The organism is Polaromonas sp. P1_F4, assembly GCF_056405675.1.
The window spans coordinates 52,798-163,548 of sequence record NZ_JBFUBP010000005.1; the positions used below are offsets into that span (position 1 = coordinate 52,798).

Below are 110,751 nucleotides of genomic sequence, written 5' to 3' on the forward strand. Positions count from 1 at the left end.
TTTCCTGGAAACCAGCCTGTTCAATGCCGGTATTCGTCCCGCCATTAACGCCGGTATCTCGGTGTCCCGCGTCGGCGGCGCTGCCCAGACCAAGCTGATCAAGAACCTGTCCGGCGGTATCCGTACCGACCTGGCCCAGTACCGTGAACTGGCTGCCTTCGCGCAGTTTGCTTCCGACTTGGACGAAGCCACCCGCAAGCAGCTGGACCGCGGTGCCCGCGTGACTGAGCTGCTCAAGCAGGCCCAGTACTCGCCTTTGTCCATCTCCAACATGGCCGCTACGCTGTTCGCAGTGAACAAGGGCTTCATGGACGACATCGAAGTCAAGAAGGTCCTGGCTTTCGAGCACGGCCTGCATGCCTTCCTGAAGGACAAGAACGCGGCCCTGATGGCCAAGCTCGAAGCCAACAAGGCCATGGACAAGGATGCTGAGGCTGAACTGAACGCGGCTGTGGCCGAGTTCAAGAAGTCGTTTGCCTGATCTCGCCTGACCTCATCGTCAAGCAAGTAATTAAGCAACCCTCAGGAACCCCTTAGGAATCCATATGGCAGCAGGCAAGGAAATACGCGGCAAGATCAAATCGGTGGAAAACACCAAGAAGATCACCAAGGCCATGGAGATGGTGGCCGCCTCCAAGATGCGCAAGGCGCAGGAACGGATGCGCGCTGCCCGTCCTTACAGCGACAAGATCCGCAACATTACCGCCAACCTGAGTCAGGCCAATCCCGAATACACCCATGCGTTCATGGAGTCCAACGACGCCAAGGCCACCGGGTTCATCGTGGTGACGACCGACAAGGGCTTGTGCGGCGGCATGAACACCAACGTGCTGCGCGCCGTGACCTCAAAGCTCAAGGAAGTGCAGGCCGCCGGCCATGATGCGAAGGCTGTGGCCATCGGTAACAAGGGCCTCGGTTTTCTGAACCGGGTCGGTGCCAAGGTGGTGTCGCATGCGACGCAACTGGGCGACAAGCCGCACCTGGAAAAGCTGATCGGTCCCGTGAAGGTTTTGCTCGACGCATACAGCGAAGGCAAGATCAATTCGGTGTACCTGTGCTACACCAAGTTCATCAACACCATGCGCCAGGAGCCTGTGGTTGAGCAACTGTTGCCCCTGACGGCTGCGCACCTGCAGGCCGACAAGGACCAGCATGGCTGGGACTACATTTACGAGCCTGACGCACAGACCGTCATCGACGATCTGCTGATCCGTTATGTGGAAGCGCTGGTGTACCAGGCCGTTGCCGAGAACATGGCGTCCGAGCAGTCTGCCCGCATGGTGGCCATGAAGGCCGCAACGGACAACGCCGGCAGCGTGATCGGCGAACTCAAGCTGATTTACAACAAAACGCGTCAAGCGGCGATCACGAAAGAACTTTCGGAAATCGTTGCCGGTGCTGCAGCGGTCTGATCGTGGTTTAGGCCGCCACACCCGATTTAAAGATTTAAAGAAACGAAAGAGGATTCAATCATGGCTCAAGCTCAAGGCAAGATTGTTCAGTGTATTGGTGCGGTGGTTGACGTGGAATTCGCGCGCGACCAGATGCCCAAGATCTATGACGCGCTGAAAATGGAAGGCTCCGCGCTGACGCTGGAAGTCCAGCAGCAGCTGGGTGACGGCATCGTGCGCACCATCGCGCTGGGTACCTCCGACGGCCTGCGCCGCGGCAACATGGTTTACAACACCGGCGCCAACATCACCGTTCCCGTGGGCAAAGCCACGCTGGGCCGCATCATGGACGTGCTGGGCGCGCCCATCGACGAACGTGGGCCAGTGGATCAGACCCTGACCGCACCGATTCACCGCAAGGCGCCTGCCTACGACGAACTGTCGCCATCGCAGGAACTGTTGGAAACCGGTATCAAGGTGATTGACCTGGTTTGCCCGTTCGCCAAGGGCGGCAAGGTGGGCCTGTTCGGCGGCGCCGGTGTCGGCAAGACCGTGAACATGATGGAACTCATCAACAACATCGCCAAGGCGCACTCGGGTCTGTCCGTGTTTGCCGGTGTGGGTGAACGTACCCGCGAAGGCAATGACTTCTACCACGAGATGGCCGACTCCGGCGTTGTGAACCTCGAGAACCTCGGCGAATCCAAAGTGGCCATGGTCTACGGCCAGATGAATGAGCCCCCAGGAAACCGTCTGCGCGTGGCGTTGACCGGCCTGACCATCGCCGAATCCTTCCGTGACGAAGGCCGCGACGTGCTGTTCTTCGTGGACAACATCTACCGCTACACGCTGGCCGGTACCGAAGTGTCCGCACTGTTGGGCCGTATGCCTTCCGCCGTGGGTTACCAGCCTACGCTGGCCGAAGAAATGGGCCGCCTGCAAGAGCGTATTACCTCCACCAAGGTCGGCTCCATCACTTCCATCCAGGCCGTTTACGTTCCTGCGGATGACTTGACCGATCCGTCTCCTGCCACGACCTTTGCCCACCTGGACTCCACCGTGGTGCTTTCGCGTGACATCGCTTCGCTGGGTATCTACCCCGCTGTGGATCCGCTTGACTCGACCAGCCGCCAGCTCGACCCGAACGTTGTGGGCGAAGACCACTACGCCACGGCCCGTGCTGTGCAAGGCACGCTGCAGCGCTACAAAGAACTGCGCGACATCATCGCGATTCTGGGCATGGACGAACTGGCCCCTGAAGACAAGCTGGCCGTGGCCCGCGCCCGCAAGATCCAGCGTTTCCTGTCGCAGCCTTTCCACGTTGCTGAAGTGTTCACCGGCTCTCCCGGCAAGTACGTCAGCCTGGCTGAAACCATTCGCGGCTTCAAGATGATTGTGGCCGGCGAGTGCGATCACCTGCCGGAACAGGCGTTCTACATGGTCGGCACGATTGACGAAGCTTTCGAGAAGGCGAAGAAGGTCTAAGGGCTCAGGCCCTGCAACTTTTTTCCAATAAGGAGCGTTTATGTCAACCACCATTCACGTCGACGTGGTCTCCGCGGAAGAGTCCATCTTCTCCGGTGAAGCGCACTTTGTCGCCTTGCCCGGCGAGGCCGGCGAGCTGGGCATTTACCCGCGCCACACCCCGCTGATCACCCGTATCAAGCCGGGTGCCGTGCGCATCGAAAAGGCCGATGGCAGCGAAGAGTTCGTGTTCGTGGCCGGCGGCTTGCTCGAAGTGCAACCGAACTGTGTCACCGTGCTGTCCGACACCGCGATTCGCGGCAAAGACCTGGACGAAGCCAAGGCGATGGAAGCCAAGGCTGCTGCTGAAGAAGCGTTGAAAAACGCAAAAAGCGATATCGATATTGCCATGGCCCAGTCCGAGCTCGCCGTCATGGCCGCCCAGATTGCCGCTTTGCGCAAATACCGCCAGAAAAAGTAATAAGCTTCCATGCTTCAGGAAAAACCGGCCAAAGGGCCGGTTTTTTTCTGGGCGCTTCGATTTGGAGAAATTCGAATCAGTTTGGCCGCTCATGCAGTTGGCGAAGCGCTCACAGTCATTCCTGAAAATGACGAAGATGCTTGTTTTATGCCCCTCGGTGCAGCGGGCCAGCCGCCCGGCCACCCGAATCCTCCATTGAAGCCTTTACGGATGTTTACCTTGGGGCGGCCGATATCCGCACGCGTACGCGGGCGAACGGCTGATCCGCTGGACGCCGACCATCCGTGGGTCGAGGACGGAGGGCGCGGCGTTTGGTTTATCGAGAAGGTCGTGCAATCGGCGCGCAGTGAGCAGAAGTGGACGTCCATGAACTAACTTCCCGCAGCCATGAGTGGCTGCGGCGCGACGTTCCCATCGCGCCATGCGGAAACCGGGCGTGCTTCCGCTATTCAGGGAAAAAGGCCTCCAGCCCATACAGGGCGAGCGCAAGCAGCTATCAAATAGGGAGCGTTTGTCGAAAAAATAGCCTGGCCCGAGCTGGCAAGGTAACAACTGGACACGCTAAATGACAGTCATGGCCCGGGCTGCTCCCTTATCGTTGTGACGGGTTCAAGCCAGCAACGAGGTGCGAAATGGACAGTCTTTTAGACAGCCTGATATGGGGAGAGGAAGCGTCGCCCGAGCGTCGGGCCAGGCGCGTGCGCAAGGCCTGGCTGACGCGGGTTGTGCTCGCGGCAGTCGCCCTCTTTGTGTTGGTCGTGGTTCTGGCGCCCTGACGTGCCGTTATCGGCGCCCGGCCTGCGATACCTGCCAACCGGCTATTGCAGCCAGGGCGCGTCGGGCAGTTCGTTGGGATTGTTGGGTGCGTCGCCCTGCGTGCCATCGATGGCAAAGTGCGCCATCAGCAGTGCCGAGGTTTCTTCCAGTGCCTGTGTCAATCCGTCCTCGTACCGGTTCTCCCTGAACGCCTGGGCCATGCGCGCTACCATGGCCTGCCACTGCGCCTGATTCACATGGCGCGCCACGCCGCGGTCCGCCACGATTTCAATGGCGTGCTCGGCCAGCAGTAAATAAATCAGCACGCCGTTGTTGTGTTCGGTGTCCCACACCCGCAGCTTGCCAAACATCGTGAGGGCGCGCTGGCGCGTGAGCTGGCCGATGGACTGGTGGTTGCCCAGCCGCCACAGGTAGCTCATGGGCAACGAGGCCTCCACGCATATCCGTATTTCGCCGCTGTGCCGCCGCTCGCTGGCCGCCACCCGGCTGGCGAGCCGGTTGAGCATGTCGGGTGCAATCGCGCGCTGGGCGTCGGAGGCATCCAGCCAGAGGTGCTTGAGGATGGTCTTGAGTTTGTTGAGCATGTGCCTACCAGTCCCCTGATGCGCCGCCGCCGCCGAAATCACCGCCACCGCCGCTGCTGAATCCGCCGCCGCTGCTGCTGCCTCCGCCCCAGCTCCCTCCGCTGCTGCCGCCAAAGCCGCCAGTGGTCCAGCCGCCCGAAGAGCGGCCGCCACGACCCAAGGCGCCCAGACTGGCAATCAGCGCAAACACCATGCCCGCCACAGTTGCCAGGCCGGCCACGATCAGGCTGCTGGTGAACACCCAGGCCAGCACGCCGACGGCGCCGCCGGTGGCGATGGAACCCAGCTTGCGGCCCAGCAGGCCGGCGGCCAGGCGCCCACCAATCGGAACAGCAAAAAACAGGAACACCGCGAGGTCGGTCCACTCAAAGCCGCTGTCAGCTGTGCCCGAAGAACTTTTCTGCTCTGGCTCCGGGAGTTTTTCGCCGCTGATCAGCGCCATGATTTGGTCGGCCGCGGCATTCAGTCCACCGGAAAAGTCGCCCTGTTTGAAGCGCGGGGTGATGGTGGTGTCGATCACCTGGCGCGCCGCGAGGTCCGGAATGGCGCCTTCCAGCGCCTTGGTGGTTTCGATACGGACCTTGCGGTCGTTCTTGGCCACGACCAGCAACAGCCCGTCGCCTACGCTCTTGCGCCCGATCTTCCAGGTGTCGCCTACACGTTGTGCATAGGCGGCAATGTCTTCGGGTTGGGTGCTGGGCACGATGAGCACCACCACCTGTGCGCCGCGGCTCTGTTCAAACGCAGCGAGCTTGGCTTCCAATGCCGCGCGTTGCGTGGCATCCAGCGTACCGGTGCTGTCCATGACATGCGCCGTGAGTGCCGGCACCGGCTGAACGCCTTGCGCCCATGCCGCAAGGGGCAGCCACACGGCCAGCAACAATCCCGCCATCCAGCGGAGGAGGCTGCTGCCCAATATCCGACCCGCTAGTTGCTGCACGGCAAGTTCTGCAGAAACTTATTTCTTGGTGAAGTCCACCACCGGTGGCGCGGAAATCTGCGCCTCATTGGCCACGGTGAAGTTGGGTTTGACGTTGTAGCTGAACATCATGGCCGTCAGGTTGCTGGGAAAACTGCGTGTCAGCACGTTGTACTCCTGCACAGCCTGAATATAGCGGTTGCGTGCTACCGTGATGCGGTTTTCGGTGCCTTCCAGCTGCACACGCAGGTCGCGAAAGCCCTGGTTGGCCTTGAGGTCGGGGTAACGTTCACTGACCACCATCAGGCGGCTCAGCGCGCTGCCCAGCTCGCCTTGCGCTGCCTGGAATTTCTGGAAGGCAGCGGGGTTGTTCAATGTTTCCGGCGTCACCTGGATGGAGGTGGCCTTGGCGCGTGCTTCAATCACCTTGGTCAGGGTGTCCTGTTCAAAAGCGGCCTCGCCCTTGACCGTGGCCACAATGTTGGGCACCAGGTCGGCACGGCGCTGGTACTGGTTCAGCACTTCAGACCAGGCCGATTTGGTTTGTTCGTCGAGGCGCTGAAAGTCGTTGTAGCCGCAACCCGTGAGGAAAAGGCCCAGCATGCTGACCAGAATCAGGTTTAAAAAGCGGGATTTCATGGTGATGTCTTTCGAAAAATGCAAGCTGCAACACTAACATAGTCGAATGCCGATGGCGTCTCATTCCCCCAGCTCCGTGCAGCCATTGCAGGCTCTGCAGGCCAGCCTGCGGCCCCTGGCGCCGGCGGCTGCAAAACCGCGCCTGATGATTGCCGGCGCCACGGGCGTGCTGGGCAATGAAGTGCTGCGCCGCCTTGTCGGCAGCGGCCGTTATGCGCACACCGAGGTGCTGGCTACTGAAACCATGACCACCGGGATGGCCGGTGTGGGGATTGTGCTGGCAGGTGATGCTTCAGTGATCGAGGCATGGCCCGCACGGCCTCAACCGGTTCATACCGGTCTGGTCATGTTTGAACCGCCACGGCTTTTTTATGGGCGTGAGCGCACGCTATGGACGCCGGCGCCGGGACAACTGCCGGCGCTGGCCCGCTGGTTGAAACGCTGTGGCGCACAGACACTGGTTGTAGTGGTGCCCCACGCTTCGGGGCGTTTACCCGATGCCCTCAAGCGCGGACTGGCCGACCTCGATGAGCAAGCAGTGGCTTCGCTGGGTTTTGAACGCGTGTTGTTGGTGCGATCGGCGCGCAAGACCGAAGGTATTGCGGGCGCCAATTTTTTCGAGAAGACGGCGTCATGGATGCTGTCGACCCTCAGGTTCATGATTCCCGCGGCCGAGCAGCCGGTGCGCCCCGCCAAGCTGGCGGAATTTATCGACGCCGCGCTGCAGGTTTTGCCGCCGGGCACCCATGTGGTCGCGCCCGAGCAGCTTTGGCAGGCTAACCAGAGCGGCGAAAACGGCCGGCGCGCCGGGCCGCAAGACAACAGCATGCAAGGTGTCGTACGCTCGTGGCTTGCTGCAAGGCTCAATCCCGAGCAGAATTCACCACCCAACGCCAAGCCGGACTGACGCCTTCCCATGCCCAAACCCAAAGTCCCGCCCGCCAGCAGCGGCAACGCCGATGACATCGAGGCGGCTTTTTATGAGGCGCTGCAAAGCGGCGACATCGAAAAGCTCATGGCCTGCTGGGGCGATGACGACGACATCGTCTGTGTGCACCCGGGTGGCGCCCGGCTGGTAGGCCCGGCGGCCATACGCGCCACTTTCGACGCCATGTTTGCCAATGGCACCATCAATGCCCAGGCCATCAAGGTGCGAAAGGTCGAGACCATGAGCGCCTGCGTGCACAGCGTGCTGGAACGCATCGAAGTGCTGACCGATGAAGGGCCACGGCATGCCTACGTGATTGCCACCAATGTGTATCACAAGGGTGCGCAAGGCTGGCGCATGGTGGCACACCATGCCAGTCCCGGCACGCCGCGAGAAATGCAGGAAGTGTCGGAAACACCGACCGTCCTGCACTGAAGGGCCTGCGATGAAATACGCAGCACCCTGGTGGCTGCCGGGCGGCAATTTGCAAACCATCTGGGCTGCGCTGCGGTCACGCCGTTACCTGGGCCGCGCGCCCATATTTCGCCGCGAGCGCTGGGATACCCCCGATAACGACTTTGTCGACGTTGACTGGATGCTTGATGGAAACGAGCCTTCGTCGGGGCTTTTGGCGGGTTCTCCGGCCGGAAGCGAATCCATCGAGGTGAGACGCAAGGACGCGCGCAAGGAAGTGCCACTCCTGGTGGTATTTCATGGGCTTGAGGGGTCATCTGCCAGCCACTACGCCGAAGCGCTTGCCGATGTGGCCCGCGAGCGCGGCTGGGGCTGCGCCATTCCACACTTCCGGGGGTGTTCCGGTGAATTGAACCTGGCGCCGCGGGCCTATCACTCAGGAGATTTTGCAGAGATCGACTGGATACTGCGGCGCTTTGCGCAGGCCCATCCCGGGCCGGTCGTTGCCGTGGGCATTTCATTGGGCGGCAATGCGTTGATGCGCTGGGCCGGCGAGCTCGGCGCAGAGGCCCGCCAGGTGGTTAGCGGCATTGCGTCCGTCTGTTCGCCGCTGGACCTGACGGCCAGTGGCTGGGCCATTGGCCGAGGGTTCAACCGGCAGGTCTACACCCGCATGTTCCTGAGAACCATGGTGCCGAAGGCGCTGAAAAAACTGGAGCAGCACCCAGGCCTTTTTGACCGCGACCGATTACTGGCCGCGCGCGACTTGTACGCTTTCGACAATGTATTCACTGCGCCTGTCCATGGGTTCAAGGATGCGGATGACTACTGGCTGCGTGCCTCTGCCAAGCCGCATTTGCGCAGCATTGCCGTGCCGGCGCTGGCCCTGAACGCGTTGAACGATCCCTTTGTGCCGGCCGGCAGCCTGCCGCAAGCCGCAGAGGCCGGCAGCCGTGTCACGCTTTGGCAGCCGGCGCAGGGCGGGCATGTCGGGTTTCCTTCGCCACCATTTCCCGGCCATGTGCGTGTCATGCCGGAGGCGGTTACCGGTTTCCTGGCTGCGCATCTTTGATGCTTACCCATAACCCTGCCCACATCGCACCTGCCGTGTGCAGCGCAAAATAGCGGTATGGATGACATCGTCAGGCAGGCCATTGCCAAATGGCCCAATGTTCCCGACTGCTACGGCTGGCTGGGACTGGACGCACGTGGCAACTGGTACATGCGTGATGAGAGGGCCCAGGCCGCCGGGCCTTTTGGTGGCGCACCTGGCCTGGATGCCGCGCGCCATGCGGCCAGCAAGGGATCGCTGCTCAGGCACGACAAGCTGATCGATTTCATTCAGCGGAATTATGAAAGCGACGCTGCCGGCCAGTGGTTCTTCCAGAATGGGCCACAGCGCGTGTATGTGGAGCTCGAAGCGACGCCGCTGATCTGGCGCGTCGCCCCCGCACCTATGTTTGAGGTCACGGCCCATTCCGGCCAAACGGCGCGGCCGCAGCGCTGCATCGCGGACGAATCCGGCAGGGTCTACCTGGAAACCGACCTGGGTTTTGGCCTCGTTCATACCCAGGACATGACGCATGCGGCTGACGCGATAGAGCAGGGCCTGTGGGTGCCCGAGGAAGTCCTGGCCAGCAATTTGTCGCGCCTGTTCGGCTATGTGCGAAGCCCTCAATTGCTACAAAAAAAGTAGCTGCTTGCGCCTGTCATGCTTGGGCTCCAACCCATTTCCCTTTGAATTTCTCATCAAGATTCCATTAAAAAAGCCGGTCATTGACCGGCTTTTTTTGGGCTGGATTTCCTTGCTGTGTTTACTTGGACGCATTGACCATGTACTGCACCACGGCCTTGATTTCGCCATCGGGGGCGGCCGAGCCGCCCTTGGGTGGCATGGCACCCTTGCCTTTGACAACGCTGGCCGTCAGAGCCTCGACACCTGTGGAAATCCGGGGAGCCCATGCGGCCTTGTCTCCCAGCTTGGGTGCATTGGCAACGCCGGCCACGTGGCAGGCCGCGCAGACCTGGCCGTACAGCGCAGGTGCGGCACCACCGGCAGCAGCCGGTGTTGCACCGGCTGCCGGCGCTGCCGTCTTGTTGGCTGCAGCGAGCGCGGCGACCACATCTGCCGACGGTGCGGCGGCGGCTGCGGCTGCAGGTGCCGTAGCGGCGGCAGCTGCCGGGGCGGCTGGCTCTGCAAACTTGCCGCCTGCGGCAGCCGTCATGTAAACCACTGCACGGCCAATTTCGACGTCTTCAAAATCACCGCCGCCCTGGGCTCCCATGGCGCCCTTGCCCTTGAGGGCCGAGTGCCAGAGCGCGTCAAAACCGGTCTTGATACGGGCTGCCCAGGCACCCGTATCGCCAAACTTCGGCGCACCGGCTGCACCCGTGCCATGGCAAGCCACGCACTGCGCCTTGTAGACCTCTTCGCCGGACTTCAGCGGACGGTTGGCGTCACGGATTTCAACTGCGCCGATTTTCTGGATGCGCTGCGCAACGGCCTTGGCGCCTTCGTCCGCACCCGCAGCTGGCTTGTTGGCCGAAGCGACGTAATACACCAGGCCGATGATGGCGAAAACAGGAACGACAAAAGAGAAAAAAACCGCAGCCAGCAGTTGCTGGGGCGTCTTGATGGGGCCAGTATGGGCTTCTTCGTGGGCCGTGGTGTGGTCGTTTGCGCTCATGGCGTCCTCAAAAAACTAAGAATCGGGGGGCTATCGCGTGGTGATATGGCGCTCTTGGGCAGCGCTTGCTCAGCAACCTCACATTATAACTGGGGGCTTGCAGAGGCCGAGGAGAGTCGTTACCGGCTGGTAGAATCGGAAACGTTGTGCGGCGTGAAGCGCCCGCGCAGTGCAAATTGCCCTGACTTCGCGCCCTCGGCCGCGAATTCCGGCGCGAACCGTTTCCAGCGTTGCGGCTGTAGCTCAGTGGATAGAGTATTGGCCTCCGAAGCCAAGGGTCGTGGGTTCGATCCCCGCCAGCCGCACCAATCATTGTCTTTCTATCGCATGCCTTGTTGTCCATCCGCGAGATCTCAAGGCGTACAGGCCTGGCTCGCAACACAATAAAGAAGCACCTGCGGTCGGAAGAGAGCGAGCCCAAGTACCCAAGGCGGGTCAGCTCCAGCAAGCTCGATCCCTACGCCGAGAAGCTGGCCACCTGGCTGGTAATCGAGGCAACAAAATCGCGGAAACAGCGGCGCACTTTGAGGCAGATCCACACAGACTCAGCCTAAAAAGGAGAAAACCAAGAACTTATCCATATGGTGAGCACCTTCTGCTCGCAAAGAGTGTGGGTCAAGATTCGATGGAAAACTCGGGTCAGTGCAATTCAACAGGGAGACCCTCGAACGGTCGTGGCGAGTGACAAGGCCGGGCGGGACGGTGGTGTCGATCGTCGATCACACGATACAGTCGCGTGGAGATATCCACGGCGTCTTCGCATTCTTCAGCGGGGATGCCGCGGCATTGACGCTGATTCTCAAGCGCTTCGACGACAAACGGCTCCAGGTGATCCTCGACACAATCCATCCGCTGGATGACGCCCGCGCGGCGCTTGAGCAGGTGGCCGGCGGTCATGCGCGCGGCAAGGTCATCATCCGCACGTCGCGCTGATCCGCGAGGCAATGGCGCCTTGGGACCTTCCGTCAAAAAACGCACGCTCAGCGGCTAACCCCTTAGAGCGCACGGGGTTAGCGCCAGACCGCATTCCAGCGGTGGAGTCGAGATACGTCCACGCCGAATTTGCGTGGAACCGATGCCTACCCGGTATCAATCCAGTGGCCAACGTCCGTTGTTATGTGTCGCGCAGATCCTCGCTGCTGGATTCTTGCTCATAAGATACTTTTAAAGTATTGACGTACCAGAATCAAGATATTTTACAGGTAACGGTTGTCTTCCTAGAATCGCCAACAACACCGTAAGTTGCAAGTTATTACAACTGATCTTTCCGGTGGATCTCCTAAAAAAAGGCCGTGAAGGGAAACGCTGGATTTGTGATCCATTTGTAGTGCTTACGCCGGGAGCGCCCGGCATTCGAGCACAACGCGTCAAGCCTTTCGATGTCTGCATTTTTGACAAAGCGAGATACAGGTATGACACGTGCTCGAAACAGGTGGTTACAACTGGTGGTGGCAATGGGCCTGGCTTTCTTTGGCGCGCGTCTTTTCGCTGCAGCTGATAAAGCCGCCGGCGAACCGCCCAGGGAGCAGGTAATTGACCTGGAAGCCGCGGGCACCGCTTATCCCTTTGCGGTCTATTCCAACATTGACTTGCGCCAGCCGGACGCCGGGATCAAGCGTGCGGTCATTTTTGTACATGGCGTGCAGCGCGATGCCGACCGTTATTTTGGCGTGGGCCTGGGCTTGCTGGAAGCCGCGCGGCTGGACGCATCAAGCACGTTGCTGCTGGTGCCCCACTTCCTGACGGCATCAGACACTTCGCCTGACGGCAATATCCCGCTTTGGCGCGGTGGCAACTGGATGCAGTGCCAGCCTTCCCGGGGCAAGGAGGCTATCAATTCCTGCGGCGTGCTGGACGATATCGCCCGCTACCTGAGCGCGGGCAAGCGTTTTCCCGTACTTAAGGAAATCGTTTTCATCGGCCACTCGGCCGGTGGGCAGCTAATGCAGCGCTATGCCGTGCTCAACAACAGCGAGGAGGGGTTGCGCAAGTCGGGCATCCGCGTGCGGTATGTGGTCTCCAGCCCGTCTTCCTATTTGTACCTGGATGACAGCCGTCCGGAGGGTGGGAGCTTCAAGCCTGTGAACAGCATCCTCTGCCCCGGTTACAACAACTTCCGCTACGGCCTGGGCAACATGGTTCCCTATGGGCAGGGCCTGGACGGCGAACAGTTGTTCAAGCGCTATGCGGCGCGCGAGGTCCTCTACCTGGTGGGCGCGCAGGACAACGACCCAGCCTACGAGTCACTCGACAAATCCTGCGGGGCCGCCATGCAGGGCACGGACCGGCTGAATCGGCACAGGAATTACATGCGCTACGAACAGTTTTTAGCCCAGAAATGGCAGACACCCGTGACGCGTGCGGTCATGGTGGTGCCGGACGCGGGCCACGAAGCGGCCGAAATTTTTGAGTCCCGCGGGGTTGCTGCAAAAATTTTCCATGCCGCCGGCAACTAGCGAATAGCGAATAGCCGGGACAAACAGAGACAAGCCGAACGAGCACAACAAGAAAAAAAGAAGAAGCACAGAGACGCGCGGATACAACACCAAGACAGAAGACGAAAACCATGATGGAACCCTCACGCCTTGCCGCACCACGGCGAAAAATCCTCGCATCGCAGATCTGCGCAATGCTGGCCGCCGCACCTTTTGCCGTCCATGCGCAGACGCCGCCCAGCGCCGGTACTCTTTTCGACGCGAACCGGCAACAGCTCTCGCCAACGGAAAATGCCGGCCCGCCGGCGGCGGTGCAGCGTCCTGCGCGCATCGAAAAAGAGGTGGAAGGCAGTGATGAGGGCCAGAGCCCCCCCGCCGGCGGAACGGGCATCCAGGTCACGGGTTTTGTACTGAGCGGCAACCGGTCTCTGCCGGCATCCGAGCTGCAAGCCCAACTGCAGGAGTTTGTCGGCCGCGAGCTGGACTTCGCCGGGCTGGGCAAAGCCGCCGCCAAAATCACGGCCTACTATCGCACCCGGGGCTACCTGGTAGCGCGCGCCTATCTCCCCGCACAGGAAATACAAGGCGGTGTGGTTGCCCTCGGCATCCGTGAAGGCGTCATCGGCCGGGTGGTGGCCGAGCCCGATGCCAACGTGCGCCTGGACCCGGACCTGATAGGCCGACATCTCGCGGGACTACAGCCGGGCGAGGTGATCCAGGAAAGCGACCTCGAAAACACGCTGCTGCGGCTCTCTGACATCGCCGGTGTGACGGTCAAGGCTGTGTTGCGGCCTTCGGCAGAACCGGGCGCCACCGACGTCATCGTCAAGGTCAGCGAGATGGGGGCGATCACCTCGCGCGTGAGCATCGACAACGGTGGCAGCTATTACACCGGTGCCAATCGCCTGTCCGCCAACCTGAGCCTCAACGACGCACTGGGCATGGGCGAAAGCTTCAGCCTGAATACGCAGCAAACTTTTGAAGGCCTGCGCATTGCAGGCGTTGGTTATGTGCAGCCCCTCGGCACGACAGGGCTGTCGGTAGGCGCGAATTTTGCGGGTCTGCAATACAACATCGGCAAAAACCTCAAGGAAGTAGAAGCCAGAGGTGAAGCCCGCGTGAGCACGCTGTTTCTCAACGCGGCGTTGCTGCGCAGCCGGCGCGCCAACATGAATCTGTCGCTGGCGACGGAATACCGACATTTCCAGGACACGACTGGCGGCACGACCGTTGAAAAGTCTGCCAACCTGATGAGTGCGGGCCTGTCTGGCGACTGGCGTGACGACTGGACAGGCGCGTCGGCGAACAACAGCTGGAACGCGCGTTTGGGTATGGGTCATCTGAAAAAAGAAACGCCCAACGACGCAGCACTGGACCGCTTCACGGCCAATGCGGCAGGCGACTACAAAAAGCTCAACCTGTCGTTCAGCCGCCTGCAGCAGCTTGGCGGCGGCTACTCCCTGCTGGGCTTGGTCACCGCGCAGTACGCCGACAAGAACCTGGACGCGTCAGAGAAAATGAGCCTGGGCGGCTCCGGCGGCGTGCGCGCTTACCCTGCCGGCGAAGCCGCGGGCGACCAGGGCATGCTGGCGCGTCTGGAACTGCGCAAGACCCTGGGTGTTGTCGGCAACTCCGTCGTGGAAGGTGCGCTGTTCGCCGATGCGGGGCGTGTGACCATTAACAAGAAGCCGTGGGACAACAGCGAAAACCGCGCGAGCCGCTACGGCTATGGCGTGGGCCTGAACGTCTACAACAAGGACCTGGTGTTCAATGCCAGCATCGCGGTGTCGCCCGGCGTCAATCCAGTCAGCGAACCAAAAAGCGCGCGTCGCCTGTGGCTATCGGTGTCGGGTTCACCCCAGGCCTTCACGGGCCTGGCCTCCAGCAGCGGCAGCCGGGGCGAGGATTTCGAGGAGGCGGAAGACGGCATGCGGCTGTACGGCTCACTGGGCATCATCCCCGAATACGTGAGCCGCTCAGGCGCGACGCCTGCGGCGCCCGCCGACCAGAGCAAGCTGGCCACGCCCAATGGGCGCAACATGTCGGGCTTCTGGCGTGCGCGCGACAATGTGTCGTATGTGGGCGCGCGTGGCGGCATCCCCATTTATGAACAGTGGAAGGCGCTGTGGCAGCTGGAGCTGGGCCTGTCACTGAGCGCGGGCGCGGCCGGAGACGACGCGACCCCGAACTGGACACACAGGCAAGAGCTGCGTAATACCGGCGTGGCTGTCGCCCATCCAGATGCTGGCACCGCGATGTACGGCAACTGGGACATGCCGCTCAAGGAAAGCACCTCTTCCTTCGACCCCTTCGGCGCGACCACCAGTGCGGCGCACTACAACATCATCGGTTCACCGGGCTTCGCCACCAGCATCACTAAAAACTCCGGCCCGGTGGGCACGGCGGCGGTGGAAAACAACGACGATGCCGCTTTCAACCGCCGCCAGGCCGGCGTGTTCGGCTACTGGACGCCCAAGATGGGCGGCTTCCAGCTCAAGCTGGCTTATTCGAACAACGGCATGAAGGCCGCGCCGGACGTTGATACAGGCTACCTCTACGGCGGCAGCCTGTCGTATGAGAGTGGCGGTTTCTCCGCAGTGGTTGCGGCCGAACAGCACGTGAACTACTTCGGCATTGCCAGCCTGGGCCGCAATGCACGCGGGGTAGGAACCAACACCCACGTCACGCAGGGCACCTCGTCCAATGACTACAGCGTGCGCTACGGGGTGGCCTACGATTTCGGTGATACCAAGGTTTCGCTGATCGCCGACGAACTGAGCTATGCCGAGTCCGGTGTCATCAACACCAGCGTCACTTCAAGCGACCTCTCCAGCTACCGCCGCCGTGCCTACATGGTCGGCGTATCACACAAGATAGGTGCCTGGCAGTTGCGCGCCAGCCATGCCAAAGCCTTCGCAGGCGACTGCACCATGATTTCCGGCAACGGCGTGAACTGCTCGACCGAAGGCATGGGTGCGACCTCGCAGGCCATCGGTTTCTCCTATGCCTGGAGCAAGCAGCTCAGGATTTTCGGGCAGTACGTGCTGCTGCGCAACCAACCGCTGGCCAATTACAACTACGCCGTTGCCGGCGTGTTCGGCAGCGCAGGCGCAGGCACCACGATCCGCGCGATCGGTTTCGGTATCAACTACACGTTCTGAGGGGCTCGCATGACATACCACTCTTCCCCGGTTTTCCCACGTAAAAGCCGCCCGACGCTGACACCGCTGAGTGCAGCCATCCTGTCAGCGCTTTGCGCCATTTACCCGGTACGGGGATATGCGCTGGACGCCAGCGCCTTACCTACCAATGGTCAGGTCACAGCTGGCAGCGGCAGCATCAGCCAGAGCGGCAACGTCATGAACGTGGTACAGGGCAGCGACCGGATGGTCGCTACCTGGAACACTTTCAACATCGGTAGCGCGGCCAAAGTCAATTTCGCGCAGCCCTCGACCTCGTCGGTGGCCCTCAACCGCGTCACATCCAGCGATGCCTCGCAGATCATGGGCCAGCTCAATGCCAACGGGCAGGTCTATCTGATCAATCCCTCGGGCATCCTGTTCGGCCAGGGTTCAGCCGTCAACGTTGGCGGGCTGGTGGCCAGCTCGCTGAACATCTCGGACGGCAACTTCATGGCCGGCAACAACCGCTTTGAAGCCGGCAGCGCGGGCGGCGCCGTGATTAACGAGGGCAGCATCGTGGCGGCCGACGGCGGGTACGTGGCGCTGCTGGGTGTGCAGGTGCGCAATGTGGGTAGCATCACGGCCCGTCTGGGCAGCGTGATGCTGGGCGCCGGCAAGAATATCACGCTGGACTTTAACGGCGACGGCCTGATCAATATGCAGGTCAGCGACCCCTCGCTGGGCGCCAGCGTGGTGAACCAGGGCCTGCTCAAGGCCAACGGTGGCCTGGTCGTCATGTCGGCCCGCTCCGGCGACGCGCTGACGTCCAATGTGGTCAACAACGAAGGCGTGATCGAGGCGACCAGCCTGCAGCGCCGAAACGGCACGGTCCTGCTTGACGGCGGGGAGGCAGGCATTGTCGCCTTGAGCGGCCGTGTCGACGTCTCCGGCCGCGATGCCGGCGAAACCGGCGGCAGTTTCAAGGCTTTGGGTCAGTACGTCGGTGTATTTGACGGCGCGCGCATCGATGCTTCCGGCGATGCCGGTGGCGGCGCGGTGCTGGTGGGCGGCAACTACCAGGGCAGCGGCACCGAGCGCCAGGCCGTCGGGACTTACATGGGCGAAGACGCCCGCATCAACGCCGACGCGCTCAGCAGCGGCGACGGCGGCAAAGTCATCCTGTGGTCCACCGGCAGCACGCAGTTTCACGGCGGCATCACGGTGCTGGGCGGCGGACAGACCGGCAGCGGCGGCCTGGTTGAGACCTCGGGCCACAACCTGGAGGCGACGGGTTCGGTGGATATCAGCGCGGCCTCCGGAAAAGGCGGAACCTGGTTGATCGATCCCTACAACATCAACATCACGAGCACGGCGAGCGTCGGCGCGACCGGGAGTTCCCCCTTCACCTCCAGCGGCGCAGCCAGCTCCAACCTGAGTTCGGCCGTGCTCAACGCCTCGTTGTCCGAAGGCGCCAACGTGGTGGTCCAGACTTCTGCCGTCGGCGGCACCTCGGGCGACATCAACGTGCTGGACAACGTCAAGGGTGTGGGCAATGCCTCGTTGACCCTGCAGGCGCATCGCAACATCATCATCGGCAGCCGCACCATTTCCAACGGCACCGGCAAAAGCCTCAACGTTTCGCTGATCTCCAATTACGGTGACACCGGCAACGGCTCGGTGGCCTTGACGGGCAGCACCATTACCACCAACGGCGGGGCCATTACCATCAGCGGCGGCAGCAACCCGCTGACCGGCTACGCCAGCACCAACCAGAGCAGCGCCTCGGGCGTGGCAATCACCGGTGGCACCGTGCTGAGCACGGGCGGCGGCAACATCACGATACGCGGCGCCTCCACCTCGACAAGCTCCAGCACCAGCGCTGTGAATATCTCCGGCGCCACGCTCAATGCTGGCGGCGGCAACATCTCCATCCTGGCCAATGTCGCCAGCGCCAGCGCGACCGGCGACGCCTTTGTGCTCACCGGCGGCAGCAATGTCCTCACCAGCGGCGCCGGATCCATCACGGTGGACAGCACCAACCTGGGCAGCGGCAACGGCACGCGCATCTTCAGTACCAACAACACCATGGCCGCCAGCGGCTCGGGCAACCTGACGATCAGCGGCAACGCAACGACCGGCTTCGGCGTGCTGATCTGCTCGACAGCCAGCACCTCCTCGCAACAACTCACCGTGGGCAGCGGTAACCTGACCGTGCAGGCCAACGCCAACGGTTTTGCCGGTGCCGGCCGCGGCGTCTACCTGGCGGCCTCGGGCAACGGCGCGGTGGTGCTCAATGCCACGGCGGGCGGTGCCATCACGCTCGGCGGTAGCAGCACCGGCAGTTACGGCACGGTGCTCAACTCGACGGGTTCCGGATCTTCCATCAGCATCTTTTCGGACGGTAACATCACGGTGGCCGGCAACACTTCGGGCGGCACGACGCCGGCGCTGGGTTTGCTAAGCTCCGGCGTTGGCACCAGCGCGGCCACCGCCTCGCAGGTCAACATCAGCAGCACGGCCGGCGCACTCAAGCTGCTGGCCAACAACAGTGTGGTCAACCCCACTACCGGCTCATTCAAGGCCGTGTCGCTGGACGCCAGCGGCGCCTACGCCAGCATCAACCTGGGCACGCAGTCGGGCGCGCTGACGCTGGACGGCACCAGCTACTCGGGGCGCGGCGTGGACATCGCGCCCTCCGGCGCCAACGCGGCGATCAACATCACGACCGGTAGCGGCGCCATTGCCGTCAACGGCAACAGCACGAGCAGTTTCGGCGGCTACGGCATCTTCCTGAACTCTACCGGCAACGCGAACGGCGTCAATGTCACCACCGTGAGCGGCGACATCACCTTCCGGGGCGATTCCGTAGGTACATCGGACGCCATCTCCCTGGGCGGTAGCGCATCCAGCACCAACTCGGTCAACAACATCTCTTCGCAAGGCGGCAACATCACGCTGGTCGGCAACTTCCACTCGCCGAACGCCGGGGAGCTCGACCACGGCATCGCCATCCAGAACGTCGCCAACCGCATCCAGACCACCGGTTCGGGCAACGTGACGCTGGTCGGTAGCGCAGCCGACCAGGGCAATGGCGTCAGCATCTATGGTGGCGGAAAGGCCCTGGTCAGCGTCGAGAACGGCGCGCTCGCAATCACCGGGAGCAGTGTTTATGGCGACGGGGTGGGCGTGCTGACTGGTAACAATGTCATACGTGCCACTGGAGTCGGTTCAGTGAGTGTGGCTGGCAGCTCGATCTATGGCAGCGGCGTCACCATCTACCCGTCGACGGCGACCAGTTCCGCCGCCATTTCCACGGTGTCGGGCAAGCTCTCGATCACGGGCAACAACAGCGCGGCGTCTGCTGCGCCGGCAGTCCTCCTGCGCACTGCGGCCTCGGGTGCCGCCAATGGCGTCAGTATCACGTCGAGCAGTGGTGATATCGACGTCCAGGCGGCGACAGCCGGCTCCGGCGAGGGGCTATCCATCGTTGGCAGCAGCGCCAATGCCTTCAATACCATCAGCACGGGTGGTAATGGAAATCTTCGCGTATCGGGTTCCGGCGGCGGCTACGGGGTGCGCATAGACGGCGGCACCAACAAGCTGCAGGTGGAAAACGGCGTTTTGCTCATTAGCGCCAGTGCGCCGAGTGGGAAGCCCTTCAGCCAGTCTTCGGACGCCACGACGATCGCCGCCACCGGATCCGGTGTCGTGCTGCGCAATCTCGGCGGCAAGATGAGCAACAGCCTGACCAGTGCCGATTCGGCCGCTGCGACCGCCGCACTGCAGTTGGATATGGCCGGCAGCGACTGGATGGCGCCCCTTGCCGGCGACACTGCATCCCCGCCCTCCAGTGGCGGAACGGACAGGCTCACCATTTCCGTGGTGTCGTCCAATGCCAATCTCAATGCATCCGCCGCAAGCAAAGAAGATGCAACGCCTTGAACCTGCGTCCGCCGCGGCGTTCACTGGCTCCATAATGCCGCGCCGCGCCGGGCGGCTGGTGCCGGTTCTGCTGTTGCTGGTATCGCTGTCCGCTTTGGCCGTCGCCGCCGACAAGAAGGCCGGGCAAGCCGAGCACGACAACTTTCATTTCCTCGGCGAGATGAACAAGGCCTCAACCGTGATGGTGGTCGAGACAAAAATCGTCCCGCCTGAGCTTGGGAAAAAAATCGCGCGGGCTATTGAACAAGTGATCAGGGAAGGCAACCAGTCGGGTGCCAAGCGCCCGGGTGACTATTTGCAGTATGAGCCGTTGATCCTGGCGTTGGCCGGCCCCGACGGTTCGCGCATGCATTCAGGCCGTAGCCGCCAGGACATCCTGTCCACCACGCGACGCCTGATGCAGCGCGAGCGTGCGCTAGTTCTAATGGATGCGATGATCCAATCGAAAGCGCAACTACTGGCTGTGGCCGAGAAGAACCTGGACACCATCGTGCCGGCCTATACCAACGGCGTGCAGGCCCAGCCCACTACTTACGCGCACTACCTGCTGGCCTTCGCCTCGGTCTTCGGGCGCGACAGCGCGCGACTGAAGGAGGCTTATGCGCGCCTCAATATGAGCCCGCTGGGCGCGGGCGCGCTCGGTACCTCGAGTTTTCCGGTGAATCGTCAACGCCTGGCGGAGCTGCTGGGTTTTGACGGCGTGGTGGAAAACTCCTACGACGCGGCCCAGCTCGGCGCGCTCGACCAGGGCGTGGAATTGGTGGGCCTGTGCAGCAACGCGGCGCTGATGATAGGCCTGCTGGCGCAGGACATGCACACCCAGTACCACCAGACCGCTCCCTGGATCACCATCCAGGAGGGGCGGCTTACCGGCACGAGCAGCATCATGCCGCAAAAGCGCAATCCTTATGCCCTCAACGTGCTGCGGCTGCAGGCCAGCGAGGTGGTGGGCGGCGCCTTCACCTACCAACTGGAGGCGCATAACGTCACGCCCGGCATGCCCGACTACAAGCGCGACCAGGTCGAGAAAACCCTGGACCTCACGGCCAATGCCTTCGTGAAGCTGGCTGACCTGATGAACCACCTCGTCATCGATCGCAACCGCGCGCTGCAGGAAGTTGACGCCGATTACTCCACCACCACCGAGCTGGCCGACATCCTGCAGCGCGACGCCGACGTTCCCTTCCGGGTCGGCCACCATTTCGCCTCGGACCTGGTCAACTACGGCCGCGCCAACAAGCTCAAGCCCGCCGAGATTCCCTTCGACGTCGCCAGGCAGTTGTATGCAGAGGCGGTGAAGATCTTTGATTTCCCACGGGCGGAATTTCCGCTGACGCAGGAGCGCTTCCGTACGTCGCTGACCGCGCAGAACATGCTGGCCTCCAGCAAGGGCCTGGGCGGTCCGCAGCGCACGGAGACCGTCAGGATGCTGGCGGCCGAGAAGAGCCGGTTAGAGCAGGACGCCGCCTGGCTCAAGGCGCAGCAGGACAAGCTCGCGCGTGCCCAGTACAACCTGGACCGCACCTTTTCCGGGCTGGTCCAGTGAGTTTCACGGCGGTAGCGGCGATACTGGCGCTGTCGGCCTGACGGGGCCATCGACAAGGGCACCATGGCTGACGATATTTTTTCGCTGGAGAACTTCGAATACCTGTGCTACTCCCGCCAGCAGGAGCCGGCTGCGCGAGAGCTGGTCAAGCTGCTGCTGCTCATAGACAGGAACTACGGCAACCTGGACGGCAACTTCGCGCTCAGCCTGTCGGCCGCTATAGGTGCGCAGGAGCGTGACGCGCACGGCCTGACCCGCCTCACCAGCGCCATCTCGGCCCTGTTTTCCGACCCGACCTTCCATGTCTCGCCCGGCGGCTTCGGCCAGCTCATCAACTTCCAGCGCTGGTTGTCGGCGCTGTTTGCCGCCAGCGCCTTTGTCCATTGCGACCATATCCTGAGGTCGCTCAATTTCCTGGGCTCCGGCGCACCGGAGTTCCACGTGAGCGAACGGGACCTCGTGAAGTTCTGCATCCTGTATTCCCCCGAATCGGAAATCCCGCTGGACGTGGAATTGCTGTGGCGGCAGAACAAAAAGCTGGCCGCCGCGCTGTTCACGGCCCTGCTGTCGCCGCGCTTTCTCGGCTCGCCAGCTGCGCACTCCAAGCGGGAGGCGCTGCTGGCCTGGCTGCCTGCCCACCTCGAAGAAATCGAAAGCCTGGACATCCTGCCGGTAGGCATCCTGCACGACGTGTACATGCACTGCAGTTACGCCGACCTGCCCGACCGCCATGAGATCAAGCGCCCCATCAACCGGCTGGTTCGCAAGAAGCTCGAGGCGCTGGGCCTGGGGCGCGTTGCGCCCGCGCTCGCCGCGCAAAGTGCGGACAAGCCCATCATGCTGGTACTGCTCGAGTGGTTCTCCGGTGGGCATTCGATTTACCGCACGCATTCCAGGACTTTGGAGGCCGCTCGCCGGCATTTTCGCCTGGTGGCCATTGCTTACCCCGGCAACATCGACGAACTGGGCCGGGCGGTGTTTGACGAGGTGATTGATTTCGCCGCGCCCAATGACATGATCGCCTGCCTGCGCCAGCTGCACGCGCTGGCCGGCTCCCTCAGGCCCGCCGTGTTTTATATGCCCAGCGTCGGCATGTTTCCCATCACCATGTTCGCGGCCAATCAGCGCCTGGCACCCGTGCAGGTGGCCGCGCTGGGCCATCCCGCCACCACGCATTCCGACCGTATCGATTACATCAGCGTGGAAGACGATTTTGTCGGCGATCCCGCCTGCTTCAGCGAAACCCTGCTGCGTCTGCCGAAAGACGGGCAGCCCTACCGCCCGTCCGCCATCGAAGTCTCGCTGGCACGGCCGCAACGGCAGGACGCGGCCGTCGTCAACATCGCCGTGGCCGCGACCACCATGAAACTCAACCCGAAGTTTTTGCTGGCCTGCCAGAAGATACGCGCGGGCACGCGCAAGCAGGTCCGCTTTCATTTCCTGATCGGACAGGCAACCGGCCTGATCTATCCGCAGGTGCGCAGGTTGATACGCCGCTATCTGCCGGACGCGGAAATCTACGCGCACCAGCCCTACCCGGACTATCTGGCTATCTTCAGCCGCTGCGACATGTTCCTGAGCCCCTTTCCCTTCGGCAACACCAATGGCATTACCGATGCCGTGACGGTCGGTTTGCCCGGCGTGTGCAAGACAGGGCCGGAAGTGTTTGAACACATCGACGAAGGGCTGTTCCGCCGCCTGGGCCTGCCGGACTGGGCCATCGCCGACAGCGTGGAGGGCTACATTGCCGCCGCCGTTCGCATGGCTGACAACTACCCGGAACGGGCTGCACTGTACCGGCAGCTGGAGGGGCCCGAGTGCCTGAATACCTTGTTCGAAGGCCGTGCGGAATGCCTGGGCGAACGCCTGTATCAGATCTGGTCGGCGACGGCGGACGAGGAGGAGGCCTTGCCCGACAGGGCCTGATGCATCGCTTGGCGGTCCAGGGCTTTTTCCCAGGCGCACACGACGACGCAGGCCACGCAGTTGCCGAGCATGTTGGTGAGGGAGCGGCATTTCATCAACCGCTCTATGCCCAGCAACAGGACAATGCCCGCGATCGGTATGAGGTTCTGGCTGGCCAACGTCGCGGTCAGGGCCACAAAGGCCGAACCGGCGACGCTGGCGGCGCTCTTGGATGTCAGCATCGCGATGCCCAGCAGTGACAGCAGTGACCAGAAACCCAGCTCGACATGCGCCACCTGCGCCAGGAAGATCGCCGCCATGGCGATATAGATGTTGCTGCCGTTCAGGTTGAAACTAAAACCGGTCGGCAGCATCAAGCGCGCCACCGGTTTGGCGCAGCCCATTTTTTCCATTTTTCCGACCAGACTCGACAAGGCGGCTATTGACGAAGTGGTGAAGAAGACCAGCAGCAGCTCTTCTTTGACATAGGCGACCAGGCGGAAGATGTTGCAACCGGCGGCGCGCGCGAGAAGGCCCATCACCACGAAGATAAACAGGATGCTGACGAGATAAATCGCGGCGAGAAAATGCAGCAGTGGCAACACCGAGGACATCCCGTAACGGCCAATCATGAAGGCGACTGCACCGAATGCAGCCAGTGGGGCCAACTTCAGGACCATGCCGACCATGCCGAGCCATACTTGCTGCACCGCTTCGATGAGCTCCAGCAGCTTGTGCCCGCGTTCACCCGCGCGCGCCAGTGCAATGCCCGACAGCAGCGCCAGCAGCAGGATCTGCAGGTTGTTGTTGCCGGTGAAGGCGCTGGCAAATGTCGGGGGGATGATGTTGAGCAAAAAGTCGGTTGTGCTTTCCGCGGCCTTTGCAGGCGCAGCGCGCTGTGCGACGTCAGCCGCAAAATCTGGCGCGAAACCCTTGCCGGGCGTTAGCAACAAGGCGCCCAACATGCCCGCCAGCAGCGAGATCAAGGTCATGGCCTCGAAGTAGATGATGGCCTTGACACCCACCTTTGTGGCCTGCAGCCGGTTGCGCATGCTGGCGATACCGGACACCACCAGGCAAAAGATCAGCACGCCGATCAGCATGCCGATCAGGCGTAGAAAGCCGTCGCTTAGGGGTTTCATCAGCGCGCCGGCTGACGGAAAAAAATTCCCCAACAGCATGCCGGCGGCAAAGGCGAGAGCCATCTGCGCAATGGGATGGCAAAGTATTTTTCTAATTCTGATCATCTATCGCCCAGTCTACGGGCGGCTTGGCTACCGCAGCCCGGGAGCCGCGCCATACGGTTGTTTTTTGCGGATGGACGGCGCGTGTAAAGACGCGAAGGCGTCACGCGCCGGCGAGGGTATATGCATAAAATCCGGAAATAAGACCTCCAATACTTAGAAAAGATGGGCCGACGCCATGGAGCTGAGACACCTGCGCTATTTCCTGATGGTTGCCGAGGAGCAGCATTTCACGCGTGCCGCCGAGCGCTTGAACATGCAGCAGCCGCCCTTGAGCCACCAGATCCGGCTGCTGGAGGAAGAACTGGGTTTCGAATTGTTCCGCCGTCACCCCAAGGGCGCGGCGCTGACGGCCGGGGGCGCCGTATTTGTGCAGGAAGCTCAGGCCATCCTCCGCAGTGTCGAGCAGGCATCGGCGCGCGCGGCGCGCGCCGCACAGGGCTTTGAAGGCACGCTGGCCATCGGCTTTACCAGCTCGGCCGCGGCCCATCCCTTGATTCCGGGGATCATCCGGGCCTACCGCAGTGCCTATCCCGATGTGCATCTGGATTTGAGGGAAGCCAATGCGGCCGAGCTGACCGAGGGCATAGACAGGGGCAAGGTCAATGTCGCGATTTTGCGCACGCCCGTAAGCCATCCGCGCGGCGTGAGCTTTTTTTCCTTGCTCGAAGAGGAGATGCTGCTGATCCTGCCGGTGGGTCACGCGCTGGTGGCGGGCGCCGCCAAGGGCAAGATGCCGGTCATTGATCTGAAATCCCTGGCTGATGAGCAGTTCATTCTGGTGCGCAGACACGGCGCGCCAGGCATGTATTCGGATCTGATCGAAGCCTGCGAACAGGCGGGCTTCACGCTCAGGATCGCCTCGGAGGTGGAGCGCATGCTGACCAATATAAGCCTGGTCGCGGCGGGCGCGGGCGTTTCCGTGGTTCCCGCATCCATGAAGGATTTTCACCGTGAGAGCGTGGTGTACTGCCGTATCACCAATGCCAGGCCTGCGCTGGTGGCGCCTATCACGCTGGTGAGCCGGGAAGACAGCAACTCGCCGGCCGAAAGGAATTTCCTGGATCTGGCCAAAATTTTTGCGCGCCAGCACAAAGCCTGAGCGCGCACGGGTGCATGGACACCAAACATCCCGGCCCCAGGCAGGCTCAGTACAAAATGAGTCGGCGAGTTTGCTTGGGACCTGGTCCAATCCGTTGAATCCCGACTTCGAGCCGTTGCCCTGCACCATGGGTACCAGAAACAATGACAGCGGCAGTCCGGGCGCCTTCAGTGGGTGCGGCATGATGCAACAATCCGTGATTCGGCCCGCGTAGGGGCGATCGGTTGGCACGTGTCACGGGGAACGTTCTGGCCGCGATGGAGTCCCAAGTCTCGTGATCAATTCAGTTTCAGGCAGGAGTAACCGTGAGGGCGTTTAAATTAGTTTCCGGTCTTGTTGTCGCGGCGCTGTGTGCCGCCGGCTGCGCGTTGACAGCGATAAAGCCCGGCATGACCCGCGAGAACGTCATCGCGCTTCGCGGAACGCCGTCCCGGGTGGTGCCGCTGGATGCGGGAACCCGGCTGCAGTATTCGGGCCAGCCGCTTGGTCAGTTCGCCACGATGGTAGATCTGGATGCCGCCGGCAGGGTCATCAGCGTCCGCGAGGTTCTGACGCCAGCAGAGTTCTCAAGAGTCCAGCCGGGCAAGTGGACGCGCTCGGATATGGAACGCGAATTTGGCCGGCCGGCAAAGATTGACCGTGTAGCGTCATGGTCCGGCGACATCATGACTTACCGCTGGCGGGACAGCGACCAGCCCATGTTTTTCTGGGCTTATCTGGACGGCAACAACGTGGTGCAGCGCGTCGGGCAAGGCATGGAATTTCCCATGCGAGTCAATGATCGTTGAAGGGCGTATTACACGCTAGTCGGGTGCTGCGGATCGGCCGATATCCGGCCACCGGTGATGCAGATACACCCAGGCAAGCAACCCGATGCACATCATCCCGAGCGAGACTGCCGCCAATGTCCGGGTGGAGTGCATTGCGAGCGGGGCGATGACACCGGCAACAATGCCGTTGGCGGTTGAGCCCACGAAGGCTTGAAGGGAAGACGCCATGCCGCGCCGTTCAGGATAGAGGTCCAGCACGAGCAGCGTGACAACCGGTACCATCAGCGCCCAGCCGAATGCAAACACTGCGATCGGAAAGAGGGACCATGAAGCATGGGGGGCGAACAGCATGTTGGCAATCAGGTTAAGCACCGAAGTGACCAGCATGATGACAAAGCCGTGCCGTATTTGCTGTTTGGGAGCAATCTTTCCTGCCAGGCGGCCGCTCAGCCATGCGCCGGACATGATGCCGGAGATTGTCAGGATGAAAAACCAGAAAAATTCGGTAGGCTGCAGTGCCAGGTGTTCCCCCAAAAAAGCGGGCGCTGACAGCACATACAAAAACATGCCGTTGAATGGCACGCCGCTGGCCAGCGCCAGCAATAAAAAGCGGGGGCTGGAACCCAACTGCCAGTAGCCCCGCATCAGGTGCCTGACTTCAAACGGCTGGCGGTCCAGCGGCGGAAGTGTCTCGGGCAAGAACCGGAAGTTGGTAGCCCACAGGATCACACCCACTCCCGTCAGAAACCAGAAGATGCTGTGCCAGCCCAGATGCACAAAAAGCCAGCCGCCGACGATGGGCGCCAGGGCAGGGGCTACTCCAAAATAAATGGTGACCTGGCTCATGACCTGTTGGGCCTGAGCCGGCGGGTACATGTCGCGTATGACGGCGCGCGACACCACAATGCCCGCACCTGTCGACAAGCCTTGTACGGCCCGGAAAAAAACCAGTTGCCCGATGCTTTGCGACAGCGCGCAGCCGGCCGACGCCAGGGTGAACAGCGCGATTCCCCACAACACCACTGGCCGGCGGCCGAAACTGTCGGCCAGCGCGCCGTGAAACAGGTTCATGAAAGCAAAGCCGAACAGGTAGGCCGACAGCGTTTGCTGCATTTCTACCGGTGATGCTCCCAGCGACTGCGCCATGCCGGAAAAGGCGGGAATGTAGGTGTCGATGGAAAACGGCCCGAGCATCCCGAGCACAGCCAACAAGGCGGCAAGCGTCCAGCGTGGGGCGCGCCAGAGTTCGTCGGCGTTGGGGTTCATTCTTTTTTCAGCTTGAGTGCGGTGTCATAGAGCTCGTTGCGCCCCACGCCGGTGATTTCTGCCGCGACTTTTACAGCAGTCTTGAGCGGCAACTCCGCCAGCAACAACTGCAGCACCCGTGTGCCATCCTCAGCGCTGTCGGCAGCGGCGCAAGGATGCAGTACCAGTGCAAATTCACCGCGCGTACGCTGGGCGCCAGCAGCCAGCCAGCCGGAAAAATCCTGCGCCGGCACGGTCGCAATTTCCTCGAATTGCTTGGTCAGCTCACGGCCAACGGTGACCAGGCGGCCTTGCAGCACCGCCAGTGCTTTCGCAAGCGCCTCGATGCGGTGTGGCGCTTCCAGAATCACGATGGCCCGGGTATCAGTTTGCAGCTGCTGGATGGCCTGGTCGCGTTCGCCGGCCTTGCTCGGGAGGAAACCGGCGAATACGAACCCGGTGTCACCGCCCGGGCTGCTCAGCCCGGCCACGCTGAGCACCGCGGTGACGCTGCTGGCACCCGGCAGGGGCATGATGGCCAGGCCAGCGGCACGAACGGCGGCGACCAGGCGGGCGCCGGGATCGCTCACGGCCGGCGTGCCGGCGTCGCTGATATAGGCCACGCGCTCACCCCGCTGCAGGCGTTCAATCACCAGGCCTGCGGCCTCTGCTTCATTGTGTTCGTGCACCGCCAGCAGGGGCTTGTCGATTCCGTACTGCCGTAGCAGGGGCTGCGAATGCCGCTTGTCCTCGCAGGCTATGGCGTCTACCAGTTGCAGTACTTGCAGGGCGCGCAGGCTGATGTCGGCCAGGTTCCCGATCGGGGTCGCCACCACATAGAGCGCACTTTCCGGATAATGCTGCATGCCTGCTGCGGCGCGTGCCGCATCCAGAGCCAGGTCGAAGGAAGCGTTCAATGTGGTTTTCCAGAAAACAGGTTGCCGGGACGGTGTCAAAAGCGACAGCCCTTCAGGCCCAAGCCTCGCCCGGGCAGATTACCACCAAGTCGAGGGGCGATGCTGCGGAAGCTGCCGCGCAAGCCTATCTGGCCAAGGCCGGGCTGATGCTGGTCGATACCAATTATCGGACGCCGGGCCGCGGTGGCGGCGAGATCGACCTGGTCATGCGCGCACCCGACGGTACCTTGGTGTTTGTGGAAGTGCGCCAGCGAACCGGCGTCTCGCACGGCGGTGCCGGCGCCAGCATCAGCCCGGCCAAGCAACAGCGCATCATCTTTGCCGCGAGGCACTATCTCATGCGTTTCGCCAGCCCACCGCCTTGCCGATTCGACGTGGTCCTGGTCAACGGGCCGCAGGACGACGGGGCGGCCCCTGACATTGAATGGCTGCCCGGGGCTTTCGACGCGTCCTGAGCGCCGGGAATGGATGGCGGAATTTGTAACCATCCATCGCCAGCTTGGGCAAACCCCTCCGGGACCGGCGGCGCAGTCCGACCCGCTATCATTGACCCCATGCTTGAACAACGTATCGAACAGCAGTTCATTGACAGCGCCGACCTGAAATACCAGGCGGCACAGGTCCTGTCTAAACCGATTGCGGCCGCAGTGCAGGCCATCCTGGCCAGCGTCACCAGCGGCGGCAAAGTCCTGGCCTGCGGCAATGGTGGCTCGGCTGCGGATGCCCAGCACTTCGCTGCGGAGTTTGTGGGGCGCTATGAGCGCGAGCGGCCCGAGTTGGGTGCGATTGCGCTGACGACCGACAGCTCCATCCTCACCGCCATTGCCAACGACTATGACTTCACGGTCATCTTCTCGAAGCAGGTGCGTGCCCTGGGCGGCGCCGGCGACGTATTGCTGGCCATCAGCACCAGCGGCAATTCGGCCAATGTGCTGGCCGCCATCGAAGCCGCCCATGAGCGCGAGATGACCGTGGTGGCGCTGACGGGGCGCGGGGGCGGCAAGATGACCCATGCCCTGCGCGAAACCGATGTGCATATCTGCGTGCCGCATGAGCGGACTGCGCGTATCCAGGAAGTGCACCTTCTTGTCCTCCATTGCATTTGCGATGGTGTGGACACCCAGTTACTTGGCGATCAGGAGACCTCTGTATGACATATGCCCCGTTGAAACGACTCACTCTGGCCATTGGTACATCGGTATTGCTTGGCAGTGCCCTGACAGCCTGCTTTCCTTTGGTGGTAGGCGGCATGGCTGGGGGGGCGCTTGTTGCCACCGACCGCCGCACGTCGGGTGCGCAGCTGGAAGACGAGGGCATTGAATTGCGGGCGGCCAGCCGGATTCGCAGCAACGTGGGAGACCGTGTACATGTCAACTTGACCAGTTACAACCGCCAGGTGTTGCTGACGGGTGAAGTGCCCAGCGCGCAAGACAAGCAGCTGGTCGAGCAGATCGTTTCGCGTGTGGAGAATGTGACCTCGGTGGTCAATGAGCTGGCCGTGATGGGCAACGCCACCCTGACACAGCGCTCGTCCGACACCCTCGTCACCGGCCGTGTCAAGGCGATGCTGGTGGATGCCCGTGACTTGTCGTTGAACGCCTTCAAGGTGGTGACCGAGCGTGGTACGACCTACCTGATGGGACGTGTGACACAGCGCGAGGCGGATCGCGCCACCGAAGTGGTCCGTTCCACCCCGGGCGTGCAAAGAGTCATCCGCATGTTTGAAATCATCAGCGAGGAAGAGCTGGCACGCATGCTGCCGTCAAAACCCGTAGAGCCGCCCGCCGGCGCCAAACCCGCCGGGAGTTGACGTTAGTTAGGGGCTGGCAGTGCTGGCCTCTGCAGCATTGCCGTTCTGCTTTCCACCCGATTTTCCGGATTCGACCCAGTTTCTATTTCAGGCGCTTGATCAGGCTCGATGTGTCCCAGCGATGGCCGCCCATGGCCTGCACGTCGGCATAAAACTGGTCGACCAGGGCCGTCACGGGCAGGCGCGCACCGTTGCGCTTGGCTTCGTCCAGTACCAGGCCCAGGTCCTTGCGCATCCAGTCCACGGCAAACCCGAAGTCAAACTTGTCGGCCACCATGGTTTTGCCGCGGTTGTCGAGCTGCCAGCTTTGCGCTGCGCCCTTGCCAATCACGTCCAGGACCTGGTTCACATCCAGACCGGCCTTCTGGCCAAACGCCACCGCTTCGCTCAGGCCTTGTACCAGGCCGGCAATGCAGATCTGGTTGACCATCTTGGTAAGTTGCCCCGCGCCGCTTGGGCCCATCAGCGTGAAGGCTTTTGAAAAAGCCATGCCCACTGGTTTCGCGGCCTCAAATGCTGCGGCGTCTCCGCCGCACATCACTGTGAGCGCACCATTTTGCGCACCAGCCTGGCCACCCGAGACGGGTGCATCTATGAAGTGCAGGCCGATCCTGGAGGCCGCCGCGGAGAGTTCACGCGCCACATCGGCCGAGGCCGTGGTGTGGTCCACGAAGATAGCGCCCGGTTTCATGCCGGCCAGCGCTCCATCGTTACCCAGTACCACGCTGCGCAGGTCGGCATCGTTGCCCACGCAACAGAAAATGACGTCTGCGCCTGCAGCCGCCTCGCGCGGTGTGGCGGCTGCACGGCCCTTGAACTCGCTCGTCCAGGAGGCAGCCTTGGCGGCGCTGCGGTTGTAGACCGTGACGTCATGGCCCGCCAGCGCCAGGTGCCCGGCCATCGGGAAGCCCATGACACCGAGGCCCAGGAAGGCGACAGCACGTGAATCGGAAGTTTCGTAGGTTTTGGGGTGAATTGATGACACAGTTAAATCTCTTGAGGCCCGTCGGGCAAGGGGGGTTTGCAGCAATGATTATGGCTTGATTGCGCGCTTTGCCCAGTGAACCTCCCTGTTTTCCCATGAAGGAGCAGCTTCACATTCATGGCGCATCTCAGCGCGTTGGGGGGTATGCAAAACAGGCAGTCCTGCCCCATTTATTAACTGAATTGCATCATGCCGTTTCCAAAAGACCAGTTCTCACGCGACGTCTCAACCAGATTGATGATGACGTCGGCCGCACTAAAGCTGCAATTCGACGAGATTTGTTTTCCGATTTCCGAGAAGAGCGCCTTCTTCATGTCCAGCGATCGACCGGGGGCGCAAAATATTTGAATAAAAACCACGTGGGCGGAGTGCGTGACCCCAAGGAATTCTTCGGAGCAAATGAGCTGGCGCGGTGTATGACGCGTGAGCGTCTGGAAGCGATCCGGCCCCGGCACATTGAAAGTGTCTACCAGGGCTTGATGCACAAGGCCCGACACGGCCGAAAGCTCTTCGTCCGGCGTGCTGTCAGGAAGGTCAATTCGTACGAGAGGCATGAAGTTTCCTGTGGGTTTAATCGGTTGTTGTGCTGTGCGGAGAGACGGAGGTGAATGGGGGTCAGTGGTGAGTTCCCGCGCTTGCTAGCCCGCGGCAGCTCCAATGGCCATTCCCAGGTCGGCGTTGGTATAGGCTTTGCCGGCAATTCCCCAGGCGCCCTCCACCGCATAGGTCACGTTGACGAAGGTGCGCTCTCTCGGATGTTTCCCCGCCTTGAGCTCGTCAATGATGTCTGTTGCCGCCTTGACGAAGTTGTTTTTCACCGACTGATCGGGGAAGGTGACAGAAGGGACCTTAACCTCTATGACCGCAAGTGACTGGGGTTTGCCGCCGGCATAGCTGTGCTCTTCAGGGTAAATGTCGACATGCCCGATGACTGCAGGAGTCATGAAGGCGTTTCCGCTGAGGCCGTGTACCTGCAGCAAGGCGCCTGCAACTCTGGAGAAAACCTCGCGCTCGCCGGCCGGCGTTAAAAGTCCCTGCGATAGCTGGATGGAGATGGGCATAAAAATCCTTTGAAGAGCGACGGCGCAACATGTCCGTGCGAAGTGAACTGTGCCCAAGATGGCGCCGGCTGGAAATCCCCCCGAATGCATAATGCTTGTGTCAAATCTGCACAAGCATGAAAAACCTCAGCCTTGACGACTTCTCGCTGTTTGCGCAGCTTGCATCTGCCCAGTCGCTCTCGACAGTAGCGAGGGAACGCAACGTTGCGGCCAGCCATATGTCGCGTTCGCTCGCGCGCATGGAGGCTCAATGCGGCCTGCGGCTGATGCACCGGACCACTCACAGCCTCTCTCTCACTGACGAAGGTGAGGTCTTCCTCGAATATGCCCAGCGCATCCTTGCCGAACACAGGCAATTGCAAAACAGCTTCGCCAGCCGAAGCTGCTCAGTGGTGGGTACGGTGCGCTTGAGCATCAGCCAGATTCTTGCTGAATATGTACTGATTCCCCGGCTGGGCAAGCTGCGGGCCTTGCACCCGGAATTGAAGCTGGACCTGCATCTGGATGATCGCCTTGTCAGCATGGCCGATGAGGCGATGGATATCGTCGTGAGGGCGGGTGTTGCACCTGCGCAGACGGCCATTGCCCGTAATCTTGGAAGCCATGGGCGTGCTTTGTACGCCTCACCCGTGTATCTCAAGAAGCATGGCGTTCCGCGTGCGCCGGCAGATCTTCAATTGCACAGCCTGATATCAAATACCACTTCGATTACCCACAATCAATGGACCTTCGAAGAAAACGCGGTCGTCACCCCGCTCGCGGTGCTGGGGCGGTTGCGCGTCAATAGCAGCGCTGCGGTGGTTTCACTTGCCTTGGCGGGAGCCGGCATTGCCCGGATCAACGACGTTATCGGCAGCGAGCTGGTGGCGCAAGGCCGGTTAAAGCCGGTGCTGGCCCGGCACACGGTGAGCGATGTCTATTCTATTGATGCGGTGATTCTGGCCGAACGCCATCGGGCTCCCAAAATCCGGGCCACGATCGATTACCTTCAGGTCTGCTTCGCGGCCTTTAGCCCTTCCAACTCAGCCCTTGGCCGGAACAACGCCGGCAGTTCAGCGGCTTAGACGATAGCGAAGTTTTCGGTGCCGGCCGCCAGGTCGACGGACTTGGCACGTTGCGAGTTGAGCTTGATCTGCAGGCGCAGGTCGTTCACCGAGTCGGCGTTGCGCAGGGCGTCCTCGTAGGTGATGAAATGGCTCTCGAAGGCGTCGTACAGCGCCTGGTCGAAAGTCTGCATGCCCAGGTTGCGGCTCTTTTTCATGATCTCCTTGATTTCGGAGACTTCGCCCTTGAAGATCAGGTCGGAGATCAGCGGCGAGTTGAGCATGACCTCCACCGCCGCAAAACGGCCCTTGCCGTCCTGCTTGGGCACCAGCCGCTGTGAAATCATGGCCTTGAGGTTGAGCGAGAGGTCCATCAGCAACTGGGTGCGGCGCTCTTCGGGGAAAAAGTTGATCACGCGGTCCAGCGCCTGGTTGGCGCTGTTGGCGTGCAGGGTGGCCAGGCACAGGTGGCCGGTTTCCGCAAACGCGATGGCATGTTCCATGGTTTCGCGATCGCGGATCTCACCCATCAAAATCACGTCGGGCGCCTGACGCAGCGTGTTTTTGAGGGCTGCCTCCCAGCTGTCGGTGTCCAGGCCCACTTCGCGTTGCGTGATCACGCAGTTCTTGTGCGCATGGACAAATTCCACCGGGTCTTCGATCGTGATGATGTGGCCGAACGACTGCTCGTTGCGCCAGTCGACCATGGCCGCCAGCGTGGTCGACTTGCCCGAACCGGTAGAGCCCACCAGAATGGTCAGGCCGCGCTTGCTCATCACCACTTCCTTGAGCACCTGGGGCACACCCAGCCCGTCGATGGTGGGCAGCACGGCGGGAATCGTCCGCATTACCATGCCGACCTTGCCCTGCTGGATGAATGCATTGACCCGGAAACGCCCCACGCCCGGCGGCGAGATGGCGAAATTGCATTCCTTGGTGCGTTCGAATTCGGCGGCCTGCTTGTCGTTCATGATGGAACGGGCAAGGGCGAGCGTGTGGCCGGCGTTCAGCGGCTGCGGCGACACTTTGGTCACCTTGCCGTCGACTTTCATGGCCGGAGGGAAGTCGCCTGTGATGAACAGGTCACTGCCATTGCGGCTGACCATGAGTTTCAGCAGATCATTGATGAATTTACTGGCCTGGTCGCGTTCCATTTGCGACTCCTTTCAAACAAACTCTGTCGTTGCCGGAAACTCGGCAGGATCGGTGACGGTGGTTCTCTCTTCAATCAAGCAGGGGCCGCGCAACCGGCTTTGCCGGGCCGCAGGCGCAGCGGCCCCGTACGTAAGGAAAGGGGCAGCGCGCCGTAGGCTCGAAGTGACAAGCGTGGGGGCCATAGCTTCTAGCCGGGGAAGTTTTCCGGGATTTTTGCCTTGCCGCGGGCTTCGGCAGCAGAAATCACATTGCGCTTCACCAGTTCGGTCAGGTTCTGGTCCAGCGTTTGCATGCCCACACTGTTGCCGGTCTGGATGGATGAATACATCTGGGCGACCTTGGCCTCGCGGATCAAATTGCGGATGGCGCTGGTGCCCAGCATGATTTCGTGTGCAGCCACGCGGCCCGCACCGTCTTTGGTTTTGCACAACGTTTGCGAGATCACGGCCTGCAATGACTCGGACAGCATGGAGCGGATCATTTCCTTTTCCTCGGCCGGAAACACGTCGATGATCCGGTCAATGGTTTTCGCGGCGCTGGAAGTATGCAGCGTGCCGAAGACCAGGTGGCCCGTTTCGGCGGCCGACATAGCCAGCCGGATGGTTTCCAGGTCACGCATTTCACCCACCAGGATGGCGTCCGGATCTTCCCGCAGGGCCGACTTCAGCGCGGCGTTAAAGCTCAGGGTGTGTGGGCCAACCTCACGCTGGTTGATCAGGCATTTTTTGGATTCGTGCACGAATTCGATCGGGTCTTCCACCGTCAGGATGTGGCCGTACTCGTTTTCGTTCAGGTAGTTGACCATGGCGGCCAGTGTGGTCGATTTGCCCGAGCCGGTGGGGCCGGTGACCAGCACCATGCCCCGCGGTTTCATGGCCAGGTCGCCAAAAATCTTGGGGGCGTTGAGCTGTTCCAGTGTCAGGATTTTGGATGGAATGGTCCGCAGCACCGCACCGGCGCCGCGATTCTGGTTGAAGGCATTGACGCGAAAGCGCGCCAGTCCGTCGATTTCGAACGAGAAGTCGACCTCCAGGAACTCTTCGTAGGTTTTGCGCTGGGTGTCGTTCATGATGTCATACACCATGGAATGCACCTGCTTGTGGTCCAGCGGATCGATGTTGATGCGCCGCACGTCGCCGTGAACCCGGATCATGGGCGGCAAGCCTGCCGACAAATGCAAGTCAGACGCCTTGTTCTTGACGCTAAAAGCCAGCAACTGCGTGATATCCATCCCGGGACCCTTTGAAAATGGTTTTCAAACTAAGTTTACAGTTCGATTATGACCACGATTGTGCGCAATCTCCAGCTTGTCCGTGACCGGATAACCACGGCCTGCGTAGCCGCCGGGCGCAATCCGGCGAGCGTGCGGCTGCTGGCGGTCTCCAAAACCTTCGGTGCGGACGCCGTGATCGACGCCGCGTCGGATGGGCAGCGCGCCTTCGGCGAAAACTACATCACCGAGGGCGTAGAGAAAATTGCCACCCTCCGCGCCTGGCAAGGCGCTGAGGCTCGGGGCGCTGCGATTGCGCTGGAGTGGCATTGCATCGGCCCGGTTCAGAGCAACAAGACCCGTCTCGTGGCTGAGCATTTTGACTGGGTGCAGTCGGTCGATCGCCTAAAAATCGCCCAGCGGCTGAGCGAGCAGCGGCCGCCCGGTTTGCCGCCGCTCCAGATCTGCCTGCAGGTCAACGTGGATGACGGCGCCAACAAGTCGGGCGTGGCGCCTGAGGATGTCCCGGCGCTGGCGCAGGCGGTTGTGCAGCTGCCGCACCTCACCTTGCGCGGCTTGATGGCGATACCGGAGCCAGCTATCGATTTTGTAGCTGCCTGCGCTGTCCACGCGCGGACAAAAGCCATTTTTGACGAAATCAATGCTTCAGGTGCGTTGCCTGCACCCATGGATACCTTGTCAATGGGCATGACCGCTGACCTGGAGGCGGCGATCCATTCGGGCAGCACCATGGTGCGCGTAGGCACCGCTATTTTTGGGGGGAGATAGCCCCCACGGTCGCTCACTCCGTGTAGCTTCCTGCCCCCCGAGGGGGCCGCTGCGCCTGAGGCCCGGCAAAGCCGGTTCCTCGGCCCCTGCTGGTGAAGACATGCCCTGTGGATTCGCTGCTGGGACAGCGTCCCATGCGATCTTCTGATCAGACTACTTCTTGGGTGGCGCGATGGGTTTGATATTGCCGCAATCAGCCGACAGCCATTTGCCTGCAGCATCCATGGTCATCTTCTCGGGCTTGCCTTTGACGGTGGTCGTGGTGTTCATCTTCATCGTGTAGGCGGTGTCGCCGTTGAAGGTCATCACACCTTCGCCGCTGGAGGGCGGTTGGGTGCACACATAAGAAATCTTCATGGTGTTGCCGCTGCGCGGCGACTGGGTGGTTTTGCAGTCGCCTTGCTGCTGCTGGGGCATTTCGTTGCGCTCGGCCATTTCCTTGGTGATGCACATCTTCATGCTCATGCCACCGCCGGCGCCGGGCCCCATGGACATACCCTGTTTGCCCATCATGTCCTGCATCTGCTTGCGCTGCTCGGGCGACATGCTGGCCAGCTGCTTTTCCATGTTGGCCATGGCTTTTTCCATCTCGCCGGAGCTTGACTGCATCTTGCTCGTCATTTCCCACAGGCCCGGTTTGGTGGTCTGTGCAGAAACCCCGGCGGACAGGACCAGCGTGACAACAGCAAGGGTGGCTGGAAAGGGGGTAGAAAGCTTCATGGGTGTTCCTGGTGAATGGCAAACAGGGGATGAGCCCGCATTATTGCCAGCATGGGCCGTTTTGCAAGTTTCGATGTCGTCAGCGCATGAATTTTCCGCCGCGCCCGATGATGGTGAGGTCGGTGAAGCGGGAGCCCTCGTGACTTTGGGGGCTGTAGTTCACCGTGAAGCCACCCATGTTGTAGTCGCGCATGGACTCCAGCGCCGTCACCAGGCTCTCACGGGTCAGGTTCTTCCCCGCAGCCCGACGCAGGCCTTCGGTAAAGACCTTGGCCACCAGAAAACCTTCCATGCTGGAGAAGTCAAAGTCCTTGTGGCCGCCCTCGGTCATGCGTTGCTGGTACTCACGCACGATGGCCGATGAGGGTGTGTAAGGGAAGGGCATCACCTGTGAAATCGTCACGCCCGCCCCGGTGTCGCCCAACTCCTCGGCCAACGCCTTTGAGCCGACAAAACTCACGTTGAAAAACTGGCCGCCGTAGGCCTTGGCCCGTGCCTGCCTGATCAGCGCGGCGCAGGACTTGTAGGCACTGATCTGGATCACGGCCTCGGGCGTGACCTTGAGTATTTCTGCCAGCGGTGCGGCAACATCCACGCTGTTGCGCTCGACCGTGACGCTGGCAGCGGGCTTGAGGTTGCGCCGGGTCAGAGCCCGCATCACGCCTTCCAGCCCGGCCTTGCCATAAGAGTCGTTCTGGTAGAAGACCGCGATTTTGGTGATGCCGACGGTGCTCAGGTGCTGCACGATGCGCTCGGTCTCATCAAAGTAACTGGCGCGCACGTGGAACAGGTTCCGATTGAAAGGCTCGCGCAGGCCCTGTGCGCCGGTGAACGGACCCACCAGCGGAATGCCTGCCGCGTTGATGGCCGGCACCGCGGCCAGGGTGGTGGGTGTACCGACCGAGCCGATCAGCGCGAACACCTTGTCTTCCTCGATCAGGGCCTTGACCGCGGCAGCGGCCTTTTCAGGTTCATAACCGTCATCCCGCGAAACCAGCTTGAGGGTGCGGCCATTGATTCCGCCGGCGGCGTTGACGGCATTGAAGTGCGCCAATATGCCCAGTTGCATGCGCTTGCCCAGCTCGGCGGCGGGGCCGGTCTGGGCGGCGAATTGCCCGACGCGTATTTCGGTATCCGTCACGCCGATTTCCGCCGACTGCGCAGCGGCGGCGACAAGTACCCCCAGCATTGCGCCCAAACGCCACCATGGCTTGTTTTTCATCAGGGACCTCCGTTTTTTCGTGGCGATGTTTTTTGACCATCTGTATATGCAATTTCTTGCATATGTGCACTGCAAGGTAGTCCAATGCGCATGGCTTGGCAACGCGGTTAGTCCGGGTGCGGCTGGATTTGAGCGGGAATCCGTGAGAAAAGTGCCGCTAACGCGGCCTTTTCAGGCGGGCAGCAGATGCCCGGCCTAGACCCCCAGCGCCAGCCGGGTGGTATTTTTCACCTCTTCCATCACCGCGTAGGTGCGGGTTTCGCGCACGCCCGGCAGCTGCCACAGCACGGTGCCGGCAAAAGAGCGGTAGGCCACCATGTCGGCCATGCGGGTTTTGAGCAGATAGTCAAAGCCGCCGGCCACCATGTGGCATTCGGAAATTTCAGGGTGAACCTGCACCGCGGCCTTGAAGGCTTCAAACACATTGGGCGTGGTGCGGTCCAGCAGCACTTCGACAAACACCATCATTCCGGCGCCCAGCTTGAGGGGGTTGAGCAGTGCTTCGTAACCCAGGATGTAGCCGTCCCGGCTCAAACGCTGCACGCGGGCCAGCACTGCCGTGGGCGACAGCGCCACGCTCTCGGCGAGCTTGAGGTTGGAAATCCGGCCGTCCTGCTGCAGGACATTCAGGATTTTCAGGTCAATGCGGTCAATTTCGGGTGAGGCTTCAAACATATGTAGTGAATTATTCGGTCAATTTCGTAAATTTAGCGGGAAATTCTGCTGAATTCAACAGAACATCATCGTATTGACTGAATAACCGCCATTTACCGTGAAAACCTCCATGAACCACCTGAAGCCCGCATCTCCGCGCCTACCCTTTCCGTACCGCCCCGAAGCCGGCATCGTGGCCGCGCACCTGCAGCGCCTCGCCGGCGCGCTTGACTGGGCGGCGGCGGCACACTCCGCCCAGCCCTGGGTGCAGGCCGTGCGTGACAACCCGCCGCCGTTCTGGGCCATGGAAAGCCTGCTCAAGGAATACCCGATTTCCAGCGCAGAAGGCCTGGCCCTGATGCGGCTGGCCGAAGCTTTGTTGCGTGTGCCGGACGCCGAAACCGCGATTGCCCTGACGGCCGACCAGCTCGGCCGGGCCGATTTCGACAGCGCCGGCGATGGTGTGATGGCCCGCCTGTCGGCCTCGGCGATCGCCATGTCCAAGATGTTCCTGCCCGAAGGCGGGCAGCCCAACATCATGAGCAAGCTGGGCGCGCGCACCGTGGTAGCCGCGACCTTGCGCGCCGTGCAACTGCTGGGCCGGCAGTTTGTGCTGGGCCAGACGATCGGCGACGCCATGAACGAGGCCGACGATTCCCGGAAGAAAATCCCCAATTTGCGCTTCAGTTACGACATGCTGGGCGAGGGTGCGCGTACCGATGCCGACGCGTTGCGCTATCTCGCCAGTTACACAAACGCTATCGAATCAATAGCTGCTGGCGCTCGTCCAGCGGGCGCTACCGAGCAAAACGACGGTATATCCATCAAGCTCAGCGCGCTGCATCCGCGCTACGAAGACGCCCAGCGCGAACGCGTAATGGCCGAGCTGGTGCCGCGCGTCTGGGGGCTGTGCGAGCTGTCGGCCCGGGCCAATATCAACCTCACCGTTGACGCCGAAGAGGTCGACAGGCTCGAACTTTCGCTGGACGTGTTTGAGGCCCTGGCCGCCCTGGTGGCAAAGCACCACCCACAGTGGCAGGGCTTTGGCCTGGCCATGCAGGCCTACCAGACCCGCGCGCTGGAGCTGATCGAGCACATCGCCGCCATTGCCCGCAAATACAAGCTGCGCCTGATGTGCCGCCTGGTCAAGGGCGCGTACTGGGATTCGGAAATCAAGCGTGCGCAGGAGATGGGCCTGCCGCACTACCCGGTGTTCACGCACAAGCACCACACCGATGTGTCTTACCTGGCCTGCGCGCAGGCTTTGCTGGCCGCGCCCGACGCCATTTACCCGCAGTTTGCCGGCCACAACGCCGCCACCATCGCCGCGATCTTGCAGATGGCGTCGCGCAACGCCGTGCCGTTCGAACTGCAGCGCCTGCACGGCATGGGCGAGGGTGTGTTCCGCGAAGTGCTGAAGAACCCGCTGATCAGCTGCCGCGTGTACGCGCCCGTGGGTGCCCACCGCGACTTGCTGGCTTACCTGGTGCGCCGCCTGCTTGAGAACGGCGCCAACTCTTCGTTTGTGCACCAGCTCGCCGACGAGTCGGTGGGCATGGGCGAGCTGCTGACTTCGCCGCTGCGGCTGGAGCCCGAATCTTCGCTGCCGCTGCCACCCGCGCTGTACGGCCCGGCCCGACCCAACAGTCTGGGGCTGGACCTGACGGTACAAAGCATGCGCGCACCGCTGCTGGCCGCGCTGGCGACCACGCAGGTTCCCGTGGTGCCGGAATTTGATGCAAAATCGGCCGCCAGCGCAATAGCGACGGGCGCAAGCAGCTATCAAAAGTGGAGCAAAGTGCCCGTTGCCGAGCGTGCCGCCATCCTGCGCCGTGCTGCTGCCGCGATGGAGCAGCAGATGCCGAAGTTCTGCGCATTGCTGGTGAAAGAGGCCTTCAAGACCTGGGGCGATGCGGTGTCTGAACTGCGCGAGGCGGTGGACTTCCTGCGCTATTACGCGGGCGAGGCCGAACGCATCATGCAGCCGGTCGCGCTGCCCGGCCCCACAGGTGAAACCAACGAGCTGCGCCTGTCGGCGCGCGGTGTCTGGGTCTGCATCAGCCCCTGGAATTTCCCGCTGGCCATCTTCACCGGCCAGGTTGCGGCGGCACTGGCCACCGGCAACGCTGTAATGGCCAAGCCCGCCGAGCAAACCCCCGGCGTGGCCTGGGAGGCTGTGAAGTTGCTGCACCAGGCCGGCGTGCCCGAAGGCGCGCTGCAGCTGGCGCACGGCCCCGGCGACACCGTGGGCGCCGCGCTGGTGGCGGCACCGCAGGTGGCCGGCGTGGTGTTTACCGGCTCCACCCAGGTCGCCAAGATCATCAACCGCGCGCTGGCCGCCAAAGACGGCCCCATCGTCCCGCTGATCGCCGAGACCGGCGGCATCAACGCCATGCTGGTGGACAGCACCGCCTTGCCTGAGCAGGTGGCCGACGCGGTGGTGCAGAGCGCGTTCCGCTCCGCCGGCCAGCGCTGCTCGGCGCTGCGCCTGCTGTGTGTGCACGAGGGCATCGCTGAGCACGTGATCGAGATGATCAAGGGTGCCGCGCAGGAGCTGGTCGTGGGCGAGACGGCCGACCTGGCGACGGATGTCGGCCCGGTGATCGACCGCGAAGCCTTTGACAACATCCAGAAGCATCTTCAGCGCCTGAATTCAACGTCAAAAGTGCTTGTAAGCCATGCAGAACGGGCGCAAGCAGCTCCTGATTCGATAGCAAATGCCATCCCCCCCGCAGCCTTTGAAGTGCGCAGCCTGGCCGAAGTGAAAGACGAAATCTTCGGTCCTGTGCTGCAGATCGTGCGCTGGGGCAGCGGCGAGCTGGCCACGCCGGAGGCCGTGATCGCGCGGATCAACGCACTGGGCTACGGCCTCACGCTCGGCATCCAGACCCGCATCGACTCGCGCGCACAGGCACTCGCGGCCAGCGCCCACGTCGGCAATATTTATGTGAACCGCAACATGATCGGTGCGGTGGTCGGGGTGCAACCCTTTGGCGGAGAAGGCCTGTCCGGTACGGGCCCCAAAGCGGGTGGGCCGCATTACCTGTATCGCTTTTGTGCCGAGCAGACTGTGACGGTGAATACGACGGCGGCGGGAGGGAATGCGGCGCTCCTGGCTGGAGGGGCTTGACGGCGGGTCGTTGCTTGTTCCGACGGTGCGTCCTTCGCTGAGGGTTGCTGGCCGGGGGTAGCCCGGCGGCTACTCACTTTTCTTTTGGGTCGCCAAAAGAAAAGTAAGCAAAAGAAAAGGCGACCCTGCTGTCTGCGTCCCTCCGCTTCGCTGCGGGCAACCTGCGGTGCTCGGTTCAGGCGGGGTCTCGCTCGAACTCGCTACGTTGCACTTCGCTCAGACAATCGCGATCCCTGATCCGCCTGAACCTGTGCTCCTCGGCGCATACAGAAGGGCTAATCGGGAGCGGGGACTGAAGACAAATACCAACTCCAATATCAACAAGGACACGCCATGGCGTGTCCTTGTTTCTTCAGGTATTCGGGGTCCTGACTTCGGCTGTTTGGTATTCCTGTCTCCACCCCCCTTGTGGATGCGCCGAGGAGCGCAGGGCCAGACGGATCAGGGCAAAAACTTGTTTGAGCGAAGCGAGTTGTTTTTGACCCCGGCTGGACCGAGCACCGCAGGTTGCCCGTAGCGCAGCGAAGGGACGCAGGAACCAGGGTCGCCTTTTCTTTGGTGACTTTCTTTTGGCGAAGCAAAAGAAAGTTACTTGCATGCCGGGCAACCCCCGGCCAGCCGCCCTCAGCAAAGAGCGCTACGACAGCAACAAACTGCTGACCGATCAGCCATTCAGGCAGGAGACAGACCGGGCAGCGCATGCAGAAGCGTCAGAGCCGTCCCGCACAAACCCCCCGAACACACCCCCGCAGCCACCGATGCCCAGGATCCGCATCCAGCCGCGGATGCCAGAGCAATGACACCGTGATCTCCGGCGTGGAGACCGGCAGCGCAAAACTGTGCATTCCGGCGCGCAGGTTCCCGGTGTGCCGTTGGGGAACCGTGGCGATCAGGTCGGAAGACCGGGCCAGTGCCAGTGCCGCCGCAAAACCGCCGACGATGGTGGCGATCTCCCTCTCGAGCCCGAACGGCTGCAAGGCTTCATCCACCGGCCCTTTGCCCTGGCCCCGCCGTGAGACATCGATATGCCTGCCGGCGGCGTAGCGGGCGGGCGTGACCTCGCCCTCGCCCAGCGGGTGCCCCATTCGCACGACGCCGATGAACCGGTCCCGGAACAAGGCCTGCACCCGCAGCTCCGGTGCCGCCGTCTTTCCCACAACTCCTGTTTCCAGGTCGACGGTCCCGTCGCGAAGCGGCGTGCTGTCCTTGTCGAGCTTCTGTACGAAGCACAGCCGTACGCCGGGTGCTTCATTCGCAACGCGTGCAATAAGCTCTGGCCCGAAGTTCTCCACAAAACCTTCACGCGTGCGCAGCGTGAACGTTCGGACCAGCTGTTTGAGCTTGAGCTTTTTGGCGGGGCGCAGCACCGCTTCTGCGTCTTGCACAAGCTGACTGACGCGCTCACGGAGTTCGACGGCGCGCGGTGTGGGAACAAGGCCGCGCCCAGCCCTGACCAGCAGCGGGTCGCCGGTCGTTTCGCGCAATCGGGCCAGCGCCCGGCTCATCGCTGACGGGCTCAGCCGCAGGCGCCGGGCTGCGCCCGCCACGCTGCCTTCCGCGAGCAGCACATCCAGGGTGACAAGAAGGTTGAAATCAGGCGCAGCCATGCATCGACCATAGCGCAATTTGGCCGTCACATGGCGTTAAACGCACTCATAAAGTGCAAATGGTGCGTCTTCCGCCATGCCAGGTAAAGAACTACGCTCCTAGAGAGCTCCATTTCGGGGAGCCACAACCCCTTTACCTGCTTACCCGCTTGCCATTTTGCTCACTGGACTATCTTGACCACTCCTCTCACGCCCACCCGCTTATCAAAAAATGCCAACGCGGAACCGGCGCCGCCGGTCCGATGGGTGCTGGCCAGTCTTTCGCTGTCCATGCTGCTGTCCTCGCTCGGCACCAGCATCGCCAATGTGGGCTTGCCGGCGCTGGCTCAGGCGTTCAACGCCTCTTTTCAGGAAGTGCAGTGGGTGGTCCTGGCTTACCTGCTGTCCATCACCGCCCTGATCGTCAGTGCCGGACGGCTGGGGGACCTGATGGGCCGAAGGCGGTTGCTGCTGGCCGGCATCTTCCTGTTCTCGCTGGCCTCGGTCCTGTGCGCCATCGCGCCCACGCTCTGGCTGCTGGTTGCCGCCCGGGCTGTCCAGGGCCTTGGGGCGGCCGTGATGATGGCGCTCACCATGGCGTTTGTCGGCGAGGCGGTTCCAAAGGCCAGAACCGGCAGTGCCATGGGGCTGCTCGGCACGATGTCCGCTGTTGGCACCGCGCTGGGTCCATCGCTGGGCGGTGTCCTGATCGCCGTATCAGGCTGGCAGGCCATATTTTTTGTCAACGTGCCGCTGGGTATCCTGACTTTTTCCCTGGCGCGTCGCTACTTGCCTGCTGACTGTAAGGAACGGAAGAAGGATCGCCCCCATTTTGATCACTTGGGCACACTGCTGCTGGCCCTGACGCTCGCAGCCTACGCCTTGGCCATGACAACAGGGCGCGGCCATTTCGGTCCGCTCAACATGGCGCTGCTGCTTGCGGCTGTTATCGGCGTCGGCCTCTTCGTGTTCGTCGAGTCGAAAGCGAAATCCCCTCTGGTCCGGCTCGCGATGTTCCGCGCTCCAGGCTTGAGTGCAAGCCTCGGCATGAACGCGCTCGTTGCGACCGTGATGATGGCGACGCTTGTCATCGGCCCGTTTTACCTGTCCCATGGCCTCGGGCTCAACGCCGCGCTGGTCGGCATCGTCATGTCGGTTGGCCCCGTCATTTCAGCATTGAGCGGCGTTCCGGCCGGCCGCATGGTGGACCGCCTGGGTGCTCCGTTCATGGCCGTCGCCGGGCTCATCGCCGTGGCTACCGGTGCAGCGGCGCTGGCCGCGCTTCCAGCGATGTTCGGTGTTGCGGGCTACGTGGCCGCCATCTTCATCCTGACCCCGGGATATCAGCTGTTCCAGGCCGCCAACAACACCGCCGTCATGACGGATATTCCTTCGGACCAGCGGGGTGTCATTTCCGGCATGCTCAACCTGTCGCGCAATCTGGGGCTCATGACCGGTGCCTCCGCGCTGGGGGCCGTGTTCGCGTTCGCCTCGGCGGCGGCGGACATCACGACCGCGGGTGCCGGCGCTGTTGCCACCGGCATGCAGGTCACGTTCGCGGTTGCGGCGGTGCTGGTTGCCATCGCAATCGCCATCGCTGTCGGGGGCCGCTTGCGCGTAAAACCCAGGCTCAGCCGGTAACTTTCTCTTCTTTCGTCACCAGCCAGATCCCATAACAAACCAGCAACAAGGCCAGGCCGTTTTTCCACTCCAGGAAGCGCTCATCCAGAAACACCGCCGACAGCAGTGTCCCAAAAATCGGTATCATGAAATTGAACACGGTGATCATGCTCACGCGGTTGTACTTCAGCAAAATCGTCCACAGCGAAAACGCGGCCGACGACAGCACCACGAGGTAAACCATCAGCAAAGTGGACTTGAGCGTGAAGCCCGACAGCGTGCCGCCGGTGGCAACACCGATCAGCAGCAGGGCAAAGCCGCCTATGGCCAGTTGCCAGCCCGTCAGCACCACCGAGTCCACGCGCTGCGACACCTTCTTGCCGTAAATGCTGGCGGCCGACAGCACAAAAGCGGCAATCACCACAAAGCCTTCGCCGAGCAGCGTGAAATCGAAAGCCAGCAGGCCTTCGCTGAAGTTCACCACCATGACGCCGGCAAAGCCCACCACGCAACCCAGCACCTTGTTGAAACTGAGCCGGTCATTCTTGTAGATGTAATGCGCCAGCAGCACGCTGAAGAAGGTCCCCGTTGCATTCATGATCGAGCTCTTCACGCCTGTGGCATACGCCAGGCCGATGTAGAAGAACACATATTGCAGGCTGGTCTGAGTGAGTCCCACCAGCGCCACCTGGCCGAAGGTGCGGCGGTCCAGTTCGAACACCGGTTTTTTGCTGAGGGCCGCGAACACCAGCAGCACCAGGCCGGCAAAAATAAAGCGCCAGCCCGCAAACACCAGCTTGGAGGGAATGTCGTTGGCGGCAATATGAAACAGCGCATAGCCGTTCTTGATGGCCGGGTAGGCGCTGCCCCAGAGCAGACAGCACAGCGAGGCCAGCAGAAAAACCACTTTGCGCCGGGTGAAAAAAGTGGAACTGTTCAAAACCGGGATTCCGTGAAGAGAAGGCCGCGTCCGGACGCGGCAGACGCCAGGACTTGGCAGGAAAACTCAGAGCAGGCGCGCCAGGTACCGTCCGGTATGGCTGACCGGGTTAGCGGCGATGTCTTCCGGTGTGCCAACACCCACCACCGTGCCGCCGCCGGCGCCGCCCTCGGGCCCCATGTCGATCAACCAGTCGGCCGTCTTGATGACGTCCAGGTTGTGCTCGATCACCACAATCGTGTTGCCTGCGTCGCGCAGCTGGTGCAATACCTTGAGCAGCAGGTCGATGTCGGCAAAGTGCAGGCCGGTTGTCGGCTCATCAAGGATGTATAGCGTGCGGCCGGTGTCGCGTTTGCTCAGTTCCAGTGCAAGCTTGACGCGCTGTGCCTCGCCGCCCGAGAGCGTGGTCGCGGCCTGGCCCAGCTTGATGTAGGACAGGCCCACGTCGAGCAGGGTGTGCAGTTTGCGCGCAATGGTGGGCACGGCCTTGAAGAACTCGGCTGCCACCTCGACGGTCAGGTCGAGGATCTGCGCGATGTTCTTGCCCTTGTACTGCACTTCCAGCGTTTCGCGGTTGTAGCGCATGCCTTTGCAGACATCGCAAGGCACATACACATCGGGCAGGAAGTGCATTTCGACCTTGACCACGCCGTCGCCCTGGCAAGCCTCGCAGCGGCCGCCGGCCACGTTGAAGCTGAACCTTCCGGCGCCGTAGCCGCGTTCGCGCGCCGTGTTCATCTCGGCCATCAGCTCGCGGATCGGCGTGAAGAGGCCGGTGTAGGTGGCCGGGTTGCTGCGCGGCGTTCGGCCGATGGGCGATTGGTCGACGTTGATGACCTTGTCGAAATGCTCGATGCCTTCAATGGCTTCGTGCGGCGCGGGCTCTTCGTGGGCGCGGTACAGCGTGCGCGCCACAGCGGCATACAGCGTGTCGTTCACGAGCGTTGATTTGCCCGAGCCCGATACGCCGGTCACGCAGGTCAAGAGGCCCACCGGGAATTCGACGCTCACGCCTTTGAGGTTGTGGCCGGTGGCGTTGATGACGCGCAGAGCCTGCATGTCTCCCAGCGTGGCCTGGTGCACGGCTTCGCGCGCGGCGCGGCGTTCGGCGGCCGGGCTTTGCGGAAAGCGGGAGATCTTCTTTTTTTCGATGGCTTCCACAGCCTTGACCGTCGGCAGCCAGGGTGTGCGGCGTTTGGGCACGGCGATCTTCAGCGTTTGCGCCAGGTACTGGCCCGTCAGTGAATCAGGGTTATTCTTGACTTCGTCAAATGTGCCTTGCGCCATCACGCGCCCGCCGTGGATGCCGGCGCCCGGTCCCATGTCGATCACATGGTCGGCCGCGCGGATCATGTCTTCGTCGTGCTCGACCACCAGCACGCTGTTGCCGATGTCGCGCAAATGCTTGAGCGTACCGATCAGGCGGTCGTTGTCGCGCTGGTGCAGGCCGATGCTGGGCTCGTCGAGCACATACATCACGCCGGTCAGGCCCGAACCGATCTGCGAGGCCAGGCGTATGCGCTGGGACTCGCCACCCGACAGTGTCTCGGCGCTGCGGTCCAGGCTGAGGTAATTGAGCCCCACGTCGTTGAGGAACTTCAGGCGCAGGCCGATCTCGCGCACTACCTTGGCCGCAATTTCGGCCTTGGCACCCTGCATTTTCAGCGCGTTGAAATACTCGAAACTCTCGCGCAACGTTGAGTGGCTGATTTCATAGATCGCCTTGCGCCCGGGTTTGGTGCCATCGGTCACCGATGCGTCAACGCCGTCTTCAGGCGCGCTCACCAGGTACACGTGGCGCGCCTCGGTACGCAGGCGCGTGCCTTCGCAGTCAGGGCAGGGCTGCACGCTGCGATAACGGGACAGTTCTTCGCGCACGGCGGCGGAATCGGTTTCGCGGTAACGACGCTCGAAGTTGGTGATGACGCCTTCGAAGGGATGCTTCTTGGCGATCTTCTTGCCGGCAAAGTTGCCCGAGTCCATCACATAGCTGAACTTGATTTCTTCCTCGCCCGAGCCATACAGGACAACCTGCCGCACGGTGTCGGGCAGGTTCTCAAAGGCTGCGTCGATGTCGAATTTGTAGTGCTTTGCCAGGCTCTCAAGCATCGAGAAGTAGTAGCCGTTGCGGCGGTCCCAGCCTTTGACGGCGCCGCTGGCCAGGCTCAGCGACGGGAAGGCCACCACGCGCGCCGGGTCGAAAAATTCCATATGGCCCAGGCCGTCACAGGTGGGGCAGGCGCCGACGGGCGAGTTGAAAGAGAAGAGCCGCGGCTCCATTTCGCTCAGCGAGTAGTCGCAGACGGGGCAGGAAAACTTCGCGCTGAAGAGGTGCTCTTTGGCGGTGTCCATTTCCATGGCAATCGCTTTGCCGTCGGCCAGGCGCAGTGCCGCTTCAAAGCTTTCGGCCAGGCGTTGCTGCAGGTCTGCGCGCACCTTGATGCGGTCAATCACCACATCGATGTTGTGCTTCTCGGTTTTCTTGAGCCTGGGCAGGTCGTCGTACTCATAGGCCGTGCCGTCGACGCGAAAGCGCACATAGCCTTGCGACTGCATCTCGGCAAATACGTCCACAAATTCGCCCTTGCGGTCGCGCGCCACCGGCGCCAGGATCATCAGCTTGGTGTCTTCGGGCAGCGCCAGCACCGTGTCGACCATCTCGCTGACGCTTTGGGCCTGCAACGGCAGGTCGTGGTTTGGGCAATAGGGCGTGCCGGCCCGCGCAAACAGCAGGCGCAGGTAATCGTGAATTTCAGTCACCGTACCCACGGTGGAGCGCGGGTTGTGCGAGGTGGCTTTCTGCTCGATGGAAATCGCGGGCGACAGGCCTTCGATCATGTCCACGTCGGGCTTGTCCATCAGCTGCAGGAACTGGCGGGCGTAGGTAGACAGGCTCTCAACGTAGCGTCGCTGGCCTTCGGCGTACAGCGTGTCAAAGGCGAGAGACGACTTGCCCGAGCCGCTCAAGCCGGTAATCACCACCAGCTGGTTGCGCGGAATATCGAGGTCGATATTTTTCAGGTTGTGCGTGCGCGCGCCGCGGATGCTGATCCGCTGGGCCGCAAGTGCTTTGGCAAGGTATTTGCTGTCGTCAGGAGAGTTCAAGATGTGGCAGCCGCAAAACTCTCCATCATAGACCGAAGCACCGTTTCAAGCACAATAGCCGGTTGGGCAAGCCAGGGGCAGCCGGGGCTTGCCGCTCCAGCCGGTCAATCCCGGGTTATTGCCCTGTTTTGGAGCTTTTCTAGCTATTTTTTGGCCGCTTTTGCCCTTTTAATCCCCTTGATTGCGCCTACAGCCCCCATGTCGTTTCCCATGACCGCTACCGAGCGGCGCGCCAGCGTTTCGCTGGCTTCGATCTTTGCGCTTCGCATGCTCGGCCTCTTTTTGGTGCTGCCGGTGTTTGCGCTGGAGGCGGCCAAATACCCGGGGGGCGATGACCCGGCCCGGATTGGCCTGGCCATGGGTATTTACGGCCTGACGCAGGGCATCCTGCAAATTCCTTTTGGGATCGCCTCGGACTGGTGGGGGCGCAAGCGTGTCATTGTGGCCGGCCTGGTCATTTTTGCGCTGGGCAGCCTGATCGCCGCCTGGGCGCCCGACCTGAACTGGCTGATCGCCGGCCGCTCGTTGCAGGGGGCGGGGGCCATTTCGGCTGCCGTTACGGCGCTGCTGGCCGATTCCACCCGTGACGAAGTGCGTACCAAGGCCATGGCGCTGGTGGGCGGCAGCATTGCCCTGATGTTTGCGCTTTCGCTGCTGGCCGCGCCACTGCTCGCCGGTGCTATCGGCCTGCACGGGCTGTTTGCCCTGACTGGCGCGTTGGCACTGGGCGGCATTGCCGTGGTCGTCTGGTGGGTGCCACCCGAACCGGTGGAGCACGTCAGCCGGCCGCGCGGCAGCGTGGCGGAGGTGCTGAAGGACACCGCGCTGCTGCGGCTGAATTTCGGCGTGTTCGTGCTGCATGCCGTGCAGCTGGCCATGTGGGTGGCGATTCCGGCTTTGCTGGTGAATGCCGGACTCGACAAGGCCGCGCATTGGCAGGTCTACCTGCCGGCGGTACTGGCCTCTTTTGGGGTGATGGGGGCTACGCTGTTTCCGCTGGAAAAACGGGGCTACCTGCGCGCCGTGTTCCTGGGGGCTGTCGGCCTGGTCCTGCTGGTTCAGCTGGGCTTGCTCTGGGTGGCATCGTCTACCTCGGCGCCGGCCAGTCTGGGCATCCTGGCCGTGCTGCTGTTCCTGTTTTTTTGCGGCTTCAACGTCCTGGAAGCCACCCAGCCCAGCCTGGCCTCCCGGGTGGCGCCAGCCCATGCTCGCGGCGCGGCGCTGGGGGTTTACAACACCTTGCAGTCGCTGGGGTTTTTTGCCGGCGGCGCGGTGGGCGGCTGGATCACCAAGGTGCATGGTGCCCAGGGGCTTTTTCTGTTGTGCGGCGGCCTGATGCTGGCTTGGCTGCTGGTGGCATGGCCCATGCGGGCGCCCGGACGCCATGCGGCCGCAGCGGCCCCGGGCGGCGAGGCTTTACCGGGCCGGCCAGTTAAACTGTGAGTTATTCATAAATAGCAGGGCCCCGCCCTGTAGATCAGCTCAGGAGAACCTCTCATGGCATCCGTCAATAAAGTCATCGTCGTCGGCAATCTGGGCCGGGACCCCGAAATGCGCAGCTTCCCCAGCGGTGACCAGGTCGCCAACGTCACCATTGCCACCACCGACAAGTGGAAGGACAAGCAGACGGGTGAAATGAAGGAGGCCACCGAATGGCACCGCGTGGTGTTCAACGGCCGTCTGGCTGAAATCGTCGGCCAGTACCTGCGCAAAGGCTCGCAGGTCTATGTCGAAGGCAGCCTGCGCACGCGCAAGTGGACCGACAAGGACGGCCAGGAAAAGTACACCACCGAAATCCGTGCCGACCAGATGCAGATGCTCGGCAGCCGCCAGGGCATGGGCGGCCCCGGCGGTGATGACGGTGGCGGTTATGAAGCACCGCGCCAGTCCGCACCTGCGGCACGCCCGCCGGCCGCCGCACCGCGGCCCGCCCCGGCAGCCAAGGCCGCCAGCGGCTTTGACGACATGGACGACGATATCCCGTTCTAAATACGAAAAGTCATTGCCGATGAAGGCCCACTCTCCGAGAGGAGCGTGGGCTTTTCGTTTGCAGGCGTCCGGATGATCAGCTCATCGCCTGACGAACAAGCAGCGTGTCCGTGAACTGCTCGAAGGCCACGACCTCCCCGCCCTGCAGGTGCCAGACATGGGCCACACGGGCCTGCATGTCCTTTCCCGTGGCGCGGTAAATGCCGCGGTAGCTTCCCACCCCGACGACGTGCTCACCACCGTCGACGAGGCTTTGCAGTTCGAAGCGATAACCGATCCAGTCCCTGCCCAGCACGGCAAAGACGTTGTCGACAACCGCTTGAGGCCCGACCCAGGTACCCGCGCAGGGGAAGCCCGCCATCTCGGTCCAGCGTACCTGGGGCGAGACATGGGCCATCATCTCGCCGATGTTTCCCTGGGCCGAGGCCGCGTAGTGGGCACGGACGATGTCGATATTCGACATCATGGTTTCAACCCCACTTCATCTCGCCCTTGGCGACTTTGGCGCCAATTTGCAACGCCACGCCCATGCCGGCGTTCGGGTAGCGCCGGGTCATGGCCGCGATGAGGGCACCGCTGTCGGCGGCCTTGGCCAGCACTTCCTCGAAAGCCACGAGGTAGTCGCGCGTGTATTGGATCGCGCTTGCGTCCACCGCCGCCGTGACCGCCATGTGGCCGGGGACCACCACGGCGGGTTTGCGCGCGGCCATGGCGTCAAGCGTCTTCACCCATGCGGCGCGGGCCTCGGCGCCCTGTGTGTCGGCGGTCCATACATGGACGCCGGAGAACAGCAGCACGCCGCCAAAGATGGCGTTCAGCGAAGGCACCCAGATGTAGCGGCGGTTGGCCAGGCCATCGGCATCGGCGATTTCGAGGGTCTGGCCTTCCAGGGTGAGGCTGCGGCCGTCGAAGGCTTCGGGCATCACGATGTCCGCCAGCGCCTGTGGGCCGTTTTCCTTGAGCTGGGGGCCCCAGGTTGCCAGTTTCTTTTCAACGTTGCCCTTGATGGCCGCTATCGTCGCCGGTGCGGCGATCACCTTGGCGCCGGGAAACGCCGCCTTGATGGGCGCTAGGCTGAAGTAGTAGTCGGGATCGCTCTGGCTGATGTAGATGGTCGTGAGCTTTTTGCCGGTGGCCTTGATGGCCTCGGCCAATGCCTTGCCGTCGGGAAGCGTAAAGCCCCCGTCGATGAGGACAGCCTCGCGTTCGCCGGAGATCAGCACCGGGGCACGGAAGAATCCGTGTTCGCCGGCGGGAAAGTGTTTCCAGGTCAGGTTGGTATTTGCAGCCATAGCGCTTTTCACTCCTAAGATGGCCGTCGCGACAGCCGCGCCGGCTACAGTTTTGATTGCTTCTCTTCGTGTTGTCATGGTTTTTCTTTCTAACGGTTAACTCAAAAGGGATGGCGGAGATGAGGGTGGCAGGGGCTGCTGCCGGAATCAGGCGGCGTCCAGTTCACTGATCAGCGCACGCGGGTTGGAATAGAAAGCCGCGTGATTCACGATCCAGCGCTTGGCGCCCGACTCGGCAATCAAGGTGGGCACACCCTGCGCGCCGAACTCCCGCATCAAGGCCTGCGCGCGGTCCATGCGGGCCCGGTTGGCGACGAGAAGATCTTCGTCGGGCTGCGCCACCATTGCGGCGGCCTGCTCAAGGCCGAGTCCACACAGCACGCCGGCCAGCGTTTCCAGTGAGGTCGTGTCCTTGCCATCCACATAGCGCGCGCTCTGTACCGCCTTGAGGGCTTCCAGTTCCCGGCTCGGTGCCGTCAATGACACGGCGGTCAGTGCCACCGTGGCGGGGCCGCTGTCAAACAAGCGTTGGCGATCACCGAGAACCTGCTCGCGGTACTGCCCGGTGAAGCGCTGCCCCGTCAGGCGCTCGATGCGCTGGTCGTTGGACCAGGCATAGGCAGCGAAGTCACTGTTCATGGGCCGTGCGCCCTCGCCCGCGAACAGCCCGGTCGGCAGCAGTTCGATGCGGACGGCGGGAGTTTCAGCCAATGCCGAGAGCGCCGGCATGGCGCCGTAGCACCAGCCGCACAGCGGGTCGAACAGGTAATAGAGGGTCTTGGTCATGGGTTCTTTGCTCACTGGCTGTGATCGTAGGTACTATCTATTGACTGTTAAAGACATCTCTGATAAACACAATGTATGTTTAAAGCAAACAATCAAGACGAAGGCGGCCTCGGCGCGCTGGGGAACCTGAGGCGCCTGGCCTACTTCGCGGCTGTGGTGGAAACCGGCTCCTTCACCGCGGCTGCGGATCGCCTGGGGATCACCAAGGCGGTGGTCAGTCAGCAGGTTGCGCGGCTGGAGCGCGAATTCCGGACATCGCTGCTCGTCCGCACCACACGCAAGGTGCAGCCCACCGAACTGGGGCAAGCCTTCTACCTGCGTTGCGCGCTGATCTTGCGCGAGGCCGGGGACGCCTTCGACGACCTGGCCGAAACCTCAGCGGAGCCGTCCGGCATGCTGCGGCTCACCGCCCCCTTCGACTATGGTGTCGGCGTGGTGGTGCCGGCTATCGCCGCCTTTACCCGGCGCTACCCCGCGTGCAAGGTCGATGCCGTCCTCACCGACCAGACGCTGGACCTCATGTCGGGCAACATCGAACTGGCGATACGTGTCGGTTGGCTTGCTGAAACCAGCCTGCAGGCGCGAAAAATCGGTTCTTTCCGGCAACTGCTCGTGGCGTCGCCGGCCATGAAGCCGCAAGTGGCGCGGCTTACCGCCCCGCAAGACATCGCCGGCCTGCCCTTCATCGCCAACACGGCTCTTCGCGACCACCTGACATGGAATTTCTCGCTCAACGAGGGTGAGCGCCGGGCCGTTAGCGTGCAGGCCTCGATTTTTCTCGACGCCACGCTTGCCGTGCGCGAAGCCGTGTTCCAGGGCGCGGGGCTTTCGGTGTTGCCGGACTATGCGGTAGCGGGTGATCTTGCGGCCGGCCGTCTCATCCAGGTCCTGCCGCAATGGCGCCTGCCTTCCGGCGGTATCCATGCCGTGTTTCCGGCCGCGCGCTTTCGTCCCGCGAAGGTCCGTGCCTTTGTCGACTTGCTGGCAGACAGGGAACAACAACGGCAGGCCGTCAGCGCGTCAAATGAAAGCTGACGCCCAGCCTGGCGCGTGGTCGACATGGCGACGATATTCCGCTCCGAGGATTGGTATTATTTTGATAGCTGCTCGCGCACGCTTGTTGTGCTCTGCAGCTATGTTTCGTTTAAGCCTGCGCTGAAGGTGCATCGCGGACGACCAGGACAGGCACCGGCGCCAGCCTCAGGATCTGCTCGGCGCCACTGCCCAGCAGCACCCGTCCCAGGCCGCGCCGGCCATGGGAGCCGACCACGATGAGATCGGCGTTCCAGAGTCTGGCCGCCTCGGCCACCGACTCTCCCAGGCGTTTGCCCGGTTCATCGCAAAGCACCTGGCTTGCAGTGACTCCGGCCGACCCGGCGATGGCCGTCGCATCCGTCAGGACTTTGGCGCCGCTTTCGCGCATCATGCCGACCAGATCGGCTGACCAGGTGCCATAGGGGTCGACTCCACCCAGGTAGGCCGCCTCATTGAAGGCGTGCAGCAGCCGTACGCTGGCGCTGGTTTCCCGCGCCATCGCCAGGCCGGCGACAAGGGCCTTGTTGGAAGTGTCGCTGCCGTCCACGGGAATCAGGATTCGCTTGAACATGGTGAATGCCTCATGTGAGTTGAAACGTCATCCATGGTGGCGATTTTTGGGCCCCGGATATTGATACTGGTCAAGTGCGGATTGGTTTGCGGTGGAGGGCCGGCGTCTCTTCGCCGACGGTCTGGCAGGCCAAACAGAACGCTGCGGCCGGCAGGGCTTCCAGGCGACGGAGGTCAATCGGCTTGCCGCATTCCGTGCATTGGCCGTAGTGGCCCTCCTGCAGGCGGCGGCGGGCTGCAAGCACCTGGGCCAGTTCTTCCATGGCGCGTGCCGCATCCAGGGCCGCCATGTCGAACTGCGACTCCCGCTCGGCCAGATCCTTGAAGTCCCGCACCTCCCCGCTGCCGGCTTCCTCGGCCGCGAGTTCCTCCTTGCCGCCGGTATCCAGGGTGGCCCTTAGCTCGGCTTCGCGCCGGGCCAGGATGTTACCGAAGTGTCCTGCAAGTGAATTGTCGTAATGCTTCATGAAGGGGCCTGAAAAAAGTGGATGGTCTTTGTGTCTGCTCCAGCCGTGATTTTCATGAAGTCCCAACAAACTGGTGTTGATCTGGCGCAAGCAGCGATGAACCAGGGCCGTGCCCTTCGGTGTTGAAAATCGCGCTTCCAATCCAGTATGAAAACGCGATTGCACGCCAGTTGCGCCAGGTCAAATGCCTTGCCGCCCGGCCTGGCCATCATGGGTGCCCTCAACTCCGTTGAAAGGCACGCCATGAAAACCAGAATCTTTGTGATCGCCGCGGCTGTCGCCTCGTGTGCCGTGGCTTACGCGGCCGGTGACGTCAGTGCACAAGCGCCTGAAAAGGCGCAGGCGCGTGCCGGAGCCTCCAGTGCGCCGGTGGGTGTGGCCGCGCGTTCAAAGGCGGCGGCACAAAAGGCCGCACAGGAGGCGGCCGACTCCGCGCGTGCAGCGGCCGACCTGGTCAAGCTCACGCTGCAGTTGACTGAAACCGCCGCCCAGGATGCTTCGCAACGGGCCGCCGCAAATATCCGGGAACAGGCGCTCAAAGCGGACGAAGCCGCAAGAAGGGCTCGCGAGAAAGCCGAGCAAGCCTCCGCCACCGCAACCGACAGCATGAGGAAACTGACGGCTAAAGCCGCCGAAGCGGCCCGGAGGGCTGCGTCCGCCGTGCGCGCGGCGTCGGGGCGCGCCGAGGAAGCGCTGCGCAAGTCGGGCCAGCCCGATCAGGCGGAAACGCTGAAAGCCATGAAGGCAACGCAGGATGCATTGAGAAGCGCGGAAAAAGCTGCGCAGGAGTCGGCCGAAGCCAGCAAGCAGGCGGCGGATAAGGGCGCAGACTCAGGTCCGAAAAAATAGGGGGATTTCCCCGAGGACCCGCTGAAAACATGACTACTGCAGTTCAAGCACTCGGCCTCCCGTGCGAGCCGACACCCGAGGCCTTGGGGCTGAGCGGCGAGGAGGCCGCTGCGCGCCTCCGGATCGACGGGCCCAACCTGTTGCCCGGAAGCGAGCCCCAAGGCTTCTGGCGAATGGCCCTGGGGGTTGTCAAGGAACCCATGTTTTTGATGCTGCTCGCGGCAGGTACGGGCTATTTGGTGCTGGGTGATACGGCCGAAGCCATCTTTTTGCTGGCCTCAGTTTTCCTGATTGTTGCGCTGACTTTCTTTCAGGAGAAAAAAACACAGCGGGCGCTTGAGGCCTTGCGCGAACTGTCGGCGCCGCGCGCGCTGGTATTGCGGGGCGGCAGGGAGCTTCGCATCGCCTGTCGCGAGGTGGTCTGCGGGGATGTCCTGCTGCTGCGCGAGGGCGACCGTATCGCTGCGGATGCCGACTTGCTGGAAGGGGCCCTCGAGGCCGACGAGTCGCTGCTGACCGGCGAATCCGTGCCCCGGCCAAAGCTGCCGCATCCGCAAACCGGGCGCGGCGATGAGCCCGATGGCGAAGGCGGCGCAGCGCTTTACGCCGGCACCGTGGTCACGCAGGGTGCGGGCCTGGCCCGGGTGCATGCCACCGCGGGCCGCACCGCGATGGGCCGCATCGGCGTGGCCCTTGCGACCACGCAGGCCCCGGCCTCCAGGCTGTACCGGCAGTCGCGGCGCATCGTGCGGGGATTCGCCGGCGCCGGGCTGGCTGTCGCCGCGCTGCTGGTGCTGCTCGCCTGGCTCAGGGACGGCCAGGGTTTTGTCGCCAGCCTGCTGCCGGCGATTGCCTTTGCGATGGCGGTGCTACCAGAGGAGATTCCCGTCGTCCTCGCGGTGTTCCTGGCGCTGGCGGCCTGGCGATTGTCCCGGCAAAAAATCCTCACGCGGAAGGTTGACGCCATCGAGGTGCTGGGCGCGATCACGGTGCTGGCCGTGGACAAGACCGGCACCCTGACGCAGAACCGCATGGCGCTGGTCGAGCTGGCGGGCACCGATACCGTGTTCAGGTCCGGCGGCGATGCGCAGCTTCCTCCTGCGGTCACGGAACTGCTCGAATGCGCCATGCTGGCCACGCCGCTGAAGCCGTTCGACCCCATGGAAAAAGCCATACGTGCTCTCGGAGACGCACGTCTGGGCCCGGATTCGAAAGCGCGCCAGGGCACCGCACCGGCGTGGCAATATGCACTCACGCCGCAGCTCCTGGCCGTCACCCACGCCTACGGCAGCGAGATCCCGGGGCGTTATTCCCTGGCCACTAAAGGGGCGCCGGAGGCGGTCATGGACTTGTGCCGGCTCCAGGGACCTCAACGCGAGGCGGTGCAGCAGCAGGTGCAGGACATGGCGGCAAGAGGCCTGCGCGTGCTCGGTGTGGCGAGCGGTGAGTGGACGGATGCCGCATTGCCCGAAAGCCAGCAGGCCCTTACGCTGCGCTTTGCCGGCTTGCTGGGCCTGGCCGATCCATTACGGCCCACGGTGCCGCAAGCCGTCCAGGATTGCCGCGAGGCGGGCATACGCGTGATCATGATGACGGGGGACCACCCTGTGACGGCCAGTACGATCGCCCGCCAGGCGGGCCTGTCCAATCCCTCCGACGTGCTGACCGGCGCGGACATCGATGCCCTGGACGATGCCTCGCTGCGGACCCGTTTGAGGAGCGCCGCCATCTGCGCCCGGCTCAGGCCCGAGCAGAAGCTGCGGCTGGTGCGCGCGTTGCAGGCCGACGGCGGTACGGTGGGCATGACGGGCGACGGCGTCAACGATGCGCCCGCGCTCAAGGCCGCCGACGCCGGGATCGCCATGGGCGAGCGCGGGACCGACGTGGCGCGCGAGGCTGCGGCCCTGGTGTTGCTGGACGACAGCTTCGCCAGCATCGCCACCGCCATACGCCAGGGCCGCCACGTCGACGACAACATCCGCAGCGCCGTGCGCTTCATCTTCGCCGTGCACGCGCCCATCGTGGTGCTTGCTTTGGTTCCCGCCTTGCTTCGCTGGCCCGCCCTGTTGCTGCCCGCGCAGATCATCCTGCTTGAACTGATCATCGACCCGGCCTGCTCGATATTGTTTGAAGCGCAGCCCGCGGATCCTCAACTGATGCGCCGTCCGCCCAGGCCTGCCGCAGATTCGCCGTTTGCCTTGCACAACATGACCTATGGCCTGTCGCAAGGCTTAGGGATAGCCTTGGTTCTGCTCGCGGCCAATTGGTACTTGCTGGAGCAGAGGTGGCCTGCTGCCGAGATACGCACGACGCTGTTCGTGAGCCTTGTTGCAGGGCTGCTTCTTCTGGTGCTGGTTCATCGCCATCCGGTGAATATCCTCAGGAACCCATGGCTGCCGCGTTTGGCCGCGGCGGTGGCCTTGCTTCTTTCGCTGGTGCTGTGGCAACCCTGGCTGCGAGGGGTTATGGGCTTTGTGGCGCCGTCCGGACGCGCTGCCGCCTGGCTGTTGGTGATTCTGGGCGCCATGACGCTGTGGCTCATGGCATTGCGCTACGTTCAGCGGCGCCGCAGCACGTAACCCGGAGGGAAGGGCTTCACGCAAGGCGCCGCTCTTGATTTACGTCAAGGGGTGAGTTTGCTGTCCGCCATACCCTTTGCTGGTGGCCGATGCCTGCGCAGCGCCCGGCCGACCGCCGCTTTGTTGCGCGCAACCATCCGAAGAGCAGAACCATGTCCGAGAAAACTCTCATTGTTTCGTATTCCAACACCGGAACGTCGCGCTGCGTGGCCGATCTCCTGTCTGGAAAATTCCAGTGGCGGGTGCGACCAACGATTTCGTTACTCGGGACCGTTTGAGCACATGGCCTTACTACAGCAATTACTTGTTCCGGTTGACGGCAGTCCGACTTCCGTCAAAGCGCTGGAGACCGCGATTGAACTGGCGCACCTGAACGGGGCGCGCCTGCGGCTGCTCTACGTGATCGATGAGCTGGATTACGTCAACGGCTTCGAAACGGCCAAAGCGTACTATGAGCAAACGCTCCCGTTCATGCACACCGAGGGTGAAAGGCTGCTGGCGCAGATGCGCAGCCTGGCCGCCAATAAGGGCGTGGCATGCGACAGCGTGCTGCTTGAATCGGGTGCCGGCCGTCTTTGCGATGCGGTCGCCGAACAGGCCAGGCAGGTTCATGCCGACATGATCGTTCTGGGCTCGCATGGACGCCGCGGTCTGGACCGCATCCTGATGGGCAGTGACGCCGAGCAGATCGTGCGGCACAGCCCGGTTCCGGTGCTGGTAGTGAAAGGCTGAATTTGCAAGAGCCTGTTCTCAGCCCGCAAGGCCACCGTCGGGACTCACCTCTGTACCGGCACGGCCCGCCAGCATTTCCTCGATCTGGGCCAGCGAGCCTATCAAAGCCTTCTTGCCGGTCTTGAGCACAAAGCCGGTGGCAGCCTGTACCTTGGGGCCCATGGAGCCTGCGGGGAAGCTATGGCCCAGCAATTCCTGTGGCCTGATCTTGCCGATGGCGTGCTGTGCGGGCGTTCCCCAGCCCAGGTAGACGGCATCCACGTCGGTGGCGATCACCAGGCAGTCGGCCCCCAGTTCCCGCGCGAGCAGGGCGCCCGTCAGGTCCTTATCGATCACGGCATCGATGCCTTGAAGAGAATGCCCGCCGGCGGTGTGCACCACCGGGATGCCGCCACCCCCCGCGGCGATCACCACTGCCTCATGCTGCAGCAGCCAGCTGATCGGGTCCATGCCCAGCACACGCGTAGGGAGAGGCGAAGCCACGACGCGCCTGAAGCCTGCACCGTCCGGCGCGACATGCCAGTGCATGGCTTGCGCAAGCCGTTCGGCTTCCTCCTTCGTGTAAACAGGTCCTATAGGTTTGGTGGGCTTCCCGAAAGCCGGATCGGCGGGGTCGACTTCCACACGCGTAAGCAGGGTGACCACGGGGCGGCCGGGTGGAAGGTGGTTGGCAAGTTCCTGCTCCAGCAGGTAACCGATCATGCCTTCGGTTTGCGCACCCAGTACGTCAAGCGGATAGGGCGCCACTGCCGCGTAGGCCGAGTTCTGCAGCGCCAGCAGGCCTATCTGGGGCCCGTTGCCGTGAGTCACCACCAACTCATGACGAAGCGCGACGCGGGCCAGTTGGGCCGCCACGCTCCGGATGTTTTCCAGCAGGTTCTGCGCGCTGAGCGACTGGCCCCGGCGCAGCAAGGCATTGCCGCCCAGCGCGATCACCAGCTTCATGCGAGGGTGGCCACAAGCACGGCCTTGATGGTGTGCATGCGGTTTTCCGCCTGCGTGAACACGATGGATGCATCGGACTCGAAGACCTCGTCGGTCACCTCTATTTCGCTGAGGCCGTAGCGTTCGTGGATTTGGCGCCCTACCTCGGTGTCCAGGTTGTGGAAAGCCGGCAGGCAATGCATGAAGCGGGTTCGCGGCTTGCCGGTAGCCTTCATCAAGGCGCTGTTGACCTGGAAGGGCAGCAACTGCTCAATCCTGAGCTTCCAGGTGTCGTCGGGCTCACCCATGGACACCCAGACGTCGGTGTAGAGAAAGTCAGCGTCCTTGACAGCCTCGGCCGGATCGTTGCTGAGGGTGATGCGCGCGCCTGTTGTCCTAGCCAGCTCGCGCATTTCGCTCACCAGCCCGGGCGGTGGCATCAGCGCGGCGGGTGCGGCGATGCGCACGTCCATGCCCATCTGCGTGCCGCCCACCAGCAGCGAGCAGCCCATGTTGAAGCGGGCGTCGCCCAGGTAGCAAAAAGACAGTTCATGCAGCGGCTTTTCGCCGAACTCCTGCATGGTCAGCAGGTCGGCCAGCACCTGGGTCGGGTGCGACTCATCTGTGAGCCCGTTCCAGACCGGGACGTGCGAGAAGCGCGCGATTTCTTCCACCACCGTCTGGTGAAAGCCGCGGTACTCGATGCCGTCGTACAGCCGCCCCAGCACCCGCGCCGTGTCCTTGAGAGACTCCTTGTGCCCCAGCTGTGAGCTGACGGGGTCGATGTAGGTCACGTGGCCGCCCTGGTCGTGCACCGCGACTTCGAAGGCGCAACGCGTTCGGGTGGAGGCTTTCTCGAAAATCAGCGCGATGTTTTTGCCCTTGAGGCGCGCGAGCTCATTGCCCGCGTATTTCGAGCGCTTGAGCTCGGCGGCCAGGTCCAGCAGGAAGCGGATGTCCCGCGGGGAAAAATCCTTGAGGTCCAGAAGACTGCGGTTGTGAAGGTTGAAGCTCATGGGTAGCCGTCTTTCGTGGATGCCTCAATGGCGGGTCAGGCAGCGTCACGCTCAATCGGACAGGACATGCAGTGGCTGCCGCCGCGGCCCCGGCCCAGCTCCCCGCTGGGGATGGTGATGACCTCGACACCGGCCTTGCGCAGAAGGGTGTTGGTGTGGGTGTTGCGGTTGTAGGCCATGACAACGCCGGGCGACAGTGCCAGCACGTTGTTGCCGTCGTCCCACTGTTCGCGCTCGGCTTCATAGGCATTGCCGCCGGTAGCGACAACGCGCAGCTTTGCAATACCCAGCGCCTGGGCGAGCACGTCAAGAAAGGGGCCGGTTTCTGCCCTGACATCCAGTGCGCCGGCTTCGTTGCCGGGTCTGAGGCTGAACACGCGTATGGCCTGCACGATCTCGGGAAACACTGTCACCAGGTCGCGGTCGCAAAAAGTCAGCACCGTGTCCAGGTGCATGGCCCCGCGCGACTTGGGCAGCTGGGCGGCCAGCACCCGGGTCGCGGCGCCGCGGGCAAACAGGCTGCGCGCCAGCTGGCTCACGGCCTGCGGCGAGGTGCGCTCGCCCATGCCGATTAGCACCAGGCCCTGGCCCAGAGGCATGACATCGCCGCCTTCGAGCGAGGCCTGCGCGTGCGGTTGGCCGGGATCACCCCACCACTCGGCGACCTTGCCGGCGAACGCAGGGTGAAAACGGTAGACGGCCGCCATGAGCAGGGTCTCCTGCCGGCGTGCGGGCCAGTACATGGCGCCCAGCACCACACCGTCGCCTATCCAGCAACTGCTGTCGCGCGTGAAGAGGGTATTGGGAAGGGCGGGCAATAACAGGTCGGAGGCGCTCGCGCACGCGGCCGTAAGACCCGGCAACTTGAAGGGCAGGTCCGCCGGCGTCAGCCCGCCAATCAGGAACTCGGCCAGGCGGGCCGGCGGCAGTTCTTGCAGCCAGGGTCGCAGCACGGCGGCGGCTTCCAGGTCGATGCCGGTCAGCTTGCGGTCCAGCAGCCAGTCGCGCACCGCTGGGTCGCTGACGGTGACTGCGAGAAGGTCGTGCAATTCCAGCACTTCCACGCCTTGCTCCGTCATGGCGCTGGTGAACGCGTAATGGTCGTTTTTGGCCTGCGCGACCCACATCACATCGTCGAACAGCATGTCCTGGCAGTTCGCGGGCGTCAGGCGCATGTGCGCCAGGCCCGGCCTGCAGACCAGTACCTTGCGCAGCCGGCCCGTCTCTGAATGAACGCCGGCCATCACAGGCTCAACTGACCGGTGGCGAGCATCCAGCCGGCCACCGCTGCGAGCGCGAGCACGGCTGCGAGCATGGCTTTCTCGCCAGCGGTAAAGGGCTGTTTGTTGCCCTGCCGTTTGGCGATGAAATACAGGGCCGCGCCGGGGGCGTAGAGCAGAGCGCTCAGCAACAGGTATTTGGCGCCGGCGGCATACAGGAGCCACAGGCAGTACACCGACGCGAGCGCGGCCACCGGCAGGTCCAGTGACCCGCCGGCGGTGGCTTCCCTCGTTGGGCCCTCACCGCGCAGCAGCACCTTCAGGCCGTAAAGCGCGCTGAACAGGTAGGGCAGCAAAATCATCGCGGTCGACAGCGAGATCAGGGCCAGGTAGGAAGCCTTGGAAACCAGCGTGACGATGAGGAAGATCTGAACCATGGCGCTGCTCAGCCACAGGGCATTGGCCGGCACGCCCTTGCTGCTTTGGCGGCCCAGCCATTCGGGCATCACGCCGCTGTTGGCCGGTGTGAAAAGCGACTCCGCAGCGAGCAATGTCCAGGCCAGGAAGCCACCGCCGACGGAAACGATGAGGCCGACATAAATCAGCACAGCGCCCCAGGTGCCTACGGCTTTCTCAAGCACGCTGGCCATGGAGGGATTCTTCAATCCGGCAAGTTCGGGCTGCGTGAAGATGCCCAGGGACAGCAACGAGACGGCCATCAACAGTGCCAGGCAGATCAGAAAACCAATCACCGTGGCCTTGCCGACGTCCTTGCGCTGCCGCGCGCGCGCCGAATAGACACTGGCGCCTTCGATGCCGATGAACACCCACACCGTCACCAGCATGGTGCTCTTGACCTGGTCAAGTACGGAGCCGAGTTTGGCGCTGCCCCAGAAGTCCAGGCTGAAGGTGGGCGCCTGGAAAGCGGCGGCGGCCAGCACAATGAACAGCAGCAACGGAATGACTTTGGCGACTGTGACGATTGCATTGACCCAGGCGGCAGTATTGATGCCGCGCAGCACCAGCGCATGCACGATCCAGAGGACTATCGACGCTCCGGCCACGGCCGCGGGCGTGTTGCCTTCGCCGAAAGCTGGAAAGAAATAACCGAGCGCACCGAAGGCGGCCACCAGGTAGCCGACGTTGCCGATCCAGGCGCTGATCCAGTAACCCCAGGCGGAGTTGAAGCCGACGTACTCGCCCGAGAGCGCGTGGGCATAGGCATAGACGCCGTTGTCCAGCTCGGGCTTGCGCAGGGCCAGCATCTGGTAGACGCGCGCCAGTACCAGCATGCCCACGCCCGTGACCAGCCAGCCGATCAGGATGGCGCCCGCGCCCGCGCCAGCCGCCATGTTTTGCGGCAGGCCGAAGATTCCGCTGCCGATGATGGAACCCGTCACCAGCGCGACCAGCAGCCCCAGGCCCAAACCGCCCTGCGCCTGGCGTGTGGTGGGAATAGCCCGCGGCGGCGACACGGGGGAGCGGGTATTTGACAGTGTGTTCATGGCAGGCCTTCCGTAAAAGATGATCGGCTACTTGACCAGCAGCACCGGCACGTCAACGTCCGCCACTACCCGCTGGGCAACGCTGCCGAGCAGGGCGCGGCCCAGCAAACCATGGCCATGGGTGCCCATGACCAGCATGTGTACCTTTTCACGCTTCACCGCCTGCGCGATTTGTGTGGCCGGTGTGCCGGCGACCCAGGAGGCCCGGAAAGTGATGTCATGGCGTTTGAGAAAGCGTTCTATAGGCTCCAGCACTTTCTGGGCTTCGTCGCGGTGGTAGGCATGTACCGTGGCGGCGCCCACCATGGACTTGACGCGTGGAGGAACAGCGATCTGTACATTGAGCACGATCAACTCCGCGTCGGGCCCCATCAGGGTTTCGTGCGTGACCAGAAAGGCGAGGGTTTTTTTTGTGAACTTGCTGCCGTCAACGGCCAGAAGGACTTTCATGGTTGTCTCCGGAAAATGGAAAAAAATGAGACGGCGCGCGCTCAGCGCAGGACAAGGACGGGGATGCTGCTGTGCGTGAGCACCTGCTGGGTCTCGCTTCCGAGCAGGATGCGAGAGAGGCCCTTGCGGCCGTGCGAGGCCATGACGATGAGGTCGCACTTGTTCTTTTTGGCTGCGGCCAGGATGGCGGTGGCTACGAGGTCGGACTTGGCGATCACGGATTTGGCCTGGACGCCCGCAGCCTCGGCGGCCTTTTGCGCCGCGTCGGCAATGGCCTGACCCTTGCCGGTCCATTCCTTTTCAATGCGCCCGACTTCCTGCGGCGAAATTGTGGCGCCGCCCTCAAAGTAGCTCATGGGATAGCGCGGCACGACGTTGAGCGCCACGAGTCCGGCATCCAAAGACACGGCAAGGGCGATGGCGTCCTTGACCGCTTTTCTGGAAAGCGTCGAACCGTCGGTGGCAACAAGAATGCGCTTGTACATGGTGGGTTCTCCTGTGTTGATTCGTTTGCAGTCTAGGAGCGCCGCGGCGGCCCGGGTTTGATCCATATCAAGGGCGCGGCACCTGATTCCGATCCTCTGTCCCGGCATTTTTTGATGAGATCTTTCGATGCCTGCAGAACTGCATTGGCCGGAAGATGTCCGATGCCATAAGTGACTGTGCGCGCTGCATCGGGAGGTGTCTGTTCGCCAGCAGACTTAAGCCACAGTGCCAAACAGCCAGCCGACACCCGCGGGAGTGCCCATGGCCCTTGCCCTGGATTGCAACCATGCCGCGCCGTGCCAAGCCGGGCTTGATCCATGTCAAGGGCCCGGCACTCGGTGCTGGCTAAGCTTTCGCCATGCAAGCCGTCCCTTCACTGCCAATGTTTCCCTCTGGCTCCGTGCAGCCCGTCGCCGGCACTGCGACGGAGTGGGCAGTGCTCGACGAGTCGGCCGAATGGGAGGGCTTTAGCCGGCCGGTCGCGGGGCGCGAGGGCTGGTGGGAGTCGTACCTGGCGCTGGAGGGCATGCACTGCGCGGCCTGTGCGCTCACGGTCGAGGAGGTTTTGCGCAAGCTGCCCGGCGTGGATACGGTCCAGGTCAACGGCGTGACTGCCACGGCGCGGCTTCAGTGGCATCCGCAGACCACGCAGCCTTCTTATTGGATTGCGGCATTGCACCAGGCCGGTTACGGCGCCTTGCCGGCAGGCGACCTGCTGCTGGCCGGCCGCAGGGTGCAGGCTCAGCGGGTGATGTTGTGGCGATGGCTGGTGGCGGGTTTTTGCATGATGCAGGTCATGATGTACGCGGCACCGGCCTATCTGGCGCCGGCGGGCGAGATCACGCCCGACATCCAGGCGCTGCTGGGCTGGGCCTCCTGGGTGCTGACCCTGCCGGTGCTGCTGTTTTCCTGCTGGCCGTTTTTCGCGGCGGCGCTGAGCGACTTGCGCCGCTTGCGCATCGGCATGGACGTGCCAGTGGCACTGGGCGTGCTGATCGCCTTTGGGGCCAGCACGGCCGCGACCTTTGACCCGGCGGGCCCCTGGGGTGACCATGCCTCGTACGACTCGGTGCCCATGTTCGTTTTTTTTCTGCTGTCGGGCCGACTGCTGGAGCAGCGCCTGCGCGACCGCACCGCCGGGGCGCTGGATGCGCTGATGCGCCGCCTTCCGGACAGCGTGGAACGGCGGGAAGCTGACGGCAGTTTCCGTGCGGTGGCCGTGCGTCGCCTTGTCGCCGGCGACTTGATTCGGGTGCTGCCTGGTCAGGCCTTCCCTGCTGATGGGGCCGTTGAGGACGGTGAGAGCCGGGTCGACCAGTCGCTGCTCACCGGCGAATCCAAACCCCTGCTGCGGCGGGCGGGCGACGGTGTCATTGCCGGCAGCCACAACCTCACGGGTGTGCTGCAAGTGCGCGTGCTACGCGTCGGGCCGGAAACCCGGTACGCCGAAATCGTGGCCTTGATGGAGCAGGCCTCAGTCGAAAAGCCCGGCCTGGTGCAACTGGTGGACCGCATCGCCAGTCCTTTCCTGGTGGCCGTGCTGCTGGCGAGCGCCGCCGCAGCTGTGTGGTGGTGGCCTTTTGGTCAGGCGCATGCGATGGCGGTCGCGGTCGCGGTGCTCATCGTGACCTGCCCTTGCGCCTTGTCGCTGGCGACCCCGGCGGCCATGCTGGCCAGCGCGGGCGCACTGGCCCGGCGCGGCGTGCTGGTGCGCAAACTGCAGGCGCTGGAAAGCTGCGCCAGCATCGACACCGTGATCTTCGACAAGACCGGCACGCTGACGGAAGACCGCATGCAAATCGTGATGGCCCATGTGCCTGCCGGTGTGAACCGCGATGAGGCGTGTGACTGGGCGGGTGCGCTGGCCAGGCACTCGCTGCATCCGGTCTCACGCGCCATCGCCGCCCGCTTTCCCGCGGCGGACTGGGTGGCCAGCGAAGTGGAGGAGGTTACCGGACGGGGTCTGCGCGGCAAGGTCGCCCGGTTGGACGGCAGTGAGCCGCGTTACCTCTGCCTGGGGTCGGCTTTTTTTTGCAGCGTGCCTGTGCCGGGCCGGGACGTGCCGGTGTTGCAGGCCCATCTGTCCGATGGCGAGCACTACCTCGCAGGGTTCGAGCTTGACGAAGCGATGCGGCCCGACGCGGCCCGGGCCGTGGACGACTTGCTCAAACTCGGTGTCCGCGTCCAGCTGCTTTCGGGCGATACGGGCCAGGCGGTTGCCCACCTTGCGCGCCGGGCCGGCATCGAATGGTGCTTTGGCGAATGCACGCCGGAGGTCAAACTGGAACATGTGCGCCGCCTTCGGCGCGAGGGCCATCGCGTCATGATGGTGGGTGACGGCATGAACGACGGGCCGGTGCTGGCCGTGGCTGATGTGTCCCTGGCCATGGGCCAGGCCGTGCCGGTGGCTCAGGCCAGGGCGGATTTCATCATGACCGGCAACCGGCTGCTCACGGTGCCAGCCCTTGTCGCGCAGGCGCGGCGCACCCGGGCGGTCGTGCGCCAGAACCTGTTGTGGGCAGCGGTTTACAACGCGACCTGCGTACCGCTGGCGGTTTTTGGCTATATGCCCACATGGTTGGCCGGCTTCGGTATGGCGGCCAGCTCGCTGCTGGTGGTGGCCAACTCGGCCAGGCTGGCGCGCACCCCGCCGGAGAACTAGATGGATATCCTGTTCCTGTTGATTCCACTCTCAGTCGTGCTGGCCTTGCTGATCATCGGAGCGCTGGGCTGGGCGGTATGGCGAGGTCAGTTCGAGGCGCTTGAGCAGGAAGCCGAGCGCATTCTTCACACTGATTGACTTGCATCAAATGGCGCGACCCACGCCGCATCGACACTTTGAAGCATCAAGACAAAAGGTGCTTCATGAACGAAGAAACGACACGAGGGATCGCCTATCACGACAAGGTGGTTCGCCAGTTTTCACTGGCAGCTGTGCTCTGGGGTGTGGTCGGCATGGCAGTGGGCCTTTTCATCGCCGCGCAGCTGGCATGGCCTGAACTCAATTTCGGCATTCCCTGGCTCAGTTACGGCCGGCTCAGGCCGCTGCACACCAATGCCGTCATCTTCGCCTTCGGCGGCTGCGCATTGATCGGCAGCAGCTACTACGTGGTCCAGCGTACCAGCAGCGTGCCGCTGTTTGCACCGCGGCTGGCAGCCTTTACCTTCTGGGGCTGGCAGCTGGTCATCCTGGGCGCCGCGATCAGCCTGCCGCTGGGCTACACCACCGGCAAGGAATACGCCGAACTCGAATGGCCCATCGACATCCTGATCACCCTGGTCTGGGTGTCCTATGCCATCGTCTTTTTCGGCACGCTGGGAATCCGCAAGGTTCGGCACATCTACGTGGCCAACTGGTTTTACGGCGCCTTCATTCTTGCGGTGGCGGTGCTGCACGTGGTCAACAGCGCGGAGATTCCGGCCGGCTGGATGAAATCCTATTCCGCTTATGCGGGCGTGCAGGACGCGATGGTGCAGTGGTGGTACGGCCACAACGCCGTGGGTTTCTTCCTCACCGCCGGCTTCCTGGGCATGATGTATTACTTCATCCCCAAGCAGGCGGAGCGGCCGGTCTACAGCTACCGCCTGTCCATCGTCCACTTCTGGGCGCTGATCTTCACCTATATGTGGGCGGGCCCGCATCACCTGCACTACACGGCCTTGCCTGACTGGACGCAATCGGTGGGAATGGTGTTCTCGCTGATCCTGCTGGCGCCCAGCTGGGGCGGGATGATCAACGGCGTGATGACCCTGTCGGGCGCCTGGCACAAGCTGCGCGAAGACCCCATCCTGCGCTTTTTGATCGTGTCGCTGTCCTTCTATGGCATGAGCACCTTCGAGGGCCCACTGATGTCCATCAAGACCGTCAATGCGCTGTCGCACTACACGGACTGGACGGTTGGCCACGTGCATTCGGGTGCCCTGGGCTGGGTGGGGTTGATCTCCATGGGCACGCTGTATTACATGATTCCCCGCCTGTTCGGGCAAAAGCAGATGTATTCGGTGCGCGCCATCGAGGTGCATTTCTGGACGGCCACCGTGGGCATCGTGCTCTACATCGCCGCCATGTGGATCGCCGGCGTGATGCAGGGCCTGATGTGGCGCGCCATCAACGCCGACGGAACCCTGACCTACACCTTCGTCGAGTCGGTGAAGGCCACCTATCCCTTCTACGTGGTGCGCTTCTTTGGCGGGCTTTTGTACCTGGGCGGCATGGTGCTGATGGCCTGGAACGTCTGCATGACGGTGGCCAAGGGCCGCCCTGTCCGGGTGCCGGTGCCGGCGCTGGCTCACGCATAACAAGAGAAGAAAGCACATCCCATGAAAGACGAAACCCCCTCTGCGGCCGGCTTCTCGCACGAGAAGATCGAAACCAACAACTTCCTGATGATCATCCTGATCCTGCTGGTGATCGCCGTGGGCGGCCTGGTGGAAATCGTGCCGCTGTTCTTCCAGAAGTCGACCACCGCGCCGCTGGAGGGCGTGAAGCCTTATGGCGCGTTGCAGCTGGCCGGCCGCGACATCTACCTGCGCGAGGGTTGCTACAACTGCCACTCGCAGATGATCCGCCCGTTTCGCGCGGAGACGCTGCGCTACGGCCACTATTCGGTGGCCGGCGAATTTGTTTATGACCATCCCTTCCAGTGGGGCAGCAAGCGCACGGGTCCCGACCTGCACCGCGTAGGCGGCAAATACACCGACGAATGGCACCGCATCCACCTGAACAACCCGCGAGACCTGGTCCCTGAGTCCAATATGCCGGCCTATAGCTGGCTGGAGAAGAAGCCCGTCGACCCCGCCGACATGGCACCCCGCATGACAGCACTGCGCAGGGTGGGCGTGCCTTACACCGACGCCGAAATCGCCGAGGCCGCTGGTGTGGTGAAGGGCAAGACGGAAATGGATGCCCTGGTGGCCTATCTGCAAGTTATGGGCAAGGCCCTGAAGTAAAGGAGAGAGCCATGGACGTCAACACGCTGCGCATCATCGCAACCCTGCTGTGTTTTGCCACCTTCATCGGCCTGCTGATGTGGGCCTACTCCACGCGCAACCGCACGCGGTTTGAAGAGGACGCAAAGATCCCCTTCCTGCAGGACTAGGGGGTAACGCCATGCAAGACCTCTTCACCGGTTTTTTATTCACCGCACAACACATCGGGTGTGAGCCATGAGCGATTTCACAGACAACTTCTGGTCCTGGTATGTGGCCGCGCTGACCTTGATCGGCATCGTCGGCTCCCTGGTCTTGCTGTGGGCGACGGCCCGCAAAAAAATACCCCAGAGCAGCGACAACACGACGGGTCACGTCTGGGATGAAGACCTGCGCGAGTCCAACAACCCGATGCCGCGCTGGTGGATGTGGCTGTTCGTGATCAGCGTGATCTATTCCCTGCTTTACCTGGTCGCCTATCCGGGTCTGGGTGCCTATCCGGGTGAAATGGGCTGGAGCACGCGCGGCGAATACAACGCCGCGATGGACAACGCAGACAAGGAACTTGCGCCGCTGTACGCTGGCTTCACCGCCAAAAGCGCGGACGAGCTCGCCGGCGATGCCGATGCCATGGCGGTGGGCGAGCGCCTCTTCATGAACAACTGCGCCCAATGCCACGGCTCGGACGCGCGCGGCAGCAAGGGCTTTCCCAACCTCGCCGACAACGACTGGCTGCACGGCGGTTCAACCGAGAAAATCAGGGAGACCCTGACCTTGGGCCGCAAGGGACAGATGCCGCCCATGGCAGCCGCTGTAGGAACGCCTGACGATGTCAAGAATGTGGCGAACTACGTGCTGAGCCTGTCAGGCGGCCCACACGATTCACTGCGCGCACAACTCGGAAGGTCCAAATTCACCGCCTGCGCGGCCTGCCACGGCATGGACGGCAAGGGCAATACCGCGATAGGCGCGCCCAACCTGGCCGACGACATCTGGCTGCACGGCTGGGGAGAGCAGGCCATCGTCGACATTGTGAACAAAGGCAAAACCAACGAAATGCCTGCGCAGGCCGGCAAGCTCACGGAAGCGCAGATCCATGTGTTGACAGCTTACATCTGGGGGCTCTCCAACAAAGCCGCTGCGGCAAAACTTTGAGGCGACAGTGACCCAGCTGCCTTTGCGAAAAATCATTCCCATCGTGCCGGCGGCAGAGCCGGCAGGGGAGTCGCTGTACGAGGCGCAAAAGAAAATCTACCCGCGTTCCGTGAGCGGGCTGTTTGCGCGCTGGCGCTGGGCATTCGTCATCTTGACGCAGCTGTTTTTCTACGGCTTGCCGTGGCTACAGTGGGGGCAGCGCCAGGCGGTGCTGTTCGACCTGGAGGCGCGGCGCTTTTACCTGTTCGGTTACGTGCTCTACCCGCAGGACTTCATCTACCTGACCGGCCTGCTGGTCGCCAGCGCTTTGTCGCTGTTCCTGTTCACGGCGGTGGCGGGCCGCCTGTGGTGCGGCTTTGCCTGCCCGCAGACGGTCTATACCGAAATCTTCCTCTGGATAGAGCGCAAGGTGGAGGGCGATCGCACCGCCAGGTTGCGGCTGGACGGCGCCCCTTTCTCCCTGGAAAAACTGGTCAAGAAGTGGTTCAAGCACATCCTCTGGATAGGTGTGGCGATGTGGACCGGCTTTACATTTGTCGCTTATTTCGTGCCGGCCCGCGAGCTGATCCTGCAGTTCCTGCAGACCAAAATGGGTGGCTGGGAAATCTTCTGGGTCTTGTTTTACGGTTTCGCCACTTACGGCAATGCCGGCTTCCTGCGCGAGCAGGTGTGCAAATACATGTGCCCCTATGCGCGCTTCCAGAGCGCGATGTTCGACAAGGACACGCTGATCGTGAGTTACGACCCGGCGCGGGGTGAACCGCGCGGCGCCAGGTCGCGCCACGCCGACGCCTCGGCATTGTCCCTGGGCGCATGCGTCGATTGCACCCTGTGCGTGCAGGTTTGCCCGACGGGCATAGACATTCGCGAGGGCCTGCAGTATGAGTGCATAGGCTGCGCGGCATGCGTGGATGTGTGTGATGGTGTGATGGACAAAATGGGTTATGCGCGGGGTCTGATCCGCTTCACCACCCAGAACGCGCTCGCCGGAAAATGGGGTGCTTCACGCATGCTGCGGCAGGTGCTGCGCCCGCGCGTGCTGGTCTATACGGCGCTGCTCGGCGTGCTGTGCCTGACACTCCTCTGGAGCCTGGTGGCGCGCATGCCGTTGAAGGTCGACGTCGTGCGGGACCGCGCCGCGCTTTCGCGCATCGTGGCGGGCGGGCGGCTGGAAAATGTTTACCGGCTGCAGATCATGAACGCCACCGAGCAGCCGCAACGCTACACGATTGCGGCCGCCGGACTGGAGGGTCTGACGGTCGCCTCTGAGGCCGAAGTCAGCGTGGGCCCCACCGAATCCCGCTGGGTCGCAGTGCGGCTGCAAATTCCCTACGGCTCGACGCAGGCCGGCTCGCACGCCATCGTGTTCCGTGTCGGCGATGAAAGCGGGCGTGCCCACGTCGAAGAAAAATCCGTGTTCCTTGTTCCGCGATGAATCGCGATGAAAGGCCCCTCATGACTACCATTCCCACCCAAGCCACTCCATGGTGGAAGCACGGTCATGTCTGGCTGGTGATTTCAGGGCCCGCCGCCGTGGTCGTGGCAGGCGTGGTGACAGCCTTCCTGGCCGTCAAGTACCCGGATGCCGTGATAGGCGGACAGGAGCCGGCGCGAGCCTCGCGGACCAATGCGCTGCATCAACCCAGGGCGCTGGCGCCTGCCCTGGAGGGGCGCAATCACGCGGCCACACCCGACAAAACACCCCGTCCCTGATCGCCTGCAACGCAAAGAGGAGACTCCATGATTTCAGCCAACAAGATACTGGGCATCGCCTGGCCGGCTTTTCTGTCGGCCTGCCTGCTGGAACTGCTGCTCTTCGGATTGTTCGACCCTGAGGAAATGCTGCGTTACGGGCAACCCGCGGGGCTGTCCCGGCTGGCGCTGCAGACCGCCGCCTTTTTTGTATTCTGGCTTGCCTGTGCGGCGTCCAGCGCCTTGACGGTGCTGCTGATGGGGCCTGCGCCGGCTTCCGCAGAAAGGGCCGGGCGGTAAGATCGGGTTCCACTCCCGAAGCTGCCCCATGTCCCTGTTTCCCCATGTCGGTGACGCGGTGCCCAAGCGCCGGCGTTCCATGGCCATCGCGCTGGCCGTGATGGCAACCCTGACGCTTCTGGCCGCCGTCCATCTGGCATCCAGCCCGCAGTCGCTGCCGGGCCTGCCGCTGGTTACGGCGCTGGCCGCCGCAACTTGCGGCATCGCCTGGCTGCTGGCCGGGCGTGACGCGGCGCGAGACCGCATCGGCAAGCAAGCGCTGGAGGGCGCGGACGCGAGGCTGGCCGGCCTGCTGGATTCGGCCATGGACGCCATCATCACCGTGGACAGCAAGCAGAACGTGCTTTTGTACAACAAGGCGGCCGAGAAGATATTCGGCTGGCCCACGCGCGAGATGCTGGGTCAGCCGCTCACGCGTTTGATTCCACAGCGGCACCAGGGGGCGCACGGCGAGCAGGTCAGGCGTTTCGGTCAGACCGGCACGACCTCCAGGCGTATGGGGGACGGCACGGTGCTGTACGGACGAAGATCCAGCGGCGAGGAGTTCCCGCTGGAAGCTTCCATCTCGCAGCTCGATACCGCGCATGGCAAGCTTTACACAGTGATTCTGCGCGACGTGACCGAGCGCGTGCGCGCCGGCGAGGAACTGAGCGCCTTCGCCTCGGCGGCCCACGCCATCCGGGAAAGCGAAAAAACACGGATCGCGCGCGAGCTGCATGACGAACTCGCGCAGTCGCTGACGGCGATCAAGATGGACGCCACCTGGATCCGGGAAGCCTTGCCCCCGGACACGGGTGCCGTGCGGGCCAAGCTCCACGACATGCTCGGCTTGCTGGACACCACGGTGGCCGCCACGCGCCGCATCGCGTCGGATTTGCGGCCGCTGCTGCTGGACGACCTGGGCCTGGTGCCGGCCATTCAGTGGCTTACCCATAATTTCACCCAGCGTCACGGCGTGGCGTGCAAGCTGTCGCAGGACGAGGAGGTTGAGCTGGCCGAACCGTATGCCACGGCGGTGTTTCGCATCGTGCAGGAGTCGCTCGTGAATGTGGCCAAGCACGCGAGTGCGTCGCAAGTCGATGTACGCATAGCGAGGACTGACGCGGCCGTGATCCTCGAAGTGAGCGATGACGGTGCCGGGTTCGTGCCGGACGCCCCGCGCAAGCCCGGCTCGCTGGGTCTGATGGGCCTGCGCGAACGGGCCCGCCTGCTGCAGGGGACGGTGGACATAGACACCGCGCCTGGCCAGGGAACCCGCATACGGGTCAGCATCCCGGTGCCCGAAACAGGAGACATCACGTGATCAGGATTGTGATTGCCGACGACCATTCCATCGTGCGGGAGGGGCTCAAGCGCATCGTGTCCTCCATCGAGGACATGGAGGTCGCCGGCGAGGCCGGCAACGGGACGGAAGTCATGCAGCGCGTGCGCGAGCTGGCCTTCGACGTGCTGGTGCTGGACCTCTCCATGCCGGGGCGCAGCGGGATGGAACTCATCAAGCTGATTCGCGGCGAAAAGCCGCAGCTGCGCATCCTGGTCCTGAGCATGCACCAGGAGCTGCAGTACGCCGTGCGCGCCATCAAGAACGGCGCCAGCGGCTACCTGACCAAAGAGAGCGCACCGGACCAGCTGGAGCAGGCCATACGCAAGGTGGCTTCAGGCGGCGCCTTCATCAGCGCCGAAGTGGCCGAGCAACTCGCGCTGGGCGCGATGCCCGGCAGCCAGGCGGTTCCGCACGAAAGCCTTTCCAATCGTGAGTTTGAAGTGCTGCAATTGCTGGTGGCCGGCATTTCCCTGACGGACATCGGGACGAGGCTGAACCTGTCGGTCAAGACTGTCAGCACCCACAAGACCAACCTCATGCAGAAAATGGGCTTGCAAAACCAGAGCGAGCTGATCCGCTATGCGCTCAAGCACGGACTGACCGAGCCGCTGGACCCCTAAGAACCTGTTCACGGTCTAAACGGGGGCCGTCGCGGAAAGCGCCTTGTGTTGACGAGGGTCAACACAGCCGCGGGCGCATCTCCCTACAGTCAGGGTATCCAAACTTTGCACTGGAGGTGTTCCATGAGCAATGAACTCAAACAACTGCTGGTCCACGCCGACGCCTCGCCGCAATTCGCGCAACGCCTTGAATTTTCCTGCCGGCTTGCCGCGCAGTACGATGCCGGTATCACGGCACTGTATGCCTCGCCTTCGGCCTCGGAGGCGCTTCCCGTCGCCTCCGGCATGGGCCCCGGCCTGGCCGTGAGGCGGGAGAACGTGCAGGACACCGAACTGGCGCGGGCGCGTTCGGTGTTCGAGCAGCTCAGGCCCGCGGGGTTGCCGGCCGCCTGGGCTGAAGTTCATGAATTTCCGCTGCTATCGGCCTTTGCCGGACAGGCGCTCTATGCCGACCTGCTGGTGCTGGGCCAGCACGGCCCGGGCGAGGGGTGGTCCACGCTGATGCCGGCGGATTTTCCGGAGGCTGTGATTGCCCTGAGCGGCCGGCCGGCACTGGTGCTGCCCTACACGTCGGCAAAGCCGGGTTTGCCGGGCAATGTGGTGATCGCCTGGAAGCCCACCCGCGGAGCCGCACGCGCGGTGACCGCGGCCCTGCCCATCCTGCGCAACGCAAACTCGGTGCATATCCTGAGCTGGGGCGTTGATGCCGGGGCGGCTACGGGCGCAGGTCCGAATATCGTCTCTTACCTGAAGGCCCACGGTGTCCAGGCCAGCTGGCACCGGGAAAATGTGGAAGGCGCGGAACCCGAGAACCTGGGCGACCTGCTGCTGTCGCGCGCATTCGATCTGCAGGCGGACTTGCTGGTGATGGGCTGCTATGGCCGCGCCCGCGCCTATGAATGGGTATTGGGCGGCGCATCCCGGACCGTGCTTAAAAGCATGACGCTACCCGTGTTGATGGCGCATTAAGCGGGCGCGCTGGTCGGTATAGGCTCGGAAATTTCCGAGTCTGGATCGGAGCGCCGGTGCCGGCGAACCAGCCTTATCCGAGCCGGCTTTTCAGCAAAAGACGATGTCCCTGCCGCGCCGCCTGCGCGACAGTAAGGGCATGCAACACACCGCTTCACCCACCCGGGTCTTTCTGGCCGACGACTCCGCGCTGAGCCGCCGCAGCGTTGCCGAAATGCTTACCGCCCGGGGCGTGGTGGTCGCGGGCCAGGCCGATACGCCGGAGTCTGCGGTCTCGGGCATCCTGGCGACGCAGCCCGATGTGGTGGTGCTTGACGTGCAATTCGAGAAGGGCACGGGCATGCAGGTGCTGCAGTCCGTCCTCAAAGCCACGCAAGACATTCCTTTCATCATCCTCAGCAACCATGCCGAGGCCGCCTACCGTGCACGCTACCTGGCTGCGGGTGCTGCCTGCTTTCTCGATAAACACGCCGAGTTTTACCAACTCGGGGACACCGTGGCAATGCTTGCGCAGCCGCGGCGTGTGGATCAATCCGTTTCTTCCTCCCAATCCAAGGAGTCATCATGCCCGTAGCCTGTTCATCCACCAGCGGCACTTCATCCGTCGGCGGCATTTCTTCCGCCGCCATCCTGCCGCTGAAGACTCACTGCTCGAACTGCAACCTGCGCGACCTCTGCCTGCCTTGCGGCATGAAGCCCGCCGATGTGGACGGGCTGGACGATCTCCATTTCAGCCGGACCAAGGTCAAGGCGGGGCAGACGCTCTACCATGAGGGCCAGGCTTTCCGCAACATTTACGCGGTGCGCATTGGCACCTTCAAATCCAGCCTCACGCTGGCAGACGGCCGTGAGCAGGTCAGCGGCTTCCAGATGGCTGGTGAGCTGATGGGCCTGGACGGTATCGCCAACGGCGCGTATGCCAGCAACTCCACTGCACTCGAAGACACTGAAGTCTGCACCATTCCCTACGACCAGATCAGCGGCCTGGCTGCGACCAGTGCCGACATGCAGCAGGCCGTCAGCCGGCTGATGAGCCGGGAAATCGTCAAGGAGCACAGCCTGATGATGCTGCTGGGCAGCATGAACGCCGAAGAGCGGCTGGCCGCCTTCCTGCTCAACCTGTCACAGCGGCTCAAGTTGCGCGGCTACTCGGCCAGCGAGTTTCATCTGCGCATGTCGCGTGCCGAAATCGGCAGCTACCTGGGCATGAAGCTGGAGACCGTGAGCCGCACCTTTTCCGCCTTCCTGCAGCAGGGCATCCTTGAAGTCGACAAGCGCCACATCCGCATCCTTGACCACGCGGCCCTCAAACACGTCTTCGACACGCGCGTTCACTGACAACCTGTTTACGGCTTAAACGGGTTCGGCCATCCCTTGCGAGGTTGGGCGGCCGGAAAAATCCGTCCATTGCCGCCGCTCGAAGTCGTAAAGCTTGCAGCGGCGCGCCGTGTCGAAGTACCAGTGCCAGGAAAAAGGCTGTACGACGATGTGCCCGGGCAGCCTGGCCTCCAGGACGGCCTGGGCCTGCTTCAGGCGGTACAGCGGCACGCCCATGTCGACGTGGTGGGCGGTGTGTTCCATGATGTGGTGAAGCGCCGCGCCAAAAAACGAGTTGAAGGTCAGGTGCACAGTGGTGGAGACAAAGGGGTTGGCGTCCGACCAGCTTTTTTTGTTGTTGTACCAGGCGATCTGGGTGTGCGTGTGGTGCACGTAGACCACAAAGCCTATCAGGCCGTTCCACACCAGCAGCGGCAGGAAAAAACCGACGGCCAAAAGCCAGAGCACCGACTGGCCGGTAGACCCTGCCGCGATCACAAGGCCTGCGATCCAGGCTGCGGCAGCGGCAGTGACCAGCAAGCTGTCCGCAACAAAAATGCCGCGCCGCGTAGGCATCACGGCTTTGGACGGGAAGTAAAGCCGCTTCCACCAGATTTCCACGAGGTAGTAGAGCCATGGCGCCCAGCCGCTGCGGTAGGCGCACTCCAGCCATTGTTTCCAGACGGGCATGCTTTCATAGGCCTCAAGGGTCGCGGGCTGCCAGACGAAATCAAAGCCGCTGAGGTTGGTGTAGCCGTGGTGCACGATGTTGTGCCCGACATCCCACAGGCTGTAGGGTGTGAGCGACGGCAGAAAAAGCAGGCGGCCCAGCCAGCGGTTGAGTTTGCGATGCGGGGTGAAGCTCTGGTGGCATGCATCGTGGCCGAGGATGAACAGCCTGGCGATCATGAACCCGGCCAGCAGGGCCATGAGCACCTGGATGGCAGGGTGGCTCGCGAGCACCGCCCCGGCCATGCATGCGGCGAACAGGGCAAAGTCCGTCAGGGCCAGCGTCAATGCGAGGCCGGTGTTTTTGGTCGAGATGGGAAGAAGCCAGGAGCGCAGGACTTTTCGGTGCGGGAGGGCGGTGGCTTGATTTGCCTGGATTGCTTGTGACAGGGACATGAGATGAAGGGTTGGCAGCCGGGGCCGCCGACCCGGGGCAATGAGGAAGCCGCCAGCTTACGGCGCGGCCTTCGCGGGGATTTGACGCAGGTCAAGGACAGGGCAAACCGCGCTGCCGGCCGCAACTTGCGCTGCGTTGATCCACATCAACGCAGCCAGGGCGGCAGGGCGGCACAGTGGAGGCCTCACTCCCTCAACCACGCCATGCCCGCTGTATTACCCCAGGCCCTCAAGCGCTTCGACATCTCCGGTCCGCGCTATACCTCCTTTCCCACGGCGGACCGTTTTGTCGAGGCCTTTACCGCCGTCGATCACGGCCGCGCGCTGGACGACAGGCGCGCGCGGGCCGAGACATCGGCGGCGCCGCTGTCGCTGTACGTGCACATCCCGTTTTGCGAATCGCTGTGCTACTACTGCGCCTGCAACAAGATCATCACCAAACAGCACAGCCGCGCCACCGCCTACCTGGGCTATCTTGAGCGCGAAGTGGCCCTGTACACGGCGCGCCTGGGGCAGGGGCAGCCCGTCAGCCAGTTGCACCTGGGTGGGGGCACGCCGACTTTTTTGTCCGACGCGGAACTCGCACAGCTCATGGACATGCTCAGACGCAACTTCGACATCGCGGCCGGTGCGGAAATGGCCATCGAGGTAGACCCACGCACCGTGGACAACACGCGCCTGGCCGCACTGGCGGCTCTGGGCTTTAACCGCCTGAGCTTCGGTGTGCAGGATTTTGACCCCGATGTGCAAAAAGCCGTACACCGCGTCCAGCCCGCCCAGCAGGTGTTCGCGCTGGTCGCGCAGGCGCGTGCGCTCGGGTTTGAATCCATCAATGTGGATCTGATCTACGGCCTGCCGCGGCAGACGCAGACGTCCTTCGCGCGAACCATCCGCCAGGTCGAGGAACTCAGGCCGGACCGCATTGCCCTCTATGCCTATGCCCATTTGCCGGAGCGTTTCAAGCCGCAGCGGCACATCCCGCCGGCGCTGCTGCCCGCGGCTGAGGACAAGGCCGCCATGCTGGCCGAAGCGATGCAGCGTTTGCAGGGAGCGGGCTACCGCTATATCGGCATGGACCACTTCGCGCTGGAGAACGACGCGCTGGCCGTAGCCAGCCGCGAGGGCCGGCTGCACCGCAACTTCCAGGGCTACAGCACCCAGCCCGACCGCGACCTGGTGGGCCTGGGCGTGTCGGCCATAGGCGCGGTCGGCGCCACCTACAGCCAGAATGCCAAAACCCTGGAGGAATACTGCGACTTGCTTGACCAGGGACGCTTCCCGGTCACGCGCGGCTTGGCGCTGAGCCGGGACGACCTGGCGCGCCGCGCGGTGATCATGTCCATCATGTGCCAGGGCCAGGTGTGGTTCGAATCGATAGAGCTCGCCTGGATGCTGGATTTCAAGACCTACTTTTCGGCGGAGCTGGAGCGCTTGCGCGAACTGGAGGATGCCGGGCTGGTGCTGCTTTCCAGCACCGGCATCGAGGTGATGCCCGAAGGCCGGTTCGTGCTGCGCGCGGTCGCCATGGTGTTTGACCGCTACCTGCAGTCCGACCTCAACCGCAGCCGTTTCTCGCGCATTATCTGATCCAGCGCAGCCTATGTCTTACGCCCTCGCCACCACGGCCTTGCTGATGGGAATTGCCGGCGGGCCGCATTGCGCCGTGATGTGCGGCGCTGCCTGTGGCGGCCTGCGGCGCCTGGGCCCGCAGCAGCAGGCGCATTCACCGCTGGTCTTTCAGGCCGGGCGGCTTGTCGGCTATTCAAGTGCGGGCGCGGCGGCAGCGACGGCAGTGCAAAGTTTTGCGTGGATGACGGAACAGGCCGCAGTGATCAAGCCGCTCTGGGTGCTGTTCCATCTGGCCGTGCTGGGCTGGGGAATGATGCTGGTGGTGAACGCCAGTCAGCCGGCCTGGGCCGACCGGGCAGGGCGCTCGGCCTGGTCCAGGGTAGGCGCCGTGGCCGCATCGCGCGGCGGCATGTTCTCGGTGGGCGCGCTGTGGACCTTCATGCCCTGCAGCCTGCTTTATTCGGCGCTGCTGGTGGCATCCCTGAGCGGCGGACCGCTGCAAGGCGCGCTGGCCATGGCGGCTTTTGCCGTGGGCAGCGGCGTCTCCCTGTTGCTGGCTCCGCGGCTGCTGGCCGGGTTGCGGCGCGCCGGCAACGGCCTGGGCGGTCAACTGGGCATGCGTCTGGCCGGTGGGGTGCTGATGCTCGCCGCCGTGTTCGGCTTGTGGGGCGACATGATGCATCGCATCGCGCAGTGGTGCGGGCTCCCCTGAAGCTGCCCGCTTGCCGCTGGCTTGCGCATTGCTTCAGGCGAGGGGGATCGACTCCAGATAACAGGGCAGGTGGCAGGGCCAGTGCAGCTCGCGTTCGATGCGCTGGCGCATGGCATCGGCCGCGGCCGGCTCGCCGTGGGTGATGAAAGTTTGTTTCGGCGCGGACTTGAAGCCGCGCAGCCAACCCATGATTTCAGCGGCATCCGAATGGGCCGACAGATCATCCAGCATCGCCACTTCGGCGCGCACCGGCACGTCCTGGCCGTGGATGCGCACCGAGGGCGCGCCGCCCGCGATGAGCGCGCCGCGCGTGCCGCCGGGCTGGAAGCCGGCAAACACGATGGTGTTGCGCTTGTCGGGCGCGAAGGCTTTGAGATGGTGAACCACACGTCCGCCGGTAGCCATGCCGCTGGCGGCAATGATGACCATGGGGCCGTGCCTGGCATTGAGCAGGCGCGACTCCTCCGGTGACTCGACGATGTGAGCGGTATGTGCCATGGCTTCGCACTCCGCGGGTGTCAGCCGCAGTTCGGCCTTGTGCTTGAGGTACACCTGCGTCGCTTTGGCCGCCATCGGGCTATTGAGGTACACGGGCAGTTTTCGCGTAATCACGCCTTGGGTTTTGAGGATCTCAATGCAGTGCAACAGGCTTTGCGCGCGGCCCACCGCGAAAGCCGGGATCACCACCACGCCACCGCGTGCGGCCGTGCGGTTGATGACCTGACCCAGCGCCAGCAGAGGGTCGGAGTCCTTGTGCAGGCGGTTGCCATAGGTGGACTCCACCACCAGGTAGTCGGCGCCGTCCATCTGCGAAGGCGGCTTGAGCACCAGGTCGTTGGGGCGGCCTATGTCCCCGGAAAACAGGATGGAGCGCGAGCCATTGTCCAGTTGCACGAACGACGAGCCCACCATGTGGCCGGAAGGGGCCAGGCTGGCGTTCAGGCCCGGTGCCGGGTGCCAGTTTTTTCCGCTGGGCACCGGGTGCAGCAGCTTGAGGCAGCGCAGCGCATCTTCGCGTGTGTACAGCGGCAGCGCCGGTGTGTGCTTCGAAAAAGCGTGGCGATTGGCGTATTCGGCTTCCTCTTCCTGCAGGTGGCCAGCGTCGGGCAGCAGGATGCGGCACAGGTCGGCCGTGGCCGGGGTGCAGAACACCTTGCCTTTGAAGCCCTGGCGCGCCAGCAGTGGCAGGTAGCCGCTGTGGTCAATGTGGGCATGCGTCAGGATCACGGCGTCAATGGACGCCGGGGCCACAGGCAGGGCCGACCAGTTGCGCAGGCGCAATTGCTTGTAGCCCTGGAACAGCCCGCAGTCGACCAGCACCGTGGACTCCCCGTACCGGATCAGGTATTTGGAACCTGTCACGGTATCTGTGGCGCCGAGGAATTGGATCTTCATGTCTGCAGCGTAGGTGAAAAAGGTGTGCGGGTATTTGATGTGGCGCAATATCCAGCACGTTGCAATGCCTCGGGGAAACCCGGACAGAAGCCGGTCGAAGCGGATTTTGCTATTGATTTAATAGCTGCTTGCGCCCGTTATGCATGGAGTTCAAGCTGTTTTCTTTCAGAGGCGGCGGCCTGACTCCCGCCTCCTGCCGCCTTCCAGTGTGACGAATACAGCATGGCGCTCGCAGGTCTCGCCATGGCCACGCGCGCGTCTTGCGCCTGCCGCGGCGCTGAGGGCCAGCGCCGCGAAGGCGCGGGCCGCCACAAAGGCCAGGAAGGCCGTGCCGCTCAGGGGCCGGGCGAGCAAGGCACTGACGAAGGCCGGGCGACAAGGCTCCCAGTGCAGACTCGCGCCCTGCGCGGTTCCTGCGGATTCAACCACCGCGTTCTCGTTGGCGCCAAGGCGCACGCGCTGGCCGGCTTCGATGAAATGATCGCCGGGATCGTTGTGGAGCGTCAGCCAGAGCCGGCCGTGCAGCACCGTCAGTTCGCCGCCGCGCCGCGGCAAACGCAGCACCTGGCCGGGCACCAGGCGCCGGATGCCGTTGAGCGATACGGCGCCGTTTGATTTCGCATTCATCATCAGCCTCTTTGGATGTGGCCACCGCCGTCATGGCCCGGCAAGGGCGTGCAGCGCGGGGTTGTCGATCTGGCCGGCAAGCAGCTTCGCCGCGGCCGCGCTCGCACCGTCGCCGAGCGCCGCGCGGTGCAGGCAGGCGCGCACCGTCAGTTCGCGCATGCCGCTACGCGCAGCGAGGTCCTGCATCTCGTTGACCCAGGCCGAGGCCTGGGGCATGGCTTGTGCCACAGCGACATCACACAGCGCGTCGAGGGCATATGCCTTGGCCCACAGGTAGGCATCAGGAAGGCGTACGCAGCGCGCCAGGGCGTCGGCAAGGATTTCGACGGCGCGCTGCGGTTCCCCGCGCGCCATCGCCACGCGCCCCAGGCCTCGGCCGGCAATGCCTTCCCAGCACGGGTCGCCGAGCTGGCAGCCGAGCGCGAAGGCATGCTCGAAGCGGCTCGCGGCGGCATCCACGTCGCCGCGCAGCAGGTCGATTTCGGCCCGCAACGATTGCGGCCACGGCACAAAGGCGGTCCAGCCTTGCCGCGCCAGTGCCACCGAGCGGTCCAGGGCGTCGGCAGCGCCCTCGGGTTCGCCGTGCAGCAGCAGCGCGCGGCCCAGCATGGAAAGCGCGTAGGCAAGTTGCCGGCTGTCGCCGACGGCTGCAGCCAGCACCTCTGCTTCGCGCAGCTGGCTGATGGCGGCCGCGTAATGCGCAGTGTCGCTGAGCGCAGCGCCGTGCACGGTGGCGATGCGCGCTTGCTCCGCCGGGTCGCCGGCTGCCATCGGCGTCGCGCGTTGCAGCCAGGCCAGCGTGCGCTCATAGCGGCCGCGCAGGAATTCGACGTAGCCGAGTTCGCGGCACGCGGCAGCGGCGAGTGCCGGCGAAGCCTCGTGGCCGACCTCCAGTGCTTCGTGAAGCGCCGTGGCGCCTTCTTCGTCGCGTCCGCGGGCGGCATGCACCAGCGCGCCACCCAGGGCCACGCGGGCGCGCGCACGCAATGCCGCGTCGCCGGTGGCATCGGCTTCCACGATCGCGCGGCGCAGGCATTGCAGGCCGGCATCGAGCGCGCCGGCGCTGATGGCGGCTTCACCGGCTTCGAGTTGCGCCAGCGCCGCCGCGCGCCCGGTGGCGGGCCGCGCGGTGGGCACTGCGGTGAGCGTGCGCAGGGCCGCGTCCAGCGTGGCGCCGGGTTGCAGCCCGAGCTCGCGCTGGAACAATTCACGGCAAGCTGCGGCCTGGCGCGCGGCGCCCACGCCGTCACCCGCGGCCGCGAGGCTGCGCACCAGCAAAGCCTGGTAGTTCTCGTCGAGCGGGTTGTGCCGTACCAGCCGGCCGGCCAGTGTGGCTGCTTCCGCCACGGCGCCCGCGGCCATGCGAGCCAGGGCGGCTTCGCGCAGCACAGCCTCGGCGGCGGCCTGAAGGTGGCGGCGCTCCGTGGCGAGCCAGACCTCGAAGGCCGGGCTGCCCGAAAAATTCATGCCTTCCAGCAACTCGTGATCCAGGCCGGGCACACACAGGGCTTGCGCCCAGCTGCCCGACAGCACGGCGCCGAGGTCGACGTAGGTGGCAGGCTCCAGTGATAGCGCCAGCAGATCGCCGCGCAAATCCGCGGTGCCGAGCAGGCGTCGCAGCTCGCTGAGGTTCCAGCGCAGGGCGGCCAGCGGATTTTCGGCATCCTCGAACAGCAGCTGCGCCAGGTGCTTGCGGCTGACCGGCGCGTCGCTGCGGACCAAGTAGGCGAGCAGGCCCCAGACTTTGTGCCCGCGTGGCGCCGGCACGGGCTGGCCTCCGCGCTCCGCCCGTGGCGGGCCGAGCAGGTGGATGGCCAGCCCCAAAGGCGGCGCGTCGTTCGGGGCTGGCGAATTCACCGCTGGGCCTCAGGCTTCGGCGGTGGTGGGGTCTATGGTGGTGGTGACTCGCGAGACAGAGTCCGCCGGAAAGCCGCCTCTGCGCGCGTGTTCCCTCACGAGTTCCTCGCTGGCCGCGTTGTAGATGCAGTACATCTTGCCGCCCGTCACGTAGCTTTGCACCCACTGCACGTCGGGCCCCAGTTCCTGCAGCACGCCGCAGGATTTCTGGGAGATGGATTGCAGCTCGGCGGGCTTCAGGGCCCCGAGTCCGGGGATGGCACGTTCGATCACGAATTTGGGCATAACAGGCTCCGTTAAGTTAGTGGAGACCCGAAGATAGGCAGTGTACGTGTGAGCCGGCGTGTGAGAAAGACACCCGCGTCGAATCAATAAAGGGAATGGCGCGGTGTCGGCCTATCCGATTTGTACCCGTTTTCTTACAAATCGACCGGAGCGGATGCGCTGTTCGTGGATAGCATCGGAGTGTGTGCTCCCTGCCCGGCTGCTGCAACATCCCCCACCTTCAAAAAAACATGATGAATCGCTCCCCTTTGCTCCTTTTGCCACACCGAGTTCTGCGCGGAGCTGCTATTGCGGCTGCCGGGCTGTGCGCGGCCCTGCCGGCCTTTGCCGGCGGCAACACTGAGCCGCTCACCGACATCCTTTCTTCGCCGGGCAGTGCCGGGCTGGGCCTCGTGACCCGGATCGAGCGTTCGCCCTACAAGGATGCCGGCACGCGCTACGACCTGTTGCCGCTTTACCTGTATGAAGGTGAGCGGCTTTTCCTGCATGCCAACCGGGGCGGCATCAAACTGCTCAACGGCACCGAACGGCGCCTGGACCTTTTTGTGGAGCAGCGCCTGGAGGGCTTCCCAACCGAGCGCCTGCCCGCCAGCCTGGCCGGCATGTCGCCGCGCGACTCGGGCCTGGACCTGGGCCTGGCCTACCGCTGGCGCCAGCCCTGGGGAACGCTGCAGGCCGAGCTGGTGCATGACATCAGCAACACCTACAAAGGCAACGAGTTCCGCCTGGGCTACACCTACGACTGGCGATCGGGCCCCTGGATGTTGCGCCCCAGCCTGACCGTGGGGGTGCGCGACGCCAGGCTCAACAATTATTACTACGGCGTGCAGGCCAGTGAGGCAACGGCCGGGCGACCCGCCTATGCGCCGGGTGCGGGTGTGCAGACTTCGATTGGCCTGTACGGCTCCTATGACCTCACCGAGCGCTGGCGCCTGCTGGCCGGTGTATCGGCCACCTTGCTGGACAACAAGACCAAGAACAGCCCCATCGTGCAAAAGAGCGTGCTGCCCGCCGTGTATGTCGGTGCGGCCTATGACTTTGGCGGCCACAAGCGCGAGTGGGCAGAAGAGGGCTCGCCCACTTACTTCAAGCTACTGTACGGCAAGTCAACCGAAGACGGCTGCCACCTGGCCAAGATCATCACGGCGCAGTGCCTGTCTACGGCGAAGGTCAATTCGACCCGTATCACCGGCATTCAGGTGGGCAAGCCCTTCCTGAACAATGTGAACGGCTGGCCGCTCGACTTCATCGGCTACGTGGGCCTCACGCACCACGATGAGCGGGGCCTGCAGGCCAATGGCGTGCAACTGGACCTGTTCATGAAAGCCGTCTACTCGGGCTTCCCATGGAGCGACCGGGTCAAGACGCGGCTGGGCCTGGGCGTGGGCGTGTCCATGGCACAGCGGGCTCCCTACATCGAGTCGTCCAGCCTGGCGGCCAACGGCAAGTCGGCCTCGCGCATGCTCAATTACCTGGATCCGACCATTGATGTGAGCCTGGGCGACCTGATCGGCTACCGGCCGCTCAAGGACACCTTTATAGGCTTTGGTGTGTCGCACCGCTCCGGCATTTTTGGCTCGTCGCGCCTGCTGGGCAATGTCAACGGTGGCTCCAACTACATCTACACCTACGTCGAAACCGCACTCTGAGATCTATTTGCTATTGATTTAATAGCTGCTTGCGCCCGACCATAAAGGCTTGCAGCCTGATTTGATGAAAATCAGGCGTAGGCTACCCGGGCCGGCGTGGCCGGCTGGTTCTGCACATTGCTGGCGGCAATCACGCCGCCACCCAGGCAGACATCGCCCTGGTAGAGCACAGCTGACTGGCCCGGCGTCACCGCCCACTGGGCATCGGCAAACACCAGTTCGCAGGCCGCGCCGGTAGCGCCGAGCAGTTCGCAGGGCGCGTCGGCCTGTCGGTAACGGGTCTTGGCGGCCATGGCGCCGGGCGCCGGCGCGTTGCCGGCCACCCAGCTGCAGTCCTGCGCCTGCAGCACGGTCGATTGCAGCCACGGGTGGTCATGACCCTGCACCACCCACAGCGTGTTCGTTTCAAGGTCCTTGCGCGCCACGAACCAGGGTTCATGCTCTCCCACGCCGCGCAACCCGCGTGCCTGCACGGCCTTGAGCTCGGCTCCCTTGGCTTTCACACCACCTATGCCAAGGCCCTGGCGCTGCCCCAATGTATAGAAGGACAGGCCCACATGCTCACCGAGCACGCGGCCCCTGTCGTTCTTGATGGGGCCGGGTTCTTTGGCGATGTAGCGATTCAAAAATTCGCGGAAAGGCCTCTCGCCGATAAAACAGATGCCCGTGGAGTCTTTTTTCTTCGCGTTGGGCAGGCCGATCTCGTCGGCAATGCGCCGGACTTCGGTCTTGCGCAGTTCGCCCACCGGGAAGAGCGTCTTCGACAGCTGTGCCTGGTTCAGGCGGTGCAAAAAGTAGCTCTGGTCCTTGGCCGGGTCCAGGCCCTTGAGCAGCTCGTGCAGGCCGGTGGCTTCGTTGTGGCGAACCCTGGCGTAATGCCCGGTCGCGATTTTTTCGGCGCCCAGGCGCATGGCATGGTCCAGAAATGCCTTGAACTTGATTTCGGCGTTGCACAGGATGTCGGGGTTGGGCGTACGGCCAGCCTGGTATTCGCGCAGGAACTCGGCGAAGACGCGATCCTTGTAGTCGGCTGCGAAGTTGACGTGCTCGATCTCGATGCCGATCACGTCGGCCACGGCGGCGGCGTCGACAAAATCGATGTTGGATGAGCAGAACTCGCTGTCGTCGTCATCTTCCCAGTTCTTCATGAAGATGCCGATAACCTCGTGCCCCTGCTGCTTGAGCAGGTGCGCCGTCACGGCGGAGTCCACGCCTCCGCTCAGGCCAACAACGATCCGTTGCCGCTTGCCGTCGGGGCTGTGTGTGTTGATTTGCGGGGTGCCCATGGCTCTATTGTAAAAAGATGAAAGCGTTTGCGCCTGTCTGGGCTTTTCGGCCCTGCTGGCCGTGCGGCCGGCGGCACAATGGAATGCCCTTTCTTGCAGGAGCTGCCACTTTGCAACGACGTCAATTTCTTTCCCGCACCGGGCAGGCCATCACGGCCGCCGGTATCGCCACCGGTCTGCCATGGCTTTCGTCACTGGCCCAGGCCGCGGGCCTCAAACCCGTGGGCAAGGCCCAACCCTTCGACTACGCGGTGCTCAAGGGCCAGGCGCGCGATCTGTCGGGCAAGCCCTACCGGCCCCGGTCGGTGGCATTGCCGGCCGGTATTTCGGATTTGACCTGGGACCAGCACCAAGCCATACGCTTTCGGGACGACCATGCCTTGTGGGGCGATGACAAGCTGCGTTTCGTTGCGAAGTTTTTCCACCTCGGCCTGTACTTCAAGACGCCGGTGCGCATGCACGAAGTGAGCAACGGCCAGGCACAGGAGTTGGCCTATGACCCGGCCATGTTTGATTACGGGAAAAGCGGCGTGCGGGGCGACAAGCTTCCCGCCGACCTCGGTTTTGCCGGCTTCCGGCTGAATTTCCACACCGATCCGGTGCGTGACGTGGCGGCCTTCCTTGGCGCAAGCTACTTTCGCGCGGTAGGCGGTGAATGGCAGTACGGCCAGTCGGCGCGGGGCCTGGCCATCGACACGGCGCAAACTTTCCCGGAAGAGTTTCCGGATTTCATCGGCTACTGGCTCGAAAAGCCGGACCCGAAAGCGGCCTCACTGACCGTCTACGCCCTGCTGGATTCGCCGAGTGTCAGCGGCGCCTACCGCTTTGTGATCACGCCGGGGGACACGCAGATCATGGACCTGGACGTGGCGCTGTATCCGCGCAAAACCATTGACCGCATGGGCATCGCGCCGTGCACCAGCATGTTCCAGACAGGCGAAAACGACAAACGCATGGGCTGGGACTGGCGCGGCGAAATCCACGACACCGACGGTCTGGCCATGCACAGCGGCACGGGCGAATGGCTATGGCGCCCCTTGACCAACCCGGCGCAATTGCAGTTCAACGCCTTCCAGGACGAGAACCCGCGCGGCTTTGGCCTGATGCAGCGCGACCGCAACTTTGACCACTACCAGGACGACGGCGTGTTCTATGAAAAACGCCCGAGCCTGTGGGTTGAGCCCAAGGCGGGCTGGGGTGCGGGCGCGATACAGCTGGTGGAAATCCCGACCGTGGATGAAACCTTTGACAACATCGTGGCCTTCTGGAACCCCAGGGACAAGCCGCAGGCAGGACAGGAGTTGCTGTTTTCCTACCGGCTGCACTGGGGTGGCCAGCCGCCCGCCGTGCAAATGCCGCTGGCGCGCTGCGTGGCCACACGTACCGGCCTGGGCGGCGTGGTCGGGAAAAAGCGCACGGCCTTCACCTGGCGGTTTGCGGTTGATTTTGCCGGCGGCGATTTTTCGTTACTGAACCCCGGGGTCCAGGTCAAAGCCGTGGTTACCGCTTCGCGCGGCACGATTGAATTGACGTCAGCCCGGCCGCTGGAGGCCATCAAGGGGTGGCGCGCCATGTTCGACGTGCGCCCCGATGGCGACAGCACGGCACCCATCAACCTGCGCATGCATTTGCAGGTCGACGGCCAGTCATTGACGGAGACCTGGTTGTACCAGTGGACGCCGCCGCCGGTGGCGCAACGAGTTCTTTATTGAGGCCTGCGCTGGCCGTCGGCGGGAAAGCGGGTTCCCGTTGGCGCCGCCAAATCATGCATGGCCGCGGTGCTTCCTACTTCTGGTTCAGCGGTGCATGCACGCTGGCATCCGTGGTCACCAGATCAAGCGGGAAGCGCCTGCCTGCCAGATAATCTTCCATGCAGGTCAACAAGAGAGGGCTTCGGTGCATGTGAGCGCTCGCTCTTATTTCGTCGGCCGTCAGCCAGACCGTGCGCACAATGCCTTCATCCAGCGCCTGGCCCGCCACGTGCTCGCCCAGTTCGCCGCAGAACGCAAAGCGCAGGTAGGTGATGTCTTCGGATTCTTCCTGCCCGATGAGGGCTCGCTCAAAGCGGGAGAGATAGACACCCACAATGGCGGTGGGCGTGAAATGGAAGGCGGTTTCCTCCAGCGTCTCGCGCACGCAACCCTCAAAGGGACTTTCACCGGGATCCAGGTGGCCGGCGGGGTTGTTGAGCTTCAGGCCGTCCCGCGTTTCCTCTTCGACCAGCAGGAACCTGGAGACGCCGTCGATCTTTTTTTCAATCACCGCAGCGACCGTGACGCTGGGCTTCCATCGTTTAATCATGCGCCGGATTATCCGTGGCCTTGATGACCGGGGTCCTGACCGGCCGGCCAGGTATGTTTGCTAGCCGAAAATCCGGCAGCGAAACTCTCGCGCAAATGTGCCACAAGGCATTGCACCGCCTTGGGCACTTGCTGCGACCAGGGCCTGAGGGCGTAAATGCGCTCGCCGAAAAATCCCTGCACCTGCCACTCGGGCAGCACCTGCACAAGCGGCGACGGCGATGGCTCCTCGCTGCCACCTGCGGGTGCGCTGAAATCCGGCAGCAGGCCGATGCCGAGGCCCGCCACCAGCGCTTCGCGCAGCACTTCGCTGTTGTTGGCCTTCAGTGTGCCCGTGATGTTCACGCCGACCTGCTCGCGGGATTTGCGCTTGCCGCTGCGCACGAAGGTCCAGCTGGCGGTGTTGTGGTTGCCCAGGTAGAGCAGGCAGTCGTGCGCGGCCAGGTCTGACGGCTGCTCAGGCACGCCGCGCCGTGCCAGGTAGTCGGGGCTGGCCAGCAGGATGGAGCGCGTTTCGCAGAGCACCCAGGCTACATGGGTGTCGGGCGGCGCATTCGTGTGACGTATCGCCAGGTCGAAGCCTTCATTGGCAAGGTTGACGAAGCGGTCGGTGAGTTCCAGTTCGATATGGATTTCGGGGTAGCGCTTGAGGAAGGCCGCCACGCAGGGCGCCAGGTGCTGGCGCCCGAGCGCGACAGGTGCTGTCACGCGGATCAGCCCGCGCGGGGTTTCCACCAGGTCCTTCACGGCGGAATAGCTCTCGCTGATGCGGTTAAACGCCGGCTGCATGTCGTTCACCAATTGCTGGCCGGCCTCCGTCAGGCCTACGGAGCGCGTGGTGCGCCGCACCAGCGTCACGCCGGCGGCGCGCTCCAGCTCACTGATGCGCATGCTGGCCGAGGCCTTGGACATCCCGAGGCGGCGCGCCGCTTCGGTAAAGCTGCGTGTAGCCGCCAGGATGGTCAGCAGGTGAAGGTCGGCGACGAGGGGCGATAGCTGGTCGGAAGACATAGATGTCGAGGCGGCCTATTGTTCAGAAATATGAACAATGTAATCACAAAACAGGGCATTATCAATTCGGCTGCGCAGCCCTAGACTGCGGTTAACCCCCAACGGCCAGTCCGGTGCCGCCACCTTTCAAGGATTGCAAATGTCTTTATCCCCTGCTGCCTCCGCTTCACAAGCCACCATCGGCCACTACCTGAATGGCCGTGTGGCTGCCCCATCTTCAGGGCGCAGCCAGGAAGTTTTCAATCCCGCGACGGGCGCCGTGTCGGGTTATGTCGCGCTTGCCAGCGGGGCGGAAGTCGATGCTGCCGTGGCGTCAGCCCGGGCCGCATTTGCCGCCTGGGCTGACACACCGCCGCTGCGCCGCGCACGCGTGCTGTTCAAGTTCCTGGAACTGCTCAACCTGAACAAGGACAAGCTGGCCCACATGATCACCGCCGAGCACGGCAAGGTGTTCACCGACGCCCAGGGCGAGGTCTCGCGCGGCATCGACATTGTTGAATTCGCCTGCGGCATTCCACAGCTGCTCAAGGGCGACTTCACCGACCAGGTTTCCACCGGCATCGACAACTGGACGCTGCGCCAGCCGCTGGGTGTGGTGGCAGGCATCACGCCCTTCAATTTCCCGGTGATGGTGCCCATGTGGATGTTCCCGGTGGCGATTGCGGCGGGCAACTGCTTTGTGCTCAAACCCAGTCCCATCGACCCCAGCCCCAGCCTTTTCATGGCCGACCTGCTCAAGCAAGCAGGCTTGCCCGACGGCGTCTTCAACGTGGTGCAGGGCGATAAAGAGGCGGTCGACGCCCTGCTGGTGCACCCGGACGTGAAGGCCGTGTCCTTTGTTGGGTCCACACCGATCGCGAACTATATCTACGAAACCGGCGCACGCCACGGCAAGCGCGTGCAGGCCTTGGGCGGCGCGAAGAACCACATGGTGGTCATGCCCGACGCCGACCTGGAGCAGGCAGTGGACGCATTGGTCGGCGCGGGGTACGGCTCGGCCGGCGAACGCTGCATGGCGATCTCTGTGGCTGTGCTGGTCGGCAATGTGGCCGAAAAACTCATTCCCATGCTGGAAGCGCGCGCCAAAACACTGGTGATCAAAAACGGTGTGGAGCTTGACGCTGAAATGGGCCCCATCGTCACATCGGCCGCGCACCAACGCATTACCGGCTATATCGACACTGGCGTGAAGGAGGGCGCCAAGCTGCTGGTGGACGGCCGCACCTTCACGGGCGCCAAGGCCGGTCCGGGTTGCGGCAAGGGCTTCTGGATGGGTGGCACGCTGTTTGACCACGTCACGCCCGACATGCGCATCTATAAAGAAGAGATTTTTGGCCCGGTGCTGGGCTGCGTGCGCGTCAAGGACTTCGCCGAAGCGGTGGACCTCATCAACGCCCATGAGTTCGGCAATGGCGTGAGCTGCTTTACCCGCGACGGCCATGTGGCGCGTGAATTCAGCCGCCGCATCCAGGTCGGCATGGTGGGCATCAACGTGCCGATCCCGGTGCCCATGGCCTGGCATGGCTTCGGTGGCTGGAAAAAGAGCCTCTTTGGCGACATGCACGCCTATGGCGAAGAGGGCGTACGCTTCTATACCAAACAAAAGTCCATCATGCAGCGCTGGCCCGAGAGCATCGGCAAGGGCGCCGAGTTCGTGATGCCGACCGCCAAATAGAAATAGCACGCCAGCCATCAAGGCAGACCGGCCCCAACCGCCATGTATTGGTGCGCGGGGCTTTTTTTATTGCGTGGCTTGACTCGGGTCAAAAACTGTAGACTGCCCTGACAAAAAATTGCAGGAATCTCATGTAAGCTTCATGACAGGTACAAAAGCGGATACGCAGACAAAGACACCGAGACAGATCGCGCGCAAGCCCGCCTGCGGGCTGACGTCAACCAAACCAACACCAACGTACTGAGGAGAGACCCATGCTCATTGGGGTACCCGCCGAAATCACGGCCGGAGAAACACGTGTCGCCATCACGCCTGAAACGGCCAAAAAGCTCAAGGCACAAGGGCATACCGTCCGTGTGCAGTCCGGCGCCGGGGTGGCTGCCAGCGTTCCCGATGAGGCCTACACGGCGGTCGGCGCAGAGATCACCGACGCGGCGGGCGCTTATGGCGCTGATATTGTGCTCAAGGTCCGCTGCCCGCTGGACAGTGAAATGGGCCTGGCCAAAGCCGGCGGTGTGCTGGTCGGCATGCTCAACCCCTTTGATGCCGCCGGCCTGCAGCGCCTGGCTACTGCCAAGCTGACGTCCTTCGCGCTGGAGGCCGCGCCGCGCACCAGCCGTGCGCAAAGCATGGACGTGCTCTCGTCGCAAGCCAATATCGCCGGCTACAAGGCAGTGATGATGGCTGCTGCCGAATACCAGCGCTTCTTTCCCATGCTGATGACGGCGGCCGGCACGGTCAAGGCCGCGCGAGTGGTGATCCTGGGCGTGGGCGTGGCCGGCCTGCAGGCCATTGCTACCGCCAAGCGCCTGGGCGCGGTGATTGAAGCCAGCGACGTGCGCCCGAGTGTCAAAGAGCAGGTCGAATCGTTGGGCGGTAAATTCATCGATGTGCCCTACGAGACTGACGAAGAGCGCGAAGCCGCAGTCGGTGTGGGCGGCTATGCCAAACCCATGCCGCCGAGCTGGCTCGAGCGGCAAAAAGCCGAAGTCGCCAAGCGCGTGGCGCAAGCCGACGTGGTCATCACCACAGCGCTGATCCCGGGCCGCCCGGCGCCCGTGCTGGTCACCGAAGACATGGTCAAGGCCATGAAGCCCGGCAGCGTGATCGTCGACCTGGCCGCACCGCAAGGCGGCAACTGCCCGCTGACCGAACCCGGCAAGACGGTGGTCAAGCACGGCGTGACGCTGATCGGCCAGACCAACGTGCCGGCCCTCGTCGCGGCGGATGCCAGCGCGCTCTATGCCCGCAACCTGCTCGACTTCCTCAAGCTCATCATTACCAAGGAAGGCACGCTCAATGTCGACCTGGAAGATGACATCGTCGCGGCTTGCCTGATGACGCAGGGCGGCGAGGTCAAGCGCAAATGAAGCCGGTTGTTCGTCTGCTGGTGCTGCTGGCGGCTTTTGCCTCGCAAGGCATATTCGCGCAATCGGTAGGGCGCACGGAGATCAAGGATTTGCCCAAGGGCTGGAGGCAACTGGCGACGTATGAGCTCAAGGGGCTTTCGGTGGACAGCGGGACCAAACAAAATATTCCGATGCAGGGCAGCACTTTTGTGAGCGAAGCGGGCAATATGCTGCTGGTGATCGAGAGCACGACCGGCGGCCATCGCACCACTCTCAAGTGGCTCACCATGAAGTGCCCTGCCTCGAGGGAGAACTATTTCACCAACGACTATGGTTCGAACCAGAGCCCCCGCGATACGAGATGCCTGGTGGTCAATGCCCGCTACTCTGACAAAAAATACCTGGAACAGGTTTCCCCGCAGGCTGCCAGCGCAGTTAAAGAAGAAAACCTGAAATTTGAAAAAGGCCAGCTTGTTCGCACCTGGAGCGGCTTGAGCGGGGGCACCTATCTGAAGGTCTACCTGTTCAAGAACTCGCCATTCAAAACGGCTTCAGGCGCGGATGCGAGCGAGCAGGAGCTGGTTACCTTCGGCGAATCGCTGCAAAAGGCAGTTTACGACTCCACCCTGTCACTGGGCGGTGAACTCCCGCTTCAATTACTCAACACCATCAAGTAACGCATATGGACATCGTCTCCCCCACCATCATCAACCTGATTATTTTTGTACTGGCCATCTACGTGGGTTACCACGTGGTGTGGACCGTCACGCCGGCCCTGCACACGCCGCTGATGGCAGTAACCAATGCGATTTCGGCCATCGTGATCGTGGGCGCGATGCTCGCGGCCGCGCTGACTGAAACGCCGCTGGGCAAAACCATGGGCGTGCTGGCCGTGGCGCTGGCGGCGGTCAACATCTTCGGCGGCTTCCTGGTGACGCGCCGGATGCTGGAGATGTTCCGCAAGAAAGAAAAGAAAGTTGCAGCGCCCGCTGAAGGAGCCACCAAATGAGCATGAACCTCGTCACGCTGCTGTACCTGGTGGCCTCCGTTTGCTTCATCCAGGCGCTCAAAGGCCTGTCACACCCCACCAGCTCGATCCGCGGCAACCTGTTCGGCATGGTCGGCATGGCGATTGCCATGCTGACGACGGCAGCGCTGATCGTTGAAATTTCAGGGGGCAAAGCCCTGGGCATGGGTTACGTTCTGTTGGGTCTGGTGGTCGGCGGGGGCTATGGTGCCTGGCGCGCCAAGACGGTCGAAATGACCAAGATGCCCGAGCTGGTGGCTTTTTTCCACAGCATGATCGGCCTGGCCGCGGTCTTCATCGCCGTCGCTGCGGTTGCCGAGCCCTACGCGTTTGGCATCGCCCCTAAAGGCAGCCCCATCCCCACCGGCAACCGGCTGGAGCTGTTCCTCGGTGCGGCCATCGGCGCCATCACCTTCAGCGGCTCGGTGATCGCTTTCGGCAAATTGTCGGGCACTTACAAGTTCCGCCTGTTCCAGGGCGCGCCGGTCCAGTTTGCAGGCCAGCACAAGCTGAACCTGGTGCTGGGCCTCATCACCATCGGCCTGGGGCTGGTATTCATGTTCACGGGCAGCTGGCCAGCTTTTTTCGCGATGCTGGCGCTGAGCTTCGTCATGGGCGTGCTGATCATCATCCCGATCGGCGGCGCCGACATGCCGGTGGTGGTGTCCATGCTCAACAGCTACTCGGGCTGGGCAGCGGCCGGTATCGGTTTTTCGCTCAACAATTCCATGCTGATCATTGCCGGCTCGCTGGTCGGCTCGTCGGGCGCCATCCTCTCGTACATCATGTGCAAGGCGATGAACCGCTCCTTCTTCAACGTGATCCTGGGGGGCTTCGGCGGTGAGGCCGGCACGGCCGCCACCGGCGCCAAAGAGCAGCGCCCCGTCAAGTCGGGCTCTGCCGACGACGCTGCCTTCATCCTGGGCAATGCGGAGACCGTGATCATCGTGCCCGGCTACGGCCTGGCCGTGGCGCGCGCCCAGCACTCGGTCAAGGAACTGGCGCAAAAGCTCATCGACAGGGGCGTCAACGTCAAGTACGCGATTCACCCGGTGGCAGGCCGCATGCCCGGCCACATGAACGTCTTGCTGGCCGAGGCCGAAGTGCCTTACGACCAGGTGCATGAAATGGAAGACATCAACGCCGAGTTCGGCCAGGCCGACGTCGCCATCATCCTGGGCGCCAACGACGTGGTGAACCCCGCTGCGCACGTCAAGGGCAGCGCCATCTACGGCATGCCCATCCTGGAGGCCTACAAGGCCAAGACGGTCATTGTCAACAAGCGTTCCATGGCGGCTGGCTACGCGGGCCTGGACAACGAACTCTTCTACATGGACAAGACCATGATGGTGTTCGGAGACGCCAAAAAGGTGATCGAAGACATGGGCAAGGCCATCGAGTAATCGCCAGCAGCCGGGTTTTCCCGCGGCGCACGCCGCGGGCCTCTACCGTTTTAGAGAGCTTTCCCTCCTGATTTCCCGGGTTTCCTAGGGAAAACGCAATAGCCACGAAGAGGGCACGCCATGAGAATCCATGGCAGTAAGCAACACGTAATGGAGAAGACAAACATGAATGCAGCGACCCTTGACCGCCCATGGCTCAAAGCCTATCCGCCGGGCGTTCCTACCGATATCGACGCGTCCCAGTACCCGTCGCTGGTCGCATTGATGGAGGAAAGCTTCAAGAAACACGGCAGCCGCGTCGCCTACAGCTTCATGGGCAAGGACGTGACCTTCGGCCAGACCGACAGCCTGTCGCTCGCCTTCGGCGCCTACCTGCAAAGCCTGGGCCTGGCCAAGGGTGACCGCATTGCCATCATGATGCCCAACGTGCCGCAGTATCCGGTGGCCGTGGCCGCCATCCTGCGCGCCGGCTATGTGGTGGTCAATGTGAACCCGCTGTACACGCCGCGCGAACTGGAGCATCAGCTCAAGGACTCCGGTTCGAAGGCGATTGTCATCATCGAAAACTTCGCCAACACGCTCGAGCAGTGCATTGCCGCCACGCCCGTCAAGCAAGTGGTGTTGTGCGCCATGGGCGACCAGCTGGGCATGCTCAAGGGCGCACTCGTCAACTATGTGGTGCGCAACGTCAAGAAGATGGTGCCGGCCTTCAACCTGCCCGGCGCCGTGCGTTTTAACGACGCTGTGGCGCAGGGCACGCGCCTGACGCTCAAGCGGCCCGACATCAAACCCGACGATGTGGCCGTGCTGCAATACACCGGCGGCACCACCGGTGTCTCCAAGGGCGCCGTGCTGCTGCACCGCAACGTGATCGCCAATGTGCTGCAGTCCGAAGCCTGGAACAGCCCGGCCATGGCGGCCCTGCCGGCCGGCGAGCAGCTCACGTATGTCTGCGCGCTGCCGCTGTATCACATCTTCGCGTTCACCGTGAACATGATGCTGGGTATGCGCACCGGCAGCAAAAACATCCTGATCCCCAATCCGAGGGACCTGCCCGCCGTGCTCAAGGAGCTCTCCAAGCACAAGATCAACAGCTTCCCCGCGGTCAACACGCTCTTCAACGGCCTGGCCAACCACCCCGACTTCAACACGGTCGACTGGTCGCACCTGAAGATTTCGCTGGGCGGCGGCATGGCGGTCACGAGTTCGGTCGCCAAGCTGTGGCTTGAAAAAACCGGCTGCCCGGTCTGCGAAGGCTATGGCCTGTCGGAGACCTCGCCGTCTGCCAGCTGCAATCCGACCAACAGCAAGGCCTTTACCGGCACCATCGGCGTGCCGATCCCCGGCACCTGGTTCAAGCTGCTTGACGATGACGGCAACGAAGTGCCGCAAGGCCAGCCCGGCGAGATCGCCATCAAAGGCCCGCAGGTCATGGCCGGCTACTGGCAGCGCCCGGATGAAACCGCCAAGGTCATGACACCCGACGGCTACTTCAAATCAGGCGACATCGGCGTGGTCGATGAAAACGGCTTCTTCAAGATTGTCGACCGCAAGAAAGACATGATTCTGGTGAGCGGCTTCAACGTCTACCCGAACGAGATCGAAGACGTGGTCTCCAAGCTCGACGGTGTGATGGAATGCGCCTGTGTGGGCGTTGCCGACGAAAAATCCGGCGAAGCTGTGAAGCTGGTCATTGTCAAAAAGAACCCCGACCTGACAGAAGCCCAGGTGCGCGAATATTGCAAAACCAACCTGACCGGCTATAAACAGCCCAAGGTGGTGGAGTTCCGCACCGACCTGCCCAAGACGCCGGTCGGCAAGATACTGCGCCGCGAACTGCGCGACAAGAAATAAACGGCAAGTTTCAGAGCTCGCCGCGCTTGCGCGGCAGGTTTTCTAGAGGGCAGCGCAAGCTGCCCTTTTTTCTGCGTTCCCGGTGTTGAAAGCGCAGGCAAAATCAGGCCATGACTTCCGTTGACACCTTCCCCCGCGCACCCACCGCCATCCTCAGCGCCCTTGCTGAAGAGCAGTCCGGCCTGATTGACCTGCTGGAAAACGCGCGGCAGGTGAAGCACGCTGGCCGCGAGTTCTGGCTTGGTGCCCTGCACGGGCACCCGGTCGTGCTGGTACTCGCGCGCATCGGCAAGGTGGCGGCAACCACCACGGCGGTGGCGCTGATCGAGCACTTCAAGGTCGGCCGAATTGTTTTCACCGGTGTGGCCGGCGGGCTGGGCGAAAGCGTGAATGTAGGCGATGTGGTGGTGGCCGACAGTTTTGTGCAGCATGACATGGACGCCTCACCGCTGTTTCCCCGGTATGAGGTGCCGCTGTATGGCAAGACGGTTTTTGAAAGCAACGCGGCTTTGACGGCGTTATTGCACGCGGCGGCGCTGGCTGCCGGTACGGTGCCGGCGTATCCGTCTGCGCGCGTCCACCGCGGGCTGATGATCAGCGGCGACCGTTTTGTCTGCGGTGCGCAGGAAGCCGACGGTATCCGTGCAGCGCTGATTGCAGCAGGCCACACGCCGCTGGCGGTCGAGATGGAGGGCGCCGCCGTGGCGCAGGTCTGCCATGACTACGGCGTGGCGTTTGCGTCGGTGAGAACGATTTCTGACCGCGCCGACGACACCGCGCACGTGGACTTTCCGGCATTTGTGGCGGAAGTGGCCAGCGTCTACGCGCGCGCCATTGTTGAAAAGTTGCTGCCGACGATTTCCGCCTGAGCGATTGCTATCTATTTAATAGCTGCTCGCGCTCGTTTTTATTGGGTTACAGGCCGATTTGATGCAAAATTCAGCGCCCAAAACGATCCAGAACGCGGCAGACGACCTTATTGCAGCCAACCACGCTTCCTGAAGTACCACATGGGCACCACCGCGCTGGCAATCATCAGTCCCAGTGCATATGGGTAGCCATATGCCCATTCCAGTTCGGGGAAGTAGCCCTTGAAGTTCATGCCGTACACGCTGGCGATCAGCGTGGGCGGCAGCAGGGCGACGCTGGCCACCGAGAAGATCTTGATGATCTTGTTCTGGTTGATGTTGATAAAGCCGACCGTGGCGTCCATCAGGAAGTTGATCTTGTCAAAGAGAAACGCGGTGTGCGAATCAAGCGAGTCGATGTCGCGCAGAATCTGCCGCGCTTCCTCGAACTGCTCGGCATTGAGCATCTTGCTGCGCATCATGAAGCTGACGGCGCGGCGTGTGTCCATCATGTTGCGGCGGATGCGGCCGTTCAGGTCTTCGTGGCGGGCAATGGCGCCCAGCACTTCACCGGCCAGGGCATCGGTCACGTCGCCCGACAACACCTGCGCACTGACTTTTTCGAGTTCGACATAAACGCCTTCCAGGGTGTCGGCGGAATATTCGGCGTCGGCATCAAACAGCTTGAGCAGCACCTCCTTGGCATCCTCGATCAGCCCCGGGGCGCGGCGCGCGCGCATCCGCAGCAGGCGAAACACCGGCACGTCCTCGTCGTGGATGGAAAACAGCACACCCTTGCTCTTGAGGTCGTCGTTGACCAGATTCAGGATGAATGCCACCCGCACGGTGCGCGGCTCTTCGTCGTCGGCAATCAGGAAGTCGGAGCGGATGTGCAGCTCGCCGTTGTCTTCCTCGTAGAAGCGCGCGGACTCTTCAATGTCCTCGTCCATCGCGTCTTCCGGAATGGACAACCCGTAGTACTGCTTGATCCAGCGTTTTTCTTCGAGGGTGGGAGACTCCAGATCCACCCAGATGGGCTGGAATTTGGAGAGTTCTTCCAGGGATTCGATTTCTTCCTGGAAAAGCCGGCCGTTGGCCAGCGTGAAAATATTGAGCATGACTGACTGCCTATCGGTTCAGGGGCCGGCACAAGGCGAACGCTCAGGCCTTGCGCGAAAGCGCGGTAAAAGGGCGGTGGGATATGGCATCGCTTTCAACCCCCTTTTCAACGTGAGCCTTTGCAAGCCTGGCGTCAGTCTGCGGTGTTGAAAGCTAGCAACTAGGGCTGCTTTCCAAGGATTTCTCCGTAATGAATAAGCGGCGATTATGGCATTTCACACCTGGTTTATCCACCGCTTGCGCTACATAAAAAACTCGATGAGCTCGTTCTTCCGCGCGTAAGCGTCCTGTTCGCCCAGCGCCATCAGCGCCTTGACAAACCCCGGCTCGAACAGGAGGTAGCTGGCCAGTGCTGCGCCTCCCGGACTGCCTTTGGCGCCCAGCGCACCCAGGCCGGCCAGCGCGTTGTAGGTCCCCCGCGGTAATTCGCCGGCGTGGGCTTGCGCCAGCGCGTCGAGCGACTGCGACGGAGCAATCGCCAGCACGTCAACGGGCCGGTAGGGCATGACAGCCGCGATTTCGCGCGGCATCTGCCGCACGGTTTTGCTCACGCGCTGGGCTTGTTCCACGTCGGCCTGCAGCGTGTCCTGAAACACACTGGCCATGGCATGGCCGGCAATGGCGCCCAACGTGGGCCGGCCGCTCACGTTCGGCCCGTTGCTGCCGACGAAACCGGCGCGTTCGGGTTGCCCCACGCCGATCACCAGCACCTTGCTGGCCCCAAGGTGCAGGGCGGGTGAGAGCGGGGAGCTCTGGCGCATGGAACCATCGCCAAAGAACTCGCGGTGGCCGTCCACCCAGAGCGGCGTGGAGGGAAACAGGAAGGGGATGGCGCTGGAAGCCATCAGGTGTTCGATGGTGACGGGCTGGAAGTCTGCACGCCGCCCTGGCCGGCTCCAGAGATCGGCGTGGCGGCTGGCGGCCATCTGGCAAAACGTCCAGTGCACGCCGCTGCTGTAGCTGGAGGCCGTGATGGCCAGCGCGTGAAGGGTTTTATCCTGCAGCGCCTGCTCGATATGGCCCAGCGAAATGGCATGGTGCAAGGTGTCGACCAGCGGTGTGTTGTCCAGCAGGGATTGTTGCGCCCGCACCTGCTGCGACAAAAACAGCGCCGCCGCAATGCGGCTTGAGCGGATCCACGCGGGAACCTTGAGCTGGTAAACCTGCGATGAGCGCAATGTGGTCCAGAAATTGGCCAATCGGCCGAACGCCTGCAAGCCTTCACCCGCATGGCTTGCCAGGAAGGCCGCGTTCAACGCACCGGCTGACGTGCCCACCAGGATTTTGAACGGGAATTTCGGGTCGGCCGCACCGCCCTGCACGCTGAGCATGGTTGACAGGGCGTGAAGCACTCCCGCCTGGTAGGCCGTGCGTGCGCCGCCGCCCATGAGGACAAGGGCATTTTGCGCCTCGTCAGGGCGGGTTAACGCAGAAGAAATGATAGTCTCAAGCGACATGGCCGGGCCGGGTATGCGGCGGACGTGGTGAAAGCGGGCGGGGCATGAGCTTGATCGGCTGGTGTTATGGTTTTTTCGCCATGGGGTGCTGTTTCAGTCTTTGCCATTGCCTCATTGATGGGCCGGGCCGGCTGCGGGCAATTGTGTCAGCATGATGCCGCCGCGAAAGACTTCCTGCAAGTCCGCTGGCTTGGTCGCTACACGGCTTGACTTGGTAAAAAGCCAGAAAAATCAAAGGCCTTCAGGCGCTGCCAGGGCGGCACGCCAGCACGCAGCGCATGCAGTGAAATGGGGTCAAGGGGTTTTTCATAAGGTTTCATTATTTATTGCGGCGCAAGGTTGCAATTGCGGGGCATCGGGCGCATAGTGAATCCAAGAGAGTGTCCCCGTCCGCTGCCCCGCCCGCCAGGGCCCGGCAGTGTTTTCAACCCAGCTCCAACCTTGGAAAAAGGAGTCTCTTTATGAACTTGACGATCAGCGGCCACCATCTTGAAGTTACCCCCGCGCTACGCGGTTATGTGACAAGCAAGCTGGATCGGATTACCCGGCATTTCGACCAGGTAGTAGACGTAAAAGTCCTGTTGACAGTGGACAACATGAAAGAAAAGGAAAGACGCCAGCGGGCCGAATGCAATGTGCATGTCAAGGGCCGCGACCTGTTTGCCGAGAGCTCCCACGCTGATCTTTACGCCGCAGTTGATGAATTGACAGACAAGCTGGACCGTCAGGTTGGGCGTTACAAAACCAGAACCCAGGATCACCACCACGTTGCTGCCAAGCGCCAGGCCTGAGGGTCTTTTCGGGCTGTCCCTTTTCAGAGTGCGCGGCTTCTCCTCGAAGGGCCGCATTCACCGGTGGCGTGCAGACGGAAAAACCTGCATTGCACGTTTTCTGTCGCGGCGAATTTGCAGGGCATCTGCAGGCGCGCCAAACCAGACGCCGAAGCCGCTTGTGGCGCCAAGCGGCTTTTTAATGCCTTTTTTGCGGTCAACCCGCTGCAAAGTGCATAATTCGGCGACTAAAAGATTGTTATGAACCGTCTTTCGCAAATTTTGCCCCCCTCCCAGGTTCTGGTCAGCGTTGAAGCAACCAGCAAGAAACGCGCTTTCGAGGAAGCCGGTCTGCTGTTTGAGAACCAACATGGCCTGAACCGCGCATTGATCACGGACAGCCTGTTCGCCCGCGAACGCCTGGGCTCCACCGGGCTTGGCCATGGCGTGGCGATTCCGCACGGCCGGATCAAGGGCCTCAAGGCCCCCATGGCGGCCGTTTTTCTGTTGCAGGCGCCTATTGGCTTCGATGCGCCGGACGAACAGGCCGTGGCACTGCTGATTTTTCTGCTGGTTCCTGAGGCAGCCACTCAAAAGCACCTCGAAATTCTTTCGGAAATTGCCGAATTGCTCAGCGACAGCTCCCTGCGCGAGCAACTCAAGACCAGCACCGATGCCGCTGCGCTGCACAACCTGATTGCTTCCTGGCACTCCGTCCACGAAGTCAGTTCCTAGATGTGGTGTTGCACGGTTGCACGCTGTCCGGCCCGGCAGGGTCTTGAACAGGAAAAGTACAAGGCCGCATGAAGCCCACCGTTGTCAGCGCTGACGTTTTATTTGAAGACCACCGCGCCGCCCTGAAATGGGAATGGGTTGCCGGCCTCGGGGCCTCCGAGCGGCGTTTTGACGAAGTTGCCGTGCGGGCTGCACGCTCCGGTGCTGACCTGGTCGGCTACCTCAACTACATTCATCCCTACCGCGTGCAGATCCTGGGCGAACGCGAGGTTGCTTACCTCACGAATGCCAGCCCTGAGGACTGCGCCCGGCGCATTTCCCGCATCATCACGCTGGAGCCGCCGGTGCTGATCGTCGCCGACGGCCAGACTGCGCCGGACACGCTGCTGTCCATGTGCGAACGCGCCCAGTTGCCGATGTTCGCCACACCCGAATCGGCGGCTTTCGTGATTGACGTGCTCAGGGCCTATCTGTCCAAGCATTTTGCCGACCGTACTTCCATGCATGGCGTGTTCATGGACATCCTGGGCCTGGGGGTCATGATCACCGGTGAATCCGGCCTGGGCAAAAGCGAACTGGGGCTGGAACTGATTTCGCGCGGACACGGCCTGGTGGCCGACGATGCGGTAGACCTGTACCGGATCAACCAGACCACGATTGAAGGACGCTGCCCGGAACTGCTGCAGAACCTGCTGGAAGTACGCGGCATCGGCCTGCTCGACATCAAGGCCATTTTTGGCGAGACGGCGGTGCGCCGCAAGATGCGCCTGAAAATGATCGTGCACCTGGTGCGCCGCGAGACGCTGGAGCGCGATTACGAACGCATTCCGTACGAACCGCTGACGCAGGACGTGCTGGGCATCCCGGTGCGCAAGGTCATCATCCAGGTGGAAGCCGGCCGCAATATCGCCGTGCTGGTCGAGGCCGCCGTGCGCAATGCGATCCTGCAGCTGCGCGGCATCAATACCTACCAGGATTTCGTGGAGCGGCACCGCCGCGCCATGGAACAGGATGACTAGCCGAAGGCACGAATAAACCTGCTGCGCGTCCCGATCTCGCACTTGCGGTCCTCACCGTACCGGAGTACGGCTCCGGTCCTCAGCGCGGCCTCGGGCCGCTCGCTACGGTTTCTTCACACCTTCTACGCTGCAGTTTTATTTGCTAGCGAATCAGTAGCTGCTTGCGCCCGCCAATAAAGGGTTGCAGGCCTTTTTGACTTGAACTCAGGCGTGATGATGCCGTACCGGCGCGCCGTTGCGGTTGGGGCACTTGTCCTTGGTGCAGTTGGCGTAGATCGACAGTGAATGATCGGCAATGGTGAAGCCCTTGGCTTTGGCGACGGCATTCTGGCGTTTTTCGATCTCGGCGTCGTAGAACTCCTCGACCTTGCCGCAATCGAGGCAGACCAGGTGGTCGTGGTGCTGGCCTTCGTTGATCTCATAGACCGCTTTGCCCGATTCGAAATTGCTGCGGTTCAGCAGTCCGGCCTGCTCGAACTGGGTCAGTACCCGGTAGACCGTGGCCAGGCCAATGTCCGAGCGGTCTTCCAGCAGCACCCGGAACACATCTTCGGCTGTCATGTGGCGCTGTTTACCCGCCTGGAAGATCTCCAGGATTTTCAGGCGTGGCAGGGTTGCCTTGAGGCCGGTGTTTTTCAGTTCGTCGATGTTGCTCATGGGAAAACTCTCTGGGTGAAACCGCTGTGTAAAGCGGTGGTGCGACCCTTCTGGGCAGGTGCCGGCCGGGGGCCCCCAGCCGCTACAATGAACGATCATATCGCTACACCCCCTCACTATGTCAGCCATGCCTGCAAATCATCGTTACAGCGCCAAAACCGCTTTCCTGCTCCTGGCCTGCACGGTGCTGGCGTCCTGCAGCAGCCTGAGCAATATGAGCAGCAGTTCGATCAACCCGGTCAACTGGGTCACGCCCTACAAGGTGGACGTCATTCAGGGCAATTTTGTTTCCAGGGAGCAAGTTGAGCTGCTTCGCCCCGGCATGACGCGTGAACAGGTCAAGGCCATCATGGGAACGCCCCTGATGGCCAGCCTGTTTCATGGCGACCGCTGGGACTACGTCTTTACGCTGAAGCGCCAGGGCGTGGAGCCCCAGTCGTACAAATACACCGTGTTTTTCAAGGGTGACCAGCTGGAGCGCTTTGAAGGCGACGCCATGCCGAGCGAAACTGAATTCATTGCCAAACTGGGCAACCGACGCAAACTGGGCGATGTGCCCGTGCTGGAAGCCACCGAAGAGCAGCTCACCAAGGCTTCCACGAAGGTCAAAGCCAATCCGGCGGCAGCCACTTCGGCGCCCACCAGTACGCCGGCGGGCTCTCCGTCTGCCTCCTATCCGCCGCTCGAAAGCCCGAAACAGTGAGCGGGGCCGGCTCAATCCAGGCGACCCAGGCCAGACGGCACCGGGTCGCGGTGGCGGGCGCCAGCGGCCGCATGGGCCAGATGCTGATTGAGGCCGTCGGCGCCAGTGCCGACTGCCAGCTGACCGGTGCCCTCGATGTGGCTTCCAGTCCCGCCATCGGCAGCGATGCCGCCGCCTTTTCGGGACGCATGAGCGGCGTCCTGATCAATGCCGATCTTCGGCAGGGCCTGAAAGATTCCGGCGTACTGATCGATTTCACGCGTCCCGAAGGCACGCTGGCCCATCTGGCGGCTTGCCGCGAGCTGGGCGTCAAGCTGGTCATCGGTACCACCGGATTTTCCGACGCGCAGAAAGCCGAGATAGCTGCTGCGGCCAAAGACATCGCCATCGTCATGGCTCCGAACATGAGCGTAGGCGTCAACGTCACGCTCAAGCTGCTCGAGATGGCGGCTCAGGCCCTGTCTACCGGCTATGACATCGAAATCGTCGAGGCGCATCACCGCCACAAGGTAGATGCGCCGTCCGGCACCGCACTCAAGATGGGTGAAGTGATTGCCGGTGCGCTGGGGCGCGATCTGAAAGACTGCGCCGTATATGCCCGTGAAGGCGTGACGGGGGAGCGCGACCCATCAACCATCGGTTTTGCGGCCGTGCGCGGCGGCGACGTGGTGGGTGACCACACCGTGATGTTTTTGGGCACCGGCGAGCGCATCGAAATTTCCCACAAGTCATCCAGCAGGGCCAACTATGCCCAGGGCAGCCTGCGTGCCGCGCGCTTCCTCAATTCGCACGCCACCGGTCTTTTTGACATGTTTGACGTGCTGGGTCTGAAAAAATGAATGAGGTGCCGGCCACGGCAGTTTCGGAGGCTTTAACCTGATGGACTTCTTCAGCCTGATGACCCAGGGCGGCATCGTCAGCCAGCTGGTGGCGGCCTTGCTGTTGGCCATGTCGGTCGCGAGTTGGGTCGTGATCCTGTGGAAGGCCTGGCTGCTTCAGCGTGCCGCCAAAGACGTGGCACGCAGCACCGCTGCTTTCTGGCAGTCGGCCTCTGTAGAACAAGCCCGGGAGAAAGTTGCCGCCTTCGACCGCGAGGCGCTGGTGTTGCCTCTCATTGTTGCCACGGACATCCAGGCCGGCGGTACGCTGGCGTCGGCGGGCGACAAGTCCCAGCAACTCACCCGCGTGTTGCGCGACGCCCTTCATGACATCCTGGACAAGCTGCAGTTCGGCCAGGTGCTGCTGGCTACCGTCGGTTCTACCGCACCCTTTGTGGGGCTGCTGGGTACGGTCTGGGGCATTTATCACGCGCTTGTCGGCATCGCTTCAGCCGGCCAGATCACCATCGACAAAGTCTCCGGCCCCGTCGGCGAAGCGCTCATCATGACGGCGGCAGGCCTGGCGGTAGCGATTCCGGCCGTGCTGGCGTACAACATTTTCGGCCGTCGCGTCGGCCGTATCGAGGCCGACCTCGAAGGCTTTGCACGCGATTTGCGCGAGTTACTCGCACATAAGGGCTAGCTAATGGCTTTCGGCCGCCTCGAACGTACCCAGGGCCCGCAGCCCATGAGTGACATCAACGTCACGCCGCTGGTCGACGTGATGCTGGTGCTGGTGGTCATTTTCATCATTACAGCTCCGCTGCTGGCCAGCACCATCCGGCTCGATTTGCCGAAAACCGAGGCGGCCAAGCCGGCAGATGTGCCGAAATTCGTCACCCTGGTGGTCGACAGGGCCGGCCAGGCTTTCCTGAATGACAAGCCCCTGGGCCTGGATGAGCTGGCCCGCCGGTTGGCGGAAACTGCCGGCCAGAATCCCGACACCGAAGTGCAGTTGCGCGCCGATGAAGCCGTGCCTTACGGGAAAGTCGTGGAAGTCATGGGCGTGGCGCAAAAAGCCGGGCTCAACCGCATCGGCTTTGTGGCAGATTCTGCTCCGTCCGCAGCTGCCAGCCCTGCGGCGGCCCGGTAACCTGCGCAGAGCCGCCCAGCATCTAAAATCGGGAATTCGCCGTTTGGCCGCGTGGCCCCGCATGGCGGGGCCACGCGCCTTTCACGGCCTCCATTTTGTTATCCCGTTTTCGCCTTCCCGGTTCTCCATGCAAGACAAATACAACCACCTCGACGTTGAGCGCGACGCTCAAGCCCACTGGACCGCTGCCGACGCTTACCGCGTGACGGAAGACGCCAGCCGCAAGAAATACTACGCCTGCTCCATGCTGCCCTACCCCAGCGGCAAGCTGCACATGGGCCATGTGCGCAACTACACCATCAACGACATGCTCACGCGCCACCTGCGCATGAAGGGCTACAACGTGTTGATGCCCATGGGCTGGGACGCCTTCGGCTTGCCGGCCGAAAATGCCGCCATGAAAAACGGCGTGCCGCCGGCGAAGTGGACCTACGACAACATCGCCTACATGAAAAAGCAGATGCAGGCGATGGGGCTGGCCATCGACTGGAGCCGCGAAGTGGCCACCTGCGATGCGAGCTACTACAAGTGGAACCAGTGGCTCTTTTTGAAGATGCTCGAAAAAGGCATTGCCTACCGCAAGACCCAGGTCGTGAACTGGGACCCGGTCGACCAGACTGTGCTGGCCAATGAGCAGGTGATTGACGGCAAGGGCTGGCGCACCGGCGCCGTGGTGGAAAAGCGCGAGATTCCCGGCTACTACCTCAAGATCACCCAGTACGCTGACGAACTGCTTGATAGCGTCAGCCACAAGCTGCCCGGCTGGCCCGAGCGCGTCAAGCTGATGCAGGAAAACTGGATCGGCAAGAGCGAAGGCGTGCGCTTTGCCTTTACGCACGACATCCAGGATGCCGCCGGCAAGCTGATCGGCGATGGAAAGATGTACGTCTTCACCACGCGTGCCGACACCATCATGGGCGTGACCTTCTGCGCCGTGGCGCCTGAGCATCCGCTGGCGCAGCACGCCGCCGCAGCCAATCCCAAAATTGCCGCTTTCATTGAAGAATGCAAGGCCGGCGGCACGACCGAAGCCGAGCTCGCCACGCAGGAGAAAAAAGGCGTGCCCACGGCCCTCTTCGTCACCCATCCGCTCACCGGCGACAAGGTCGAAGTCTGGGTCGGCAACTACGTGCTCATGAGCTACGGTGACGGCGCCGTGATGGGCGTGCCCGCGCATGACGAACGCGATTTTGAGTTCGCCAAAAAATACAAGCTGCCGATCAAGCAAGTGGTCGACGTCAAGGGCCAGACCTACAGCCTGGATGCCTGGGCCGACTGGTACGGCGACAAGCAGCAGGGGGTCACCATCAATTCGGGCAAATACGACGGCCTGGGCTGCAAGGCCGCAGTCGATGCCGTGGCCGCCGATCTGGCGGCCAAGGGACTGGGCGAGAAAAAAACCACCTGGCGCCTGCGCGATTGGGGCGTGAGCCGCCAGCGCTATTGGGGCACCCCCATCCCCATCATCCATTGCGAGGAGCACGGCGCGGTGCCGGTGCCTGAAAAAGACCTGCCCGTGGTGCTGCCGCAAGACTGCGTGCCCGACGGATCAGGCAACCCGCTGCACAAGCACGCGGGCTTTCATGCCGGTGTGGTCTGCCCTGTCTGCGGCAAACCCGGCCGCCGCGAGACCGACACCATGGACACCTTTGTCGATTCGTCCTGGTACTTCATGCGCTACTGCGACCCGAAGAACGGCGACAAGATGGTGGCCGAAGGCGCCAACTACTGGATGCCGATGGACCAGTACATCGGCGGCATCGAGCACGCCATCCTGCATTTGCTTTACGCCCGCTTCTGGACCAAGGTGATGCGTGACCTGGGCCTGGTGAAGGTCGACGAGCCTTTCACCAAGCTGCTCACGCAGGGCATGGTGCTCAACGAGGCCTTCTCGCGCGTGACCACCGGCAAGCAGTATTTCTGGGCGCATGAGCTCGATATCGTGCGCGACGAGCACGCCAGGGTGATCTCCGCCACTTCCAAGGCCGACGGCTTGCCCGTGCCTTACGAGGGCTGGACCACGATGTCCAAGTCCAAGAACAACGGCGTCGACCCGCAGGACCTGATCGAAAAGTACGGCGCGGACACCGCCCGGCTCTACACCATGTTCACTGCGCCGCCCGACACCACGCTGGAGTGGAACGATGCGGCGCTCGAGGGCTCCTACCGCTTCCTGCGCCGTGTCTGGAATTTCGGTGTCAAGCTTCATGCTATGAATTCAGGAGCTGGTGGCGCACAGTCATCGGGCGCTACAGCCTCATTTGACAAGGAAACCAAGGCGCTTCGCCTGGAGATCCACACCGTACTGAAGCAGATCGACTACGACTACCAGCGCATGCAATACAACACCGTGGTGTCGGGCAACATGAAGTTGCTCAACGCGATGGAAGACTTTAAGGGCGCCTCGTCGGCCGGTGCCACTGCGGCGCTGCACGAAGGCTTTGGCATCCTGCTGCGCTGCCTGTACCCGGCCACGCCGCACCTGGCGCATGCGCTCTGGTCGCAGTTGGGCTACGCTGCGCAGCACGGCGGGCTGCTCGACGCCCCATGGCCTGAAGTGGACGCCAGCGCCCTGCAGCAGGATGAGATCGAGCTGGTGC

At 62.9% G+C, this 110,751-nt stretch carries 105 protein-coding genes, 1 tRNA gene and 2 pseudogenes (2 of these 108 cut by a window edge); 66 read left to right on the top strand and 42 right to left on the bottom strand.

The genetic code is table 11. From position 1 onward, the window contains the following. The 6 genes from atpA to AC1DYQ_RS11975 form a co-directional block, all read left to right on the top strand. A protein-coding gene (atpA, locus tag AC1DYQ_RS11950; protein ID WP_477686967.1) for a F0F1 ATP synthase subunit alpha crosses the window boundary here: on the top strand, nt 1–481 show its 3' end. 1,073 nt of this gene lie to the left of the window's left edge; only the last 481 of its 1,554 coding nucleotides appear in the window; its start codon lies off the left edge, out of view; the stop codon is at nt 479–481. A 64-nt stretch (nt 482–545) separates the two neighbouring features. Then, a complete protein-coding gene (gene atpG / locus AC1DYQ_RS11955) occupies nt 546–1,412 on the top strand; it encodes a F0F1 ATP synthase subunit gamma (RefSeq protein WP_477686968.1) in 867 nt (288 codons plus the stop codon). A 60-nt stretch (nt 1,413–1,472) separates the two neighbouring features. Further along, nucleotides 1,473–2,876: a F0F1 ATP synthase subunit beta gene (gene atpD, locus AC1DYQ_RS11960; RefSeq protein ID WP_293400292.1), complete on the top strand. Its 1,404-nt coding sequence runs from the start codon at nt 1,473–1,475 to the stop codon at nt 2,874–2,876. A gap of 40 nt (nt 2,877–2,916) precedes the next feature. Then, entirely contained in the window at nt 2,917–3,336 is a 420-nt protein-coding gene (locus AC1DYQ_RS11965; protein ID WP_477648282.1) for a F0F1 ATP synthase subunit epsilon, read from the top strand. Between the two features lie 9 nt (nt 3,337–3,345). Beyond that, nucleotides 3,346–3,711: a hypothetical protein gene (locus tag AC1DYQ_RS11970; protein WP_477686969.1), complete on the top strand. Its 366-nt coding sequence runs from the start codon at nt 3,346–3,348 to the stop codon at nt 3,709–3,711. A 257-nt stretch (nt 3,712–3,968) separates the two neighbouring features. Beyond that, the gene (locus AC1DYQ_RS11975; protein WP_477686970.1) at nt 3,969–4,112 is read left to right on the top strand and encodes a hypothetical protein; all 144 of its coding nucleotides are present in this window, start codon (nt 3,969–3,971) and stop codon (nt 4,110–4,112) included. A 42-nt stretch (nt 4,113–4,154) separates the two neighbouring features. Here the strand turns inward: AC1DYQ_RS11975 and AC1DYQ_RS11980 are convergent, their stop codons facing one another. The 3 genes from AC1DYQ_RS11980 to AC1DYQ_RS11990 all read right to left on the bottom strand — a co-directional run bounded on the left by AC1DYQ_RS11980 (nt 4,155) and on the right by AC1DYQ_RS11990 (nt 6,255). Then, the gene (locus AC1DYQ_RS11980) at nt 4,155–4,697 is read right to left on the bottom strand and encodes a TPM domain-containing protein (protein ID WP_477686971.1); all 543 of its coding nucleotides are present in this window, start codon (nt 4,695–4,697) and stop codon (nt 4,155–4,157) included. 4 nt (nt 4,698–4,701) lie between these two features. After that, nucleotides 4,702–5,589 carry a TPM domain-containing protein gene (locus AC1DYQ_RS11985; protein ID WP_477687160.1) on the bottom strand — a complete coding sequence of 296 codons (888 nt, stop codon included), beginning with the start codon at nt 5,587–5,589 and terminating at the stop codon, nt 4,702–4,704. Between the two features lie 66 nt (nt 5,590–5,655). After that, nucleotides 5,656–6,255, bottom strand: coding sequence for a LemA family protein (locus tag AC1DYQ_RS11990; protein WP_477686972.1), 600 nt, complete (start codon nt 6,253–6,255; stop codon nt 5,656–5,658). A gap of 52 nt (nt 6,256–6,307) precedes the next feature. Here AC1DYQ_RS11990 and AC1DYQ_RS11995 point away from each other — a divergent pair, with 52 nt between their 5' ends. Genes AC1DYQ_RS11995 through AC1DYQ_RS12010 form a run of 4 tightly spaced genes read left to right on the top strand, consistent with a single transcriptional unit; the run spans nt 6,308 to nt 9,293 of the window. Continuing rightward, nucleotides 6,308–7,162, top strand: a complete 855-nt coding sequence (locus AC1DYQ_RS11995) for a hypothetical protein (protein ID WP_477686973.1) — start codon at nt 6,308–6,310, stop codon at nt 7,160–7,162. Nucleotides 7,163–7,171: 9 nt separating this feature from the next. Beyond that, nucleotides 7,172–7,618 (top strand): YybH family protein, encoded by a 447-nt coding sequence (locus tag AC1DYQ_RS12000; RefSeq protein WP_457281576.1) that lies wholly within the window; start codon nt 7,172–7,174, stop codon nt 7,616–7,618. A gap of 10 nt (nt 7,619–7,628) precedes the next feature. Continuing rightward, nucleotides 7,629–8,669: a YheT family hydrolase gene (locus AC1DYQ_RS12005; RefSeq protein WP_477686974.1), complete on the top strand. Its 1,041-nt coding sequence runs from the start codon at nt 7,629–7,631 to the stop codon at nt 8,667–8,669. Nucleotides 8,670–8,726: 57 nt separating this feature from the next. Then, nucleotides 8,727–9,293: a DUF2946 family protein gene (locus AC1DYQ_RS12010; protein ID WP_477686975.1), complete on the top strand. Its 567-nt coding sequence runs from the start codon at nt 8,727–8,729 to the stop codon at nt 9,291–9,293. 118 nt (nt 9,294–9,411) lie between these two features. Here AC1DYQ_RS12010 and AC1DYQ_RS12015 read toward each other — a convergent pair whose 3' ends face one another. Next, entirely contained in the window at nt 9,412–10,284 is an 873-nt protein-coding gene (locus AC1DYQ_RS12015; protein ID WP_477686976.1) for a c-type cytochrome, read from the bottom strand. A 232-nt stretch (nt 10,285–10,516) separates the two neighbouring features. On the opposite strand from AC1DYQ_RS12015, the gene AC1DYQ_RS12020 reads away from it, so the two are divergent. From AC1DYQ_RS12020 to AC1DYQ_RS12055, 8 genes and pseudogenes are all read left to right on the top strand, one after another. Further along, a tRNA-Arg gene (locus tag AC1DYQ_RS12020) sits at nt 10,517–10,592 on the top strand. After that, nucleotides 10,593–10,829, top strand: a pseudogene (locus tag AC1DYQ_RS12025) (hypothetical protein); the annotation flags it as partial. Between the two features lie 73 nt (nt 10,830–10,902). Further along, nucleotides 10,903–11,217: pseudogene (locus AC1DYQ_RS12030) on the top strand (zinc-binding dehydrogenase); the annotation flags it as partial. A 479-nt stretch (nt 11,218–11,696) separates the two neighbouring features. Beyond that, nucleotides 11,697–12,740: an alpha/beta fold hydrolase gene (locus tag AC1DYQ_RS12035; protein WP_477686977.1), complete on the top strand. Its 1,044-nt coding sequence runs from the start codon at nt 11,697–11,699 to the stop codon at nt 12,738–12,740. Nucleotides 12,741–12,850: 110 nt separating this feature from the next. Then, the gene (locus tag AC1DYQ_RS12040) at nt 12,851–15,880 is read left to right on the top strand and encodes a ShlB/FhaC/HecB family hemolysin secretion/activation protein (protein WP_477686978.1); all 3,030 of its coding nucleotides are present in this window, start codon (nt 12,851–12,853) and stop codon (nt 15,878–15,880) included. A 9-nt stretch (nt 15,881–15,889) separates the two neighbouring features. Then, nucleotides 15,890–19,783 carry a beta strand repeat-containing protein gene (locus tag AC1DYQ_RS12045; protein WP_477686979.1) on the top strand — a complete coding sequence of 1,298 codons (3,894 nt, stop codon included), beginning with the start codon at nt 15,890–15,892 and terminating at the stop codon, nt 19,781–19,783. Then, nucleotides 19,770–21,329, top strand: coding sequence for an argininosuccinate lyase (locus AC1DYQ_RS12050; protein ID WP_477686980.1), 1,560 nt, complete (start codon nt 19,770–19,772; stop codon nt 21,327–21,329). The genes AC1DYQ_RS12045 and AC1DYQ_RS12050 overlap by 14 nt, the downstream gene beginning before the upstream one ends. Nucleotides 21,330–21,392: 63 nt before the next feature. Beyond that, nucleotides 21,393–23,255, top strand: coding sequence for a peptide transporter (locus AC1DYQ_RS12055; protein ID WP_477686981.1), 1,863 nt, complete (start codon nt 21,393–21,395; stop codon nt 23,253–23,255). On the opposite strand, the gene AC1DYQ_RS12060 is transcribed toward AC1DYQ_RS12055, so the two are convergent. Then, nucleotides 23,201–24,481: a cation:dicarboxylate symporter family transporter gene (locus tag AC1DYQ_RS12060; RefSeq protein WP_477686982.1), complete on the bottom strand. Its 1,281-nt coding sequence runs from the start codon at nt 24,479–24,481 to the stop codon at nt 23,201–23,203. The genes AC1DYQ_RS12055 and AC1DYQ_RS12060 overlap by 55 nt on opposite strands. Nucleotides 24,482–24,656: 175 nt before the next feature. Here AC1DYQ_RS12060 and AC1DYQ_RS12065 point away from each other — a divergent pair, with 175 nt between their 5' ends. Continuing rightward, nucleotides 24,657–25,580: a LysR substrate-binding domain-containing protein gene (locus AC1DYQ_RS12065; RefSeq protein WP_477686983.1), complete on the top strand. Its 924-nt coding sequence runs from the start codon at nt 24,657–24,659 to the stop codon at nt 25,578–25,580. Nucleotides 25,581–25,969: 389 nt separating this feature from the next. Continuing rightward, entirely contained in the window at nt 25,970–26,368 is a 399-nt protein-coding gene (locus AC1DYQ_RS12070) for a hypothetical protein (RefSeq protein WP_477686984.1), read from the top strand. Between the two features lie 15 nt (nt 26,369–26,383). On the opposite strand, the gene AC1DYQ_RS12075 is transcribed toward AC1DYQ_RS12070, so the two are convergent. After that, on the bottom strand, nt 26,384–27,616 hold the full coding sequence (locus AC1DYQ_RS12075) for a multidrug effflux MFS transporter (protein WP_477686985.1): 1,233 nt from the start codon (nt 27,614–27,616) through the stop codon (nt 26,384–26,386). After that, the gene (gene rsmI, locus AC1DYQ_RS12080; protein ID WP_477687161.1) at nt 27,613–28,461 is read right to left on the bottom strand and encodes a 16S rRNA (cytidine(1402)-2'-O)-methyltransferase; all 849 of its coding nucleotides are present in this window, start codon (nt 28,459–28,461) and stop codon (nt 27,613–27,615) included. The genes AC1DYQ_RS12075 and rsmI overlap by 4 nt, the downstream gene beginning before the upstream one ends. Nucleotides 28,462–28,511: 50 nt before the next feature. On the opposite strand from rsmI, the gene AC1DYQ_RS12085 reads away from it, so the two are divergent. From AC1DYQ_RS12085 to AC1DYQ_RS12095, 3 genes are all read left to right on the top strand, one after another. Then, complete coding sequence (locus tag AC1DYQ_RS12085) at nt 28,512–28,967, top strand: YraN family protein (protein WP_477686986.1); 456 nt, start codon at nt 28,512–28,514, stop codon at nt 28,965–28,967. 99 nt (nt 28,968–29,066) lie between these two features. Then, nucleotides 29,067–29,666, top strand: a complete 600-nt coding sequence (locus tag AC1DYQ_RS12090) for a phosphoheptose isomerase (protein ID WP_431098788.1) — start codon at nt 29,067–29,069, stop codon at nt 29,664–29,666. Further along, entirely contained in the window at nt 29,663–30,322 is a 660-nt protein-coding gene (locus AC1DYQ_RS12095; protein ID WP_477686987.1) for a BON domain-containing protein, read from the top strand. Before AC1DYQ_RS12090 ends, AC1DYQ_RS12095 begins: the two co-directional genes overlap by 4 nt. Before the next feature lie 82 nt (nt 30,323–30,404). On the opposite strand, the gene AC1DYQ_RS12100 is transcribed toward AC1DYQ_RS12095, so the two are convergent. The 3 genes from AC1DYQ_RS12100 to AC1DYQ_RS12110 form a co-directional block, all read right to left on the bottom strand. Then, nucleotides 30,405–31,307, bottom strand: a complete 903-nt coding sequence (locus tag AC1DYQ_RS12100; RefSeq protein ID WP_477686988.1) for an NAD(P)-dependent oxidoreductase — start codon at nt 31,305–31,307, stop codon at nt 30,405–30,407. Nucleotides 31,308–31,480: 173 nt separating this feature from the next. Beyond that, nucleotides 31,481–31,861, bottom strand: coding sequence for a tautomerase family protein (locus AC1DYQ_RS12105; protein WP_477686989.1), 381 nt, complete (start codon nt 31,859–31,861; stop codon nt 31,481–31,483). 84 nt (nt 31,862–31,945) lie between these two features. Further along, nucleotides 31,946–32,368 carry a 4-oxalocrotonate tautomerase gene (locus AC1DYQ_RS12110; RefSeq protein ID WP_477686990.1) on the bottom strand — a complete coding sequence of 141 codons (423 nt, stop codon included), beginning with the start codon at nt 32,366–32,368 and terminating at the stop codon, nt 31,946–31,948. Nucleotides 32,369–32,484: 116 nt separating this feature from the next. On the opposite strand from AC1DYQ_RS12110, the gene AC1DYQ_RS12115 reads away from it, so the two are divergent. Next, nucleotides 32,485–33,432, top strand: a complete 948-nt coding sequence (locus AC1DYQ_RS12115) for a LysR family transcriptional regulator (RefSeq protein ID WP_477686991.1) — start codon at nt 32,485–32,487, stop codon at nt 33,430–33,432. Here the strand turns inward: AC1DYQ_RS12115 and AC1DYQ_RS12120 are convergent. Together AC1DYQ_RS12120 and AC1DYQ_RS12125 are read right to left on the bottom strand one after the other, a co-directional pair. After that, entirely contained in the window at nt 33,429–34,565 is a 1,137-nt protein-coding gene (locus tag AC1DYQ_RS12120; RefSeq protein ID WP_457281554.1) for a PilT/PilU family type 4a pilus ATPase, read from the bottom strand. The genes AC1DYQ_RS12115 and AC1DYQ_RS12120 overlap by 4 nt on opposite strands. 188 nt (nt 34,566–34,753) lie before the next feature. Beyond that, nucleotides 34,754–35,797, bottom strand: a complete 1,044-nt coding sequence (locus AC1DYQ_RS12125) for a type IV pilus twitching motility protein PilT (RefSeq protein ID WP_457281553.1) — start codon at nt 35,795–35,797, stop codon at nt 34,754–34,756. 48 nt (nt 35,798–35,845) lie between these two features. Here AC1DYQ_RS12125 and AC1DYQ_RS12130 point away from each other — a divergent pair, with 48 nt between their 5' ends. Next, nucleotides 35,846–36,565, top strand: a complete 720-nt coding sequence (locus tag AC1DYQ_RS12130) for a YggS family pyridoxal phosphate-dependent enzyme (protein ID WP_477686992.1) — start codon at nt 35,846–35,848, stop codon at nt 36,563–36,565. 153 nt (nt 36,566–36,718) lie between these two features. Here the strand turns inward: AC1DYQ_RS12130 and AC1DYQ_RS12135 are convergent, their stop codons facing one another. The 3 genes from AC1DYQ_RS12135 to AC1DYQ_RS12145 all read right to left on the bottom strand — a co-directional run bounded on the left by AC1DYQ_RS12135 (nt 36,719) and on the right by AC1DYQ_RS12145 (nt 39,182). Then, entirely contained in the window at nt 36,719–37,285 is a 567-nt protein-coding gene (locus AC1DYQ_RS12135) for a DUF3617 domain-containing protein (protein ID WP_477686993.1), read from the bottom strand. A gap of 79 nt (nt 37,286–37,364) precedes the next feature. Then, nucleotides 37,365–38,507, bottom strand: a complete 1,143-nt coding sequence (locus AC1DYQ_RS12140; protein ID WP_477686994.1) for an ABC transporter substrate-binding protein — start codon at nt 38,505–38,507, stop codon at nt 37,365–37,367. Nucleotides 38,508–38,702: 195 nt separating this feature from the next. Further along, nucleotides 38,703–39,182 carry an Lrp/AsnC ligand binding domain-containing protein gene (locus AC1DYQ_RS12145; protein WP_457281549.1) on the bottom strand — a complete coding sequence of 160 codons (480 nt, stop codon included), beginning with the start codon at nt 39,180–39,182 and terminating at the stop codon, nt 38,703–38,705. A gap of 109 nt (nt 39,183–39,291) precedes the next feature. Between AC1DYQ_RS12145 and AC1DYQ_RS12150 the strand changes: the two genes are divergently transcribed. After that, nucleotides 39,292–42,291 carry an L-glutamate gamma-semialdehyde dehydrogenase gene (locus AC1DYQ_RS12150; protein ID WP_477686995.1) on the top strand — a complete coding sequence of 1,000 codons (3,000 nt, stop codon included), beginning with the start codon at nt 39,292–39,294 and terminating at the stop codon, nt 42,289–42,291. A gap of 710 nt (nt 42,292–43,001) precedes the next feature. Here AC1DYQ_RS12150 and AC1DYQ_RS12155 read toward each other — a convergent pair. Continuing rightward, nucleotides 43,002–43,898 (bottom strand): LysR family transcriptional regulator, encoded by an 897-nt coding sequence (locus AC1DYQ_RS12155; RefSeq protein WP_477686996.1) that lies wholly within the window; start codon nt 43,896–43,898, stop codon nt 43,002–43,004. Between the two features lie 246 nt (nt 43,899–44,144). Between AC1DYQ_RS12155 and AC1DYQ_RS12160 the strand changes: the two genes are divergently transcribed. Further along, a complete protein-coding gene (locus tag AC1DYQ_RS12160) occupies nt 44,145–45,518 on the top strand; it encodes an MFS transporter (protein ID WP_477686997.1) in 1,374 nt (457 codons plus the stop codon). Here the strand turns inward: AC1DYQ_RS12160 and AC1DYQ_RS12165 are convergent. Beyond that, nucleotides 45,508–46,437, bottom strand: a complete 930-nt coding sequence (locus tag AC1DYQ_RS12165) for a DMT family transporter (RefSeq protein ID WP_477686998.1) — start codon at nt 46,435–46,437, stop codon at nt 45,508–45,510. The genes AC1DYQ_RS12160 and AC1DYQ_RS12165 overlap by 11 nt on opposite strands. Before the next feature lie 66 nt (nt 46,438–46,503). Continuing rightward, nucleotides 46,504–49,542 (bottom strand): excinuclease ABC subunit UvrA, encoded by a 3,039-nt coding sequence (gene uvrA / locus AC1DYQ_RS12170; protein ID WP_477686999.1) that lies wholly within the window; start codon nt 49,540–49,542, stop codon nt 46,504–46,506. Between the two features lie 210 nt (nt 49,543–49,752). On the opposite strand from uvrA, the gene AC1DYQ_RS12175 reads away from it, so the two are divergent. Together AC1DYQ_RS12175 and ssb are read left to right on the top strand one after the other, a co-directional pair. After that, nucleotides 49,753–50,985 carry an MFS transporter gene (locus AC1DYQ_RS12175; protein ID WP_477687162.1) on the top strand — a complete coding sequence of 411 codons (1,233 nt, stop codon included), beginning with the start codon at nt 49,753–49,755 and terminating at the stop codon, nt 50,983–50,985. Nucleotides 50,986–51,039: 54 nt separating this feature from the next. After that, nucleotides 51,040–51,531: a single-stranded DNA-binding protein gene (gene ssb / locus AC1DYQ_RS12180; protein WP_457281543.1), complete on the top strand. Its 492-nt coding sequence runs from the start codon at nt 51,040–51,042 to the stop codon at nt 51,529–51,531. A gap of 76 nt (nt 51,532–51,607) precedes the next feature. Here the strand turns inward: ssb and AC1DYQ_RS12185 are convergent, their stop codons facing one another. The 3 genes from AC1DYQ_RS12185 to AC1DYQ_RS12195 form a co-directional block, all read right to left on the bottom strand. Next, entirely contained in the window at nt 51,608–51,997 is a 390-nt protein-coding gene (locus AC1DYQ_RS12185) for a nuclear transport factor 2 family protein (RefSeq protein ID WP_477687000.1), read from the bottom strand. A 4-nt stretch (nt 51,998–52,001) separates the two neighbouring features. Then, complete coding sequence (locus AC1DYQ_RS12190; protein ID WP_477687001.1) at nt 52,002–52,901, bottom strand: MBL fold metallo-hydrolase; 900 nt, start codon at nt 52,899–52,901, stop codon at nt 52,002–52,004. A gap of 69 nt (nt 52,902–52,970) precedes the next feature. Continuing rightward, nucleotides 52,971–53,609 carry a DsbA family protein gene (locus AC1DYQ_RS12195; RefSeq protein ID WP_477687002.1) on the bottom strand — a complete coding sequence of 213 codons (639 nt, stop codon included), beginning with the start codon at nt 53,607–53,609 and terminating at the stop codon, nt 52,971–52,973. A 75-nt stretch (nt 53,610–53,684) separates the two neighbouring features. On the opposite strand from AC1DYQ_RS12195, the gene AC1DYQ_RS12200 reads away from it, so the two are divergent. Further along, the gene (locus tag AC1DYQ_RS12200) at nt 53,685–54,644 is read left to right on the top strand and encodes a LysR family transcriptional regulator (RefSeq protein ID WP_477687003.1); all 960 of its coding nucleotides are present in this window, start codon (nt 53,685–53,687) and stop codon (nt 54,642–54,644) included. 109 nt (nt 54,645–54,753) lie between these two features. Here the strand turns inward: AC1DYQ_RS12200 and AC1DYQ_RS12205 are convergent, their stop codons facing one another. Further along, on the bottom strand, nt 54,754–55,215 hold the full coding sequence (locus AC1DYQ_RS12205; RefSeq protein WP_477687004.1) for a universal stress protein: 462 nt from the start codon (nt 55,213–55,215) through the stop codon (nt 54,754–54,756). A 70-nt stretch (nt 55,216–55,285) separates the two neighbouring features. Next, nucleotides 55,286–55,681, bottom strand: a complete 396-nt coding sequence (locus AC1DYQ_RS12210) for a TraR/DksA family transcriptional regulator (RefSeq protein ID WP_477687005.1) — start codon at nt 55,679–55,681, stop codon at nt 55,286–55,288. A gap of 243 nt (nt 55,682–55,924) precedes the next feature. Here AC1DYQ_RS12210 and AC1DYQ_RS12215 point away from each other — a divergent pair, with 243 nt between their 5' ends. The 3 genes from AC1DYQ_RS12215 to AC1DYQ_RS12225 all read left to right on the top strand — a co-directional run bounded on the left by AC1DYQ_RS12215 (nt 55,925) and on the right by AC1DYQ_RS12225 (nt 59,841). After that, a complete protein-coding gene (locus tag AC1DYQ_RS12215) occupies nt 55,925–56,530 on the top strand; it encodes a hypothetical protein (protein WP_477687006.1) in 606 nt (201 codons plus the stop codon). 29 nt (nt 56,531–56,559) lie between these two features. Then, nucleotides 56,560–59,109, top strand: a complete 2,550-nt coding sequence (locus AC1DYQ_RS12220; RefSeq protein WP_477687007.1) for a cation-translocating P-type ATPase — start codon at nt 56,560–56,562, stop codon at nt 59,107–59,109. Nucleotides 59,110–59,391: 282 nt separating this feature from the next. Further along, complete coding sequence (locus AC1DYQ_RS12225; RefSeq protein ID WP_477687008.1) at nt 59,392–59,841, top strand: universal stress protein; 450 nt, start codon at nt 59,392–59,394, stop codon at nt 59,839–59,841. 18 nt (nt 59,842–59,859) lie between these two features. Here AC1DYQ_RS12225 and arcC read toward each other — a convergent pair whose 3' ends face one another. The 6 genes from arcC to AC1DYQ_RS12255 are packed head-to-tail and all read right to left on the bottom strand — an operon-like array spanning nt 59,860 to nt 65,441. Then, nucleotides 59,860–60,786: a carbamate kinase gene (gene arcC / locus AC1DYQ_RS12230; protein WP_477687009.1), complete on the bottom strand. Its 927-nt coding sequence runs from the start codon at nt 60,784–60,786 to the stop codon at nt 59,860–59,862. Further along, the gene (argF, locus tag AC1DYQ_RS12235; protein ID WP_477687010.1) at nt 60,783–61,781 is read right to left on the bottom strand and encodes an ornithine carbamoyltransferase; all 999 of its coding nucleotides are present in this window, start codon (nt 61,779–61,781) and stop codon (nt 60,783–60,785) included. Before argF ends, arcC begins: the two co-directional genes overlap by 4 nt. 35 nt (nt 61,782–61,816) lie before the next feature. Beyond that, entirely contained in the window at nt 61,817–63,025 is a 1,209-nt protein-coding gene (locus AC1DYQ_RS12240; RefSeq protein WP_477687011.1) for an arginine deiminase, read from the bottom strand. Beyond that, the gene (arcD, locus tag AC1DYQ_RS12245) at nt 63,025–64,506 is read right to left on the bottom strand and encodes an arginine-ornithine antiporter (protein WP_477687012.1); all 1,482 of its coding nucleotides are present in this window, start codon (nt 64,504–64,506) and stop codon (nt 63,025–63,027) included. Before arcD ends, AC1DYQ_RS12240 begins: the two co-directional genes overlap by 1 nt. Before the next feature lie 27 nt (nt 64,507–64,533). Next, nucleotides 64,534–64,956, bottom strand: coding sequence for a universal stress protein (locus AC1DYQ_RS12250; protein WP_477687013.1), 423 nt, complete (start codon nt 64,954–64,956; stop codon nt 64,534–64,536). 41 nt (nt 64,957–64,997) lie between these two features. Further along, nucleotides 64,998–65,441 carry a universal stress protein gene (locus AC1DYQ_RS12255; protein ID WP_477687014.1) on the bottom strand — a complete coding sequence of 148 codons (444 nt, stop codon included), beginning with the start codon at nt 65,439–65,441 and terminating at the stop codon, nt 64,998–65,000. A 359-nt stretch (nt 65,442–65,800) separates the two neighbouring features. Between AC1DYQ_RS12255 and AC1DYQ_RS12260 the strand changes: the two genes are divergently transcribed. The 14 genes from AC1DYQ_RS12260 (at nt 65,801) to AC1DYQ_RS12325 (ending at nt 77,769) form a co-directional block, all read left to right on the top strand. Beyond that, nucleotides 65,801–68,104 carry a heavy metal translocating P-type ATPase gene (locus AC1DYQ_RS12260; protein ID WP_477687015.1) on the top strand — a complete coding sequence of 768 codons (2,304 nt, stop codon included), beginning with the start codon at nt 65,801–65,803 and terminating at the stop codon, nt 68,102–68,104. Then, nucleotides 68,105–68,242, top strand: coding sequence for a cbb3-type cytochrome oxidase assembly protein CcoS (gene ccoS / locus AC1DYQ_RS12265; protein ID WP_431095040.1), 138 nt, complete (start codon nt 68,105–68,107; stop codon nt 68,240–68,242). It begins immediately after the preceding gene. A 65-nt stretch (nt 68,243–68,307) separates the two neighbouring features. Then, nucleotides 68,308–69,741, top strand: coding sequence for a cytochrome-c oxidase, cbb3-type subunit I (gene ccoN, locus AC1DYQ_RS12270; protein ID WP_457281527.1), 1,434 nt, complete (start codon nt 68,308–68,310; stop codon nt 69,739–69,741). A 21-nt stretch (nt 69,742–69,762) separates the two neighbouring features. After that, entirely contained in the window at nt 69,763–70,392 is a 630-nt protein-coding gene (gene ccoO, locus AC1DYQ_RS12275; protein WP_457281526.1) for a cytochrome-c oxidase, cbb3-type subunit II, read from the top strand. An 11-nt stretch (nt 70,393–70,403) separates the two neighbouring features. Then, nucleotides 70,404–70,541, top strand: coding sequence for a cbb3-type cytochrome oxidase subunit 3 (locus AC1DYQ_RS12280; RefSeq protein ID WP_477687016.1), 138 nt, complete (start codon nt 70,404–70,406; stop codon nt 70,539–70,541). A 67-nt stretch (nt 70,542–70,608) separates the two neighbouring features. Beyond that, the gene (ccoP, locus tag AC1DYQ_RS12285) at nt 70,609–71,526 is read left to right on the top strand and encodes a cytochrome-c oxidase, cbb3-type subunit III (RefSeq protein WP_477687017.1); all 918 of its coding nucleotides are present in this window, start codon (nt 70,609–70,611) and stop codon (nt 71,524–71,526) included. A gap of 7 nt (nt 71,527–71,533) precedes the next feature. Continuing rightward, nucleotides 71,534–72,961 (top strand): cytochrome c oxidase accessory protein CcoG, encoded by a 1,428-nt coding sequence (ccoG, locus tag AC1DYQ_RS12290; protein ID WP_477687018.1) that lies wholly within the window; start codon nt 71,534–71,536, stop codon nt 72,959–72,961. 20 nt (nt 72,962–72,981) lie between these two features. Continuing rightward, nucleotides 72,982–73,239 (top strand): nitrogen fixation protein FixH, encoded by a 258-nt coding sequence (locus AC1DYQ_RS12295; protein WP_477687019.1) that lies wholly within the window; start codon nt 72,982–72,984, stop codon nt 73,237–73,239. A gap of 27 nt (nt 73,240–73,266) precedes the next feature. Beyond that, nucleotides 73,267–73,518, top strand: a complete 252-nt coding sequence (locus tag AC1DYQ_RS12300; protein ID WP_477687020.1) for a hypothetical protein — start codon at nt 73,267–73,269, stop codon at nt 73,516–73,518. Between the two features lie 28 nt (nt 73,519–73,546). Beyond that, nucleotides 73,547–74,821, top strand: a complete 1,275-nt coding sequence (locus AC1DYQ_RS12305) for a PAS domain-containing sensor histidine kinase (protein ID WP_477687021.1) — start codon at nt 73,547–73,549, stop codon at nt 74,819–74,821. Then, nucleotides 74,818–75,462, top strand: coding sequence for a response regulator (locus tag AC1DYQ_RS12310; protein ID WP_477687022.1), 645 nt, complete (start codon nt 74,818–74,820; stop codon nt 75,460–75,462). The genes AC1DYQ_RS12305 and AC1DYQ_RS12310 overlap by 4 nt, the downstream gene beginning before the upstream one ends. 123 nt (nt 75,463–75,585) lie before the next feature. Further along, nucleotides 75,586–76,431, top strand: a complete 846-nt coding sequence (locus AC1DYQ_RS12315) for a universal stress protein (protein ID WP_477687023.1) — start codon at nt 75,586–75,588, stop codon at nt 76,429–76,431. A 103-nt stretch (nt 76,432–76,534) separates the two neighbouring features. Then, a complete protein-coding gene (locus tag AC1DYQ_RS12320; RefSeq protein WP_477687024.1) occupies nt 76,535–77,005 on the top strand; it encodes a response regulator in 471 nt (156 codons plus the stop codon). Next, nucleotides 76,996–77,769 (top strand): helix-turn-helix domain-containing protein, encoded by a 774-nt coding sequence (locus AC1DYQ_RS12325; RefSeq protein WP_477687025.1) that lies wholly within the window; start codon nt 76,996–76,998, stop codon nt 77,767–77,769. Before AC1DYQ_RS12320 ends, AC1DYQ_RS12325 begins: the two co-directional genes overlap by 10 nt. Before the next feature lie 15 nt (nt 77,770–77,784). On the opposite strand, the gene AC1DYQ_RS12330 is transcribed toward AC1DYQ_RS12325, so the two are convergent. Then, nucleotides 77,785–78,873: a fatty acid desaturase gene (locus AC1DYQ_RS12330; protein WP_477687026.1), complete on the bottom strand. Its 1,089-nt coding sequence runs from the start codon at nt 78,871–78,873 to the stop codon at nt 77,785–77,787. A gap of 204 nt (nt 78,874–79,077) precedes the next feature. On the opposite strand from AC1DYQ_RS12330, the gene hemN reads away from it, so the two are divergent. Then, nucleotides 79,078–80,460, top strand: a complete 1,383-nt coding sequence (gene hemN / locus AC1DYQ_RS12335; RefSeq protein ID WP_477687027.1) for an oxygen-independent coproporphyrinogen III oxidase — start codon at nt 79,078–79,080, stop codon at nt 80,458–80,460. A gap of 13 nt (nt 80,461–80,473) precedes the next feature. Beyond that, nucleotides 80,474–81,154 (top strand): sulfite exporter TauE/SafE family protein, encoded by a 681-nt coding sequence (locus tag AC1DYQ_RS12340; protein WP_477687028.1) that lies wholly within the window; start codon nt 80,474–80,476, stop codon nt 81,152–81,154. Between the two features lie 33 nt (nt 81,155–81,187). On the opposite strand, the gene AC1DYQ_RS12345 is transcribed toward AC1DYQ_RS12340, so the two are convergent. The 4 genes from AC1DYQ_RS12345 to AC1DYQ_RS12360 form a co-directional block, all read right to left on the bottom strand. Then, the gene (locus tag AC1DYQ_RS12345) at nt 81,188–82,549 is read right to left on the bottom strand and encodes an MBL fold metallo-hydrolase RNA specificity domain-containing protein (RefSeq protein WP_477687029.1); all 1,362 of its coding nucleotides are present in this window, start codon (nt 82,547–82,549) and stop codon (nt 81,188–81,190) included. A 165-nt stretch (nt 82,550–82,714) separates the two neighbouring features. Continuing rightward, nucleotides 82,715–83,176 carry a DUF2917 domain-containing protein gene (locus tag AC1DYQ_RS12350; RefSeq protein WP_477687030.1) on the bottom strand — a complete coding sequence of 154 codons (462 nt, stop codon included), beginning with the start codon at nt 83,174–83,176 and terminating at the stop codon, nt 82,715–82,717. 30 nt (nt 83,177–83,206) lie between these two features. Further along, nucleotides 83,207–85,033: an AfsR/SARP family transcriptional regulator gene (locus AC1DYQ_RS12355; RefSeq protein ID WP_477687031.1), complete on the bottom strand. Its 1,827-nt coding sequence runs from the start codon at nt 85,031–85,033 to the stop codon at nt 83,207–83,209. A 9-nt stretch (nt 85,034–85,042) separates the two neighbouring features. Next, nucleotides 85,043–85,318 (bottom strand): DUF4242 domain-containing protein, encoded by a 276-nt coding sequence (locus AC1DYQ_RS12360; RefSeq protein WP_477687032.1) that lies wholly within the window; start codon nt 85,316–85,318, stop codon nt 85,043–85,045. A 233-nt stretch (nt 85,319–85,551) separates the two neighbouring features. On the opposite strand from AC1DYQ_RS12360, the gene AC1DYQ_RS12365 reads away from it, so the two are divergent. Beyond that, nucleotides 85,552–86,967 (top strand): MipA/OmpV family protein, encoded by a 1,416-nt coding sequence (locus AC1DYQ_RS12365; protein WP_477687033.1) that lies wholly within the window; start codon nt 85,552–85,554, stop codon nt 86,965–86,967. Nucleotides 86,968–87,038: 71 nt separating this feature from the next. Here the strand turns inward: AC1DYQ_RS12365 and mnmA are convergent, their stop codons facing one another. Beyond that, on the bottom strand, nt 87,039–88,253 hold the full coding sequence (gene mnmA, locus AC1DYQ_RS12370; RefSeq protein ID WP_477687034.1) for a tRNA 2-thiouridine(34) synthase MnmA: 1,215 nt from the start codon (nt 88,251–88,253) through the stop codon (nt 87,039–87,041). 110 nt (nt 88,254–88,363) lie between these two features. Here mnmA and AC1DYQ_RS12375 point away from each other — a divergent pair, with 110 nt between their 5' ends. Then, a complete protein-coding gene (locus AC1DYQ_RS12375) occupies nt 88,364–89,965 on the top strand; it encodes an OpgD/OpgG family glucan biosynthesis protein (RefSeq protein WP_477687035.1) in 1,602 nt (533 codons plus the stop codon). A 73-nt stretch (nt 89,966–90,038) separates the two neighbouring features. On the opposite strand, the gene AC1DYQ_RS12380 is transcribed toward AC1DYQ_RS12375, so the two are convergent. Then, nucleotides 90,039–90,554: an NUDIX hydrolase gene (locus AC1DYQ_RS12380; protein ID WP_477687036.1), complete on the bottom strand. Its 516-nt coding sequence runs from the start codon at nt 90,552–90,554 to the stop codon at nt 90,039–90,041. An 8-nt stretch (nt 90,555–90,562) separates the two neighbouring features. After that, the gene (locus AC1DYQ_RS12385; protein ID WP_477687037.1) at nt 90,563–91,564 is read right to left on the bottom strand and encodes a LysR family transcriptional regulator; all 1,002 of its coding nucleotides are present in this window, start codon (nt 91,562–91,564) and stop codon (nt 90,563–90,565) included. Nucleotides 91,565–91,703: 139 nt separating this feature from the next. Between AC1DYQ_RS12385 and AC1DYQ_RS12390 the strand changes: the two genes are divergently transcribed. The 7 genes from AC1DYQ_RS12390 to AC1DYQ_RS12420 all read left to right on the top strand — a co-directional run bounded on the left by AC1DYQ_RS12390 (nt 91,704) and on the right by AC1DYQ_RS12420 (nt 99,741). Further along, nucleotides 91,704–93,239: a CoA-acylating methylmalonate-semialdehyde dehydrogenase gene (locus AC1DYQ_RS12390; RefSeq protein ID WP_477687038.1), complete on the top strand. Its 1,536-nt coding sequence runs from the start codon at nt 91,704–91,706 to the stop codon at nt 93,237–93,239. Between the two features lie 254 nt (nt 93,240–93,493). After that, nucleotides 93,494–94,609: a Re/Si-specific NAD(P)(+) transhydrogenase subunit alpha gene (locus tag AC1DYQ_RS12395; protein ID WP_477687039.1), complete on the top strand. Its 1,116-nt coding sequence runs from the start codon at nt 93,494–93,496 to the stop codon at nt 94,607–94,609. Further along, entirely contained in the window at nt 94,570–95,265 is a 696-nt protein-coding gene (locus AC1DYQ_RS12400) for a hypothetical protein (protein WP_477687040.1), read from the top strand. The genes AC1DYQ_RS12395 and AC1DYQ_RS12400 overlap by 40 nt, the downstream gene beginning before the upstream one ends. A 5-nt stretch (nt 95,266–95,270) precedes the next feature. Next, nucleotides 95,271–95,597, top strand: coding sequence for an NAD(P) transhydrogenase subunit alpha part 2 (locus tag AC1DYQ_RS12405; protein WP_477687041.1), 327 nt, complete (start codon nt 95,271–95,273; stop codon nt 95,595–95,597). After that, complete coding sequence (locus AC1DYQ_RS12410) at nt 95,594–97,018, top strand: NAD(P)(+) transhydrogenase (Re/Si-specific) subunit beta (RefSeq protein ID WP_477666437.1); 1,425 nt, start codon at nt 95,594–95,596, stop codon at nt 97,016–97,018. The genes AC1DYQ_RS12405 and AC1DYQ_RS12410 overlap by 4 nt, the downstream gene beginning before the upstream one ends. Before the next feature lie 165 nt (nt 97,019–97,183). After that, the gene (locus AC1DYQ_RS12415) at nt 97,184–98,872 is read left to right on the top strand and encodes a long-chain-fatty-acid--CoA ligase (protein ID WP_477687042.1); all 1,689 of its coding nucleotides are present in this window, start codon (nt 97,184–97,186) and stop codon (nt 98,870–98,872) included. A 110-nt stretch (nt 98,873–98,982) separates the two neighbouring features. Further along, complete coding sequence (locus tag AC1DYQ_RS12420) at nt 98,983–99,741, top strand: 5'-methylthioadenosine/adenosylhomocysteine nucleosidase (protein WP_477687043.1); 759 nt, start codon at nt 98,983–98,985, stop codon at nt 99,739–99,741. 107 nt (nt 99,742–99,848) lie between these two features. Here AC1DYQ_RS12420 and corA read toward each other — a convergent pair whose 3' ends face one another. The 3 genes from corA to AC1DYQ_RS12435 form a co-directional block, all read right to left on the bottom strand. Next, nucleotides 99,849–100,838 carry a magnesium/cobalt transporter CorA gene (gene corA, locus AC1DYQ_RS12425; RefSeq protein WP_457281498.1) on the bottom strand — a complete coding sequence of 330 codons (990 nt, stop codon included), beginning with the start codon at nt 100,836–100,838 and terminating at the stop codon, nt 99,849–99,851. Nucleotides 100,839–101,081: 243 nt separating this feature from the next. Continuing rightward, nucleotides 101,082–102,296, bottom strand: a complete 1,215-nt coding sequence (locus tag AC1DYQ_RS12430; protein WP_477687044.1) for a patatin-like phospholipase family protein — start codon at nt 102,294–102,296, stop codon at nt 101,082–101,084. Between the two features lie 197 nt (nt 102,297–102,493). Continuing rightward, the gene (locus tag AC1DYQ_RS12435) at nt 102,494–102,616 is read right to left on the bottom strand and encodes a hypothetical protein (RefSeq protein ID WP_477687045.1); all 123 of its coding nucleotides are present in this window, start codon (nt 102,614–102,616) and stop codon (nt 102,494–102,496) included. A 141-nt stretch (nt 102,617–102,757) separates the two neighbouring features. Here AC1DYQ_RS12435 and hpf point away from each other — a divergent pair, with 141 nt between their 5' ends. Then, on the top strand, nt 102,758–103,087 hold the full coding sequence (hpf, locus tag AC1DYQ_RS12440) for a ribosome hibernation-promoting factor, HPF/YfiA family (RefSeq protein WP_007872838.1): 330 nt from the start codon (nt 102,758–102,760) through the stop codon (nt 103,085–103,087). Between the two features lie 57 nt (nt 103,088–103,144). Here the strand turns inward: hpf and AC1DYQ_RS12445 are convergent, their stop codons facing one another. Continuing rightward, nucleotides 103,145–103,438: a hypothetical protein gene (locus AC1DYQ_RS12445; RefSeq protein ID WP_477687168.1), complete on the bottom strand. Its 294-nt coding sequence runs from the start codon at nt 103,436–103,438 to the stop codon at nt 103,145–103,147. On the opposite strand from AC1DYQ_RS12445, the gene AC1DYQ_RS12450 reads away from it, so the two are divergent. Both AC1DYQ_RS12450 and hprK read left to right on the top strand, forming a co-directional pair. Next, entirely contained in the window at nt 103,328–103,801 is a 474-nt protein-coding gene (locus tag AC1DYQ_RS12450; protein WP_457281496.1) for a PTS sugar transporter subunit IIA, read from the top strand. The two genes, AC1DYQ_RS12445 and AC1DYQ_RS12450, sit on opposite strands and share 111 nt — an antisense overlap. Before the next feature lie 68 nt (nt 103,802–103,869). After that, nucleotides 103,870–104,820: an HPr(Ser) kinase/phosphatase gene (gene hprK / locus AC1DYQ_RS12455; protein WP_457281495.1), complete on the top strand. Its 951-nt coding sequence runs from the start codon at nt 103,870–103,872 to the stop codon at nt 104,818–104,820. 204 nt (nt 104,821–105,024) lie between these two features. On the opposite strand, the gene fur is transcribed toward hprK, so the two are convergent. Further along, nucleotides 105,025–105,477 (bottom strand): ferric iron uptake transcriptional regulator, encoded by a 453-nt coding sequence (gene fur, locus AC1DYQ_RS12460; protein WP_457281494.1) that lies wholly within the window; start codon nt 105,475–105,477, stop codon nt 105,025–105,027. 127 nt (nt 105,478–105,604) lie between these two features. Between fur and AC1DYQ_RS12465 the strand changes: the two genes are divergently transcribed. From AC1DYQ_RS12465 to leuS, 5 genes are all read left to right on the top strand, one after another. Then, nucleotides 105,605–106,180: an outer membrane protein assembly factor BamE gene (locus tag AC1DYQ_RS12465; protein WP_457281493.1), complete on the top strand. Its 576-nt coding sequence runs from the start codon at nt 105,605–105,607 to the stop codon at nt 106,178–106,180. Then, a complete protein-coding gene (gene dapB / locus AC1DYQ_RS12470) occupies nt 106,177–107,019 on the top strand; it encodes a 4-hydroxy-tetrahydrodipicolinate reductase (RefSeq protein WP_477687046.1) in 843 nt (280 codons plus the stop codon). Before AC1DYQ_RS12465 ends, dapB begins: the two co-directional genes overlap by 4 nt. A 40-nt stretch (nt 107,020–107,059) precedes the next feature. After that, a complete protein-coding gene (locus tag AC1DYQ_RS12475; protein WP_477687047.1) occupies nt 107,060–107,701 on the top strand; it encodes a MotA/TolQ/ExbB proton channel family protein in 642 nt (213 codons plus the stop codon). A 3-nt stretch (nt 107,702–107,704) separates the two neighbouring features. Then, nucleotides 107,705–108,151, top strand: a complete 447-nt coding sequence (locus AC1DYQ_RS12480; protein WP_477687048.1) for an ExbD/TolR family protein — start codon at nt 107,705–107,707, stop codon at nt 108,149–108,151. Nucleotides 108,152–108,278: 127 nt separating this feature from the next. Beyond that, nucleotides 108,279–110,751 carry the 5' portion of a leucine--tRNA ligase gene (leuS, locus tag AC1DYQ_RS12485; RefSeq protein ID WP_477687049.1) on the top strand. Its footprint extends 170 nt past the window's final position, so only the first 2,473 of its 2,643 coding nucleotides appear in the window; its start codon is at nt 108,279–108,281; its stop codon lies beyond the right edge, outside the window.

What these genes read in the sequence shown, in the direction of transcription:
- AC1DYQ_RS12175 (WP_477687162.1), top strand. Translation starts at nt 49,753, where the DNA reads ATGACCGCTACCGAGCGGCGCGCCAGCGTTTCGCTGGCTTCGATCTTT.
- AC1DYQ_RS12065 (WP_477686983.1), top strand. Translation starts at nt 24,657, where the DNA reads ATGGAGCTGAGACACCTGCGCTATTTCCTGATGGTTGCCGAGGAGCAG.
- AC1DYQ_RS11995 (WP_477686973.1), top strand. Translation starts at nt 6,308, where the DNA reads ATGGCGTCTCATTCCCCCAGCTCCGTGCAGCCATTGCAGGCTCTGCAG.
- AC1DYQ_RS12120 (WP_457281554.1), bottom strand. Translation starts at nt 34,565, where the DNA reads ATGGAACGCGACCAGGCCAGTAAATTCATCAATGATCTGCTGAAACTC.
- rsmI (WP_477687161.1), bottom strand. Translation starts at nt 28,461, where the DNA reads ATGCAGCATTATCCGGAAAGTGCGCTCTATGTGGTGGCGACCCCGATC.
- AC1DYQ_RS12185 (WP_477687000.1), bottom strand. Translation starts at nt 51,997, where the DNA reads ATGATGTCGAATATCGACATCGTCCGTGCCCACTACGCGGCCTCGGCC.
- ccoO (WP_457281526.1), top strand. Translation starts at nt 69,763, where the DNA reads ATGAAAGACGAAACCCCCTCTGCGGCCGGCTTCTCGCACGAGAAGATC.
- ccoP (WP_477687017.1), top strand. Translation starts at nt 70,609, where the DNA reads ATGAGCGATTTCACAGACAACTTCTGGTCCTGGTATGTGGCCGCGCTG.
- AC1DYQ_RS12205 (WP_477687004.1), bottom strand. Translation starts at nt 55,215, where the DNA reads ATGTTCAAGCGAATCCTGATTCCCGTGGACGGCAGCGACACTTCCAAC.
- AC1DYQ_RS12395 (WP_477687039.1), top strand. Translation starts at nt 93,494, where the DNA reads ATGCTCATTGGGGTACCCGCCGAAATCACGGCCGGAGAAACACGTGTC.
- AC1DYQ_RS12105 (WP_477686989.1), bottom strand. Translation starts at nt 31,861, where the DNA reads ATGCCTCTCGTACGAATTGACCTTCCTGACAGCACGCCGGACGAAGAG.
- AC1DYQ_RS12115 (WP_477686991.1), top strand. Translation starts at nt 32,485, where the DNA reads ATGAAAAACCTCAGCCTTGACGACTTCTCGCTGTTTGCGCAGCTTGCA.
- AC1DYQ_RS12035 (WP_477686977.1), top strand. Translation starts at nt 11,697, where the DNA reads ATGACACGTGCTCGAAACAGGTGGTTACAACTGGTGGTGGCAATGGGC.
- AC1DYQ_RS12240 (WP_477687011.1), bottom strand. Translation starts at nt 63,025, where the DNA reads ATGGCCGGCGTTCATTCAGAGACGGGCCGGCTGCGCAAGGTACTGGTC.
- AC1DYQ_RS12255 (WP_477687014.1), bottom strand. Translation starts at nt 65,441, where the DNA reads ATGTACAAGCGCATTCTTGTTGCCACCGACGGTTCGACGCTTTCCAGA.
- AC1DYQ_RS12315 (WP_477687023.1), top strand. Translation starts at nt 75,586, where the DNA reads ATGAGCAATGAACTCAAACAACTGCTGGTCCACGCCGACGCCTCGCCG.
- AC1DYQ_RS12410 (WP_477666437.1), top strand. Translation starts at nt 95,594, where the DNA reads ATGAGCATGAACCTCGTCACGCTGCTGTACCTGGTGGCCTCCGTTTGC.
- AC1DYQ_RS12225 (WP_477687008.1), top strand. Translation starts at nt 59,392, where the DNA reads ATGGCCTTACTACAGCAATTACTTGTTCCGGTTGACGGCAGTCCGACT.
- AC1DYQ_RS12215 (WP_477687006.1), top strand. Translation starts at nt 55,925, where the DNA reads ATGAAAACCAGAATCTTTGTGATCGCCGCGGCTGTCGCCTCGTGTGCC.
- AC1DYQ_RS12200 (WP_477687003.1), top strand. Translation starts at nt 53,685, where the DNA reads ATGTTTAAAGCAAACAATCAAGACGAAGGCGGCCTCGGCGCGCTGGGG.
- fur (WP_457281494.1), bottom strand. Translation starts at nt 105,477, where the DNA reads ATGAGCAACATCGACGAACTGAAAAACACCGGCCTCAAGGCAACCCTG.
- atpG (WP_477686968.1), top strand. Translation starts at nt 546, where the DNA reads ATGGCAGCAGGCAAGGAAATACGCGGCAAGATCAAATCGGTGGAAAAC.
- AC1DYQ_RS12130 (WP_477686992.1), top strand. Translation starts at nt 35,846, where the DNA reads ATGACCACGATTGTGCGCAATCTCCAGCTTGTCCGTGACCGGATAACC.
- AC1DYQ_RS11975 (WP_477686970.1), top strand. Translation starts at nt 3,969, where the DNA reads ATGGACAGTCTTTTAGACAGCCTGATATGGGGAGAGGAAGCGTCGCCC.
- ccoN (WP_457281527.1), top strand. Translation starts at nt 68,308, where the DNA reads ATGAACGAAGAAACGACACGAGGGATCGCCTATCACGACAAGGTGGTT.
- AC1DYQ_RS12360 (WP_477687032.1), bottom strand. Translation starts at nt 85,318, where the DNA reads ATGCCCAAATTCGTGATCGAACGTGCCATCCCCGGACTCGGGGCCCTG.
- AC1DYQ_RS12125 (WP_457281553.1), bottom strand. Translation starts at nt 35,797, where the DNA reads ATGGATATCACGCAGTTGCTGGCTTTTAGCGTCAAGAACAAGGCGTCT.
- arcD (WP_477687012.1), bottom strand. Translation starts at nt 64,506, where the DNA reads ATGAACACACTGTCAAATACCCGCTCCCCCGTGTCGCCGCCGCGGGCT.
- AC1DYQ_RS12005 (WP_477686974.1), top strand. Translation starts at nt 7,629, where the DNA reads ATGAAATACGCAGCACCCTGGTGGCTGCCGGGCGGCAATTTGCAAACC.
- AC1DYQ_RS12150 (WP_477686995.1), top strand. Translation starts at nt 39,292, where the DNA reads ATGAACCACCTGAAGCCCGCATCTCCGCGCCTACCCTTTCCGTACCGC.
- AC1DYQ_RS12070 (WP_477686984.1), top strand. Translation starts at nt 25,970, where the DNA reads ATGACCCGCGAGAACGTCATCGCGCTTCGCGGAACGCCGTCCCGGGTG.
- AC1DYQ_RS12340 (WP_477687028.1), top strand. Translation starts at nt 80,474, where the DNA reads ATGTCTTACGCCCTCGCCACCACGGCCTTGCTGATGGGAATTGCCGGC.
- AC1DYQ_RS11985 (WP_477687160.1), bottom strand. Translation starts at nt 5,589, where the DNA reads ATGGCGGGATTGTTGCTGGCCGTGTGGCTGCCCCTTGCGGCATGGGCG.
- AC1DYQ_RS12045 (WP_477686979.1), top strand. Translation starts at nt 15,890, where the DNA reads ATGACATACCACTCTTCCCCGGTTTTCCCACGTAAAAGCCGCCCGACG.
- AC1DYQ_RS12190 (WP_477687001.1), bottom strand. Translation starts at nt 52,901, where the DNA reads ATGACAACACGAAGAGAAGCAATCAAAACTGTAGCCGGCGCGGCTGTC.
- AC1DYQ_RS12140 (WP_477686994.1), bottom strand. Translation starts at nt 38,507, where the DNA reads ATGAAAAACAAGCCATGGTGGCGTTTGGGCGCAATGCTGGGGGTACTT.
- mnmA (WP_477687034.1), bottom strand. Translation starts at nt 88,253, where the DNA reads ATGGGCACCCCGCAAATCAACACACACAGCCCCGACGGCAAGCGGCAA.
- hprK (WP_457281495.1), top strand. Translation starts at nt 103,870, where the DNA reads ATGAAGCCCACCGTTGTCAGCGCTGACGTTTTATTTGAAGACCACCGC.
- atpD (WP_293400292.1), top strand. Translation starts at nt 1,473, where the DNA reads ATGGCTCAAGCTCAAGGCAAGATTGTTCAGTGTATTGGTGCGGTGGTT.
- AC1DYQ_RS12405 (WP_477687041.1), top strand. Translation starts at nt 95,271, where the DNA reads ATGGACATCGTCTCCCCCACCATCATCAACCTGATTATTTTTGTACTG.
- AC1DYQ_RS12420 (WP_477687043.1), top strand. Translation starts at nt 98,983, where the DNA reads ATGACTTCCGTTGACACCTTCCCCCGCGCACCCACCGCCATCCTCAGC.
- ccoS (WP_431095040.1), top strand. Translation starts at nt 68,105, where the DNA reads ATGGATATCCTGTTCCTGTTGATTCCACTCTCAGTCGTGCTGGCCTTG.
- hemN (WP_477687027.1), top strand. Translation starts at nt 79,078, where the DNA reads ATGCCCGCTGTATTACCCCAGGCCCTCAAGCGCTTCGACATCTCCGGT.
- AC1DYQ_RS12480 (WP_477687048.1), top strand. Translation starts at nt 107,705, where the DNA reads ATGGCTTTCGGCCGCCTCGAACGTACCCAGGGCCCGCAGCCCATGAGT.
- AC1DYQ_RS12320 (WP_477687024.1), top strand. Translation starts at nt 76,535, where the DNA reads ATGTCCCTGCCGCGCCGCCTGCGCGACAGTAAGGGCATGCAACACACC.
- AC1DYQ_RS12305 (WP_477687021.1), top strand. Translation starts at nt 73,547, where the DNA reads ATGTCCCTGTTTCCCCATGTCGGTGACGCGGTGCCCAAGCGCCGGCGT.
- AC1DYQ_RS12465 (WP_457281493.1), top strand. Translation starts at nt 105,605, where the DNA reads ATGCCTGCAAATCATCGTTACAGCGCCAAAACCGCTTTCCTGCTCCTG.
- AC1DYQ_RS12345 (WP_477687029.1), bottom strand. Translation starts at nt 82,549, where the DNA reads ATGAAGATCCAATTCCTCGGCGCCACAGATACCGTGACAGGTTCCAAA.
- arcC (WP_477687009.1), bottom strand. Translation starts at nt 60,786, where the DNA reads ATGAAGCTGGTGATCGCGCTGGGCGGCAATGCCTTGCTGCGCCGGGGC.
- AC1DYQ_RS12055 (WP_477686981.1), top strand. Translation starts at nt 21,393, where the DNA reads ATGGCTGACGATATTTTTTCGCTGGAGAACTTCGAATACCTGTGCTAC.
- AC1DYQ_RS12260 (WP_477687015.1), top strand. Translation starts at nt 65,801, where the DNA reads ATGCAAGCCGTCCCTTCACTGCCAATGTTTCCCTCTGGCTCCGTGCAG.
- AC1DYQ_RS12015 (WP_477686976.1), bottom strand. Translation starts at nt 10,284, where the DNA reads ATGAGCGCAAACGACCACACCACGGCCCACGAAGAAGCCCATACTGGC.
- AC1DYQ_RS12090 (WP_431098788.1), top strand. Translation starts at nt 29,067, where the DNA reads ATGCTTGAACAACGTATCGAACAGCAGTTCATTGACAGCGCCGACCTG.
- AC1DYQ_RS12380 (WP_477687036.1), bottom strand. Translation starts at nt 90,554, where the DNA reads ATGATTAAACGATGGAAGCCCAGCGTCACGGTCGCTGCGGTGATTGAA.
- AC1DYQ_RS12250 (WP_477687013.1), bottom strand. Translation starts at nt 64,956, where the DNA reads ATGAAAGTCCTTCTGGCCGTTGACGGCAGCAAGTTCACAAAAAAAACC.
- AC1DYQ_RS12135 (WP_477686993.1), bottom strand. Translation starts at nt 37,285, where the DNA reads ATGAAGCTTTCTACCCCCTTTCCAGCCACCCTTGCTGTTGTCACGCTG.
- AC1DYQ_RS12040 (WP_477686978.1), top strand. Translation starts at nt 12,851, where the DNA reads ATGATGGAACCCTCACGCCTTGCCGCACCACGGCGAAAAATCCTCGCA.
- AC1DYQ_RS12085 (WP_477686986.1), top strand. Translation starts at nt 28,512, where the DNA reads ATGTGGTTTTCCAGAAAACAGGTTGCCGGGACGGTGTCAAAAGCGACA.
- AC1DYQ_RS12330 (WP_477687026.1), bottom strand. Translation starts at nt 78,873, where the DNA reads ATGTCCCTGTCACAAGCAATCCAGGCAAATCAAGCCACCGCCCTCCCG.
- AC1DYQ_RS12145 (WP_457281549.1), bottom strand. Translation starts at nt 39,182, where the DNA reads ATGTTTGAAGCCTCACCCGAAATTGACCGCATTGACCTGAAAATCCTG.
- AC1DYQ_RS12475 (WP_477687047.1), top strand. Translation starts at nt 107,060, where the DNA reads ATGGACTTCTTCAGCCTGATGACCCAGGGCGGCATCGTCAGCCAGCTG.
- AC1DYQ_RS11990 (WP_477686972.1), bottom strand. Translation starts at nt 6,255, where the DNA reads ATGAAATCCCGCTTTTTAAACCTGATTCTGGTCAGCATGCTGGGCCTT.
- corA (WP_457281498.1), bottom strand. Translation starts at nt 100,838, where the DNA reads ATGCTCAATATTTTCACGCTGGCCAACGGCCGGCTTTTCCAGGAAGAA.
- AC1DYQ_RS12450 (WP_457281496.1), top strand. Translation starts at nt 103,328, where the DNA reads ATGAACCGTCTTTCGCAAATTTTGCCCCCCTCCCAGGTTCTGGTCAGC.
- AC1DYQ_RS12295 (WP_477687019.1), top strand. Translation starts at nt 72,982, where the DNA reads ATGACTACCATTCCCACCCAAGCCACTCCATGGTGGAAGCACGGTCAT.
- AC1DYQ_RS12075 (WP_477686985.1), bottom strand. Translation starts at nt 27,616, where the DNA reads ATGAACCCCAACGCCGACGAACTCTGGCGCGCCCCACGCTGGACGCTT.
- AC1DYQ_RS11970 (WP_477686969.1), top strand. Translation starts at nt 3,346, where the DNA reads ATGCTTCAGGAAAAACCGGCCAAAGGGCCGGTTTTTTTCTGGGCGCTT.
- AC1DYQ_RS12280 (WP_477687016.1), top strand. Translation starts at nt 70,404, where the DNA reads ATGGACGTCAACACGCTGCGCATCATCGCAACCCTGCTGTGTTTTGCC.
- ssb (WP_457281543.1), top strand. Translation starts at nt 51,040, where the DNA reads ATGGCATCCGTCAATAAAGTCATCGTCGTCGGCAATCTGGGCCGGGAC.
- AC1DYQ_RS12430 (WP_477687044.1), bottom strand. Translation starts at nt 102,296, where the DNA reads ATGTCGCTTGAGACTATCATTTCTTCTGCGTTAACCCGCCCTGACGAG.
- AC1DYQ_RS12445 (WP_477687168.1), bottom strand. Translation starts at nt 103,438, where the DNA reads ATGTTGGTTCTCAAACAGCAGACCGGCTTCCTCGAAAGCGCGTTTCTT.
- hpf (WP_007872838.1), top strand. Translation starts at nt 102,758, where the DNA reads ATGAACTTGACGATCAGCGGCCACCATCTTGAAGTTACCCCCGCGCTA.
- AC1DYQ_RS12415 (WP_477687042.1), top strand. Translation starts at nt 97,184, where the DNA reads ATGAATGCAGCGACCCTTGACCGCCCATGGCTCAAAGCCTATCCGCCG.
- AC1DYQ_RS12385 (WP_477687037.1), bottom strand. Translation starts at nt 91,564, where the DNA reads ATGTCTTCCGACCAGCTATCGCCCCTCGTCGCCGACCTTCACCTGCTG.
- AC1DYQ_RS12435 (WP_477687045.1), bottom strand. Translation starts at nt 102,616, where the DNA reads ATGAAACCTTATGAAAAACCCCTTGACCCCATTTCACTGCATGCGCTG.
- AC1DYQ_RS12300 (WP_477687020.1), top strand. Translation starts at nt 73,267, where the DNA reads ATGATTTCAGCCAACAAGATACTGGGCATCGCCTGGCCGGCTTTTCTG.
- AC1DYQ_RS12220 (WP_477687007.1), top strand. Translation starts at nt 56,560, where the DNA reads ATGACTACTGCAGTTCAAGCACTCGGCCTCCCGTGCGAGCCGACACCC.
- AC1DYQ_RS12365 (WP_477687033.1), top strand. Translation starts at nt 85,552, where the DNA reads ATGAATCGCTCCCCTTTGCTCCTTTTGCCACACCGAGTTCTGCGCGGA.
- AC1DYQ_RS11965 (WP_477648282.1), top strand. Translation starts at nt 2,917, where the DNA reads ATGTCAACCACCATTCACGTCGACGTGGTCTCCGCGGAAGAGTCCATC.
- AC1DYQ_RS11980 (WP_477686971.1), bottom strand. Translation starts at nt 4,697, where the DNA reads ATGCTCAACAAACTCAAGACCATCCTCAAGCACCTCTGGCTGGATGCC.
- AC1DYQ_RS12155 (WP_477686996.1), bottom strand. Translation starts at nt 43,898, where the DNA reads ATGGCTGCGCCTGATTTCAACCTTCTTGTCACCCTGGATGTGCTGCTC.
- AC1DYQ_RS12195 (WP_477687002.1), bottom strand. Translation starts at nt 53,609, where the DNA reads ATGACCAAGACCCTCTATTACCTGTTCGACCCGCTGTGCGGCTGGTGC.
- AC1DYQ_RS12350 (WP_477687030.1), bottom strand. Translation starts at nt 83,176, where the DNA reads ATGAATGCGAAATCAAACGGCGCCGTATCGCTCAACGGCATCCGGCGC.
- AC1DYQ_RS12110 (WP_477686990.1), bottom strand. Translation starts at nt 32,368, where the DNA reads ATGCCCATCTCCATCCAGCTATCGCAGGGACTTTTAACGCCGGCCGGC.
- AC1DYQ_RS12095 (WP_477686987.1), top strand. Translation starts at nt 29,663, where the DNA reads ATGACATATGCCCCGTTGAAACGACTCACTCTGGCCATTGGTACATCG.
- argF (WP_477687010.1), bottom strand. Translation starts at nt 61,781, where the DNA reads ATGAGCTTCAACCTTCACAACCGCAGTCTTCTGGACCTCAAGGATTTT.
- AC1DYQ_RS12050 (WP_477686980.1), top strand. Translation starts at nt 19,770, where the DNA reads ATGCAACGCCTTGAACCTGCGTCCGCCGCGGCGTTCACTGGCTCCATA.
- AC1DYQ_RS12325 (WP_477687025.1), top strand. Translation starts at nt 76,996, where the DNA reads ATGCCCGTAGCCTGTTCATCCACCAGCGGCACTTCATCCGTCGGCGGC.
- AC1DYQ_RS12000 (WP_457281576.1), top strand. Translation starts at nt 7,172, where the DNA reads ATGCCCAAACCCAAAGTCCCGCCCGCCAGCAGCGGCAACGCCGATGAC.
- AC1DYQ_RS12390 (WP_477687038.1), top strand. Translation starts at nt 91,704, where the DNA reads ATGTCTTTATCCCCTGCTGCCTCCGCTTCACAAGCCACCATCGGCCAC.
- AC1DYQ_RS12010 (WP_477686975.1), top strand. Translation starts at nt 8,727, where the DNA reads ATGGATGACATCGTCAGGCAGGCCATTGCCAAATGGCCCAATGTTCCC.
- AC1DYQ_RS12060 (WP_477686982.1), bottom strand. Translation starts at nt 24,481, where the DNA reads ATGATCAGAATTAGAAAAATACTTTGCCATCCCATTGCGCAGATGGCT.
- AC1DYQ_RS12210 (WP_477687005.1), bottom strand. Translation starts at nt 55,681, where the DNA reads ATGAAGCATTACGACAATTCACTTGCAGGACACTTCGGTAACATCCTG.